This is a genomic window from Hoylesella oralis ATCC 33269 (genome assembly GCF_000185145.2).
Lineage (GTDB): Bacteria > Bacteroidota > Bacteroidia > Bacteroidales > Bacteroidaceae > Prevotella > Prevotella phocaeensis.
On record NZ_GL833119.1, the window covers coordinates 57,672 to 173,014 of the forward strand.

The 115,343-nt window shown below is 46.7% G+C and carries 92 protein-coding genes, 2 tRNA genes and 1 riboswitch (2 of these 95 cut by a window edge); of the genes, 37 read left to right on the forward strand and 57 right to left on the reverse strand.

Features of this window, described 5'->3' with window-relative positions; all coding sequences use genetic code 11:
- From HMPREF0663_RS03030 to HMPREF0663_RS03040, 3 genes are all read left to right on the forward strand, one after another.
- A protein-coding gene (locus tag HMPREF0663_RS03030; protein WP_004368689.1) for a 2-C-methyl-D-erythritol 4-phosphate cytidylyltransferase crosses the window boundary here: on the forward strand, nucleotides 1–138 show its 3' portion. It extends 528 nt beyond the left edge of the window; the window shows 138 of its 666 coding nt (coding positions 529–666); the start codon falls outside the window, past its left edge; the stop codon is at nucleotides 136–138.
- 203 nt (nucleotides 139–341) lie between these two features.
- Complete coding sequence (gene recG / locus HMPREF0663_RS03035) at nucleotides 342–2,444, forward strand: ATP-dependent DNA helicase RecG (RefSeq protein ID WP_004368690.1); 2,103 nt, start codon at nucleotides 342–344, stop codon at nucleotides 2,442–2,444.
- A 301-nt stretch (nucleotides 2,445–2,745) separates the two neighbouring features.
- Nucleotides 2,746–3,693, forward strand: a complete 948-nt coding sequence (locus HMPREF0663_RS03040; RefSeq protein ID WP_016665341.1) for a M23 family metallopeptidase — start codon at nucleotides 2,746–2,748, stop codon at nucleotides 3,691–3,693.
- A gap of 218 nt (nucleotides 3,694–3,911) precedes the next feature.
- Here HMPREF0663_RS03040 and ispF read toward each other — a convergent pair whose 3' ends face one another.
- The 4 genes from ispF to HMPREF0663_RS03060 form a co-directional block, all read right to left on the reverse strand.
- A complete protein-coding gene (gene ispF / locus HMPREF0663_RS03045) occupies nucleotides 3,912–4,475 on the reverse strand; it encodes a 2-C-methyl-D-erythritol 2,4-cyclodiphosphate synthase (protein ID WP_004368692.1) in 564 nt (187 codons plus the stop codon).
- A 101-nt stretch (nucleotides 4,476–4,576) separates the two neighbouring features.
- Nucleotides 4,577–5,755 carry a type IX secretion system outer membrane channel protein PorV gene (gene porV / locus HMPREF0663_RS03050; protein WP_004368693.1) on the reverse strand — a complete coding sequence of 393 codons (1,179 nt, stop codon included), beginning with the start codon at nucleotides 5,753–5,755 and terminating at the stop codon, nucleotides 4,577–4,579.
- 82 nt (nucleotides 5,756–5,837) lie between these two features.
- Nucleotides 5,838–9,407, reverse strand: coding sequence for a type IX secretion system sortase PorU (gene porU / locus HMPREF0663_RS03055; RefSeq protein ID WP_004368694.1), 3,570 nt, complete (start codon nucleotides 9,405–9,407; stop codon nucleotides 5,838–5,840).
- A 67-nt stretch (nucleotides 9,408–9,474) separates the two neighbouring features.
- On the reverse strand, nucleotides 9,475–10,092 hold the full coding sequence (locus HMPREF0663_RS03060) for a fumarylacetoacetate hydrolase family protein (protein WP_036859466.1): 618 nt from the start codon (nucleotides 10,090–10,092) through the stop codon (nucleotides 9,475–9,477).
- 448 nt (nucleotides 10,093–10,540) lie between these two features.
- On the opposite strand from HMPREF0663_RS03060, the gene HMPREF0663_RS03065 reads away from it, so the two are divergent.
- From HMPREF0663_RS03065 to HMPREF0663_RS03095, 7 genes are all read left to right on the forward strand, one after another.
- Nucleotides 10,541–11,851 carry an IPT/TIG domain-containing protein gene (locus HMPREF0663_RS03065; protein WP_004368696.1) on the forward strand — a complete coding sequence of 437 codons (1,311 nt, stop codon included), beginning with the start codon at nucleotides 10,541–10,543 and terminating at the stop codon, nucleotides 11,849–11,851.
- Nucleotides 11,852–11,906: 55 nt separating this feature from the next.
- Nucleotides 11,907–14,957: a SusC/RagA family TonB-linked outer membrane protein gene (locus tag HMPREF0663_RS03070; RefSeq protein WP_004368697.1), complete on the forward strand. Its 3,051-nt coding sequence runs from the start codon at nucleotides 11,907–11,909 to the stop codon at nucleotides 14,955–14,957.
- A 24-nt stretch (nucleotides 14,958–14,981) separates the two neighbouring features.
- Complete coding sequence (locus HMPREF0663_RS03075) at nucleotides 14,982–16,976, forward strand: RagB/SusD family nutrient uptake outer membrane protein (protein WP_016665342.1); 1,995 nt, start codon at nucleotides 14,982–14,984, stop codon at nucleotides 16,974–16,976.
- 22 nt (nucleotides 16,977–16,998) lie between these two features.
- Nucleotides 16,999–17,916 carry a BT_3044 domain-containing protein gene (locus HMPREF0663_RS03080; RefSeq protein ID WP_004368699.1) on the forward strand — a complete coding sequence of 306 codons (918 nt, stop codon included), beginning with the start codon at nucleotides 16,999–17,001 and terminating at the stop codon, nucleotides 17,914–17,916.
- A 24-nt stretch (nucleotides 17,917–17,940) separates the two neighbouring features.
- A complete protein-coding gene (locus tag HMPREF0663_RS03085; protein WP_016665343.1) occupies nucleotides 17,941–19,011 on the forward strand; it encodes a carbohydrate-binding protein in 1,071 nt (356 codons plus the stop codon).
- Nucleotides 19,012–19,785: 774 nt separating this feature from the next.
- On the forward strand, nucleotides 19,786–21,066 hold the full coding sequence (locus HMPREF0663_RS03090) for a glycosyltransferase family 4 protein (RefSeq protein WP_004368701.1): 1,281 nt from the start codon (nucleotides 19,786–19,788) through the stop codon (nucleotides 21,064–21,066).
- Nucleotides 21,063–21,842, forward strand: a complete 780-nt coding sequence (locus tag HMPREF0663_RS03095; protein WP_004368702.1) for a glycosyltransferase family 2 protein — start codon at nucleotides 21,063–21,065, stop codon at nucleotides 21,840–21,842. Before HMPREF0663_RS03090 ends, HMPREF0663_RS03095 begins: the two co-directional genes overlap by 4 nt.
- A 358-nt stretch (nucleotides 21,843–22,200) precedes the next feature.
- Here HMPREF0663_RS03095 and HMPREF0663_RS03100 read toward each other — a convergent pair.
- The 4 genes from HMPREF0663_RS03100 to HMPREF0663_RS03115 form a co-directional block, all read right to left on the reverse strand.
- Nucleotides 22,201–22,275 (reverse strand) — tRNA-Val (locus tag HMPREF0663_RS03100).
- Nucleotides 22,276–22,475: 200 nt separating this feature from the next.
- The gene (locus tag HMPREF0663_RS03105; RefSeq protein ID WP_004368703.1) at nucleotides 22,476–22,901 is read right to left on the reverse strand and encodes an ACT domain-containing protein; all 426 of its coding nucleotides are present in this window, start codon (nucleotides 22,899–22,901) and stop codon (nucleotides 22,476–22,478) included.
- Nucleotides 22,902–22,926: 25 nt separating this feature from the next.
- Nucleotides 22,927–24,225: a phenylacetate--CoA ligase family protein gene (locus HMPREF0663_RS03110; protein ID WP_004368704.1), complete on the reverse strand. Its 1,299-nt coding sequence runs from the start codon at nucleotides 24,223–24,225 to the stop codon at nucleotides 22,927–22,929.
- Nucleotides 24,226–24,341: 116 nt separating this feature from the next.
- A tRNA-Val gene (locus tag HMPREF0663_RS03115) sits at nucleotides 24,342–24,416 on the reverse strand.
- Nucleotides 24,417–24,548: 132 nt separating this feature from the next.
- On the opposite strand from HMPREF0663_RS03115, the gene trpS reads away from it, so the two are divergent.
- The gene (gene trpS, locus HMPREF0663_RS03120) at nucleotides 24,549–25,535 is read left to right on the forward strand and encodes a tryptophan--tRNA ligase (protein ID WP_004368705.1); all 987 of its coding nucleotides are present in this window, start codon (nucleotides 24,549–24,551) and stop codon (nucleotides 25,533–25,535) included.
- 278 nt (nucleotides 25,536–25,813) lie between these two features.
- Here trpS and HMPREF0663_RS03125 read toward each other — a convergent pair whose 3' ends face one another.
- The 15 genes from HMPREF0663_RS03125 to HMPREF0663_RS03195 all read right to left on the reverse strand — a co-directional run bounded on the left by HMPREF0663_RS03125 (nucleotide 25,814) and on the right by HMPREF0663_RS03195 (nucleotide 48,995).
- Nucleotides 25,814–26,959: an OmpA family protein gene (locus HMPREF0663_RS03125; protein ID WP_004368706.1), complete on the reverse strand. Its 1,146-nt coding sequence runs from the start codon at nucleotides 26,957–26,959 to the stop codon at nucleotides 25,814–25,816.
- Nucleotides 26,960–27,126: 167 nt separating this feature from the next.
- Complete coding sequence (mutL, locus tag HMPREF0663_RS03130) at nucleotides 27,127–28,929, reverse strand: DNA mismatch repair endonuclease MutL (protein ID WP_004368707.1); 1,803 nt, start codon at nucleotides 28,927–28,929, stop codon at nucleotides 27,127–27,129.
- Nucleotides 28,926–29,222, reverse strand: coding sequence for a hypothetical protein (locus HMPREF0663_RS03135; protein WP_004368708.1), 297 nt, complete (start codon nucleotides 29,220–29,222; stop codon nucleotides 28,926–28,928). The genes mutL and HMPREF0663_RS03135 overlap by 4 nt, the downstream gene beginning before the upstream one ends.
- On the reverse strand, nucleotides 29,219–30,913 hold the full coding sequence (locus HMPREF0663_RS03140; RefSeq protein ID WP_004368709.1) for an OstA-like protein: 1,695 nt from the start codon (nucleotides 30,911–30,913) through the stop codon (nucleotides 29,219–29,221). The genes HMPREF0663_RS03135 and HMPREF0663_RS03140 overlap by 4 nt, the downstream gene beginning before the upstream one ends.
- A complete protein-coding gene (locus tag HMPREF0663_RS03145; RefSeq protein ID WP_004368710.1) occupies nucleotides 30,901–32,337 on the reverse strand; it encodes a peptidylprolyl isomerase in 1,437 nt (478 codons plus the stop codon). The genes HMPREF0663_RS03140 and HMPREF0663_RS03145 overlap by 13 nt, the downstream gene beginning before the upstream one ends.
- A 44-nt stretch (nucleotides 32,338–32,381) precedes the next feature.
- Entirely contained in the window at nucleotides 32,382–33,809 is a 1,428-nt protein-coding gene (locus tag HMPREF0663_RS03150; protein ID WP_004368711.1) for a peptidylprolyl isomerase, read from the reverse strand.
- A gap of 79 nt (nucleotides 33,810–33,888) precedes the next feature.
- Complete coding sequence (gene guaB, locus HMPREF0663_RS03155; protein WP_023983825.1) at nucleotides 33,889–35,373, reverse strand: IMP dehydrogenase; 1,485 nt, start codon at nucleotides 35,371–35,373, stop codon at nucleotides 33,889–33,891.
- Between the two features lie 90 nt (nucleotides 35,374–35,463).
- Nucleotides 35,464–36,933 carry a PepSY-associated TM helix domain-containing protein gene (locus HMPREF0663_RS03160; protein ID WP_036859468.1) on the reverse strand — a complete coding sequence of 490 codons (1,470 nt, stop codon included), beginning with the start codon at nucleotides 36,931–36,933 and terminating at the stop codon, nucleotides 35,464–35,466.
- A 279-nt stretch (nucleotides 36,934–37,212) separates the two neighbouring features.
- Nucleotides 37,213–39,390: a DNA helicase RecQ gene (recQ, locus tag HMPREF0663_RS03165; protein ID WP_004368715.1), complete on the reverse strand. Its 2,178-nt coding sequence runs from the start codon at nucleotides 39,388–39,390 to the stop codon at nucleotides 37,213–37,215.
- 96 nt (nucleotides 39,391–39,486) lie between these two features.
- Nucleotides 39,487–40,731, reverse strand: coding sequence for an ATP-dependent Clp protease ATP-binding subunit ClpX (gene clpX / locus HMPREF0663_RS03170; protein WP_004368716.1), 1,245 nt, complete (start codon nucleotides 40,729–40,731; stop codon nucleotides 39,487–39,489).
- A 2-nt stretch (nucleotides 40,732–40,733) separates the two neighbouring features.
- Nucleotides 40,734–41,402, reverse strand: a complete 669-nt coding sequence (gene clpP / locus HMPREF0663_RS03175) for an ATP-dependent Clp endopeptidase proteolytic subunit ClpP (protein ID WP_004368717.1) — start codon at nucleotides 41,400–41,402, stop codon at nucleotides 40,734–40,736.
- A gap of 163 nt (nucleotides 41,403–41,565) precedes the next feature.
- A complete protein-coding gene (gene tig / locus HMPREF0663_RS03180) occupies nucleotides 41,566–42,924 on the reverse strand; it encodes a trigger factor (RefSeq protein ID WP_004368718.1) in 1,359 nt (452 codons plus the stop codon).
- Between the two features lie 309 nt (nucleotides 42,925–43,233).
- Entirely contained in the window at nucleotides 43,234–44,061 is an 828-nt protein-coding gene (gene lptB, locus HMPREF0663_RS03185; protein ID WP_004368720.1) for an LPS export ABC transporter ATP-binding protein, read from the reverse strand.
- A 279-nt stretch (nucleotides 44,062–44,340) separates the two neighbouring features.
- On the reverse strand, nucleotides 44,341–45,996 hold the full coding sequence (locus HMPREF0663_RS03190; protein WP_004368721.1) for a SusD/RagB family nutrient-binding outer membrane lipoprotein: 1,656 nt from the start codon (nucleotides 45,994–45,996) through the stop codon (nucleotides 44,341–44,343).
- Between the two features lie 14 nt (nucleotides 45,997–46,010).
- On the reverse strand, nucleotides 46,011–48,995 hold the full coding sequence (locus HMPREF0663_RS03195) for a SusC/RagA family TonB-linked outer membrane protein (protein WP_231375172.1): 2,985 nt from the start codon (nucleotides 48,993–48,995) through the stop codon (nucleotides 46,011–46,013).
- Nucleotides 48,996–49,636: 641 nt separating this feature from the next.
- Between HMPREF0663_RS03195 and HMPREF0663_RS03200 the strand changes: the two genes are divergently transcribed.
- Both HMPREF0663_RS03200 and HMPREF0663_RS03205 read left to right on the forward strand, forming a co-directional pair.
- A complete protein-coding gene (locus tag HMPREF0663_RS03200) occupies nucleotides 49,637–50,395 on the forward strand; it encodes an MlaE family ABC transporter permease (protein WP_016665350.1) in 759 nt (252 codons plus the stop codon).
- Between the two features lie 164 nt (nucleotides 50,396–50,559).
- Nucleotides 50,560–51,330, forward strand: coding sequence for an ABC transporter ATP-binding protein (locus HMPREF0663_RS03205; RefSeq protein WP_023983834.1), 771 nt, complete (start codon nucleotides 50,560–50,562; stop codon nucleotides 51,328–51,330).
- A gap of 72 nt (nucleotides 51,331–51,402) precedes the next feature.
- Here HMPREF0663_RS03205 and HMPREF0663_RS03210 read toward each other — a convergent pair whose 3' ends face one another.
- The 12 genes from HMPREF0663_RS03210 to HMPREF0663_RS03260 form a co-directional block, all read right to left on the reverse strand.
- Nucleotides 51,403–51,789 carry a hypothetical protein gene (locus HMPREF0663_RS03210; protein ID WP_004368725.1) on the reverse strand — a complete coding sequence of 129 codons (387 nt, stop codon included), beginning with the start codon at nucleotides 51,787–51,789 and terminating at the stop codon, nucleotides 51,403–51,405.
- A gap of 66 nt (nucleotides 51,790–51,855) precedes the next feature.
- Complete coding sequence (gene der, locus HMPREF0663_RS03215; protein WP_016665351.1) at nucleotides 51,856–53,169, reverse strand: ribosome biogenesis GTPase Der; 1,314 nt, start codon at nucleotides 53,167–53,169, stop codon at nucleotides 51,856–51,858.
- Between the two features lie 375 nt (nucleotides 53,170–53,544).
- Nucleotides 53,545–54,426: a GTPase Era gene (gene era, locus HMPREF0663_RS03220; protein ID WP_016665352.1), complete on the reverse strand. Its 882-nt coding sequence runs from the start codon at nucleotides 54,424–54,426 to the stop codon at nucleotides 53,545–53,547.
- 84 nt (nucleotides 54,427–54,510) lie between these two features.
- Nucleotides 54,511–55,527, reverse strand: a complete 1,017-nt coding sequence (locus tag HMPREF0663_RS03225) for a beta-ketoacyl-ACP synthase III (RefSeq protein WP_004368728.1) — start codon at nucleotides 55,525–55,527, stop codon at nucleotides 54,511–54,513.
- A complete protein-coding gene (gene rpmF, locus HMPREF0663_RS11630) occupies nucleotides 55,527–55,712 on the reverse strand; it encodes a 50S ribosomal protein L32 (protein WP_016665353.1) in 186 nt (61 codons plus the stop codon). Before rpmF ends, HMPREF0663_RS03225 begins: the two co-directional genes overlap by 1 nt.
- 13 nt (nucleotides 55,713–55,725) lie before the next feature.
- Nucleotides 55,726–56,256, reverse strand: coding sequence for a YceD family protein (locus HMPREF0663_RS03230; RefSeq protein ID WP_004368729.1), 531 nt, complete (start codon nucleotides 56,254–56,256; stop codon nucleotides 55,726–55,728).
- A gap of 151 nt (nucleotides 56,257–56,407) precedes the next feature.
- The gene (locus HMPREF0663_RS03235) at nucleotides 56,408–57,793 is read right to left on the reverse strand and encodes an amidohydrolase family protein (protein WP_159430520.1); all 1,386 of its coding nucleotides are present in this window, start codon (nucleotides 57,791–57,793) and stop codon (nucleotides 56,408–56,410) included.
- Nucleotides 57,794–57,911: 118 nt separating this feature from the next.
- Nucleotides 57,912–58,583, reverse strand: a complete 672-nt coding sequence (locus tag HMPREF0663_RS03240) for a type 1 glutamine amidotransferase domain-containing protein (protein ID WP_004368733.1) — start codon at nucleotides 58,581–58,583, stop codon at nucleotides 57,912–57,914.
- A gap of 21 nt (nucleotides 58,584–58,604) precedes the next feature.
- Entirely contained in the window at nucleotides 58,605–58,871 is a 267-nt protein-coding gene (locus tag HMPREF0663_RS03245; protein WP_004368735.1) for a hypothetical protein, read from the reverse strand.
- 87 nt (nucleotides 58,872–58,958) lie between these two features.
- Nucleotides 58,959–59,909, reverse strand: a complete 951-nt coding sequence (locus HMPREF0663_RS03250) for an aldo/keto reductase (RefSeq protein ID WP_016665355.1) — start codon at nucleotides 59,907–59,909, stop codon at nucleotides 58,959–58,961.
- Between the two features lie 414 nt (nucleotides 59,910–60,323).
- The gene (locus HMPREF0663_RS03255) at nucleotides 60,324–60,992 is read right to left on the reverse strand and encodes a hypothetical protein (protein ID WP_016665356.1); all 669 of its coding nucleotides are present in this window, start codon (nucleotides 60,990–60,992) and stop codon (nucleotides 60,324–60,326) included.
- Between the two features lie 146 nt (nucleotides 60,993–61,138).
- Nucleotides 61,139–62,305: a sensor histidine kinase gene (locus HMPREF0663_RS03260; RefSeq protein WP_004368744.1), complete on the reverse strand. Its 1,167-nt coding sequence runs from the start codon at nucleotides 62,303–62,305 to the stop codon at nucleotides 61,139–61,141.
- Between the two features lie 157 nt (nucleotides 62,306–62,462).
- On the opposite strand from HMPREF0663_RS03260, the gene HMPREF0663_RS03265 reads away from it, so the two are divergent.
- Nucleotides 62,463–63,296: an enhanced serine sensitivity protein SseB gene (locus HMPREF0663_RS03265; RefSeq protein WP_004368746.1), complete on the forward strand. Its 834-nt coding sequence runs from the start codon at nucleotides 62,463–62,465 to the stop codon at nucleotides 63,294–63,296.
- 55 nt (nucleotides 63,297–63,351) lie between these two features.
- Nucleotides 63,352–64,089, forward strand: a complete 738-nt coding sequence (locus HMPREF0663_RS03270; RefSeq protein WP_004368747.1) for an SIMPL domain-containing protein — start codon at nucleotides 63,352–63,354, stop codon at nucleotides 64,087–64,089.
- 246 nt (nucleotides 64,090–64,335) lie between these two features.
- Here the strand turns inward: HMPREF0663_RS03270 and tsf are convergent, their stop codons facing one another.
- The 4 genes from tsf to rplM all read right to left on the reverse strand — a co-directional run bounded on the left by tsf (nucleotide 64,336) and on the right by rplM (nucleotide 67,392).
- Nucleotides 64,336–65,328, reverse strand: coding sequence for a translation elongation factor Ts (tsf, locus tag HMPREF0663_RS03275; RefSeq protein WP_004368749.1), 993 nt, complete (start codon nucleotides 65,326–65,328; stop codon nucleotides 64,336–64,338).
- A 122-nt stretch (nucleotides 65,329–65,450) separates the two neighbouring features.
- Nucleotides 65,451–66,332 (reverse strand): 30S ribosomal protein S2, encoded by an 882-nt coding sequence (rpsB, locus tag HMPREF0663_RS03280; RefSeq protein WP_004368750.1) that lies wholly within the window; start codon nucleotides 66,330–66,332, stop codon nucleotides 65,451–65,453.
- 202 nt (nucleotides 66,333–66,534) lie between these two features.
- Nucleotides 66,535–66,921: a 30S ribosomal protein S9 gene (gene rpsI, locus HMPREF0663_RS03285; protein ID WP_004368751.1), complete on the reverse strand. Its 387-nt coding sequence runs from the start codon at nucleotides 66,919–66,921 to the stop codon at nucleotides 66,535–66,537.
- Nucleotides 66,922–66,930: 9 nt separating this feature from the next.
- Complete coding sequence (gene rplM, locus HMPREF0663_RS03290; protein ID WP_004368753.1) at nucleotides 66,931–67,392, reverse strand: 50S ribosomal protein L13; 462 nt, start codon at nucleotides 67,390–67,392, stop codon at nucleotides 66,931–66,933.
- 727 nt (nucleotides 67,393–68,119) lie between these two features.
- A riboswitch (cobalamin riboswitch) is annotated at nucleotides 68,120–68,341 on the forward strand.
- Nucleotides 68,342–68,403: 62 nt separating this feature from the next.
- Here rplM and HMPREF0663_RS03295 point away from each other — a divergent pair.
- Entirely contained in the window at nucleotides 68,404–70,920 is a 2,517-nt protein-coding gene (locus HMPREF0663_RS03295) for a ribonucleoside-diphosphate reductase subunit alpha (protein WP_004368757.1), read from the forward strand.
- 46 nt (nucleotides 70,921–70,966) lie between these two features.
- Complete coding sequence (locus tag HMPREF0663_RS03300; protein WP_004368758.1) at nucleotides 70,967–72,016, forward strand: ribonucleotide-diphosphate reductase subunit beta; 1,050 nt, start codon at nucleotides 70,967–70,969, stop codon at nucleotides 72,014–72,016.
- Here HMPREF0663_RS03300 and HMPREF0663_RS03305 read toward each other — a convergent pair.
- The gene (locus HMPREF0663_RS03305) at nucleotides 72,013–73,074 is read right to left on the reverse strand and encodes a glycosyltransferase (RefSeq protein WP_004368759.1); all 1,062 of its coding nucleotides are present in this window, start codon (nucleotides 73,072–73,074) and stop codon (nucleotides 72,013–72,015) included. The genes HMPREF0663_RS03300 and HMPREF0663_RS03305 overlap by 4 nt on opposite strands.
- A gap of 76 nt (nucleotides 73,075–73,150) precedes the next feature.
- On the opposite strand from HMPREF0663_RS03305, the gene HMPREF0663_RS03310 reads away from it, so the two are divergent.
- The 4 genes from HMPREF0663_RS03310 to asnS all read left to right on the forward strand — a co-directional run bounded on the left by HMPREF0663_RS03310 (nucleotide 73,151) and on the right by asnS (nucleotide 79,329).
- Entirely contained in the window at nucleotides 73,151–74,611 is a 1,461-nt protein-coding gene (locus tag HMPREF0663_RS03310) for a lipopolysaccharide biosynthesis protein (protein ID WP_004368760.1), read from the forward strand.
- Nucleotides 74,612–74,944: 333 nt separating this feature from the next.
- Nucleotides 74,945–76,294 (forward strand): adenylosuccinate lyase, encoded by a 1,350-nt coding sequence (gene purB / locus HMPREF0663_RS03315; RefSeq protein WP_004368761.1) that lies wholly within the window; start codon nucleotides 74,945–74,947, stop codon nucleotides 76,292–76,294.
- Nucleotides 76,295–76,399: 105 nt separating this feature from the next.
- On the forward strand, nucleotides 76,400–77,839 hold the full coding sequence (locus HMPREF0663_RS03320; RefSeq protein WP_004368762.1) for a pseudouridine synthase: 1,440 nt from the start codon (nucleotides 76,400–76,402) through the stop codon (nucleotides 77,837–77,839).
- A 95-nt stretch (nucleotides 77,840–77,934) separates the two neighbouring features.
- Nucleotides 77,935–79,329 carry an asparagine--tRNA ligase gene (gene asnS, locus HMPREF0663_RS03325; RefSeq protein WP_004368763.1) on the forward strand — a complete coding sequence of 465 codons (1,395 nt, stop codon included), beginning with the start codon at nucleotides 77,935–77,937 and terminating at the stop codon, nucleotides 79,327–79,329.
- A gap of 48 nt (nucleotides 79,330–79,377) precedes the next feature.
- Here asnS and HMPREF0663_RS03330 read toward each other — a convergent pair whose 3' ends face one another.
- The 3 genes from HMPREF0663_RS03330 to HMPREF0663_RS03340 all read right to left on the reverse strand — a co-directional run bounded on the left by HMPREF0663_RS03330 (nucleotide 79,378) and on the right by HMPREF0663_RS03340 (nucleotide 83,461).
- On the reverse strand, nucleotides 79,378–80,235 hold the full coding sequence (locus HMPREF0663_RS03330) for a CvfB family protein (RefSeq protein WP_004368765.1): 858 nt from the start codon (nucleotides 80,233–80,235) through the stop codon (nucleotides 79,378–79,380).
- A gap of 5 nt (nucleotides 80,236–80,240) precedes the next feature.
- The gene (locus HMPREF0663_RS03335) at nucleotides 80,241–80,933 is read right to left on the reverse strand and encodes an ABC transporter ATP-binding protein (RefSeq protein WP_004368766.1); all 693 of its coding nucleotides are present in this window, start codon (nucleotides 80,931–80,933) and stop codon (nucleotides 80,241–80,243) included.
- Between the two features lie 404 nt (nucleotides 80,934–81,337).
- A complete protein-coding gene (locus tag HMPREF0663_RS03340) occupies nucleotides 81,338–83,461 on the reverse strand; it encodes a cation:proton antiporter (RefSeq protein ID WP_004368767.1) in 2,124 nt (707 codons plus the stop codon).
- Nucleotides 83,462–83,664: 203 nt separating this feature from the next.
- Between HMPREF0663_RS03340 and HMPREF0663_RS03345 the strand changes: the two genes are divergently transcribed.
- The 4 genes from HMPREF0663_RS03345 (at nucleotide 83,665) to HMPREF0663_RS03360 (ending at nucleotide 89,786) form a co-directional block, all read left to right on the forward strand.
- Nucleotides 83,665–84,678 carry an aspartate-semialdehyde dehydrogenase gene (locus HMPREF0663_RS03345; RefSeq protein ID WP_004368769.1) on the forward strand — a complete coding sequence of 338 codons (1,014 nt, stop codon included), beginning with the start codon at nucleotides 83,665–83,667 and terminating at the stop codon, nucleotides 84,676–84,678.
- A gap of 537 nt (nucleotides 84,679–85,215) precedes the next feature.
- Nucleotides 85,216–87,465: a formate C-acetyltransferase gene (gene pflB, locus HMPREF0663_RS03350; RefSeq protein ID WP_004368771.1), complete on the forward strand. Its 2,250-nt coding sequence runs from the start codon at nucleotides 85,216–85,218 to the stop codon at nucleotides 87,463–87,465.
- Between the two features lie 144 nt (nucleotides 87,466–87,609).
- Nucleotides 87,610–88,404: a pyruvate formate-lyase-activating protein gene (gene pflA / locus HMPREF0663_RS03355; RefSeq protein ID WP_050786860.1), complete on the forward strand. Its 795-nt coding sequence runs from the start codon at nucleotides 87,610–87,612 to the stop codon at nucleotides 88,402–88,404.
- A gap of 107 nt (nucleotides 88,405–88,511) precedes the next feature.
- On the forward strand, nucleotides 88,512–89,786 hold the full coding sequence (locus HMPREF0663_RS03360; RefSeq protein ID WP_004368773.1) for a serpin family protein: 1,275 nt from the start codon (nucleotides 88,512–88,514) through the stop codon (nucleotides 89,784–89,786).
- A 154-nt stretch (nucleotides 89,787–89,940) separates the two neighbouring features.
- Here the strand turns inward: HMPREF0663_RS03360 and HMPREF0663_RS03370 are convergent, their stop codons facing one another.
- The gene (locus HMPREF0663_RS03370; RefSeq protein ID WP_004368774.1) at nucleotides 89,941–90,315 is read right to left on the reverse strand and encodes a RidA family protein; all 375 of its coding nucleotides are present in this window, start codon (nucleotides 90,313–90,315) and stop codon (nucleotides 89,941–89,943) included.
- A 440-nt stretch (nucleotides 90,316–90,755) separates the two neighbouring features.
- Here HMPREF0663_RS03370 and HMPREF0663_RS03375 point away from each other — a divergent pair, with 440 nt between their 5' ends.
- The gene (locus tag HMPREF0663_RS03375) at nucleotides 90,756–91,475 is read left to right on the forward strand and encodes an IspD/TarI family cytidylyltransferase (protein WP_004368775.1); all 720 of its coding nucleotides are present in this window, start codon (nucleotides 90,756–90,758) and stop codon (nucleotides 91,473–91,475) included.
- The gene (locus tag HMPREF0663_RS03380; protein WP_004368776.1) at nucleotides 91,463–92,512 is read left to right on the forward strand and encodes an NAD-dependent epimerase/dehydratase family protein; all 1,050 of its coding nucleotides are present in this window, start codon (nucleotides 91,463–91,465) and stop codon (nucleotides 92,510–92,512) included. The genes HMPREF0663_RS03375 and HMPREF0663_RS03380 overlap by 13 nt, the downstream gene beginning before the upstream one ends.
- Here the strand turns inward: HMPREF0663_RS03380 and HMPREF0663_RS03385 are convergent.
- A complete protein-coding gene (locus HMPREF0663_RS03385) occupies nucleotides 92,490–93,296 on the reverse strand; it encodes a LicD family protein (RefSeq protein WP_004368777.1) in 807 nt (268 codons plus the stop codon). The two genes, HMPREF0663_RS03380 and HMPREF0663_RS03385, sit on opposite strands and share 23 nt — an antisense overlap.
- A gap of 389 nt (nucleotides 93,297–93,685) precedes the next feature.
- On the opposite strand from HMPREF0663_RS03385, the gene HMPREF0663_RS03390 reads away from it, so the two are divergent.
- Nucleotides 93,686–94,711: a hypothetical protein gene (locus HMPREF0663_RS03390; RefSeq protein ID WP_004368779.1), complete on the forward strand. Its 1,026-nt coding sequence runs from the start codon at nucleotides 93,686–93,688 to the stop codon at nucleotides 94,709–94,711.
- Nucleotides 94,712–94,740: 29 nt separating this feature from the next.
- The gene (locus tag HMPREF0663_RS03395; protein ID WP_004368780.1) at nucleotides 94,741–95,751 is read left to right on the forward strand and encodes an acyltransferase family protein; all 1,011 of its coding nucleotides are present in this window, start codon (nucleotides 94,741–94,743) and stop codon (nucleotides 95,749–95,751) included.
- 16 nt (nucleotides 95,752–95,767) lie between these two features.
- Here the strand turns inward: HMPREF0663_RS03395 and HMPREF0663_RS03400 are convergent, their stop codons facing one another.
- From HMPREF0663_RS03400 to HMPREF0663_RS03435, 8 genes are all read right to left on the reverse strand, one after another.
- On the reverse strand, nucleotides 95,768–97,111 hold the full coding sequence (locus HMPREF0663_RS03400; RefSeq protein ID WP_016665363.1) for a DUF6080 domain-containing protein: 1,344 nt from the start codon (nucleotides 97,109–97,111) through the stop codon (nucleotides 95,768–95,770).
- 15 nt (nucleotides 97,112–97,126) lie between these two features.
- The gene (locus tag HMPREF0663_RS03405) at nucleotides 97,127–98,548 is read right to left on the reverse strand and encodes a DUF6080 domain-containing protein (protein WP_016665364.1); all 1,422 of its coding nucleotides are present in this window, start codon (nucleotides 98,546–98,548) and stop codon (nucleotides 97,127–97,129) included.
- A gap of 193 nt (nucleotides 98,549–98,741) precedes the next feature.
- Nucleotides 98,742–99,146 carry a GtrA family protein gene (locus HMPREF0663_RS03410; protein ID WP_040560231.1) on the reverse strand — a complete coding sequence of 135 codons (405 nt, stop codon included), beginning with the start codon at nucleotides 99,144–99,146 and terminating at the stop codon, nucleotides 98,742–98,744.
- Nucleotides 99,103–99,732, reverse strand: coding sequence for an HAD family hydrolase (locus tag HMPREF0663_RS03415; RefSeq protein WP_004368784.1), 630 nt, complete (start codon nucleotides 99,730–99,732; stop codon nucleotides 99,103–99,105). Before HMPREF0663_RS03415 ends, HMPREF0663_RS03410 begins: the two co-directional genes overlap by 44 nt.
- Entirely contained in the window at nucleotides 99,729–100,607 is an 879-nt protein-coding gene (locus HMPREF0663_RS03420) for a decaprenyl-phosphate phosphoribosyltransferase (RefSeq protein WP_004368785.1), read from the reverse strand. The genes HMPREF0663_RS03415 and HMPREF0663_RS03420 overlap by 4 nt, the downstream gene beginning before the upstream one ends.
- Nucleotides 100,604–101,605, reverse strand: coding sequence for an acyltransferase family protein (locus tag HMPREF0663_RS03425; protein ID WP_004368786.1), 1,002 nt, complete (start codon nucleotides 101,603–101,605; stop codon nucleotides 100,604–100,606). Before HMPREF0663_RS03425 ends, HMPREF0663_RS03420 begins: the two co-directional genes overlap by 4 nt.
- A 54-nt stretch (nucleotides 101,606–101,659) precedes the next feature.
- A complete protein-coding gene (locus HMPREF0663_RS03430) occupies nucleotides 101,660–102,814 on the reverse strand; it encodes an acyltransferase family protein (RefSeq protein ID WP_004368787.1) in 1,155 nt (384 codons plus the stop codon).
- Between the two features lie 2 nt (nucleotides 102,815–102,816).
- A complete protein-coding gene (locus HMPREF0663_RS03435) occupies nucleotides 102,817–104,733 on the reverse strand; it encodes a phosphoethanolamine transferase (RefSeq protein WP_040560361.1) in 1,917 nt (638 codons plus the stop codon).
- Between the two features lie 37 nt (nucleotides 104,734–104,770).
- On the opposite strand from HMPREF0663_RS03435, the gene HMPREF0663_RS12250 reads away from it, so the two are divergent.
- On the forward strand, nucleotides 104,771–104,905 hold the full coding sequence (locus HMPREF0663_RS12250; protein ID WP_004368789.1) for a hypothetical protein: 135 nt from the start codon (nucleotides 104,771–104,773) through the stop codon (nucleotides 104,903–104,905).
- 45 nt (nucleotides 104,906–104,950) lie between these two features.
- On the opposite strand, the gene HMPREF0663_RS03440 is transcribed toward HMPREF0663_RS12250, so the two are convergent.
- From HMPREF0663_RS03440 to HMPREF0663_RS03455, 4 genes are all read right to left on the reverse strand, one after another.
- Nucleotides 104,951–105,658, reverse strand: a complete 708-nt coding sequence (locus tag HMPREF0663_RS03440; RefSeq protein ID WP_004368790.1) for a porin family protein — start codon at nucleotides 105,656–105,658, stop codon at nucleotides 104,951–104,953.
- Nucleotides 105,659–105,750: 92 nt separating this feature from the next.
- Entirely contained in the window at nucleotides 105,751–106,356 is a 606-nt protein-coding gene (nadD, locus tag HMPREF0663_RS03445; protein WP_004368791.1) for a nicotinate (nicotinamide) nucleotide adenylyltransferase, read from the reverse strand.
- A 17-nt stretch (nucleotides 106,357–106,373) separates the two neighbouring features.
- Entirely contained in the window at nucleotides 106,374–107,414 is a 1,041-nt protein-coding gene (gene gmk / locus HMPREF0663_RS11635; protein ID WP_004368792.1) for a guanylate kinase, read from the reverse strand.
- A gap of 93 nt (nucleotides 107,415–107,507) precedes the next feature.
- Nucleotides 107,508–108,383: a YicC/YloC family endoribonuclease gene (locus HMPREF0663_RS03455; RefSeq protein WP_004368793.1), complete on the reverse strand. Its 876-nt coding sequence runs from the start codon at nucleotides 108,381–108,383 to the stop codon at nucleotides 107,508–107,510.
- Nucleotides 108,384–108,472: 89 nt separating this feature from the next.
- On the opposite strand from HMPREF0663_RS03455, the gene tsaB reads away from it, so the two are divergent.
- The 7 genes from tsaB to HMPREF0663_RS03490 all read left to right on the forward strand — a co-directional run.
- Complete coding sequence (gene tsaB, locus HMPREF0663_RS03460) at nucleotides 108,473–109,168, forward strand: tRNA (adenosine(37)-N6)-threonylcarbamoyltransferase complex dimerization subunit type 1 TsaB (RefSeq protein WP_036859312.1); 696 nt, start codon at nucleotides 108,473–108,475, stop codon at nucleotides 109,166–109,168.
- Between the two features lie 7 nt (nucleotides 109,169–109,175).
- Nucleotides 109,176–109,769: a DUF4290 domain-containing protein gene (locus tag HMPREF0663_RS03465; protein ID WP_004368795.1), complete on the forward strand. Its 594-nt coding sequence runs from the start codon at nucleotides 109,176–109,178 to the stop codon at nucleotides 109,767–109,769.
- Nucleotides 109,770–109,775: 6 nt separating this feature from the next.
- Nucleotides 109,776–111,086, forward strand: a complete 1,311-nt coding sequence (gene murA, locus HMPREF0663_RS03470; RefSeq protein ID WP_004368796.1) for a UDP-N-acetylglucosamine 1-carboxyvinyltransferase — start codon at nucleotides 109,776–109,778, stop codon at nucleotides 111,084–111,086.
- Nucleotides 111,079–111,603: a ribosome maturation factor RimM gene (rimM, locus tag HMPREF0663_RS03475; protein ID WP_004368797.1), complete on the forward strand. Its 525-nt coding sequence runs from the start codon at nucleotides 111,079–111,081 to the stop codon at nucleotides 111,601–111,603. The genes murA and rimM overlap by 8 nt, the downstream gene beginning before the upstream one ends.
- Nucleotide 111,604: 1 nt before the next feature.
- Nucleotides 111,605–112,759, forward strand: a complete 1,155-nt coding sequence (locus HMPREF0663_RS03480) for a 1-deoxy-D-xylulose-5-phosphate reductoisomerase (RefSeq protein WP_004368798.1) — start codon at nucleotides 111,605–111,607, stop codon at nucleotides 112,757–112,759.
- A gap of 70 nt (nucleotides 112,760–112,829) precedes the next feature.
- Nucleotides 112,830–114,227 (forward strand): RIP metalloprotease RseP, encoded by a 1,398-nt coding sequence (gene rseP / locus HMPREF0663_RS03485; RefSeq protein WP_004368800.1) that lies wholly within the window; start codon nucleotides 112,830–112,832, stop codon nucleotides 114,225–114,227.
- 419 nt (nucleotides 114,228–114,646) lie between these two features.
- Nucleotides 114,647–115,343, forward strand: the 5' portion of a protein-coding gene (locus tag HMPREF0663_RS03490; RefSeq protein WP_004368801.1) for an alpha/beta hydrolase family protein. Its footprint extends 539 nt past the window's final position; 697 of the gene's 1,236 nt are visible here — the first part of the coding sequence; it begins with the start codon at nucleotides 114,647–114,649; its stop codon lies beyond the right edge, outside the window.

Here is a 115,343-nt window from a genome sequence, read left to right on the forward strand (position 1 = left end):
CCCTTCCGTGAGTCGTTTACCGACGACGCCTCGGTGGTGGAAGCCCTCGGTTGCCAAGTGGCAATGGTGGAAGGCAACCGCGAGAACATAAAAATTACGACGCCTTTCGACATGAAAATCGCTGAAGCGATGGGCTGACCTCTCTCCTCCTCTTCCGAAAAAAAGTAAATATATAGGCAAAGCATGGAGAAGCAACGCTGCCAAGAACACATCCTATTTTACTTAAACAGGAGAAAAACCGTAATAGATTAAAAAGCATATTACGCATTATTATAATATAGTAAAAAAACGACAAGCAACAATACTCTCTTTCTTCGGAGGGATTGAGAGAAGTTTCAATTATGCTCAACATTCTCGACCAAGACATACAATACCTTCAGGGCGTGGGCCCGAAACGGCAGGCGATATTGAACAAGGAGCTCGATATCCGCACTTGGCGCGACTTGTTGGAGTATTATCCTTATAAATATGTGGATCGTAGCAAGGTTTACCGCATTGCCGATCTTACGGGTGACATGCCTTTTGTGCAGATAAAAGGGCGCATATTGAGCTTTGAAGAATATGCTGTGAGTGCACGAAAGAAGCGCATAGTAGCCCACTTCAGCGATGGTACGGGCGTTTGCGACCTTGTTTGGTTTCAAGGCACGCAGTATGTATATAAGAATTATAAGGTGGGCGAAGAGTACATCGTATTCGGAAAACCCGGCATTTATAACGGCAGATACCGGTTCGCCCATCCGGATATCGACCGTGCTGCCGAGGTGCAACTCTCCTCGATGGGCATGCAGCCCTATTACATGACCACTGAAAAGATGAAAAAGGCGGGACTTCAGTCGCGTGGCATAGAGAAACTCACCAAGACTTTGGTAGAGAAACTTACGCAGGATGCCCTGCCCGAAACGCTTCCACCTTTCATCACGGGGCCTCATCACCTTGTTTCGCGGTTCGAAGCTCTGCGAGGTATCCATTATCCCAAGAACCTCGACGAGATGCAGCGGGCACAGGTACGGCTGAAATTCGAAGAACTTTTTTATGTTCAACTCAACATATTGCGCTACGCGAACGACCGACGACGCAAATACCGTGGCTATGTATTCGGCCGTGTCGGTATGCAATTCAACGATTTCTTCCATAACCATCTGCCTTTTGCACTGACAAATGCACAGAAACGCGTAATGCATGAGATACGCGCCGATATGGGTTCGGGACGACAGATGAACCGTTTGTTGCAGGGAGATGTCGGTTCGGGAAAGACATTCGTGGCGCTTATGTCGATGCTCATTGCCATCGACAACGGCTTTCAGGCATGCATCATGGCGCCGACCGAAATACTTGCCGAGCAACATCTGGCTACCTTGCGGGCTTTCCTCGGTGCTATGAGCATACGAGTGGAACTGCTTACGGGCATCGTGAAAGGAAAGAAACGCCGGCATATACTCGATGCGCTGGCCGCAGGCGAGGTGGATATATTGGTAGGAACGCATGCCATTATCGAAGAAAACGTGCAATTCGCGCGGTTGGGATTAGCTGTAGTCGACGAACAACACCGCTTCGGCGTGGAACAACGTGCCAAATTGTGGGCGAAAAGCAAGAACCCGCCCCACATATTGGTAATGACCGCCACCCCCATACCGCGCACCTTGGCCATGACCATCTACGGAGATCTCGACGTAAGCGTGATAGACGAGCTGCCTCCCGGGCGCAAACCGATACAGACAATTCATAAGCTCGACACTCAAATGACGAGCCTCTATCAGGGCATCAGACAGCAGATAGAACAGGGAAGACAGGTGTATATCGTGTTTCCGCTTATCAAAGAAAGCGAAAAAATAGACTTGAAAAACCTTGAAGACGGCTTTGAAACGCTGAAAGAAGCATTCCCTAATTACCGTATGAGTAAGGTGCACGGGCAAATGAAACCGGCAGAAAAGGAGACGGAAATGCAACGCTTCGTTAACGGGGAGACACAAATACTGGTTTCGACTACGGTAATAGAAGTGGGAGTTAACGTGCCTAACGCCTCCGTGATGGTTATTCTCGATGCGCAGAGGTTCGGGTTGTCGCAGCTACATCAGCTTCGAGGGCGCGTAGGTCGTGGTGCCGACCAGAGTTACTGCATCCTCGTGACCACTTACAAGCTGACGGAAGAAACGCAAAAGCGTATAGATATCATGTGCGAAACCAACGACGGCTTCCGCATTTCGGAGGCTGATCTGAAGTTACGTGGGCCGGGCGACCTCGAAGGAACGCAACAGAGCGGCGTTGCATTCGACCTCAAAATCGCCAATATAGCACGTGACGGACAGCTAATCCAACTGGCTCGCGACGAAGCACAGAAGATCATCGACAACGATCCGCTATGTGAAAAACCGGAATATACCTTGCTTTGGAGCCGTCTGCGCAACTTGCGTAAGACGAATATCAACTGGGCAGCCATCAGTTAACGTATGTATATCATGAATTTCTTCACTATTTGCAGTCGAAAAATCGTTAATTTATCTTTATTGTACTATTTATAAAAATATGGCAGATCGCCTATAAAACCACCATATAAAGACAAAGGAACGGAAATAAGCAATGTGTTAAACACCCGATAAAAACTGTTAATAGCGTAACATTTCTACATTTTTTTCGTTATCTTTGCGAAGTCTTTATGAAAAATCGATGAATTCTTGTATCATTCAACGATCCTTTCAGAAGGAATAAAAATACTTATTTCCACAGAGACCTAAACCTAAAATGGCAATGAATTTGAAGAAAATATTTAAGACATTTGCATTATCTGTTTCTTTTGTTTTAGCCTCACAGCCAACGACTGCGCAGGACCTATTGGCACGACAAGCCCCTGTAGACCGAAAAATGAAGGCAGTTGATACACTTGTATTGAAGAAGATAATCGAACGTGAAAATAACATATCGCCGGCAGCCGACCTTTATGATGGCTGGGACAATAAGTATGCACATCGTGCAACGGCACTTCCAGACTCTTTCAAGATAAACCTACGCCACTTCTGTATGCCAACTCCCAGCCGTGTAATTACAAGTAATTTCGGTCATCGTTGGGGGCGTCAGCACAAAGGGCTCGATATAAAGGTCTACATTGGTGATTCTATCCGTGCCGCCTTTAGCGGTAAAGTCCGAATTGTGCGCTATGAAGGCGGCGGATACGGCAAATACATCGTGATACGTCACCCGAATGGGCTCGAAACAATATATGGACATCTGTCCAAGCAATTAGTTGAAGAGAACCAAGAAGTCCGTGCAGGAGAGGTAATTGGCCTTGGTGGCAACACCGGACGGAGCACTGGCTCGCATTTACACTTCGAAACACGCCTTTGTGGCGTAGCTCTAAACCCGGCATTAATGTTCGATTTCCGTGCTCAAGACGTAACCGGCGACTATTACATATTCAATAAACGTACTTATGATCGTGAGTCTGCCGAAGCTACCCGTATACGCGGAAAGATCGACAACGGCAGTTATAGTCGGGAAGAAGTAAAAGGCGAGTTCGCCAAGAATGACAACAAGGGCACGAACGATGATGGAGAACGTCTCTATCACAAGGTTTCTGCAGGAGATACACTGACATCTATAGCCCAAAAGAGAGGCGTAACTGTAGAAACGCTTTGTAAACTCAACCATATTACAAAGACCATGCGTGTACGTCCGGGACAAATCTTAAGATACTCATAACAGCAACAGTTCTTAGATAAACAATACAAATATGCTTGCGAGAATACTTGTCTATTAGGTATAAGTCATATACCTAATAGCGGTAGTTTATCTGGTTGTTTATCTCAAATTATTTCTTTTTTCCTTTCAAAGCGGCTAAAGGAGACCGCCATACCGTATGCTAAGCTTTCTTCCGTGAGACATTTCTCTCCCTTGGAGAAGCAGGAGAAAGTCTTTCTTCAATAGCGCTCTATCAGTACGGTGGCATAAGCAGCCATGCCTTCTTCACGCCCTACGAAACCCATGTGTTCCGAAGTAGTGGCCTTGATGGATATATTATCTTCATCGATACCTATGATTTCGGCCATACACTTCTGCATGGCGGGGATGTAGGGATTAATTTTAGGGTGCTCGGCGCATACGGTCGCATCTATATTTCCTAACCGATAGCCCTTAGTGGCAATCAGTTCGATGGTCTTCCGCAGGATAACTTTACTGTCTATATCGAGTGTTTCGGCCGACGTATCGGGGAAGTGATAACCTATATCGCGCATGTTTGCCGCCCCCAAAAGGGCATCGCAGATGGCATGGATGAGCACATCAGCATCGCTGTGTCCCAATAAACCGAACTCATGCTGTATCTTTATGCCGCCCAGCCACAGTGCCCGTCCGGGCGCAAGGCGGTGAACATCGTAACCGAAACCGCATCTGAAAACCGGTTTCAGACTGTTTTGAAACGAATTGGCTGTATTTAAAGCTGTCTTGTTTTCAGCGTCTGTACCCATTTTTCGATTGCAATCCATAGTTTAAATGCAAATAAAAATTAGAAAATAAATATCTTCCTCTTGGAGAAAGAGGAGAAAGCATATCGCCCGTATCTAAGTAAAGAGCACGAAAGAGCCCTCTATCTTCGACGGAATAAATCCTTTATGCCGTCCATATCGAAAGTAAGTGTGAAACGTAGAGTCTGATCCAACGGGTTGCTTTTGGCCGTTGCAATTACGTAACCTGCATCGAGTGAGAACACATTCATCCTAAAACCGGCGCCTACAGTGAAGTATTTACGGTTGCCTTTGTTCTCGCTTTCGTGATGATAACCGGCACGTAATGCGAATTGGTCGTGGTAAACATATTCGCCACCTATGCTCCATTGTATCTCTTGCAATTCTTCCTTGAAGCCGTTGGGGGCATCGCCGAAACTTTTGAAAATACCGCTTATCGACGACACATCGTAATAATCTTTCTGTACACGCTCTTGATAAGCCTCGGTAGTTTCCCCTTCGTTCTGCTTAGGATAGGTAGGTACGAGCAGTTTATTGGCATCCGCCGCTATGGTAAGGCGGTTATATTCGTCGATAGGAATCATCAACGAGGCGCCAAGACGCAGGTTGGTAGGGATGAATTCGCTGTTGTTATCGCCGCCAAACGAAATTTTACTGCCGATATTCGATATGTTCATGCCCAATCCAAGCTGACATTCGCGGCTTCCGAGGTTCAGATAATTCTGATAGTAGAGCGAAATATCGGCGGCAAAAGCCGATCCGGGAGAGGTATCTCCCGAATAATCGTAGGTTAGATCGGAATATATCCAGCGTACAGCGGCTGCAATAGACAGCTTTTCGCTCAACATGAGCGAGTAACCCACGTCGAACGACATCTCATAAGGGTTGATGGTCATGGGTGTGGTGCCGCCTGTTTTCGAACTAAGTTGTACTTCTCCGAGCGAGAAATAACGCAACGAAGACGACACGGCACTATAATCGCCGATGCGATAATAGCCCGATAGGTAGGCCACTCCCATATCGTTGACCAGCTGGCGCAGCCACGGAGTGTAGTTGAGCGCTACGCCTGCACGACTGATAGCAAACGGATATTTAGCCGGATTCCAGTATTGCGAGGTCGCATCGGCATCGGTTGCCGCACCTACATCGCCCATACCGGCCGCACGGGCATCGGGGGCAATCATCTGAGAGGTAACGGAGTGGTGAACAGGATTGAATATGTCTTTCTTGTCTTGGGCCGACATATCGGCGGTGATGAGCGCGAAAAGGCATATTGCAAATATTCTCAAGATTTTATTCATTTGTCGTTTATTGTTTATTTATTCCGGTTGTTCGGCAATCGTTTTATTGCTGCTATGTAGCTAAAGAAACGTGCGAGATGATCTATTTATTGCCTGTAACGATGAGTTTCTTAGCTTTCGAGGCCTTAGAACTGCCGTCGGAAGCTATCCGAACCCTGTAAAGATATACGCCGGTTTGCAGGCGTGTGCCTCCGTCTACCGTCAAATTCCAGTCTACGGTGTAGGCTCCATTGGTGTTAACCCCGCTCTCTGTATGCTTCCAAAGCAGTCTTCCGCTCATGTCGAACACATCTATTTCCACATCCATCATGCTGCCCGTGCGATCGTGGTTGATGATGAATGTGGTCGAAGTGGATGCCGGATTATTAGTACAGCTTACGTTGAACAGCGACGGTTCCAAGCCCTGCACTACGTTGAAGGTCAGTTCGGTCGTAGAACTATTATTGAGTATGTCCCATGCACGGAATTGCAAGCGGTGTACACCGGCCGCCAGTTCGGGAATAGAGTAGTATGTACTTCCCTTGGTATAAGAACCGAAGTCGTACGTAAAGTTCTCGTTGAGCGTGTAGGTTTTCGACATGTCGCCGTCGATAACCAACTGCAGGTCGTGCCCGATGCCGTTCCCCGTGGCATTGATACCGTCTTCATCGGTAATCTGTGCTACGAAATAGGGAGTCGTATTCACGTTCCCGCCGTTCATGAACGACGGTGAATTGAGGTAACAGTATATGGACGGGCCTATAGAATCGTTGCCCTCGATACTGCTTCCGCCAACTATAAAGTTGTCGTTTTCGCCGTGTGCCTTCAACGTATTCTCGTTGTTTACGGCATATACGTTAATTAAACCTCTGCCTTCGGTATAATCTATGTCTTTCGGAATGGCGAACGAAAAGGCGAATTTGCCTTGCTTTACGTTGTCGGAGCCTGTAAACAGCGTCTTCGTGCGGTCTTTGTAAGTAAACGCGGTAGTGGCTCCGTCGCGCGAAGTATTGTTAAGTTTGCAGGTTATCGTTTCCTCCTTGTCGCGCACAGTTACCGTTACGATGCCATCGAAATCCCCTGTCGCGCTCTCTATATGTCCCGTAACGGTGGCCGCACTTCCCGCTTTAAGGGTAGGAAGCGGTGTTCCTGAGCCGACCGACATGCCGTTGATAGAGTCGATAACGATATTCATGGTAGGACGGTTCAGGGCAATTGCCGGATCTCCGAGCAGCGAATATTGCAGTTTGTTGGTAGTAAGATCTTTTCCGGTTGTTATCATTTCGTTCTTTGCAAGGCGCTGCGCTTCGCCCAAGGTGATAGATTTATCACCCGAAAGACCAAGTACATATTTCAGATAAGCTATGTTGATGCGTTTGTTGTAGCTGGCATATACCGTGCGCGTGGTGCCGAAGAAAGCCACCGCTCCGCCCTTTTTGTTGAGCATGGCCGCCTCGCCTATCGTAGGTGCAGAGCCATCGAATGGCATTATATCGCACGAAGCCGTGATCCAGAGCGGCAAGTTAGCGTTGGTAAAGCTCGAAAAATCGCCGATACGCAGTACCGATTCGTGAGATATCTGCGTTTCCGAGCCATGTCCGGCATAATCCATAATCAAGGCGCCTGCCGCCTGTTGCTGTTTTATAAGGCGCGTTACCTCCGGATAAGTGTTGCCTGTAGAAGATGTTTCTCGTATGTACGAGTCCCACATCACTTTCTTGATGAGGTATCCGGGATACCATCCGGCAACACTGTCCGCTGCCTCATTGGCGTCTGTCATGTGCAGGTTTTGGTTTCCGTCGTCGCCCATAAACATGATAGTGTTCTGCCATGCGCCTGCATTTTTATTGGTTACGTAGCCGATGGTCTTATCTACGAGCGTCTTGGCATCCTCTTCCGTCGTTACCGGAAAGCGCCCCACGGCCATGTCGAGCTTATCTCTGCTTTGCGGATTACCGCCTTCTCCATCGTCTAAAAGGCAAAAGTAGCCGTCGTCTACATAACAGGTAATCTTGTTAAACGAGTCTTCGCTCTCGTAACACAGCAGGTAATCGTCTTTCACGGCGCCCTGCAAATCGCTTGTAAGCATACGGTTGTCCCACGAACAGTCGCCGAACAGCAGCAGATATTTGGGCATATCGGCCTCGTTTTCGGCCCTATCGTAGAGCATTTTCAGATATCTGCGGTAAGCATTTGCATCGGGTGTGCCGCCTGCAAACTCGTTGATAAGTTCGTCAGAGGGCACTATACGCACGCGCATACCATCGTGTTGCTCATGAAATTCTTTAAGACGTTTGGCCTGTGCGAGCAGTTTTTGCGAGGTAGGAATAATGATTATCATATCTGCAGCCCCGTGTGCGTGCAGGTCTTGATTGGTAATGTTGTACACATATTCGGCTGCCGGAAACGACGAGGTGGCAAGATAAGGCGCCCGGCGGGGGGTGTCGAAAGCCAAAGAAATATAATCTAACCGCACCGGACCGCCCGACGTGGCGGTTATCTTTACCTCATTGGTAAGTTGCAGCTTATCTATAACGGCGGTAACCACACGTTCTTTGCCCATATCATACGATTCGTACGAGTACGGATCGTTGTTCCATACGAACGAGACGGTACCTATAGGCTTGCCATTGAACTCTACAGAGGCCGCAGAATTACTGCCTGCCGTAATTACAACGGCCACTTTACCCTGTTGTTCGCTCGGTGCGTCGATCTTGAATGTATATGAAGAGCCGGTATTTATAGGGATATTTTCGAATAGATTGCGACCTCCGTGGTACCAAGCGTAGTTGTCGACCTCGTGGAGCGAATGATAATCGTCGTTAGAGGGATAGAACGAAGCCAGAAAAGCGGCGGAGTCTACCGTTAGAGGAGCTTCATTGCTTTGCGTAATGAAATAATAAGCGCGGTCTGAATATGGGTTTCGTGTGCGTTGCATGGCCGTTTTACTGTCCCAGCTTACCGTTCCACGGGCATAAAACAGCCGTTTGCCGTTCACGGTGCATGTGGGTACTTCTTTCAGATCGTCGGTTGCCGTCAACATATCGCCTGTTAAGGTTTCGTTCTGCAACGTTCCACCGTAGCCGTACAGCTTTACTTTGCTCATATCCGTAAAGCCTGCACGGCGTATTACGGCATTCGTAAGCTCGAAAACGCCCGATGCGGGTACGCTGATTTTGGCCCACGTGCCCGTTGAGAGTACGGAATGGGCGGCATAACGCGTACTGCCAGCGCTGCCGGCACGCGTTCTGGCAAGTCTGACCGAACGCTTTAGCGGCTTTGCCTCTACCGAAAGCATGAAACTGACGAGGATCTGATACTTCTTATTGCGATAGACAAGCGGGCAAAACGATACGTCGAGCGATGCTTTCTTGCGTTCGAAAGTCAAACGTTGCACCACTTCGGGCATGGCAGGCAGCGGCTTTCCCGAGATTGCCTTGTAGCGGTCGATGTCACTCACAGGCATATCGATATATTCAGGATATACTATCGTAACGGTATAAAGGGAATCCTGATAGTTTCCTTCGAGCGGAAAAGAGTAGCCGAAAGCGGGCAATACGGAGTCTATCTTAACCTCATCGGCGGTTAAGTTGAAGAAATTCTGTGCGTTGGCCGTGGTTGCCGTAGTAAACAGAAAAGCGACAAGAAGTACATATTTCAGCGTTGTGTGCATGTAAAATACTTGTTATGTAACAAACGTGCAACCCCTTTTTCTGCATAATACGGTGGCATGCGGGCGGTTATTTGCAATTGAATTCGAGCACGCGACGGTCTTCCAAGTAACCTTCAAAGTAGTCGTCGATGCTCACGGGGCCTACTCCGGCAGGCGTTCCGGTATAGAGCAGGTCGCCTGTTTTCAGCGTAAAGTAGCGGCTGATATAAGCGATCAGCTCGTCGACCTTGAAGAGCATATCGCCCGTATAGCCCTCTTGTACCGTGTGCCCGTTGATATCGAGGTGGAAACGCAGTGCCTGTATGTTGCGAAACTTCTCTATCGGCACCCACTCGCCAATGGCTGCAGCGCCGTCGAAGCCTTTACATAATTCCCACGGGCGGCCCTCGCGGCGCAACTGCTGTTGCAACTCACGGGCGGTAAAGTCTATGCCTACCGTCACGGCATCGTAATATCGGTGGGCAAAACGCTCGGGAATAGTCTTTCCGAGACGACATATACGAACGACAAGTTCAGCTTCATACTCGATTATTCCTAAGTGATCGGGAATGAAGAAGGGCTTCCTGTCCTTAAGCAACGCCGAATCGGCCTTGGTAAATATCACGGGCGTTTCCGGTTTATATAACGCTCCGTCGAGTTCTTTATTGTGTAAGGCATAGTTCATGCCGATGGCAAATATCTTCATAACATCTGCAAAGATACAATAAGATTTTAATGTGCCGTTGGGTTCTGCCGTAAAAAACGCATACAAATGTACCTTTTATTCGTGATAAAGGCACTATGTATCGGCCTTAGATAGTGCGTGTGTAACCGCTATATTGCCCATCTACCGCCGCTGTTTGCAAAGGGCAAAAGCCTGTTACCGCGCACGTAATGTTAAAAACGATAATTTATGTTAAACAAGATAAGGGGATAAAAGTAATTTTGTTTTCTTTGTCACGAAAAATTATACGGTAATGTATCTTCTATAACAGTATGGTATAAACCTGTTGGCTGTTAAAATCTAAACAACTAAACTAAGGAGCTATAAAAGGAAGACATGTTTTCCGTGCAATTGAGTTGTATATAATACCAATACATGCTAAGCGAGATAATCAGATAATAAAAACATTAAACCTTAACTATTTTTTCAAATGAAAGTTACTCAGACTATGTTATGTCTTGCTTTCTCCGGTTTGCTGTTGCAACTGTCAGGTTGCGGTAGCGATGAGACAGCAGGGAAAGACTATGATCCTACGAGACCTATTGAGTTGACGACTTTCTATCCTGATTCGGGTAAGTTTCAGGAGAAAGTTATCTTGCAAGGGCAGAATTTCGGAACAGATCTGTCTAAAATCACAGTGTATTTTAATCATCGAAAGGCGGCGCTCATAGGTTCTACCGGCGATCAATTGTATGTGCAGGCGCCACGCTTGCCGGGCGATACGTGTAATATCTCTGTGGTTATCGGTAACGATTCTGCGGTATATCAAAAACACTTTGTTTATCATCAATCGGTAACGGTAAGTACCGTGGTGGGCAACGGTGTGCTCGACAAGATTGTACCGGGGCCTCTAAGTAGCGCGTCTCTGCATCCAATGTATCTGTGTGTAGATGATGACGGCAATATTTTTGTGGTGAGCAGAGGACAAGGCAAGGGTGATGAACGTTCAGCCATTCTGCGTATAGACGAAGAAGCGGGCGAACTCATCATGTTGAAAGATGATATGGTGGGCAATGTGCCCTGTGTAAACAACACAACCGGTATTGTTACCATTCCTACAGAAACGACAATAGGTTCATATCTCTCGCTCGATCCGCTGGAAATGTGGGGACTTCGCATTCGAGAAATGATATGGCCCGCTGGTTATCAGGTACCCTCGGAAGGTTTTAAGCATTGTATGGTGGTAAATCCTTCCGATGGTTACATTTATACCCGTTACTTCTATGGCGACATCATCAAAATAAATCCTCGCACATACGAGGTTACGCCTGTGTATAAAACGCAAGAAGGCGATAGTTATGGGCTAACATTCAACCCGTTGCATCCGAATATACTCTACATGTCTTTCCGTGAGAATGCAGGTACAATGGCTAATAGTATATGTTCCATCGATGTAACCGATCCAGAAAATACATACAGACGCCTCTCGAGCAGTAACATTTCGGGCGGCCATCGTGACGGTAAATTAGAGAAAGCGCAGTTCCATAACCCCACACAAATATACTGCGATGCCGACGGCAATATCTATGTGGCCGATCGTAATAACCATTGCATTCGCCGAATTTCGCCGGATGATATGGTGGAGACTGTACTCGGAATGCCGGAAACAAAAGGTTGGAAAGACGGTGCAAAGAGCGAAGCGCTCTTCAATGAGCCTACAGGAATAGGCATAGGTAAGGATGGCGCCGTATATGTAGCCGATTGGGGAAACGGACGTGTTAGAAAACTTACAATCAATTAACCTTAATTCAATTACATTCATGAGACATTCCATTCTATTAATATTGTCGTTCTTGATGCTGACTTCGGGACATGTTCGGGCGCAAGAGGCTCAAAAAAAGACGGAATATACCGTATCCGGAACCGTTACGGATGGAGAAGAACCCTTGACAGGAGTACTTATAAGTATTTTAGACAAACCGGGAGGAGGCGCCGTTACCGATATAGACGGTAAGTTCGAAATAAAAGCAGAACAGGGAGACAAACTGATTTTCTCATACGTAGGCTTTCAGAAGCAACAGTATGTGGTAATGGGAAACAAATCGGACTTGGCTATCAAACTTGTTAGCGACAATAAAATAGACGAGGTGGTTGTTACGGGATTGGGAACGCAACGCAAAATATCCACCTTATCTGCAGTAACTACCATAGATACCAAGGATTTGCAGCGCCCCACCACATCGGTAAGTAATCTGCTGGGCGGTCGTGTTGCGGGTGTTATCACTTCGCTTGCGAGCGGCGAACCCGGCAAAAATATCTCCGATTTCTGGATACGTGGTATCGGTACTTTCGGTGCGAATGCTTCGGCTTTGGTACTTATCGACGGGCTCGAAGGCAATATCAATGACATAGATCCTGCCGATATCGAGAGTTTCTCGGTGTTGAAAGACGCTTCGGCTACCGCCGTATATGGTGTGCGTGGTGCCAACGGCGTTGTACTTATCAATACCAAACACGGTGTGGCCGATAAAATACAGATTACAGGTCGCGCATCCGTAACGCTCAACCGCTTGCGCCGCATGCCTGATTATGTAGGCTCTTACGACTATGCAAACTTGGTAAACGAGGCATTGGAAGTGCGAGGTGAAACGCCGCTCTATAATAATGTTTCCTTAGATATTATCAAAAATCATCTTGATACAGATATCTATCCTGATGTGAACTGGCAAGATGAGGTAGTTAAGAAAACTTCTTGGAATAAGAATTTCTATGTAAGTGCCCGAGGAGGTGCCAATGTTGCCCAGTATTTCATTAGCTTGGGAGCCAACTTGGAGGATGCTGCATACAAGGTGGATAAAAGCAGTCCCTATGCTTCTAACGTAGGTTATAACCGTTATACATATCGTACGAACCTTGATTTGAAGCTCACTCCTACAACTAAATTATATTTCGGAACGGATGGAACACTTACTGTAAATAATAATCCGGGTATATCGAACACCGATTATATTTGGGCAGCGCAGTCTTATCTTACACCGCTTCGCCTGCCTACAGTTTATTCCAACGGACAGTATCCTGCTGTGGGAGCAAATGCAGGAACTTCTCCTTACGTGGCCATTAACCGCATGGGAAGGCGTTCTTCACAGCAGTTTGACGGTAAAGTTACCTTGGCTATCGATCAAAACCTTGACTTTATAACCAAAGGTTTGTCGGTAAGAGCACAGGGAGCTTATGACATCAGCAGCTATTACTCGGAGTCCCGACTTATTCAGCCGGCATTATATCAGGCAGTCGGGCGCGATACCAAGGGCGATTTGGTGACCATTCTGCGTGTGGCAAGTCAAAATGCATCGTTCAGTAAATATACGAACCAGTATCGCAAGTATCACTTTGAGAGTACGTTGAATTATGAGCGCGTGTTCGGACAGGATCATCGTGTGTCGGGCTTACTTTATTATTATATGAGTGATTCCAAGAATGCTCAAGATGCCACCTCTAACATGTCATCCATTCCTTACCGTTACCAAGGTATATCAAGTAGGCTCACCTACGGTTATCAGGATACCTATATGGTTGATGTGAATTTCGGTTATACGGGTTCTGAGAACTTCCAACCCGGGCATCGTTTCGGCTTCTTTCCGTCGCTGGCTGTAGGCTGGATTCCTACTAATTATAAGTTTGTAAAGAAAGCTTTGCCCTTCCTTGATTTCTTAAAGCTGCGTGCATCCTATGGTACAGTGGGTAATGATCAGATAACAAACAAGCGCTTTCCATATCTTACAGTTGTACAACGTCTTAATAACATCCCGTTCGGATCGGCTCAAGTAGAGACCATACAAGAGAGTTACATCGGTGCAGATAATCTCGTATGGGAAAAGGCAAAGAAGTTTGATTTGGGTATTGAAGGACGATTATTTAAGGAGCAACTTGAGTTTGTTGTAGACTTTTTCCACGATACACGCGATAATATTTTCCAACAACGCTACCAGATACCTATGTATGTAGGACTTGTTTCGAACCCTTTCAGCAACGTAGGAAAGATGACAAGTTTTGGTGCTGATGGCAACATTAGTTATAAGCACCGTATCAATAATAATATGGACTTTACGCTGCGCGGTAACTTCACTTATGCGAAGAATGATGTAAAACACTGGGAAGAGAATGCTCCAAGGTATCCATATCAGGAGGTTTCGGGCTATCCCTATGGCGTACAACGCGGATTGAAAGCGATCGGGCTCTTTAAGGATAAAAGAGATATCGAGACAAGTCCCGTACAAACTTTCGGTAGTTATGAGCCCGGTGACATCAAATACCGCGATGTGAATGGCGATGGACTGATTAATTCTGATGACATGGTGCCTTTGGATTATAGCAGTACACCGTTGCTGATGTACGGGTTCGGTGGTGAATTCAGGTATAAAAACTTTACTGTGGGCATATTGTTCAAAGGTAGAGGCAAGACAACTGTTGATTTGAACGGTTATGGTTATATTCCGTTCTATGGACAGGAGTATGGTAATGTGCTCACGCAAGTGGCTGATCCGGCAAACAGATGGATACCAATGGACTATGCTTTGGCTCATGGAATTGATCCGAGTTTGGCAGAGAACCCGAATGCGAAGTATCCTAAACTTACTTACGGAAGGAGTGCCAACAACACACAAACCTCTGATTTCTGGCATGCCAATGCATGGTATCTGCGTTTACAGGAAGTAACTTTGAATTATACATTACGCACAAACTTCTTACGCAAGATCGGAGTATCGGGAATAGACTTCCAACTTATCGGCGAGAATTTATTGATATGGGATGATATCAAGATATTTGATCCGGAACAGGCAGGCAAAAGAGGAAACGTATACCCCATTCCTTCTACATATACATTGCAATTGTATATCCATTTCTAATACACAGTAATGAAATTGAATAAAATGAAAAAGATAAATATAGCATTCATATCGCTGCTGATAGGTGCCTCAACATTCTCTTCTTGTGACTTCCTGAATGTGTCGGAAGATTATTTCTCAGATGAGATGAGCAGTGACTCTTTATTCGCTAACAAAAGGAATGCCGAGGCATATATGTGGGATATTTCCCGAATGTTTCCTGATGAGGGAGCACTTATTGAGACCTCTCCTTCCACAGTGGGATACACTGCAACCGATGAAGCTTTCTCTTCTGCAAGAGAAGCAGGTATCTCCTTTGTCTTAGGAGAGATTACACCAACAAATCTTGGTACATTCGAGAGTCGATATGCCAATAATTACCGAGCTATCAGAAAGTGTAATACTATTCTGAAAAACCTTGATAACGTTCCCGGACTTAGTGCTACTGACCGTGCGCAGATGTTAGGTTACATACATTTTATGCGTGGATATGCCTACTACAGGCTATTGGTAGACTGGGGACCTGCTATCTTGCTTGGCGACGATGTTCTTGATAACAATCAGGATTTGAGTTATTACAATCGCTCTCGGGGAACTTATGATGAAACGGTAGATTATATCTGTAGCGAGCTTGAAGAGGCAGGAAAGTACTTACCTTTGCAGCAGTCGTTGGTAAATTTCGGCCGTCCGACAAAAGGAGCAGCTTATGGTTTGATTGCTCGTTTGCGTATCTATCAGGCGAGTCCGGCATTCAATGGCGGAGCAGAAGCAAAACGTTGCTTCGGCAATTGGAAGCGCAAGGCCGACGGGACATACTATGTAAATCAGACATACGACGAGAAACGCTGGGCTATAGCTGCCGCTGCCTGCAAAAGAGTTATGGACATGAAGAACGCAGGTAACCCTATGTACAAGTTACATACAGTGGAAAGTTCTTCTGAAACGCCTGCATTACCGTCTAATGTTACGTCTGATCCCGATTATTATAAGGCATGGCCCGACGGTGCAGCAGGCATTGATCCCTACCATTCTTATGCAGACATGTTCAATGGCGAGTCCGTTATCTCGAGCAATACGGAATGGGTATGGGCGCGTTATAGTAATGATTTGACCGCTCAAACCCGTATGTCATTCCCGCTACACCTTGGAGGATGGAACCACAACAGCCCTACTCAAAAGGTTGTGGATGCCTATCGCATGTTCGACGGGCGTAATATAGATGAGTCATCGGATGCGTATCCCTATTCCGAGAACGGCTTTACTACGCAACAGAAAACCTTCTCAGGTTATCGTTTGAATAGTGGTGTGTTTAATATGTATAACAACCGTGAGATGCGTTTCTATGCCTCTATCGGTTTCTGTGAATGCTTTTGGCCGATGACATCTACAACAACAGCGGGCGATTATAACCAAACAATCACTTACTATTACGATTCTCCAGACGGAAAACAGAACTCCAATATCGATTATCCGATTACAGGTTATGTGATTAAGAAGTTCATACATCCTACAGATGCGTGGGCCGGAACCAATGCCAACCGTATGTCCAAGGCCTTTCCGATTATACGCTATGCAGATATCCTGCTAATGTATGCAGAAGCACTTAATAATCTTACGGCAAGTTATACCGTAGAAGTCGGGGGCGAGACTTATACTGTATCTCGCGATATTGCAGAAATGCGTTCGGCTTTCAATCAGGTCCGTCACCGTGCAGGCTTACCCGGACCGTCGCAGGAAGAACTTTCCGATCGGGATAAGATGCAGGGATTGCTTGAGCAGGAACGCATGGTGGAACTCCTATTTGAGAACGAACGCTTCTATGATGTGCGCAGATGGGGTATCTATGAGCGTGAAGAGTCTAAGACCATCATGGGTATGAATATGGACGGAGATAAGGAATCGTTCTATCGCAGAACCGTTCCGAACACTCCGCGCATAGGAAAAAGAGTAGTTAACCGCAAGTTGATGTTCATGCCACTGCCCGATAGTGAGGTAAGAAAAGTCCCCTTGTTGGACCAAAACCCCGGATGGGATAACTAAATAACCATAAAAATAGGAATATATGAAAGCAAAATATATTATGATATTTGCCGGACTTCTGTTATTAAGCGGATGCAATGACAACGAAGTCTTTGAGAAAGAACAGTATAAACATGTATTCTCTTTCATCTGCAATACCGACCATGTATCCCAAAAGATGTTCAATCTCTCGGATACACTTCGTACGGGTTATATCTCATTATCAATGGGTGGTTCTAATCCAACAGATGAAGATGTTACGGTAAAGATCGTTAAGGCGCCCGATATATTGAGCCAATACAATCTTAGTCAGTACGAGTATTCTGTAGACAAATATGCAAAGATGCTGCCTGCAGCAAACTACGAGCTCTCCACACTCACATGTGTAATCAAAGCAGGTGAGGTAAATGGAGTAATTCCTTTCACCGTGCATCCGGAAGGACTGTCGCCTGACAGCGTATATTATCTGCCATTGAAGATAGACAGCTATGATAACTACGAAGTTAATGCTTCGAGAAATTACCTGTTATACCAAGTGCAGATAAAAAACACATGGGCGACAGGCACAACCAATGGAACCTCATATACAATGTCAGGTTTACGTTATGAGAACGGCAGCACTACGCCTATCTCCGTTCCCGGTACCAAGGCGTTGTATCCGATAACGGCAAAAACTGTAAGAACCATGGCCGGCAACGAGGCTTTCGACAGCAAAGTATCTAATCTTGATTTGTTTGCTATCTGTCTCGATATAGCCGATGACGGCAAGGTAACCATTCGTCCGTATAAGGATATTATGATAGAACAGCTCGACGGAGATACCGATTATCCTAACAAGTACTTCCTTGAAAAGACCGATTATTATACGTATCACAACTTTCTTTTGCACTATAAGTACAAATCCGGCAATAATTGGTATGAAATAAAAGAGGAATTACGTGCGCAAGTGATAGCAGATTAATTGTAAATTAAAATGATCAAAACAATGAAATATATAGGTAAAATCATCGTATTTTCCATTTCCGCACTGGCAATTTTCTCTTCTTGCGACAGCTATGACAGAACGGAAGTAACCAACGAAATATATGTCAATAAAAGTTCATTAACCCTATTTGTGGGACAGAAAGATACGCTTCTGCTGAGTCCTACGAGTGGCAGTACAGCCGAGTGGACAGTATCGGATACTGATGTAGCTTCTGTAGAGAACGGAGTTGTTACCGCTATCGGAGCAGGTAATACCAATATCACCGTGAAACGGGGCAATGCAACTTTCACAATAGCCGTGAAAGTAACCGAAAAGTATGCTCTCACGGATATCACTCTTACGGCAAGCACGTTGTTTGGCGATTATGTTGTAGAGCTGTTGCCGGGCCAGTCAAAGAAGGTAGAAGCCTCTATGGTGCCCGGAAATGCCAATGATGTAGCCGTAACAGACTATGCATGGTGGTCGGACGACGAGTCGATAGCTCGCGTATATGCCGATGGCACCGTGATTGGAGTTAAGGAAGGCACTGCCAAAATACATTATCGCAGAGGTACGATTGTTAAAGATGTAAGCGTTTATGTATCTTCTACCAACCCGTTCCGCGGCCCTCATGTGCTTTCGAAAGATGCAGTTATCGAACTTCCTTTTATCGACTTCGATTTCGGTGGCAAGGATGTAGCTTGGCACGATACGAGTGCCGGCGATGAAGGAGGCGGCAACTACCGCACGAGTTATGGCGATAACAACTCTAAAGATGTAGATGTGGAGGGTACCCGAAATATCGGATGGACAGCTGACGGAGAATGGCTAGTTTATACGCTCGACGTAAAAGACGCCGGTATTTATACGATGGATGTAAAAGTATCGGGCAATGGAGGACAGATGCATTTCGAACTCGACGGCGCAGATGCAACGGGTACTCTCAGTATTCCTGCTACCGGCGGGTGGGGAGACTTCCAATATAAAGTGTCGTGCGATATAGAAATGACCAAAGGACGCCATAAACTGAAGGTTTGTATGGACAAAGCGGCCTACAACCTGCAGTATATGAAGTTTACATTTGCTGAATAAACTTGTCTGGACAGAACGAAACGAGCATCCCGCCGATACATTGTATCATATATGGCGGGGCGTTGTTTCGTTTTGTTTTCTTATGTCTGTATACAAAAAGATACGTCACAACTCATCTTCGAGCTGTGACGTAAAATCTATGTTTAACTAAAAATTCTTTTTCAAAGTAAATGAAAACCTCACGGTCTCCATTGTTACCTGTTAAACAATCTGTTTAAAAAATTACCTTAAACTAATAACTAAAAACCTAAATCTATTACTACTAACCTAAACAATCTATTAACCTTTTGACGATGCAAAGGTATAACGTTTTTGCTGTGTCCGCAAACAAATCGTGCAAAAACATCCGTTTTCCGCCTCTTTTTTGACTTATATCAATATTTTTGTGTGCGTACACAACCGATATGCAGTATTTCTGGATCCGGTAGATGGAGATACCGTCCGACAATGATGCATAGCGGATATCCGCTATATATACTGTTTGTATTGCATAAATCTTATGTCTATTTCTTATAAATGGAATATCTGCGCTTAATACAAGCGCTGTTTAAATTTGTAATCTTTATCCCCCGTATCTATCGCATGTGGCAAAGGTTTTTGGTGTGTCGGCCGCATGCTGTTTGCAGAGCAGTCGATTTACTGCAATTTCGGGTATGTATGCCATTCGAGTTCCGTTTATTCGTCATCCGTCTTGCTTTTGTCGGTTAAAAATAGGAGGTGTAAATTTTGACAGCTCACCGAATTGATGTAACTTTACCCCGATAAATATAATTTATGCGGATACTGATTGTAAATACGAGCGAAAGGACAGGCGGGGCCGCTGTTGCCTCGGGCAGACTCATGAATGCACTCAATAATAACGGCGTAAAAGCCAAAATGCTGGTGAGAGACAAGGAATCTGATCATATTACAGTGGTGGGGTTGCGCCATTCGTTGCTGCAAGAATGGCATTTTCTGTGGGAAAGATGGTGTATTTTCTGCCACTTGCATTTCTCACGTAAGCATCTTTTCGAAGTCGATATTGCCAATACGGGCACCAATATTACCACTTTGCCCGAGTTCAAGGAGGCGGATGTAATTCATTTGGAATGGATTAATCAGGGCATGCTTTCGCTGAACGATATCCATAAGATTATTGCCAAAGGCAAGGCTGTGGTATGGACAATGCACGATCTATGGCCGGCCACGGCAATTTGTCATTATGCCCGTATGTGTTCTTCGTTCAAAACAGAGTGCCATCGTTGCCGTTTATTGCCCGGAGGAGGTTCTAATAACGACCTTTCAAAACGGGTGTGGAGGCGCAAGGCAGCCGTCTACCGCAACAGTAACATACATTTTGTGGCCTGCAGCCGGTGGTTGGAGCAGCAAGCCAAGCAGAGCAGATTGCTCCAAGGAATGCATGTAACGAGCATTCCCAATCCTATCGATACGAATATTTATCATCCTTTAGACAAACAGGAGGCGCGTTTGTCGGCAAGACTTCCGGTCGATGGCAGGCGTATTATCCTCTTTGTGTCGCAACGGGTAACAGATGAACGCAAAGGAATGGCCTATTTTATCGAGGCGATAGAGCGGCTCGTTGTGGTTTATCCTGCCATAAAAGAGCGGTTGATTGTGGCTGTTCTGGGCGGACATGCCGAAGATATTGCCGGTAAACTGGCATTGCCCGTCTATCCGTTGGGCTATGTGAATGACGAAAAGAAGATTGTCAGCGTGTATAACTCTGCCGATGTGTTCGTATTGCCGTCGCTTGAAGACAATCTTCCCAATACGATTATGGAGGCCATGGCGTGCGGTGTGCCGTGTGTGGGGTTCGATGTAGGTGGCATACCCGAGATGATCGACCATGAAACCAATGGCTATGTGGCCCGTTCCAAAGACTCGGAAGACCTGATGAAGGGCATTCATTGGGTACTCGGCGATAAGACGGATTACGCTTTGTTGTGCCGAAAAGCTGTACAAAAAGTAAACTCTGCCTATTCGCAACACAGCGTTGCGCTGAAATATATAGAGGTATATAATCAGGCTATGGCGTTTAAACGTTATCATATATGATCAGTTTTTCGGTTGTAACCTGTACGTATAATGCTGCCGGAATGGTAGAGCGCACGCTTACAAGTGTGTTCGAGCAAACGTATCCCCATGTAGAGCATCTTATTATTGATGGGGTTTCCAAAGATGAAACGATGGTTAAGGTGACGGAATATAAGGAAAAATCGGATGCGGATGGTGCACTTCACAGTGTTATTGTGATATCGGAACCCGACAAGGGGCTGTATGATGCGATGAATAAGGGCATAGACAGGGCTACGGGCGGCTATATCGTATTTCTTAATGCCGGCGATGTATTCCCTTCGTGCAGTACGCTCGAAATGATTGCGGGCTGCGTGGGCGATGCCGAGGCATTGCCCGGAGTGCTCTACGGCGATACGGATATCGTGGACGAGTCGGGGCGATTTCTACGTCATCGGCGCCTCCATCCGCCTGTCGGACAGCTCTCTTGGCGGTCGTTCAGACAAGGTATGTTGGTGTGTCACCAAGCGTTTTATGCGCGTACAGATCTTGCTAAAGCAATACATTACAACCTTTCTTACCGTTATTCTGCCGATGTCGATTGGTGTATTCGTATTATGAAAGAGGCCGAACAGAGGCATCTTGTTTTGAAAAACGTACAGATGGTGGCAGTTAACTACCTTGATGGAGGCATGACTGTGCAAAATCATCGGGCTTCGTTGCAGGAACGTTTCCGCCTTATGTGCCGTCATTACGGTTGTTTTACGGCCGTAATAATGCATGTATGGTTCATTGTCAGAGGGATTGTTCGCAGGTGATTTCTTTCTACATGAGCAAAATAAAAACGCCTACAAGAGTTATTCATGCCAGACAGAAGGATAATCTAACCGTATCATAAGAGCTTAGCTCGCCTGTTTACTTATACATACATCGTAAAAGCAATATCATTTGAGAGGTTTTATACAAGCTAAACGTCTATAATACAACAATTTAACAATCATCATGAATCAGTCATCACTCGTCCCTACTCCCCTCCTCCGTAGGGAGAGGAAAAGATTCACACTTATTATTCATCTTTCATCTTTCATCCTTGCCCTATCCTTGTAACAGAGCAAAAGAATGCCTCCGCACATCAAAAAAGGTTTCATATCTCTCATGAGATATGAAACCTTGCGGTGGGCGTTGACGGATTCGAACCGCCGACCCTCTGCTTGTAAGGCAGATGCTCTAAACCAGCTGAGCTAAACGCCCATATATCTATGCCTAAAAAGCGAGTGCAAAGGTATACCTTTTCAATGAGACGACCAAACATAGACACCGCTTTTTTCATTATTTTAAGAATTTGTTTTCTTACATAATTCACAGACATTTATTGTATTTTCGCTGCAGCGACCGAATTTACATGCTTTTCGTAGACATGCAAACAATACTGCCCATCATCTACATTCAGACTACAATTTGTAAAGATCGCTGGCAGCTATGAGGTCTACTTTTTTATCTTCGAGTATTTTCTCGCAACTTTTTAAATCGGTAGGTCGGATAACGATATTTGCAGAATCGCCATTGGCAAAGGAATACATATATTCGATAAACACGCCATTATCAGACAGATACTTCATTACCAAGGCCAAGGCACCGGGCGTATTGGGACATGAAAAGCCAATAACATCGGTAATCTTGACGGCAAATCCGGCGCGTTTGAGTTCTGCATAAGCCTTATCCGGATCGGATACAATACAACGGAGAATGCCGAAATCGCTGTTATCGGCAATGCTCATGGCACTAAGATTGACCTTTGCCTTGCCTAAAATATCGGTTACTTCGGTCAGTCTTCCCGACTTATTCTCTAAAAATACTGATAACTGTTTTGCAAGCATATTGTTATAATATTATGAGGTTATTCTATAATTTTCGGTTATCGATGACTCTCTTCGACTTGCCTGTACTGCGTTCTATACTCTTGGGCTCCACCAGTTTTACGTTAAAACCGAGTCCGATAACGCTGCGCAATTCGTTTACAAGCCTCTTCTGCAATCCGACCATTAAAGACATTTCATCACTGAAATACTCATCTTTCACCTCTACTTTCAGCTCCGCGGTATCGGTGTTATTCTCCCTATTTACGGTAAGCAAATAATGAGGTTCGAATTCTTTCAGACTCAAAATAACCGTTTCTATCTGTGTAGGAAATACGTTGACACCACGTATAATAAGCATATCATCGCAACGTCCGAGTATTCTGTCCATTCGAACGAACGTACGTCCGCAGGAACATCGGTCGTAATGCAGGGCCGTAAGGTCGTGCGTACGATATCTAAGTAACGGCATTCCTTCTTTTGTCAGATGTGTGAAGCATAACTCGCCTATCTTTCCCTCGGATAATTGTTCGCCGGTTTTGGGGTTCACTACTTCCGGGTAATAATAATCTTCGTTCAAATGAGTGCCATGTTGGCATTCGCACTCATATCCTACTCCCGGTCCGGCAATCTCACTAAGTCCATAGATATCATAAGCTTTGATGCCCAATGTCTTTTCAAGCTTGGAACGCATATCCTCTGTCCACGGTTCAGCACCGAAAGCGCCGATACGTAACTTAAATTCGTTTTTGGGAAAACCGGACTCTTTCAAGGTTTCGCCCAAGAACAAAGCATAAGAAGGGGTACAACAAAGGGCTGTGGCACCGAAATCGTGCATAAGCGTTATTTGCTTCTGTGTATTACCGGAAGACATGGGAATAACGCTCGCACCGATATTTGTGGCCCCGTCATGAGCCCCTAAACCTCCAGTAAACATACCATAGCCATAGGCTATTTGGAAGATATCGTTCTTATCGGCGCCAAAAGCAGTAAAAGCACGTGATATGGCTTCTGTCCACGTTGCTAAATCGCGACGGGTGTAAAGAACAACTACGGGCTTTCCGGTTGTACCCGAAGAAGCATGAATACGCACAATCTGGCTCATAGGAACAGCCGCAAAACCGAACGGATAATGGTCGCGTAAATCTAATTTATTTGTAAACGGAAGTTTCACGATATCATTAATATCGCAGATATCATCGGGATTAAGGTCTATTTCTTGAAACTTCTTCCGATAAAACGGCGTATTATGATATACATAATCCACCATCTTTCTCAGCCGTCGACTTTGTATCTCGCACAACAGTCCGCGCTCCATACACTCCATACTCTCATTCCAAATCATAGTTTAAAGTAAGTTAGTTGTTCCGTTTACAAAAGTAATAAATAATGTCGGAGCAACCTCTATTTAGAAAAAAAATATCCCTGCAATCCCGAAAGATTACAGGGAAACACCCCTCGTGGGCGTTGACGGATTCGAACCGCCGACCCTCTGCTTGTAAGGCAGATGCTCTAAACCAGCTGAGCTAAACGCCCCTATTACTTGTCGTAAGCGTTTGCAAAGGTAAAGCATTTCGGATAAACGGCCAAACTTTTGAGTGTATTTTTTTTCTATTACACCCAAATCTTGTAACTTTGCAATACATTTAACAGACAAATTATTATAATATGGAAAAAGTAGTTAGCGGAATACGCCCAACTGGAAACTTGCACCTCGGCAACTATTTCGGCGCAGTAAAGAGCTTTGTGGAAATGCAAGACAAATACGAAAGTTTGTTTTTCATAGCCGATTGGCACTCTTTGACAACACGTCCAAAGCCGGAAGATATCCAAAACAGTGCACGTATCATCCTTGCGGAATACTTAGCATGCGGCATAGATCCTGAAAAAGCACCTATATACATACAGAGTGATGTAAAAGAGACGCTCGAACTTTACCTATTTCTTAATATGAATATGTATTTAGGGGAATTAGAACGCGTAACTACATTTAAAGAAAAAGCACGTAAACAGCCTAACAACGTAAACGCCGGATTGCTAACTTACCCTACACTGATGGCAGCTGATATTCTTCAACACCGTGCAGAAAAGGTACCTGTAGGTAAAGATCAGGAGCAGAATATGGAAATGGCACGTCGGTGTGCTCGCCGCTTCAATAACATATATGGAGTAGAGTTTTTTCCGGAACCTCAAAGTTTTTATTTCAATGCTACGGCATTGAAAGTTCCCGGACTCGATGGTAGTGGTAAGATGGGAAAGAGCGAAGGTAATTGTATATATCTGCACGATGACGATAAAACAATCACTAAAAAGGTGATGAAAGCGGTTACTGACAATGGTCCGCAGGCTATGAATAGTCCTAAACCGGAAGTAATAGAAAATTTATTTACTTTCCTTAAGATATGTTCTACACAAGATACATACGATTTTTTTAATGAGAAATGGAACGATTGTACGCTACGCTACGGCGATTTGAAAAAGCAAATAGCAGCAGATATTTGTAAAACAGTGGCACCGATACGTGAAAAAATTCTCGAATACAGTGCTGACAAAGAATTGCTCGACCGAATTGCTCGACAAGGTGCCGAAGTCGCACGTGAAAGTGCAACGGCCACACTACGTGAAGTACGTCGGATCATCGGTTTCCGTCCATAATATTACGAAGTTGCAAAAAGTAACTATCATGGTAGCATAACAGAATGGTTATTACTTGATACAAGTTATGCTTAATATACGAATAGGAGGAAAAACAATTTGTTTTTCCTCCTATTCGTATATTGAATATTCATACATCACTAAATCTATTTTCATAAATAAACGGTTTTGCATCTCTATAACATTTAATATATCCAAAATGATTTAAACAAATAGCCGAAAAAAGGGTATCCCGTATTGGAATACCCTTTATATCATTAAGGAAATTATTTCGAATATTACTCTGTAACTTCAACAGTAGCACGACGGTTGAATGATATTGGTGAAAGTTCATCTACACCACCATTACCCTTTGTTGTGATATTGTCGCGACTAATACCAAGCTTAACAAGTTCGTTAGCTACAGTCTTTGCACGCTCCTCAGACAACCATTGGTTGTGTGCCGGTTTACCTGTTGCGCTATCTGCATAACCGTTTACAAGTACCTTAGAGTTCTTCTGCTTAGCATACTTAGCAAGTGCCTGTACGTTTACAAGGTCTTTCTGTGAAGCAATGTTTGTCTTGTTAAGGTTAAAGAATACAGAAACAGGAGTTGTAACGAATTCCTTAACAGCAGCAGGCTGTTCTACCGGTTTCTGGTTTGCAAGAAGCTCCTTCAGACGAGCATTTTCTGCATTTGCATCGTTAAGCTGTGCATTGAGGGCATCAATCTGAGCCTGAGAAAGTGCTTTAATAGCATCTACATCAGGAACCTTATTCCAAGTTGCTTTGCCAAGATTAAACGTCAGACCAACCTCACCATAGAAGTTGTTGTCATGAGAATCCCAACCACGTCTACCATTTGTACCGAGAACACCATCGATATCATTCTCAAATCTGTTCCATCCGAGTTCGAGATTAATTGCTACATGACGGCTTACACGGAATTCATTCAGGATACCAGCACTTAAATCCATTGCATAAAGATTATGTGTCATACTGCGACCAACACCACCACCTACAAATGGAATGAAGTTCCAAACGCGAGAAGGATTATAACCGCAAAGCATGTTACTTACATTGAACAGGATATGTTCATTCAGCACCCAATACTTATTGCAGTTACCTGCATTGTTATCATCAGTAACACTTTTACCCCAAATACCTTGCAATTTCGTACGAAGACCAAGGCCCGGTGTAAACCATTTACCGATTGCAATTGCAGCACCCGGGTTAGAACGGAACTTTTTAAACGGACTCTTTGCCAGATCCATTCCATGTTCTTCTGCAGAATACCAAGCATTCCAATTGCCACCTACTTGGATAAACCAATTACTCCAGAATGAATTTGTGGCAACACTGTACTTCTCTACGGGATCTGCATCTTGTGCCATAGTAGCCATAGATACACCAGCAAATGCCAATACAATTAATAACTTTTTCATAACCTTTTTTATTTAATAATCAAAAATTTATCTTTATTCGTACTATAATCGATTTGCCTGCAAAGTTAATAATAATATTTAAATATTATCACATTTTTCTAAGAAAATGACTATTTTAACGAAAAGAAAGCACATTTCGCCGTTTTTTAACTCTTTTAACCTACCTTTTATCCAAGCATGTGCTCTATTTCTTGTTGGCGAAGTATACACAGGATATTCTTTCCATCCGGACTATAATTGGCATTGGAACAAGCAAACAGACTATTAATCAGGTTTTCCATCTCTTCATTATTCAATACCTGTCCTTGAGGAATGGCTGCATTGCGTGCAAGACTCAGTGCCATAGACTTATCGATCTCATCGATTACACCCGTTCCATTATCCTTAATAGACGTTACCATATCCATAACTAAATTAACGATATTCACTCCTTCGGTACCTGCAGGAACGGCATTAATGGCATAGTCGCCATTTCCGAGATCGGAAAGTTCAAAACCTATCGCCGTCATCTCGGGCATAATTTTCTGAAGAATTATATTGTCGGAGGGCGAAAAGCTGACGATTTCGGGAAACAGCACCTTCTGCGAAGACGCTACTTTATCATGTAATCGGTACAAATATTGTTCGTATAAAACGCGCACATGAGCCCTGTGCTGGTCGATGATCATCAATCCGGATTTCACGGCCGTCATAATATACCGCCCTTTATATTGATAATGTGAGGGCGACTTATCTGTAATAATACTCTCCGTCCCTTTTTCTGTGTCCGTTTCGAACATATCAATCTGCCGATTGTTCCCCTGTTCAAGCCCCTCATACAACTGTTCCCAATCGGAATTTGCTTTCGAAGACTGCGACTGTTTATCAAACGGATTATACGCAGGATTATATTGTACTTTGGGAACTGCCGCGTTCGAATGCGAATCGAACACAGGAATATCGGGGCTCCCCTGCATGTCAAAATCTATAGAAGGCACATCGTTAAACAATCCTACGGCTTCTCTAACGGCCGCCGACAATATCTGCCAAATAGCTTGTTCGTTCTCAAACTTGATTTCGGTCTTAGTTGGATGTATATTCACATCAATATCTTCGGGCGGAAGATCGAAATACAAAAAATAAGGAACCTGCTCTCCAACAGGGATCAAACGCTCGAAAGCTCCCAATACGGCCTTATTGAAATAGGGATGTTTCATATACCTACCGTTCACAAAGAAATATTGTCGGGGTTCTTTCTTTCTTGCAGACTCCGGTTTCCCCACAAATCCTTGTATATTACACATGGTAGTATGCACCTCTACCGGCAGCAAGTCTTGGTTTAACCGCTTACCGAAAACATCGATAATCCGTTGTCTCAATCCGCCTGCCTTTAGGTTAAACAATTCTGAACCGTTGCTTTTCAGCACGAAAGAGATATCGGGATACACCAATGCAATACGCTCGAACGACGTGATGATATTATTCAATTCCGTAGTATTCGACTTCAGGAATTTCCTTCGAGCAGGTACATTGAAGAATAAATTCTCTATTATAAAATTGCTACCCTCCGGACATGAGCAAGGTTCTTGCCCCATAAACTTCGAACCGGATATAGATAAACGGGTGCCAATATCTTCACCTTTCAGACGTGTCCTTAACTCTATCTGCGCCACGGCGGCAATAGAAGCGAGCGCCTCTCCACGAAATCCCATCGTATGAAGGGCAAACAAATCGGCAGCTTTCCTAATTTTAGACGTGGCATGCCGTTCGAACGAAAGGCGCGCATCGGTCTCCGACATGCCGTTCCCGTCATCGATAACCTGAACAGATGTCTTTCCGGCGTCAACAACCAGCACCATAATATTGCGTGCACCGGCATCCACAGCATTCTCCACAAGCTCTTTTATCACACTTGCAGGACGTTGTATCACCTCACCGGCTGCAATCTGATTGGCAACGGTGTCCGGTAAAAGTTGTATAATATCGCTCATAATTTGTTATACATTATATAATAAGCAAACATACATAGCCCGAATATCATAATTAAAACGGCTATATACGAGGCACATCCCATACCCCTATTCCGATTACATGCCCGGTCTGTTCGCCGCAAAGAGCCGAACGTTCGCGATGAAGAATATTTTTCTTTCTCCTCACCACCGTCCGTAAGTCCGAGTCCCTGCCTTGCCGTTTTCTCTATCTGCCGGAGCCGTTCCTGCCGTTCGTCCACATAAATGAATTTATGATGGAAACCGCGGGGCTTACGATTATGGAAGAACATCATGATCCGTCCCCTTCCGGTGCATTACCAAAATGCTGTAGCGGAGCAGCATGCCGCTTAATGGTCTTCAACTTGTCCTCTTCACGCTTGCCGCGCCATACGAATATATCGTCTTTACTTACCGGACGAAGGTTATCGAACCAAGCAAATTCGGAGAGTTTGTATTTGTTTGGCGGGATTTGCGTCATCGGATATGTTACGCTGACATGCTTGGGAACCCAAACCTTTTCTAACTTTCTGTCTTTCGAAAGGTATGTTCGCATCGTATCTGTCTCCGTATAATTGAGCCCGATCATCGAACTATCCTTGTCGTCTGTGGGGTAATATATCACCTTCACATTGCCTACAGACTCGGTATAGCGTAGGGCTCCGTCCACAAAATAGGCATGCATCACCTTCGAGGATATCTGGTTATAGTGATCTTCTTCGTCAACTTTTTCAATCGAAAGTGCCTGCCCCAGCACATGGGCCTCGCGTACAGTACTGTCGTTCATATACACTTTAATTTGTTCACCCAGCAACTGTCTGTTATCATTCCACACGATAGGATCTTTATACATCGTAAGGCAAGAGTCTTTCGTAGAGAAAATAAGAGAATCGCACACGGCCTGCACATCTGTTCTATACGCGCGAACCTTATTATATGCATGCACCATACGGTAAACAGAATCCGTATTGATATTAAACGTAAAGAGTTTCAATGTGTCTGCATGCATATATAAAGTATCCTTTTGCGAATAGTCTTTCACCAATGCATTCTTGGTAGCATAGCCCTTACCGGTCTTTTCATTGTATTTCAAGATATCGGCTATCAGCGAGTTTTTATTTTCTTTATCCGTATAGATCACGTTTCCAAACCCCTGACTTTCACCTGTTTTCCGGTCATAATATAGGCTGTCGCCCGTTATCGTCTTATTTTTATCGGTCAATACCGACCGCCCGAAGAGCTGTGCCTTATCGCTGTTGCTGTCGAAGTAGCCGTCTTGCGTATCGATAACGCTTCCGTCATCGGTCGTTATTTTAGAGGGACCGGTGACATGGGCCTGCGACTTTCTTGTATCATAATAAAGCGTATCGGTGGTTACAAGTCGTTTTTCGCTGCGTAGTCTTACGTTAAAATAGAATTTGGCCTGCCGTGTTTGCGTATTATATTCCCCCCAATCGGATACCAGCCTGTCTTTGCCATCCACCAATGTACCTCCTTCAAAGAAATAAGCATTGCTATATAACCGGTCATAATTTAGGCTGTCGGTATACAAAGTCTGCTGTCTATGCTTCAATACCACGTGTTCTCGGGCATCCATCATTTGCTGCTGTCCGTCGTAGAAAGCCCTTTCGCATCTTAAAGACAGCGTGTCTCCCTGTGTAAAATATACATGACCGAAGGCTTTTACGGAATTAGATTGCTGATAAAAATAGGCACTGTCGCAAGTAAGATAGGCACCCCGATGCCGAAATCTCACATGCCCTTTCACGATCTGTGCATCGGGATTATTGCCAAACATATCGTATTTCAACCCATCCGAGTGTATCATGTACACCCTATCGTCTTGCTTTACTGCACGTTGTTGCTTACGTTGTGCCATCACGGGCAGCAATAAACATAGCCCAAACAGGCATAGAATCGCATTTACAGAGATTCTATGCCCGCCGAATATCTTGTTTATATCGTGCAATTTTATCATTTCACCCATCCTTGATATTCGTATTTACCGTTCTTGTAACGGTCTTTCATACGAATGTAAGTATGTTTGATCTTGTCTACAACCCAATCATGAAGCAGCTTCTCACGTTCCTTTGCTACGACTACATTCTTCATCACCTGATAATCATCGGTCAAAGTAGCACGATGACCTTCTATTCTATTCTTCAATTTAACGATAGCACAAACGGTTTTCCCCTTATCGTTTTTCATCTCAAAGGCCGGCGATATGTCTCCTACTTTCATCGTCTCGACCACACGGGCAACCTCTGTAGGCAGGTCTTTCATCTGGAATTTGGAAGTCAGCGTTTGGTTTTCCATATCCTTGAATGCCATCAAACCGTGATTATTCTTCGTATCTTTGTCGTCTGAAATGAAAGTAGCAGCCTCTTCGAAAGTCATCTTATCGGCGCGAATATCATCAGCTATCGAATCAAGACGTGCCTTTGTTTTCCCTATTTCCTCGGCAGATACCACCGGTTTCAGCAAGATATGGCGCACATTCACCTTATCGCCACGCTTATCGATCAGCTGTATAATGTGATATCCAAACTCGGTCTCTACGATTTTGGATATCTTCTTAGGATCGGTCAAGTTAAAGGCTACGCTCGCAAAAGCCGGATCGAGCATTCCACGACCGGTATAACCAAGCTCGCCACCCTGCCGAGCTGTGCCCGGATCTTCGGAGTAGAGTCTTGCCAAGGTGGCAAAGGTAGTCTCGCCTTTCATCACACGATCCGTAAATCCACGTAACTCATCCTTCACACGATTGACCTCTTCTTGAGTGATCTTCGGTTGTTTTGTTATGATTTCAACCTCAACTTCAGTGGGCACAAAGGGTATACTGTCTTCCGGAAGGTTCCTGAAATAGTTCCGCACATCGGCAGGTGTAACCTTCACGTCTTTTACAAGTTCCTGTCGCATTTTCTGCACCAACTGCGTATTCTTGTACTCATCGTGCATCTGTTGTCTCATCTGTGCGATAGTTTGATTACGCCACTCCTCTAATTTCTCACGCGATCCGGCCATCTGAATCCAACGGTTTATTTGCTGATCCAAGCCGGAAGAAATCTCCGTTTCGGACACTTCAATAGAATCGATCTCTGCCTGATGCAGGAATAGTTTCTGCACAGCAATCTGTTCCGGAATAATATAATCGGGATCACCCGACCACTTTACTCCTTCTGCTTCTGCCTGTAATCGCATGGCTTCCACATCCGATTTCAATATAGGTTCATCTCCTACCACCCATATCACTTCATCTATAGTGCTGTTTTCTGGGATGACAGGCTGCGTATTCAGAGTGTCTTTAGCGTTATTTTCTCCGTGTATACCAAACTTATTTGCCTTGGCCGACACACTTGCCAATATCGACAAACAAGCCAATCCCATACATATTTTATTTCTGATCTTCATTTTATTTTGTTATGGATTTCTAATCTATAAACTTTATCATCAAGTCATTCGTGCTTATTAACGGTAGCGAGAACCTCTTTAACGATTACAACAGGATATTTCTTCCTAAGTTTTTCGAGCCATAGCTTCTCAAGTTCTTCCTGATAATCGGATAAAACTAAGCCCCTGACATCATTGTAATCTTTAGGCGTTTTTAGCTTTTCACCGTACACAGCAGTATAGGGATAGCCTTTCACCTCGGCAACAACCGTATCTTTCTTGAACACCTCTCTGTCTACTAAAGCATTGTCACCTATTTTAAATACACCCTTTTCAACTCTTATCCGTAATATACTGTCGTTATTGAAAGCCTTCCGAAGCTGTTCCGCCCATTTATCGAAGGGGATATTCTTTATGCATTCTTTTACCGCCTTTATATCCGAAGCCTCCTTGGTATAGTATGCAATGCCCTTAAAACGAGGTGTATCCCATTTATATCTCTTTTTATGCTTCTTAAAATAGCTCTCTATGCCGGCTTCATCCTTGGCTGCCTTGTCCCACACCTCCCGATTACTGATCTCGTAGAGTAACAATCCGTCGTGATATTCACGGATAAGATTTCGCAATCCGGCATCTTTCGACTCCATCTCTATACGTTTTTCGGCCAATACATCATCAGGACTCTTACCGTTTCCTGCCGCTTTAGCCAACGAATCGAGCCTATGATTAATGATTTCATCGCGCAATCCACGCTGGTCGATAAACTTCAGTATGTCTGCACGCAGCGAGTCATAAGGGAAGAATTTACCCTTATCTTTCAGTATTACGATATGGTATCCCGCCGGCGTCAGGAAAGGTTTGCTCAATTCCCCCTTCTTCATAGAGAATATTTTCTCATCAAACTCTTTCAACGTCTGGCCCTTCTCTATCCAAGGCAATTCACCTCCGTTACGCGCAGAAGCTACATCTGAAGAATATTTCTTGGCCAACTCGGCGAAATCGCCATCCTTTTTCAGTATGTTATAGATAGAATCTACACGCTGTTTGGCTGCATCCTGTTCTGCCTGAGAAGCCTTCTGAGGTATTCCGATCAGGATATGTGCGGGTTTTACAAGTCCGCCCATGCTGTCTACACGGTGCTGCGCTTGAGAATAGATACGCCATGCTTCGGCCTCGACATCGGCATTTGTGATCATTGCAGGGCGAATTTGCTGGTCTCTATAAGTAGCAAATTCCTGTTTGAACGACGATAATGTATCGAGATGAGCTGCCTCTGCCGCCATCACCTTCAACTTGTAATTGACGAAAAGGTCTACATATTCGTCCACACTTTTCTTGTCTATTACTCCTTCTGCATTGTTTTTATTGTATGAATATTCAAACTCCGAGCGTGTTACAGGCTGCCCCCCGATAGTCATAATCGTGGGATCGACCTGTGCGTGAACCACACCTGCAAAAAGAAGCATGGCTGCAAAAAGCATCTTAGATTTCATTTCATTTTAATTGTCAATCGTCGAAAAGAAAAGATGAAAGCAGTAACAAACATGCCGGCACCTATTCATTCGACCGTTATTATTCCGGTCGCGAGTAGTTAGGAGCCTCGCTCGTAATCGTAATATCGTGCGGATGACTTTCAAGCACACCTGCATTAGTAATGCGAGTGAACTTGGCTTCATGCAATTTATCTATGGTCCCTGCACCACAATAGCCCATTCCGGAGCGCAAACCGCCGGTAAGTTGATAGACAACTTCCTGCACCGTGCCCTTATAAGGCACACGTCCGGCAATACCTTCCGGTACAAGTTTCTTCACATCACTGGTATCGCTCTGGAAGTACCGATCCTTGCTACCGTTCTTTTGTTCCATGGCTTCCAGCGAACCCATGCCGCGATAGGTCTTAAATTTACGACCGTTAAAGATGATAGTCTCGCCGGGACTCTCTTCTGTTCCTGCCACCAAAGAGCCAATCATCACACAGCTACCGCCGGCAGCCAGCGCTTTAACGACATCGCCAGAATAACGTAACCCGCCATCAGCTATCAACGGAACGCCCGTTCCCTTTAGTGCACTGTACACATCGTATACGGCCGACAGCTGCGGAACGCCCACTCCGGCTACCACTCGCGTAGTGCAAATAGAGCCCGGCCCTATGCCTACCTTTACTGCATCGGCCCCATTCTCCACCAAGAGCTTAGCTGCATCGCCGGTAGCCACGTTTCCAACGATAATATCCACATTGGAGAAAGCTGCTTTGGCCTGCACCAATTTCTCGATAACAGCCTTGGAATGGCCATGAGCCGTATCTATCACAATGGCATCGGCCCCTGCCTCGACCAACGCTTTGATACGTTCGAGCGTATCGGCCGTTACGCCTACACCGGCTGCAACGCGCAGGCGCCCTTTCTCATCCTTGCAGGCCATGGGCTTATCTTTGGCTTTCGTTATATCTTTATAGGTTATCAAGCCCACGAGACGGTTATTACCATCTACCACGGGCAGCTTCTCTATCTTGTTTTTCTGCAATATTTGAGCGGCGGCAATCAGGTCGGTTTGCTGATGCGTAGTAACCAAATTCTCGCGCGTCATCACATCATCGATCTTCTTATCAAGGCGACGTTCAAAGCGCAGATCGCGATTTGTCACAATTCCTACGAGATGGTTATCTTCGTCTACCACGGGAATACCGCCGATATGATAGTCGCTCATTATACCGAGAGCGTCTTTTACGGTGCTTCCGCGGCGTATTGTCACGGGATCGTAGATCATTCCGTTCTCGGCACGTTTAACGATTGCCACCTGTCGAGCCTGCTCCTCTATCGACATATTCTTATGAATAACGCCGATACCTCCCTCGCGCGCGATAGCAATAGCCATGGAAGACTCGGTAACGGTATCCATTGCAGCCGTTACGAACGGTACGTTCAAATCGATATGGCGCGAGAACTTGGTTTTCAACTCTACCGTTTTCGGCAGCACATCTGAATAAGCCGGGATTAATAGGACGTCGTCGAAGGTAAGACCGTCCATAACAATTTTATCTGCAACAAATGATGACATGATGGTTATTTTAAATTTATTGCATGCAAATTTAGCAATAAAAATCCACATACATCTTATATGCCGTTCAAGAAAGCTCCCGAATTAATTCTATTTAACGGTATTTCCGCCCGCCCCGGCACGGTGCTTTCGGCGGATTTTCCATCCCGTTAAAAGGCACCAAACAATGCCCAAGCCGACAACAAAGATATAGAACACACCACCCATACCCAAGAAAGTGTAAATCCGACCGGTATGTATCTCCAAACAAACACTGCGAAGCGACATAGGAAGTCTGCCCATCCACTGCGGCATACGTGGCGATGCAGTACCGGTACGGTAGTTTGCTACGCAATCGCCCCCTGCCAAATCGTCGCTGAAACCGGCAATGGCATTTGCACTGACCGGCACCCCTGTCACCGCTTGAGGTGCGGTGCCGGTCATACAGTCCAACACTTTACCGGTAGTACGGCTCCATAAATAAAGCCCACTGAACGAACCCAATAGCCACGCACCATCATCGTACTGCTTTTGTACCGTAAGTCCCATCACACTTACAGGGGGCTCTATGCCTATTCTACGGGGTTCCGCATCGAGAGTTTTCATACTATAGAAACCCTCCGAAGTGTATAGCAGCCAGTCGCCCGCCACCTTATCGTAGCGCAGAGAGCGCAATTTGTCGTACCACGCATTACTGCTATTCATCGTAGAAAGCGGTATGGCGGGAATACGCCCCTGCACAATGAGTAACATGGCAGGCGGACGCAAAAGCCACCCCGTAACACTAAGAAGAACAGTGAGTACGATAGTGGTACGCCCAATGGCATTGTGCCACCTGAAGAACCAGCGCATTGTACCTCCATCACGATGCTTGGTTACTCGTGGCAGCAACCAATATACTGCTCCGGTGATACACAAAAAAAGTAAAACCAGTGCAATTGCATCTATTATAAGTTTGCCTGCGAGACCGAAGAGCTCGCCGCTATGCAGCCACCATACGGTACGAAACAACGATACTTTGCCGTCGCTATCGGGCGATGCTGCCGGTTCAACAGAATTAAAACGTATATATGGCGGGCGAGAAAGATATACTCGTGAACGTCCGGTCACCACCAAAGTGTCGCCTCTCGTAGAAATATCGCTCAAACGTTCGCCATCCGTTAACGGCACGGGCAACACATGCCAAGCCTTATCGGTACCATACGCATAAAGATGATATGTACCTGCAGCAAACAAATGCCCGTCGGACATCAATGCCATGCCGCGTATATTTCGATTATCCGTACCGGTCGGCATGCCTGTATTAAAATCTTTGCATGCCTTTGCCATAGTATCCGTGAGCCATACACCGTTGTTTCCGTAGATCAACACATGGCCCTGCCACCTGATAGTACCACGCAGCAATCCGCCATTCCAGTTCTTATATTCGTAACTTTTGGGCAATATGCCGCGGCTGACATCTACGTGCGAGAACCACGAAGGATGGTTCAATACGATACCCGACAGGCAAAACATCACGATAAAAAAGCAAAATATCAGTCCGAAAACCTGATGATGTTTGCTCCAAGTCTTCTTTTTCAATTCACAAACAGCCTTTAACTGCGCAAAGATAAGTATTTCCTTGCACTGCTGCAATACCGACATATCAGTATTTCTCAAAAGCTCCGGCAACGACAGAGTGCCCGTTTATGCTGTACGAATCATAGGGATAAGCCGTGCAGACCATACATATATGGCACATAGGCACGGCATATACGCATAACACCTCGGCAATAACATACATCTGCCATTGCCGAGGCGTTCAAGCAATTGGTGCATGCAATACACACGCAACCAACTGCTTTGGGGAATATTTCAAAGTTAATTGGCTTGTTCAGAGAGGAACTTGATGCGCACGAGGCGTATTTCGTCTTCGGAATAATCGTTGCCTAATTCATCTAAAGCCACCTTAATACGGTCGGTTTCACTCTCTCTGAAATATTCGTAAATCTCGTCTACGTGATCTTCATCCATCACCTCTTCAAGGAAATAGTCTATATTTAGCTTGGTACCGCTATAGACTATTGCCTCTACCTCGTCTAAAAGTTCATCGAAATCGAGCCCTTGAGCACTGGCAATATCATCTAATGCAATCTGCCGGTCTATACTCTGGATGATTTTCACCTTCAGCATACTCTTCTTGGCCACTGTGCGCACCCGCAGTTCTTCGGGCCTTTCGATATCGTTCTCTTCACAATGACGCTTAATCAATGCCAAGAATTCATCGCCGTAACGTTTGGCCTTTCCGGCGCCTACGCCCTGTATTTGCTGCAATTCGGCAGGGGTTACGGGGTACATGGTTGCCATCTGTTCCAAAGAAATGTCCTGAAAGATGACATAGGGCGGCAATCCTTGCTTCTTAGCTACCCTCTTTCGTAGGTCTTTCAGCATGGAATATAGCTCCGGATCCAATACGGAACCGGTCGCCTCTCCTACATCTTCTTCCTCTTCTTCGTTGAAAACGGTGTCTTCGACAATCATAAAAGAGTGCGGATGTTTAAGGTATCGCTTGCCTGCCTGCGTAATCTTCAGCAAACCGTAGTTCTCCACATCTTTTATAATATAACCGGCTATGAGCGCTTGCCGTATCACAGGATTCCAGATTTTCGGATCTTCGTCTTCGCCGGAACCGAACTCTTCTAACTGATCATGCTTGTGGGATACAATATCATCGGTAGACCTTCCTTTCACAAAATCGACAATGTAATTCTGACGGAAGTTCTCTTTAACGGCGATAATCGCACTGAGTACAATCGTTAAAGCATCTTTCGCCTCGCGTTTCTCCTTGGGATGAAGGCAGTTATCACAATTGTGACAGTTGTCTTTCGTGTACTCCTCGCCGAAATAGTGGAGCAGCATTTTGCGCCTACATACGGAAGATTCGGCGTATGCAGCTGTCTCTTGCAGTAGCTGTCTGCCTATATCTTGTTCGGCAACAGGCTTTCCTTCCATGAATTTCTCGAGCTTTTGCAAGTCTTTCTGAGCATAGAAAGCGATACAGATACCCTCTCCACCGTCACGACCTGCACGACCTGTTTCTTGATAATAGCCTTCTAAGCTCTTTGGAATATCGTAATGGATCACAAATCTTACATCGGGTTTATCGATACCCATACCGAATGCGATTGTTGCTACAATCACATCGATGCGTTCCATTAGGAAATCATCCTGCGTTTGCGAACGGGTTGCCGAATCGAGACCGGCATGATAAGGCGCCGCTTTTATCTCGTTAGCCAACAAAATTGCAGCAAGTTCCTCCACTTTTTTACGCGACAAGCAATAGATTATGCCGCTCTTACAAGGATGTTGCTTAATGAATTTGATGACTTGACGGTCGATATCGTTCGATTTCTGCCTTACTTCGTAGTACAAATTCGGCCGGTTAAAGGAGCTTTTAAACTCTTTTGCTTCAGTTATACATAGGCTTTTTTTTATGTCGGTACGCACTTTATCGGTGGCAGTAGCCGTAAGCGCGATAACTGGAGCATTGCCTATCTTGTTGATAGTGGGACGAATATTACGATATTCCGGACGGAAGTCGTGCCCCCACTCCGAGATACAATGAGCTTCATCGATAGCATAGAAAGAAATATTCACACCTCTCAGGAACTCTACATTCTCTTCCTTATTCAACGATTCGGGGGCCACGTAAAGGAGTTTGGTACGTCCATTACGCACATCATCCATCACTTGCTGTATCGCAGCTTTGTTCAACGACGAATTGAGATAATGTGCAACTCCTTCTTCTTCACTCATTCCGTTGACTACATCTACCTGATTTTTCATCAATGCAATCAAAGGAGAGATTACAATGGCCGTACCTTCCATAATTAGAGATGGCAACTGATAACATAAACTCTTGCCTCCACCGGTAGGCATTAGCACAAAAGTGTCTTTACCTGCAAGGAGATTACGGATTATAGCTTCTTGGTCGCCTTTGAATTTATCGAAGCCGAAGTAATGTTTTAGTTTTTCTATAAGATTAACTTCCTTCACCATAGTGTTCTGATAGACCGTCGGATCAGGCTGGAAGGTATTGCCTATGCTCCTTACATCCCGTTCCGACGACTGATAGATTATTGTTGTAACGACCTTTTAAGCCGACTCTAATTTAGTTAGATGAGCCTTGTCGAGCTCTTCCTGTGTGTATTCACGCGTCACCTCAAAGTTCTTTAAGCGCTTTGAAGGTATCTCAAACATGGCATCCATCATTATTGATTCTACAATAGACCGCAGCCCACGTGCCCCGAGTTCGTACTCGACAGCCTTATCGACGATATAGTCTAAAGCCTCTTCCGTAAACGACAATTTAATGCCATCCATCTCGAAAAGCTTGACATATTGCTTGACTATAGAGTTTTTAGGCTCCACAAGAATACGCCGCAAGGCCTCTCTATCGAGGGGATTCAGATAAGTAAGCACCGGTAACCGGCCTATAATCTCAGGAATTAACCCAAAAGATTTCAGATCCTGCGGTAGGATATACTTCATTAGGTCGCCCTTGTCTATCTTTCTTACATTCTGAACAGAATTGTAACCCACCACATGCGTATTCAATCGTTGGGCAATCTTGCGCTCTATACCATCGAAGGCACCGCCGCAAATAAATAGGATATTCTTCGTATCTACGTGGATGTAATCCTGATCAGGATGCTTACGTCCGCCCTTAGGCGGCACATTCACCATCGTTCCTTCAAGCAACTTCAGCAATCCCTGCTGCACTCCTTCGCCGCTAACATCACGTGTAATCGAAGGATTATCGCTCTTACGGGCAATCTTGTCTATCTCGTCGATAAAAACAATACCACGTTCTGCAGCTGCTACATTATAATCGGCAACCTGCAACAAGCGCGACAGAATGCTCTCGACATCCTCGCCTACGTAACCTGCCTCGGTAAAAACAGTTGCATCGACAATCGTGAAAGGCACATCGAGCAGTCGGGCTATCGTACGTGCCAACAAGGTTTTCCCCGTTCCGGTACTACCCACCATGATAATGTTGCTCTTTTCTATCTCTACTCCATTTTCATCCTTGGGCTGCTGCAAACGCTTATAATGGTTGTAAACAGATACCGAAAGGTAACGTTTCGCCTCATCCTGTCCGATGACATACTGGTCGAGATATGCCTTAATGTCCTTGGGCTTCGGTACTTTCTTCAGTTTGAAAGACTCATCATCGCCTTTCTTACCGTTTCCGGCAGCATCGAGTACGCCCGACGAAAGAACGATCTGATAAGCCTGCTGTACACAGTCTTCACAGATAAACCCGCTAAGTCCCGTTATCAACAACCTTACCTCGTTCTCGCTTCTGCCACAGAAGCTGCATATTTTCTTTGGCATTTCTATTTCTTTCGTGTAAGTACAGCATCGATCATCCCATACTCTTTCGCCTCTTCAGCCGTCATCCAATAGTTACGGTCGGCGTCCTGCCACACCTTTTCATAAGGAGTATGCGAATGATTGGCAATGATCGTATAGAGTTCTTTCTTGAATTTCTGTATTTCCTTGGCTTCTATTTCGATATCGGAAGCCTGCCCCTGCACGCCTCCGAGCGGCTGGTGTATCATCACGCGACTATGCGTAAGTGCATTACGCTTGCCATCCGTGCCCGCTACAAGCAGCACTGCAGCCATAGAAGCAGCCATGCCGGTACAGATAGTTGCCACATCTGACGAAATAAACTGCATCGTATCGTAAATTCCGAGACCTGCCGTAACGCTTCCGCCCGGACTGTTGATATAGATAGAAATATCCTTTCCGCTGTCTGCGCTGTCGAGATATAGCAACTGCGCCTGCAGCGTGTTGGCAGTATAGTCGTCGATCTCCGTACCGAGAAATATGATACGGTCCATCATCAGACGCGAGAAAACATCCATCTGCGTAACATTCAACTGGCGTTCCTCAAGAATATAAGGGTTCAGATACTGTGCTTGAGACTTAATAACATCATCAAGTACCATACCATTCATGCCCAAATGTTTGGTAGCATACTTTCTAAATTCGCTGTTCATTTTATCCTTTCTATTATTAAATGTAAAAGAGGTTGCCCACCTTTCTATATACTTAATAACACAAAGTTAATAAAAAAGTCGACAACCTCTTATATAAAAAGAAGTTTTTTTCGTAAAAAACGTTATTTAAGAATGCTTCACAAAGTGTAAAACTTTGCTTTGCCTACTTATTTTCCATCATCTTGTTGAAGTCGTCCATCGAGATTTCTTTCTCGTTCAACTTCACGATTTCTTTCAACGAGGCAATAAGTTTGATATCCACGGCACGGTCCACGAAACCGTCTACATTCTCGCGTTTCTTCAAGAGTTCGGTTACATAATTGTCCACATATTCATCGGGTACGTTGTTCATACCATACTGCGCGAACTGCACACGTGCCGTTTCTCTTGCTGCGTTCTTAATGTCTTTATCGTCTACCTTAATATTATGAGCGGCCACAAGCTGCTCCTTAATCAGGTGCCAAGTAAGCTGTTTGATGCTTTCGGGATAATTCTTGTCTACGAATTCCTGCCCTTTATCCTTGTTATTATTCAGCATTACGCGTTTCAGCAAGGCATCCGGATAGGTCAGTTTCCCCACTTTCTTCTCACAATAGTCGCGAACATCCTGCAAGAACTTATAACCGCTGTCGACAGTAAGCTGTGCCTTTAGCCCTTCAACTATCTTTGCACGGAATTCGGCCTCACTCTTTACTGCACCTTTACCGAATACATTGTCGAAGAGTTCCTGATCTACATCGTGCTTTTTATAATGACTGATTTCCGTTATCTGATAGCTGAAATTGCCTTCATAGTCTTTCACGTGATCGCGGTCTATCTTCAATAACGAAGCTATTTCCGTATCGCTCTCCGGATAGGCCTTGCGGGGATTGAACGTAATGATATCTCCCAACTTCGCTCCATCGAACAGTTTTTTCTGTTTATCTACCTTAATATAATTAGGCATCAGTACCGCTCCTTCGACCGTGAGCCCCCCTTCTTTGGTATTACCCTTTGCATCGAGTTCGCGAAGATCGCCCTTCAGCATGTCGTTGTCGACGTATTTTTCGGTCTTTTCATAGCTGCCCATGCGCGATGCGAACATATCTACCTGATGGTCTATGAGCTTATCGTCTATCGTAATGTTATAGTAATCGATCTTATTCTTGCCATTCAACTCAATATGGAATTCCGGTGCAACGGCAATATCGAATACGAATGTATAGGGTGCATCTTTCTCAAGGTCTTGCGGTTGCTGCTTTTCAGAGGGCAAAGGCTCGCCAAGCATCTGAATTTTATTATCCTGTACGTACTTGTAAATCTGCTCTCCGACGAATTTATTGATGGCATCCATCTTTACCGAAGTACCGAACTGGCGCTTGATGAGTCCCATGGGAACTTGCCCGGGGCGGAAACCCGGCACGTTTGCTTTCTTGCGATAATCCTTCAATGTCTTCTCGACATTCTCTTTGTAATCGGCTTCTTCGACGGTAATGGTCATCAAACCATTCACTTTGTCGGGGTTTTCAAATGAAATCTTCATCTCTGATATCTTTGTTATATGATTTATTTATTTTTTTCGAACCGAGTTGCAAAATTACTCATAATTGGCGTAAATACCTAACATAATATGTAAAATTTTGTTTTCAACGGGTATTGCAACATGCGAAAACAACACCTACGTTTACTTCGGAAAAACAGCATAAACAGTTTGTAGCAAAGGGGCGACCTACATAAAACATATACGTAGCAACGACAAGCAATATGCCTAAGCCTGTTACATGCACCATCTATCGCAATCAGAGGGCATATCTACCGCAGAAAAGCCATGCATGCAGCCGCAACAGTGGTTCTATTTACCCTCGTCAGACTCGCGGGCACGGCGTTCTTCATCTATGAGTTGGAAATCTTTCTTGCGCAACACGAAGCTGTTGCTAAGGTACTTTTCGCGCACTATTTTATTGGAAGCCAGCTCGTCGGGATTACCTTGAAAGAGTATCTTTCCCTCGAACAGCAGGTATGCACGGTCGGTAATGGTCAACGTTTCCTGCACGTTATGGTCGGTAATCAGAATGCCTATATTCCGGTACTTCAGCTTCCACACTATGTGCTGTATATCTTCTACGGCGATAGGATCGACACCTGCGAACGGTTCATCGAGCATAATAAACTTCGGATCGATAGCTAAACAACGGGCAATCTCGGTTCTTCGTCGCTCTCCACCCGACAACTGATCGCCCTTGTTTTTACGAACTTTGTTCAAACGGAACTCGCCTATCAGGCTTTCCAGCTTGTCTTCGCGCTCCTGCCGGTTCAGTTTGGTCATTTCAAGTACCGCCATTATGTTATCTTCTACGCTCATCTTGCGGAACACGCTGGCCTCTTGAGGCAGATAACCTATACCTGCCCGCGCACGTTTATACACAGGATAGTTGGTAATATCCGTATTATTCAGGTATATATGTCCGGCATTCGGAACTATCAAACCGGTGGTCATATAGAAAGAGGTGGTCTTTCCGGCACCGTTAGGGCCAAGCAATCCCACAATTTCTCCTTGCTTTACGTTAATCGAAACATCGTTTACAACGGTACGCTTTCCATACTTTTTCACCAATCCTTCGGTACGGAGCACCATTCCTCCTTCCCTATTACCTTCCTGCATATTACTTTTATCTTCCATATTCAGTCGTTACTTCCATTACAAAGATAGTACGAACCGAGCGTAATCAAGATTGCTTGAAATTACCGAGGTGCAGCCTATCTTATGCAAAGGTAGTGTAAAAATATGGAAAAGGTTGAATTGTTTAGAACTATTAAGGGTTTTTCTACGGAAAAGAAAAGGAAGACAAATAAAAAGCAAGGCATCGTTACGGCCGTTTGCTCTTATTTGTCTTCCCGATATAAATACCGAGGTTTCGTTTTATGCGCCACCTCGGTACTCGTTATTCATACATACTGTTTAGAAATTGGCTACGCCCTGCTTGTCCCACCATACGCGGGTACCGCCGATATCGCCCTTAAACTTAGTACTTGTATTCTCCTGATTGAGGAGTTCTATACCCTTCTGCATCTCGGCATTGTTGGTATTGATCTCTACTGTAGAGTAGATTAAGCGGCGTATCTGCTCATCGGTATCGATGGTACCGTCACTCTTATTCACCCTATTGGGGAACAGTTTAGGATAGCCGGTACGGCGATAATCCGCCCATGCCTCGGTAGAGAGTGGGAAGTTGGCAATCCATTTTTGAATGATAATGCGCTGCAATTTCTCTTCATTACTTGCACTATTGTCCCATTTCACGCTCACGGTATTCTGGGCATTGATGTTGTTTGCCGAATTTGCAGGATCGACATAATTCGCCTGCGTGGTTGTACCGTTGATGTAAGCCGTAATCTGTGCGTCTGTGATAGACGTTACCGAAGAGTAAGCTTTCTTATATTTAAGCTCGTTCTGTATGGAAACTTTGATGCCTTCTTCGTAAAGATCTTTGGCTGTTCCGCCCATACTCCAGCCACGCAATGCCCCTTCAGCACGCAAGAAGTAGGCCTCTGCCACCTTCATAACGGGCAACGGGGTGGCATAAGAGCACACAACGCCGGAATAACTTGTCCACGCATTGGGCTTATTAGGCAATTCACAACCGCCGCGTATACCCAGATATTGGGCGCCTTTTGCCACAACTGTTGCTCCATTTACCTGCACATCGCCGGTATTCTTGGTCATATAAAGACCGATACGCGGATCGTTGAAGCCTTCCATAATGGTAACCAAATTGGCATTCATGCCGCAATCGCCCCACTCGAACATGCGGGTTAACTCGTTACTGATGCCGTGGTCGATCAGGATATCACGGTCTGCCGATGTCAACACACCACCCTGAACAGCCTCTTCGGCCTTCTGTTTAGCCAAGGTAGGATTGGCCTTTACGATGCGCATGGCATAACGCAGTTTGAACTGGTTGGCCACTTTTATCCACAAAGTCTTATCGCCATTGCACCAATAATCGAATGCCTGCATCTGCTCTGCCGTAGACGTACCGCTCTTGAAACCGGCTATCGCATCGTCTAAGAGCTTGAAAATAGAGTTGTAGATGTCTTCCTGCTTGTCGTAGGCAAACGATACACCGTTGCTTTCTATTACAGAACTGTAGGCTATAGGGCCGTAAGCATCCGTCGCACATGCGGTTGCATAAGCCTGAACCACACGCATTACGGCCGCAAAATCGGTAATGCCTCTCTCGTCGCAAGCCTTGATAAGGCGGCTGGTATTATTGAATAAGTGCAGATAATAGTTCTCGTACATACCCCCACAGAAGCCTCTGTTCAACTTATAGTCTGCGTTTCCGTTGCCTCCGAAGTTATGGGGAGTCATGAAATAGCCACCGAAAAGGTCGATACTCAGGTTGGTCCAGAACTGAAACATGTTCTGATGAGGAGCATAGACATAAGTCATGGGCTCGATAAACTGAGCTGCAAACGGCATATTGTTCGGATCTACCTCGTATTTATTGGTATTCAACGTCTCGAAGTTATCCGTACAACCGGTCAGTGCTGTACCGCTCATCGCCATCAAAGCGGCAGCCGACGCATAGGATATTATTTTCTTGATATTCATAGGATCATCAAATTTTAGAAGTTAAGCTTTAAGTTAAGACCGATACTGCGCGAAGACGGCAATGTAAACATGTCTACACCCTGCCATCCGTTGCCCGTACCAAGAGATACATCCGGATCCATCGGCGCGTCTTTATAGAAGAAGAATAGGTTACGCGCGATAAGCGAAGCGGTGAGATTCTTACCGAATCCGAAGAGATTGCGGAACGTATATCCGAGAGAAAGCTCGCGCATACGAACGTTAGTTGCCTTGTATATATACATTTCGTTGGCATACTGCGAGTTGAAGTTGGTGGCTCCGACAGTCTGATAGAACTTCTGCGGATCGAATGTCGTACCGTCCAAGTTCACACTTCCGGCATCGCGAGCCGCGCCGGAACGTTCGGATACGCCCCATCCATCGAGAGTTGCCTCTGTCATAGAGAGCACCTTGCCACCGAACTTACCGTCGATAAGGAACGATAATGCAAAGTCTTTGTAGGTTAAAGTATTGCTCCAGCCCATGTTTACCTTAGCAATCATGTTACCAACATACTTCAGATCGGCGAGATTATCGCCACCTAAGACCGGTGCACCGTTATCCACGATGGGCTTTCCGTTGCTGTCACGCTTGATCTGACGTACATATAGGTCGCCATACTGTCCGCCTTTTTTCAGGATAAACTTAGCTCCACCGTAGTCGGCAAGCGTAAGTCCGTCGTTCAAACCTTCAACCAAATCCTTGATTTTGTTCTTGTTGTAAGCGAAGTTGTATCTTGTTGTCCAAGCAAAATCGTTGCTGAACTGCTGATGCCATGAAAGACTGAACTCAACACCTTGGTTCTCTACGTTACCCGCATTGACATAACGCCGACGTAGACCTGTCTCCCAAGGAGCCTCGATGTCGAAGAACTGGTTCTTGGTGTTAGTCTTATAGTAAGTAATGTTAGCCTCTAAGCGGTTATCAAAGAACATACCTTCGATACCGAGCTCAAGAGAATGCGTCTTCTCCGGCTTCAGTGTGCGGAACGGAGCCTTGTCAGGAGGCGTTAAAGAGCCACCGTCTTTCAACGTATATCTAAGGTTACTCATGAACACAGGCACATCGTTACCCACGATAGAGTAAGAAGCACGGAGTTTCAACATATTCACATCCTTGCCCAAATTGATAAACTTATCGAGCAAGATACTTGTTCCGAACGATGGATAGAAGAACGACACGCTCTCTGTAAATGCCAAAGAAGACGACCAGTCGTTACGTGCAGTCACGTCAAAGAACAATCCGTCTTTGTAACCGAACTGTGCCGTAGCAAATATAGAGTTCAAACGTTTGTCTTTACGAGAGAATGTTGTCGACAAACGATAGTAGTTCGCCGGCGAGAAGATGTTGGGATAGTAGGCATTACCGGATGGTTTTCCGTCTATAACCTCGTATTTCGAGTCGCCCCATCCTATAACTTCGTTACCTTCGCCCTTAGTTTTGGTGAAGCTGGCTCCGGCCGTTACCGAGAATGCATACAAATCTTCCCACGTATGATTGTAAGAAGCAAGCAAATCGCCATAGAACTGTTCGCTGAAAATACGACTATCTTTCATCGTACCCAAGAGGTTTCTACCGCCGGTACTCGATGCATACTCGTTATACACCCAGCGTTCGTCGCCGCGTTCATAACGCAGCCTGCCGGTAACAGAAAGCCCGTCCATGATATCATATCTGATGCTTCCGCCGAAATCATAACGGTCACGATCTGAAATCGGAGCTTGCCTGTTGACCATCCAATATGGGTTAGAAAACTGCTCTTGCTTTACGTTTGTCCAACGTTGAATATTGGTATTCAGCGACGAATCGTAACCTTCGAAGTTGCTCTTGTAGTCATCCCAGTTCTCTCCACGGGGGAAGAGATAAGCACCGGTAAGCGGGTTATTGATGAAACCCGATGCTGCTTGGTTCTTTACATGTTGCTTGTTATAGCCTGCACTCACGTCTATATGCACGCGTTCGAGCACATTGAAGCCCACCTTGGCCAACAGATTATGACTCTTATAATTATTCTCCGGCGTAATACCGTTAGACATTACATTGGCATAAGAGAAATAAGAAGAAATCTTATCGTTACCGCCTGCTACCGATATAGAGTTGTTTGTAGTGAAACCGGTACGGAAGAATTTCTTGGCATAATTAGGAGCCGAGCTGCTTAACTTGCTGCCCCAGCTGAAAGTACCGCTGTCGCTAACACCGTAATTCGACTGGAATTTAGGTAACGTAAGGGCACTCTCGGCGGTGGTGTTGCTCGATACGTTGATGGCAACCTTACCGGATTGCGCCGATTTAGTGGTAATCATGATGGCACCGTTGGCTGCCACGGCGCCATAGAGAGCCGCTGCAGAAGCACCTTTCAGAAGAGTTATCTGCGCAATATCGTCGGGATTGATGGCCGAGAGGGCATCTCCGCCGTCGCGCTGTCCGCCATAATTGCTGTTTACCTGATTGTCGGAGATATTCATCATCAAAGGCACACCGTCTACAACCACCAAGGGTTGATTGCTTCCGCTGATAGACTTGCTGCCACGGAACAATATCTTAGATGCACCACCTGCACCGGTAGAGTTGGGCGTAATGCTCAAACCGGCACTCTTGCCCTGCAGAGAGTTAATCATATTGATATTCTTAATCTCGTTTACATCTTTACCCCCTACGGTTTGGGCAGAATAAGCAAGCGACTTAGATTCGCGTTTGATACCCATAGCCGTTACCACAACCTCGCTCAGAAGTTCGGAGTCGTCTTTCAGCACAAAGTTAATAGCCTTACCGTTCCACACAGCCTCTGCCGATTTGAAGCCAATAAACGATACCTGAATTACATCGCCGTTTTTAACGCCGGGCAGAGAGAAGTTTCCTTCCGTATTCGACGTGGTACCGCGCTGCGTGCCTTTAACGACCACAGACACGCCGGCCAAAGGTTCTCCGTGGCTATCTGTAACCACACCTTTACAAACATTGTTCTCCTGCGTGGCCTGCATATTAACTGCAGAAGTGCCCACAGCGAGCGCCGGACATGCAGAAAATGCCGAGAAAGCCAGCATAAAACTTACAATTCTCAATGGTTTATACATAAGCTAACTAATTAATTATGTGTACAACTTTTAATAGATATTATTTGTTCTCTGTTATATTCATACAACTAAGAAAAGGGCATGTTTCAAGCCTTGAAGCATTCTATAGGAAGTTCAGATACTGTTTGTTTTAGTTAGATCGCCAAGATACTTAATACATTTGCACCCTCGGTTTTTAGTAATACGCAAAGGTAAACATTTTTTTGATTACGTTTCAAGAAAAAAACAAAATAACATATTTTCATCACCGACTTTAAATTTATTAACTACCCGAGGTTTTAAATTTACATTCATTTACATTTTATTCATACTACACACAGCAAATAATCGCAATAGGTATACCCTTCAGGCCCGATAAACCGCATGCTTATCAACGATAGGAACACTATCTATCGCCAGCAAATACTGCCCGTATCAGCCTCAAAAACTCCGATAACGAAACTCAACAAAACATAATATCACCCGCAAAAGCATAAAAACTTCTATCTTTATAGCAGTTTTTGCACTTTTTTGGTTACTTTTGCATGCAACAACAGCTATCTGTAGGCATGCTTATTATCAAACTTACTTATCGATATCTCACCACTTTCGGGCGCTACCTCATCCTTATGGGGCGGTCGTTCAGCCGTCCGGAGCGCATGAGGATGTTTTTCAAGCAATACGTTAAGGAGATGTCGCAACTCGGTATCGACTCTATAGGCATCGTGTTGCTTATCTCTTTCTTCATCGGGGCGGTAATCTGCATACAGATGAAACTGAACATACAGAGTCCGTGGATGCCGCGTTGGGTATCCGGATATACCACCCGCGAGATCATGTTGCTCGAGTTTTCATCGTCGATCATGTGTCTTATCCTCGCCGGAAAGGTAGGATCGAACATCGCTTCGGAGCTCGGAACGATGCGAGTTACCCAACAGATCGACGCTTTGGATATCATGGGGGTGAACTCGGCAAGCTATCTGATACTGCCAAAGATCATGGGCTTGGTCACCATCATGCCGTTCCTCGTCATCTTCAGCTCACTTACAGGTATCCTCGGCGCCTACGGTACGGCCTACATCGGGCACATACTAACGCCCGAAGACCTTACTCTCGGACTGCAACATTCGTTCAATCCGTGGTTCGTATGGATGAGTATCATCAAGAGTTTGTTCTTTGCGTTCATCATTGCCAGTGTGTCTTCGTACTTCGGCTACAGCGTAGAGGGCGGCTCGGTGGAGGTAGGAAAGGCGTCGACAGATGCAGTTGTGAGCAGCAGCGTGCTCATCCTCTTTTCCGATGTGTTCCTCACACAGTTGCTGAGTTAAGCATTTTCCCCAGCTTCCCACGCTCCCTAAATTAGAAGATTGAGGGCATGAAAAGAAATAAAACGACAAGAAACCAGCTGATTTTAAACCGAATAAAGATAACGCCGAATACCCCCTGAATGCTTCTCCCCGCTTTTCGGGAGACAGGGGAAGGCCGCATGAATATGATAGAAGTAAAGAATTTAACCAAATCTTTCGAAGACAAGACGGTGTTGCAAGACATCAATGCACGCTTCGACGATGGGAAGACGAACCTTATCATCGGTCAGAGTGGCTCGGGAAAGACCGTTCTGATGAAAAATCTCGTAGGACTTCTCGAGCCTACAAGCGGCGAAGTGCTCTACGACGGGCGCGACTTTGTGGGCATGAGCAAGAAAGATAAGGTGAGAATGCGGCGCGAAATGGGCATGATTTTTCAAAGTGCAGCGCTATTCGATTCCCTTTCAGTGCTCGAAAATGTTATGTTTCCCCTCGATATGTTCTCTGCCATGAACTATCGCGAGCGCGTGAAACGGGCGCAAGACTGCCTTGCCCGCGTTAATCTGACCGATGCCCAAGACAAATACCCGGGCGAAATATCGGGCGGAATGCAAAAGCGTGTGGCCATAGCCCGTGCAATTGTGCTCAATCCGAAGTATCTCTTCTGCGACGAACCCAACTCCGGACTCGATCCGAAGACGTCGCTCGTCATCGACGAACTGCTCTCGGGCATCACTCATGAATTCAACATAACGACTATCATCAATACCCACGACATGAATTCGGTAATGGGTATCGGCGAGAACATCATATTTATATACAAGGGAAAAAAGGAATGGCAAGGCACTAAAGACGACATCATCAACTCGACTAATAAGCGTCTGAACGACCTTGTCTTTGCTTCCGATTTATTCAAAAAGGTGAAAGAGGTGGAACAAGAGGAAGGAAATCTGTGAATTTACGGATTGCTTTCGGAACCTGACCGGCCACATATTGTACGAAACCCGCACTGCTCGCCACGGCTGTCTTTATCTTAAATACCAAACGCCTTTATGCTCTACCATCGGTACCAGCACTTCTTCGTTGGTACTGTCGCCATATGTAAACAACATAAACACGCTGGCTACGTGAAGTGCCGTATCGGCCTCGGCACGCACAATGCGCACTTCTTTCAGGCCCCGGCGCTCGGTCTGTTGCTGGCCGACAAACATCTTAGCATTAGTAATAAGCTGCTCCCGATAGCTTCGGGGGATGCTGTCTTGCCGATAATGCCCGTCTACGAAAGCGGCATAATCGCCTTTCAGCAAATATTCATAATACACCTTGGCAGCCTGTGCGGCCACATCACCGGGAGAAAGTTCCGCAGAACAAGCAGCCAGCAGGCCCGCTAACACAAGATATAACAGTTTCTTCATTGCTTGTAAATATAAAAAATCCCGACAGATATGCACGGTCTGTCGGGACCGGATATCGCATAAATGTTACTTCTGACGGATAAACACATTGATCGGACAGCCGTGCATCGACCAGTTTTCGCGTATCTTATTTTCCAAAAACCGGCGATACGGCTCCTTTACATACTGCGGCAGATTGGCATAAAACACAAAAGACGGTATCTGTGTGTTGGGCAACTGTGTGCAGTATTTTATCTTGATATACTTGCCTTTGATAGAAGGTGGCGGCGTTGCTTCGATAATCGGCAGCATTACCTCGTTGAGTTTAGAGGTTCCCACATGGGCCTTACGGTTGAGATATACCTGCTTTGCCGTTTCAAGAACCTTAAAGATGCGCTGCTTGGTGAGCGCCGAAGCGAAGATAATGGGGAAGTCTACGAACGGTGCCATGCGCTCTCGAATGGCATTTTCGAACGTTTTAATAACGTTCTGATCTTTGTTTTCTACCAGATCCCACTTGTTTACCACGACCACAAGCGACTTGTTATTCTTTTGTATCAGCTGGAAAATATTCATATCCTGCGCCTCTATGCCTCGCGTTGCATCGATCATCAGAATACAAACATCGCTGTTTTCGATGGAACGTATGCTCCGCATCACGCTGTAGAACTCCAAGTCTTCGGTTACTTTGTTCTTCCTACGGATGCCGGCCGTATCGACCAAATAGAAATCGAAGCCGAACTTATCGAAACGAGTGTAGATGCTGTCGCGTGTAGTACCGGCAATTTCGGTCACGATATTACGGTCTTCGCCGATGAAGGCATTGATGATGCTCGACTTACCGACATTAGGCCGCCCCACTACAGCGAAGCGGGGAATGTCGTCTTGCACGTCGTCGAAGTCATCGGTCTTCAGCTTTGTAATGAGCAGGTCGAGCAAATCGCCCGTTCCTCCGCCCGTTGCAGCGCTGACACAGACAGGATCGCCAAGCCCCAAACGGTAGAAGTCGGCGGCCTGATAGTAGTCGGAACTGTTGTCTACCTTGTTGGCTACGAGGAGCACCGGCAGCTTCGAGCGGCGCAATATCTGCGCCACGTCCTCATCCCAGTCGGTAACTCCCGTCATCGTATCTACAAGGAAGATCACGATATCCGCCTCTTCGGTTGCCACAAGTACCTGACGTCGGATGGCATCTTCGAATATATCGTCGGAATTAACTACCCATCCGCCGGTATCGACAACGGAAAACTCCCGCCCGTTCCAGTTGCATTTGCCGTATTGGCGGTCGCGTGTAGTACCGGCAGTATCGCTGACAATCGCCTTTCGGGATTGCGTCAGTCTGTTGAATAAGGTGGATTTACCCACGTTGGGGCGCCCCACTATCGCTACTAAATTTGCCATAAACTTTCCCCAACTCCTCTCAAAAAGGAGAGTGCCCCGCGAGGGTACGCATTCTATAGGCACGTTTGAAACCTGTTCATGCACGGCTCTCGGATGCCAAGCATCCCGATACGTACAGATTACACAGGCTCCCTATTAGTAATACATCTATTGTGTAAGCCCCTTAGGGCACATATCTATCGGCAACAGGCACAAGCTGTTACACGAGTATTCAAACCCTTTAATTACATAAGAGGCATCCTCTTATCCGTAAGGAGACGGCCTTTTTATCGTAAAGAGACGGTCTTTTTATCGTAAAGAGACGGCCTTTTTAGCATAAAGAGACGGCCTTTTATGCGGCAGCCTTTATCTTTTTACTTCTCTACCCCTTTACTTTTACTCCGGATTATACCCGAAGTTGTTCAGTTCTTTCTGCGAACTGCGCCAGTCTTTATCCACTTTTACGAAGGTTTCCAAGTACACCGGTTTGCCGAAGAAACGCTCCAAAGCCTTACGGGCCTCGGTACTTACCTTCTTCAAAGCCATGCCCTGATGCCCGATGATGATGCCTTTCTGACTGTTTCGCTCCACATAAATCACGGCATTGATATGGATGTGTTTCCTGTCTTCCTTGAAACTCTCTACCACAACCTCCACGGAATAGGGTATTTCCTTATCATAATAAAGCAGAATTTTCTCGCGGATAATCTCGCTGACAAAGAATTTGGCTGGCTTATCCGTAAGCTGTTCCTTATCGAAATAGGGCGGAGATTCGGGCAACAGCTCCTTGATACGCTTCAAAAGCATATCCGTACCGAACTTATTTTGTGCGGATATGGGCAGTATCTCGGCATTCGGAAGCAGTTGGTGCCACTTCTCAACGATGTTTCCCAACGTCTTCTGGTCGGTTTGGTCTATCTTATTGATGAGCAACAACACGGGAATGGTCATCTTCTTTACCTTGTCGAGGAACTCTATGTTCTTCTCCGGAGCCTCCACAACATCGGTTACATAAAGCAAAACATCGGCATCTGTCAGCGCCGACTCCGAGAAAGCGAGCATCGACTCCTGCAATTTATAATTGGGTTTCAGCACACCGGGCGTATCCGAAAACACGATCTGTGCATCATCGGTATTTACGATGCCCATGATACGGTGGCGCGTTGTCTGCGCTTTGAACGTGGCAATGCTGATCTTTTCGCCTACAAGTTGGTTCATAAGCGTACTCTTTCCCACATTCGGGTTGCCTACTATATTCACAAATCCGGCCTTATGCATAGCGATATTTGTTGCTTTTATAATAAAAAAACGCATTCTTTTCTAAGGAAGGATGCGTTTATTCGTTGCGATATTGTAAGAGCTTTAACCCTTTGCCGCTGCAGTCGCTCCGTCGTAGGCCCATCGATAATACGACGCGCCATGCACGAATCCGGCCCCAAAAGCGGTAAAAATAACGTTATCTCCCTTCTTTAATTTGCTTTCATAATCCCAAAGAGCCAACGGTATAGTAGCCGCACTGGTGTTACCATAGTGCTCTATATTCACGGCAACTTTATCCAGTGGTATCTCTGCACGCTTGGTCACGGCCTCGATAATGCGGAGGTTAGCCTCGTGAGGCACCACCCAATTCACGTCTTCTGCCGTAAGTTTGTTGCGCTTGAGCACTTCTATCACATCGTTGCTCATGTCCGTTACGGCATACCGGAACACCGTTCGCCCTTCTTGATAGAGGTAATGAAGCCGGTGATCTACCGTGAAATGCGATGCCGGACATACGCTTCCGCCTGCTTTCATGTGCAGGTAAGGGAGCCCTTTTCCATCGGTTCTGAAGTAATAATCCTGCAAACCGTAGTCTTCTTCCGTACCTTCAACGAGCACAGCTCCGGCACCATCGCCGAACAGAACGCATGTCTGACGGTCCTGATAGTCGACCAACGACGACATTTTGTCCGCTCCGATCACGATAATCTTCTTGCATCTTCCGCTTTCAATCATCGAAGCAGCCACTCCCAACGTATACATGAAACCGCAACAAGCAGCTTCGAAGTCGAATGCGAACGCATTCTTTAATCCTAATTTGCCCAATACGATCGACGCAGTGGACGGGAATTTGTAGTCGGGTGTGGTCGTTGTAACGATCAAAGCATCTATGGTATCTGGATCAACACCGGTCTTCTGTATCAGCTGTTTGGCAGCTTTACGAGCCAGATAACTGGTACCCAGCCCCTCTTCGGTAAGTATACGACGCTCCTTGATACCCACTCGCGTCATGATCCACTCATCACTCGTATCGACCATTCGCGACAACTCCTCGTTCGTAAGGATATAATCGGGAACGTAACCTCCGATACCTGTGATGACTGCTTTTACCTTGCCCATTATTCAGCTACTTCCTTAACAACAGCTACCTTGCCTCTGTAATACCCGCAGGTGGGGCAAACGGTGTGGTAAACATAGTAAGCACCGCAATTAGGGCATAGTGCCAGCGTAGGAGCTACTGCTTTATCATGGGTTCTTCTCTTGAGTGTACGAGACTTCGACTGTCTTCTTTTAGGATGTGCCATTTTGTTCTATTTTTTAATCTTTAATCTTTAATTTCTTCAATTCTGCCCAACGAGGATCCATAGACGTATGTTCTTCTTCGGCCTCACCGCCTTGTGCGGCCGAATGTTTATTAAGCAATTCGACCATGGCAGGATTGCATTTACCGGCCGCATGCACATGCCGGATGGGAAGAGCAAGCTCTATAAACTCGTAAATGAACCACGCCACGTCAATTGTTCCATCGTTCTCGTCTACCGTTATGAGGTCATCGTCTTCCGAATATTCTGCACCTAATCGGGCCGCCAAGCGGTTATCCGCGTCGATTACCACTTCCATATCGTCCAAACACAGGTCGCACGGAACGTGTACACTGCCCTCCGTATGGAAATCGAGTTCAAAGACGTCGGCCATTCTGCGTACAGACAGCTTCACGATGAGCCTGCCTCGACGCACATGGGGAGCATCTATAGCCTTAAAGAAATCATCATCAAGGTTGTACCGGAACTGCGTTTTGCCCTCCTGCAAGCCTTTCAAATCAATCTTAAAGGTATCTAAACTACACATTTGGGTTGCAAAGTTACTAATATTTTCCGATAAATGAAAAAAAATAGGATTTATTTTATCTGCCCCTATATATAATAAGGTGTAAACCGAGAAGCGACATCTCGGTACACCAAACTGTAATACTGCCGCCGGCACAACGGCCGACAGCGCGTTACTTATCGTTCAGTTTCAACAGTCGTTCGGCATTCAGATACCCGATCTTATCCCTGTCTTCATTAGATATGGGAGCCATATCGAGAAACGCCCGCGTATTCTTATCGATCAGGAAAGGATAGTCTGCCGCGTATATAATGCGATCGGCGCCCACCGCTTCTATGGCATACCGCAACTGGGCATCGGAGAAAAAACCGCTGGGCGTGATATATATGTTGCTTTTATAGTAATCCGAAATCTTGCGGGGTAGCTTCATCGTCTTGCTCTGTTGGTCGTCGAGCCGGTTCAGATAGAACGGAACGAGCTCTCCCCAATGCCCTGAAATAATCTGAAGCGACGGCAATTCGTCGAATATTCCCGACATAATCAGCCGGAGCACCCCGATGCCGGAGTCTACATGCCAGCCGTATCCTGCCGTTGCAAACATCGCACTCGCCACCTGCGACCACTGTTCGTTTTGATAATAATACTTTGCCACGTCGCCTTTTATCGTGGCGGGATGCAGATATATGGGCACTCCCAACGCAGCAGCACGCCGGAATATCGGTCTAAACTCGTGCTCATCGAAGAAACGGCCGTTGAAGGTTCCCGACAACATCGCCCCCTTTAAGCCCAACACCTTTACCGCCCGTTCCAACTCATCTGCAGCAGCCTGCGGATCTGCCATAGGCAGAAGAGCGAAACCGGCGAAGCGTGTAGGGTGCTTGGCAATAAGCCGCGCCAGCTCGTCATTGGCCTCCTTGCACAGTTGAACGGCCACTTTACGGTCGGTAATGTTCTGCGGACTGCCCGCACCATACGAAAGTACCTGCATGTCTACCCCCGCCTCGTCCATAAAGCGAATACGTCTTTCGGCCACATCCTCTATATCTTCGTTCGTCGGCAATACTATCTTCATCAACTCTTTCTGCGTTTCGCTCACAGGCGGAGTACCTCCGTTCTGCTTCGTCAGCCAAGCCATCACCTTTTTACCAATGTTCGGCAACGTGAAATGCTCCTCTATGGTGATGATTTTCTTAACAGGTTCTGCAGCCATATCGCCTTTTTTGAATATCAGAGGCATTGCTTCCGGAGCGAGCGGATAGGTATCGACCAAATCGAGCGACTTAACCATGTGCAACGTACCCTGCTTGTATCGCTGAAAATGCGCCGTTTCTATATGCGACTGATAAGCCTCTCGGTCTTTATAAATCTCCAAAATGCGAATTAGGTTTTTGTTGCGCTTCACCTGCACAGGGTAGATGCAAACCACGCCACGCTCGTTTCGTACCGATGTTTCGCCGACTTCCCTCGACATCTTCAGGTATTCGTCCAAGTAATCGGGATAAACTTCGATCTCGGCAATACGCACAATCATGCTGTCTTGCGCCTCTTTTGCACTCATTGTCATCGGGAATAAAATTAATAAAAATAATATGAATAAGTTCCTTTTCATTCTCTATTCTACAGAAAAAGAAACTGTCTGTAGACAATGGAAATATCTACAGACAGTCGTCAACGATTTATTTCTTCAGCTCAGCAAGTACAGCTTCACCAACACTATGTGCCGACTGCGGGTTCTGTCCGGTAATAACACGGTTATCGCTTACCGTACAATCGCCCCACGGAGCCCTACGCATAAAGATAGCGCCACGCCCAACTATAGCGTCTTCAAGTAAATAAGGTACGACTTTCTCCGTACCTACAGCTACCTCTTCAGCATTGGTGAACGAACAAATTTTCTTGTCCTTGATAAGATAATCGCCATTCTTAAGCTTTATATTCAGCAATCCGGACGGGCCATGACATACGGCGCTTACGATTCCCCCGTTCTCGTATATCTGCTGACCTATTTTTGCAAGCTCTTCATTATCGGCAAAATCCCACATTGTTCCTTGTCCTCCGGCATAGAAAATAGCCTTATAATCGGCGGGATTTACCTCAGACGGTTTCATTGTATGAGTTATCTTATCGTGATATTTGGTATTTTCCCAAAACTTCTTATTAACGGCATCCGTTAAATCAAAGCCGTCTACAGGTGCATTTCCGCCCTTCGGACTAACGAAATCTATTTCATATCCTGCATTTACCAGTACATCCCAAGGATGCGTTACCTCTGCAAGAAAGTAGCCGGTAGGTTCGCCTGTATCTCCTTTTTTATCATGGCTGGTTACCACAAATAATATTTTATCCATTTTATTCTGTCTCCTTATCGTTTAAAAAGATTTATCCGTCAGCGTGTATTCTACCCTATCGAAATAGGTATGTAGCGGCAATCGCTGTACATACTCGCGCACCTTTGCCTCATCGGTCTCGGTGAAAACGAGGAAAGCCCCCTTTGCTCCGTCCTTTACCAATAAGGTTTCCAATACACCGAGCTTCTTTAATTCTTCTGCAACTGCAAACTCTTTGGGCAATATTTCCTGCAAACCGGGAATGTTGGCCAACTCTCCAAATGTGTTTACTACTAATCTTTTTGCCATAATTACATTCTTTTAAAATTAATACTATTACTTTTTCTATTATTCAATTTCTTTGTTTGTAATGAATGCTTTTCTATTGTACACTCGTTACTCCATCGTGTGCTCCCACTCGCCGCGGGTATCTACGCCAGTCGCATCGGCAAGGGTTTCAAGCCGAGTTACCTCTTCAGCCGTCAGACGTATATCGGCAGCTCCGGCAGCTTCTACCACATGGCGTTCCTTGGTAGCCCCGATAATAGGATTTGTGCCTTTGGTAAGCGCCCACGCCAGTCCCACTTGCGAGCAACTGATGCCATATCTGCTGCCGATTTCCTTCATGGCATCGGTCAACGCCTGCAACTTATCGAGTACGGGGTTGTACTTCTGACCGCGGGCACTCTCTGCGGGTAACGGGTTTTCCTTGCTGTATTTTCCCGAAAGGGCGCCCTGCTCGAGCACCATATATGCCCAAAACTTAATACCGTTTTCCTTGCAATAGTCGAGTACACCACCCTTTTCAGAAGAGCGATACAGCAACGAAAAGTGGTTCTGAACGGCACTTATCCTGTAGTCGCCCGCAGCTTTAAGTATCTCGTTGGCACGCTTTATCTCTTCTATATTGTGATTGCTCACGCCTACCTGCCTTATCTTTCCGCTTTTCAGCAGAGGAATGAGCCCGGGCGTCCAGCGCTCTACATCCATCGGGTTATGAATCCAATACACATCTATATAGTCTGTACCGAGCCTTTTCAGCGAAGCATCGGCCATTTTTTCCACACTATTATCGTACATCTGTGCTATCTGCGGCGTGAACTTAGTAGAGAGAAAAATCTCATCGCGCCTAACCGTTTTGGCAAACGTGCCGAGAATATCTTCCGATGCGCCCATGCCATAGGCAGTGGCCGTATCCCAAAGGTTCAATCCATGCAGCATGGCAGCGTCGAATACCGGCCTCAGAGTATTGATATCCGTACTGTTTCCGAACACTTGATCTCCACCTGCGGCTCCTGCACCCCACGCCCAAGTGCCCAATGCTATCTGTGACATTTCTTTCTTCATAAAATATAATTTTAACATCCAAGTGCAAAAGTAATTCAATTCTGCCGAACAACATGTACCGAAATTACGGTTAAAAGGATAAATTTCACGGTTTTAAGAATAAATATTACATAACCATCCGCCTGCAGCCGATACACCTATTGCCCGAAAACATATCATCTAACGTAAACAGAGATGCCACCCAAGCACCTTAGATGTACCGTATGTGCCCGACGCTTGTACCACTGCCTCCGGACAGAGGCGGAAAGTATCATGAAAAGAATAGTATAGGACAAAGCGAGCAACCGCCGTCTTTCGCCTTATCCGACACCATTTATATTAGAAACACATGCAGAACGTTCGCTGCATTTACCATTCCTGCCGCTTTTCGCACGGCACGAATACGCTGCAAGCTATATGGAAAAAGGAGAGAGATCAATATTTCCCGTTCACCCCGTTCTCCTTTCTGATGCGCTCGATTTCCTTTTTCTCATGGGATATTTTTTCCTTAAGCTCCATCAATCCCTTATAAACACCTGCAACAATTGCAGGCTGTTCGGCAACCGGCCTGAACTTAATATCGGGATAAGGCACGCCCATGTAGCCCATGTTTTTACAGGTTTCGCCGGCTCGTTCTATTACCTGCACCCACTTATCTACATTGCCGCCGATATAACCGTTGATGTATGTGCCTACCAATTGGTTAAAGGAGGCGAAAGCCTGCTGCAATTCAAAGCCTTTATCCCCTATGCCTCCGACCTCTGCAAGCATGCCTTTGAACACACGTGCACGGAATTGAGCGACATAAAACCAATAGGCGCTCTCTTCTTTTTCATCCATATCGTACAGACGGACAGCCAACACATAAAGGGCTTCTATGGGAACTTGGTCGAGATGTTCTTTCATCTGTCGGGCTGTTTCCAACAGGGCGGCAGAAGTATTTTGCTTTAAAGCCTCGCTATATTTACCTACATTTATGACTAAACCTTCCGAATTGTACCACGGCATAACATAAATAGGCATACGGGATGCTGTTTTCGATGTGCACGAAACACCAGTCAACAAGCATAAAAATGCGAACAATTTGCTGATAAAAGATTTCATAATCGGTTATTTTTTAGTTGTTTAATAATGTTATGCACTATTCGGAGCGTTAACGGGAGCGATAAGGAGCTATCTTGCCTATCGACTCAGAAGTAAATAAACAACGGCTGTATTATCTGCAAGCCTACCTTGTTTCGCCCGTGCTCCTATTTTCCGAGTTCGATACGGAACGTGGTTCCCTTGCCTGCTTCCGACATCTTAACGAAGATTTTACCGTGATGATATTCCTCAACGATGCGCTTTGCAAGGCTCAACCCCAAGCCCCATCCGCGCTTCTTGGTGGTGAAACCCGGGCGAAACACGTTGCGTAGGTCTTTCTTCCGGATGCCCTTACCCGTGTCCGTCACCTCAACAACGGCCTTGTCTTTGGCATCTTCCACACGCAGAGTGATCGTTCCGCCCTCGCCGCCCATAGCATCGACGGCATTCTTCGACAGGTTTTCGATCACCCACTCGAACAACGAAGCGTTCAACTTGATAACAACATCGTGGTCGGGCAGGTCTTTTATCATCCTTACAGCTTTCGATGTGCGGCGATCCATATACTCCGCGACATGCTCTACCACCTCGTTCAAGTTCGACGGAACAGGCTCTGGCACCGATCCGATCTTAGAGAAACGATCGGCAATCAGCTGCAATCGCTTCACATCTTTATCCATCTCGGGGATGAGTTTGTCGTGGGGATAGCTCTCTTTCAGTATCTCCGTCCATGCCATCAAGCTCGAAATAGGAGTGCCGAGTTGGTGTGCCGTTTCCTTCGAAAGGCCCACCCATACCTTGTTCTGTTCGGCTCTTTTGGAAGTAAGCAGGGCAAATATGGCCACTACAACAAAAATCATAACCACTCCGAGCTGCACAAAAGGATAATAGGCAAGACGTTTAAGCATGAGAGACTCGTCGTAGCACACATCTATATAGTCGGCCTTGGGCCGGTTGCCGAGCATAATACGGATGCTACGGCCCGACTGTTTCATCCGCAGACCTATCATTGTGGCCTGTTGCAAACTATCGGCATAATTCTTGCCTGCCACGTTTACGTTACGAAAGAACTGGGCATTACCGCCGGCATCCATCACGATAACGGGTATCGTATTGTTCTCATTGATTACCTTGAGCACTAATCTCATGTCGGTAGACTCGTCGGCCATATTGAGTGTACGCATGGCCTCGGCCCACACTTCCATCTTATTGCGCTCCTCGACAGACAGGTCTCGAATGAGAAAATGAGACACCACAAGCGATGCCACAGCGATAATAACGGCTGCAAGCACCAAGAATATTTTTACTTGTCGGATGCGATCGGTCCATTGCATAACGTAAGAGAAACGTGCGAATACGGAATATATTGTGTCTGCATGCAACGAGAGCGGATGCTCCCCCAAACGTTTTTCGTTTATTTATCATAGGGAATGCTTGCATGTTCCGAATATTTTGTCGACATTTGCAGAAAGTAATGCTAAATCAAACGATATGGAAATCGACGTCAACACCCCTCTCGAGAACCCCAAACTTAAAGAACTGTTTGCCGAGTTCCGCAATGCTGGCGGAAAAGCCAACGACAGCACGTGCGGCATTATGGAGGCTATTGCCGAGGAATTTGTGATGAATGCGCACTTTCTGTCGGTAATAGAGATGTCTAAAGAACCCGAAAAAACTGAGGGAAACCATGTGACGATACCCGCCGGAACCCATATCTCATACCTTATGGTTGGTCTTAACGAAAAGACTTTCTTCCCCATCTTCATCGATTGGGAAGAGTTGTGGAAGTGGGAACACTTGCAGGGTAAGCATGTAAAAACACAGATATTGAGTTTCGACGACTACGCTTCGCTGGTGCTCGACGGCGATGCCGAGGGTGTTGTCATCAATCCTTTCAGCGACAATTATCCCATCGATCGAAAAATGATTGCCCGATGGAAAGAAATGAAAGAACTGAAACTAACCGGACATACACAGCACACCGTGCAGGAAAATGAAAAAGTGCTTATAGGTACACCCAAGGACTATCCGCACAAACTGGTCGATGCCGTGGCCGAATACGCCAAGACCGATCCGCGTATCAAAGCGCTTTGGTTGCAATGGCTAAGCCGAACGAGTGGAGACTCCTACCTGATTGTCGTGCGGTTCAAGGGCGAACGTTCGTCGATATTCAAAGGAATAGGTGATGCAGGCTCCCCTTATCTCGACGGAAAATATTTAGATATGATCCCTTATAACGACGATTTCGGGCGTAGAGCTATTGATGGCGTGAAACCTTTCTACCGTAAAGAACAAAGTTTTTGGAACCGTCTGCTCGGCCGATAATGCCGCAGGAAGCCTTTTATTCACATAAATTCAACAACTTAAAACCATAACAATCATGAACAAGAACAAAGTTATTGCTATTGCATTTGCAGGTATCGTAGTCATCATCAGTGCATGGCTGCTCGCCAAGGGAGTAACGAATTTCAGAGAAGAAAAAGCGAAAATCTATGTTACTGGCTTGGCCGAAAAACAAATTACCAGCGATCTGATCGTGTGGGATATATCGATTAGCGCTAACGGGAAAGACCGTAATACGGCTTTCAACGAATACAAGCGGGTGGCAAAAATCATGCGCAAATTCCTAACAAGCAGCGGAATTGCCGACACATGCATATCGACAAACAGCGTCGACCTTACGGAACTTACCAAAGAAATATACGATGCGAAAACAAAACATTATATTACCGTCAGCGATGGATATTCGGCATCACAGACATTTACGGTAAGTTCGAAAGACATCGATACGGTAGAAAAGGTTTATCAAAATATCTCTGAACTCTACAACCAAGGTATCTCTTTTAGCAGCAGTTCACCGCTCTATTACTATACCAAGCTGAATGAACTGAAGATGGAGATGCTTGAAAAGGCGAGCGCCAATGCCTATGAACGCGCACAGATTATCGCCAAAGGCAGCGATGCATCGGTAGGTAAGCTTATTTCATCATCGATGGGCGTCTTTCAAATCGTAGGTCTGAACAGCGACGAGGAATACAGTTGGGGCGGAACATTCAACACCTCGAGCAAAGAAAAGGTGGCCAGCATCACGCTAAAAACAGCCTACAAGATTGATTAACACACTCCCCGTTCAATATAAAGCAAAAAAATTAGAAAGACATGCGAACCTGACAAATTGAAAACAACGTTATTGAACTTGGATTACAATATCCCGATATCACTCGACTACAATATCTATTGCTGACTTATCAACTCTATTAATGATAAGTTTCGGGTATAAAGAGGAAGAATACAATTAAATAAAAAAGCGGGCATGCCGATGTTTCGACATGCCCGCTTGTATTTTATATCTCCCCATAAAGGATTATTCAGCACGCAACGTAAAGCGCTTGAAAGCGATTACAGTGAGATCCTTGCCGGTTTGTTTCAGATATTCGGAAACGGTAACTTTAGAGTCTCCGATAAATTCTTGGTTCACCAAACAGTTCTCTTTGTAGAACTTAGCCATACGACCGTTGGCGATATTCTGAATCATTTGTTCGGGAAGATTGGCAGACTTTTGCTCTGCAGTCTCTTTCTTCAGCGTGCGGATGGCTTCTGCATCGGCCTCCGTAATGTTTCCTTTGCGGATTCCTTCTTCAAGATGTTCCTCGCTTTCCGCAATATAAGCGTTGTATCCAGCCTTCTTGATGGCAGCTGCAACGGCTTTCTCTATCTGTTCTTCTTTCGTTTTCTGTACCGCAACGGCAAATTCTTCCTCCTTTACTTTAGCAGGAACAGACGCCTCATCCAGAGCTACAGGGTTCATTGCTGCAACTTGCATGGCCACTTGATGCCCCTGTTCTTCAGCAGGAGCAGAGAGTTGAACCATCGTACAGAGCATGTTGCGGTTCATATGATTGTAACAATAGATATTATCTCCCTCAAGATAATTGTACCCATCGAGCTCCATCTTCTCACCTGTAATGCCCGAACGAAGCTTTACAGCGTCGGCAACCTTGGTGCCATCGGCAAGCGTAAGTTCCTTTACTTCGTCGAGACTCTTAGCTTTAACGGCGAGAGCTGCATCGAGTATGTCTTGTGTAAGTTTGATGTAATCCGCACCATTAGCCACAAAATCGGTTTCACACTTCAATGCAATCATTGCACCAAAGCCATTCTTGTAGTCTACAAGTACACAACCGTTCGAAGTCTCACGGTCGGAACGCTTTGCTGCAATAGCCAATCCGCGTTCACGAACGAGTTCGATTGCCTTTTCTATATTACCATCAGCCTCGGTAAGTGCTTTCTTGCAGTCTGCCAAACCGGCACCTGTAAGCTTACGGAGTTTCTGTATTTCAGCGATTGAAACAGCCATAATGTATATTCCTTTTTATTGTTTAAATTTGATTATTTGATAGAAAATAAAAACAGGGATTACAGACAAACGATTGATGAAACCACTAATCGCTGTCTCATAATCCCCATTCTATACTTATATTATTCTGCAGCAGGAGCTTCGTCCTCTACAACTTCTGTCTTTACTTCTGCCTCGTCCTCTGCTTTAACTTCGGTCTTAGCTTCTGTTTCTGGAGCATCTTCCTTGTCTTTACGAGCTTTACGAGCACGTTTTGATTTAGTATCAGCAACTTCTTCTGCCTGTTCTGAAGCTGCTTTTTCGTCGGCTTTCTCCACTTTACGTTCTTCAAGACCTTCCGCAATTGCCTGACAACAAGCGGTAAGAATAGCATCTACGCTATCTTTAGCATCGTCGTTTGCGGGAATAACGAAGTCGACATTGTTAGGATCGGAATTGGTATCTACCATTGCAAATACCGGAATACCTAAACGATTAGCCTCCTTAACAGCGATAGCCTCTTTCATAACGTCCACTACGAACAGTGCCGAAGGCAAACGAGTAAGGTCTGCAATAGAACCAAGGTTCTTCTCCAACTTAGCACGTTGACGTGTAATCTGAAGCAATTCGCGCTTTGAAAGGTTGGCAAACGTACCATCACTCATCAGTTTATCAATGTTCGTCATTTTTTTGACTGCCTTACGAATTGTGGGAAAGTTGGTGAGCATACCGCCCGGCCAGCGTTCAATCACGTATGGCATGTTAACAGAAGCAGCCTTATCAGCCACAATATCCTTAGCTTGTTTTTTAGTAGCGACGAACAATATCTTCTTTCCAGACTTGGCAATCTGCTTTAATGCCTCCGCTGCCTCGTCTACCTTAGCCACGGTTTTGTTCAGATCGATGATATGAATGCCATTACGCTCCATAAATATATAAGGAGCCATGGCGGGATTCCACTTGCGGCGAAGGTGTCCGAAATGGCATCCTGCCTGCAGTAATTGGTCAAAATTTGTTCTTGACATTGTCTTTTTTCTTGTTTAATGTTTACTTTCTTTTTGAATTCTTTTTAGAATCAGCCCGCAGGTAATCATACAGACGAGATTAACGCCAAACGAGTCCGGCAGGTTTAGATACTAAACTGTTCAGTAAAATCGGGCATCTACAATCGGTAATGGGGATAAAAATTTCATCCCTACCGCTATCGATTGTAAATCTTCGATCGTATTAACGCTTACTGAACTGGAAGCGACGACGAGCTTTAGGACGGCCCGGTTTCTTACGTTCAACGGCACGAGAGTCGCGTGTGAGGAAACCGTGATCTTTCAAATTCTTCTTGTCTTCCGCATTTACTTTTACGAGGGCGCGAGCAATAGCGAGGCGTAAAGCCTGACTCTGACCGGTAAATCCGCCACCGTCAAGGTTAGCCTTAATATCATATTTTCCCTCTACATCGAGAAGCTGCAGTGGTTGTTTCACCACATACTGCAGGATGGCAGACGGGAAGAACGTTTCTAAATCTCTTTTATTGATAGTGATCTTACCTGTACCTTCCGAAAGGTAAACACGAGCTATAGCACTCTTACGGCGACCAATTGCATTTATTACTTCCATTTCTACGATTTATTTATACTGGTTAATATCGATTGTTTTCGGCTTCTGAGCCGCTTTATTGTGCTCTGTGCCTTCAAACACATACAGATTATCTACCAAAGAACGACCGAGAGGACCTTTGGGTAACATGCCTTTAACGGCATGACGAAGTATCTTCTCTACACCATTCTTGGTCTTACGAAGTTCTTCCGGTGTGTCGAAACGCTGCCCACCGGGGTAACCAGTATAATGGGTATAAACCTTATCTGTTTCTTTTTTGCCGGTAAATCTCACCTTAGCGGCATTGATAATGATTACGTTGTCTCCACAATCTACGTGGGGTGTGAAGTTCGGTTTGTACTTTCCGCGAAGCAACTTGGCAACTTTAGAGCAGAGACGACCTACAATCTGGTCGGTAGCATCGATAACCACCCACTCCTTCTTTACCGTTTCTTTGTTAGCAGAAATGGTTTTGAAACTTAAAGTGTTCATTTTAAAATTTAAATTTACTACTAAAAAACGTTTTTAATCTTATACTTGTACGAGCGATTCCCTAACCGCAACACTCGGCCAAAAGTACTGCTATTAACACGTCCGCACAGGGGACTCTAAGTTCATCCCCGAAAATAATCGGTCTGCAAAAGTACGTATATTTTTCAGATTAGAGTACTGTATAAGATACGCTTAAAACCAATTTTATAAATAATTAACCATTTTAACGTCGTTAAACTACCGTGTTATATGGATAACATTTCCTAACAACGAACTGTTTTATACCCTGATATGTTGTGCAAAATGTAAGAAACGGGCTACATCCTCGGCTCAATGTTCGTAGAAAGAATTTTTATTACGCAACTTAAATGTTAGGTTTGCATCTTTCACCAATATCTGCACATGCCTGTCATGCCGCGATATTCTTATACTGTTGATACCTTTCACCAGCAATTATTCCATGATTTACTCGTATTCTTTGTCAGACCTAATCGATCGGAGAAAGGATTGAATATAAAAAGCCTTACATACTTCACACCTTCGAAAACCACATTTATTCTTCATTCTACGATAAGGTATATTTTGTACAACCATACTGTGCGGTCAATACAAATTAGGTGTACACTCTTTATTTAATAGGAATAAGGCAAGTAAGAGATATGTTTATAAGCCACATCTTATTATTGTAAAAACTACAAAAATATTTTTCCCGTCGAACAAAATTACTTATCTTTGTTCCTGAATTGGTTTGCGAGAGTCGGTATCTTACGCCGCAATTAAAAGGGAACGGGGTGTAAATCCCCGACAGTCCCGCTGCTGTGAAGCTCTTTATGTATATTCCAACACAAGGAACGCCACTGCATATCACAACAACACACAAAGAAGATATGTGGGAAGGCAGGAACATACAGGAGTAAGTCAGAATACCTGCCATTCATCAAAGGCTGCTTTCGCTCGTGGGTTAGCGGGCAGTACGAAAATCATATTCTATTAAATATATTCATATTTCTCATGGAAATTACCAAAAGGAATGGTTCTGTGGAACACTACGATAAAGAGAAAATCGCCACAGCCATTCGTAAAAGCTTCATCAGCACAGGCAATTCTGTGGCCGATACGGAACTTTATGCCATAGTGGGCGCAGTAGAAAACGTGATTAACACCCATGCCGATAGACGCAATGTGGAGAGCATACAAGACGAAGTGGAGCGTAAACTTATGGAAAAAGGGTTCTATAACGAAGCCAAAAGCTACATTCTCTTCCGTTGGAAACGCACTGAACAACGTAAAGCGCTCAATGCAATTGCAGAAGAGATAGGAGATACCGCCATTGCAGGGATATTGAAAGGCATTGCAAACGACTTCTACGGCAGCGAATACGGCATTTCTGCATTATCAGAAAAGTTCAACAGCTTCAGCAGGGCGGGCATGAACGAGGATAATAAACTATCGGCACTCATCAAAGCCGCTGTGGAAATGACCACCGCAGAGGCTCCCGACTGGGAATTTATTGCAGCCCGTCTTGCCTCATACCAGCTGAATAAAGATATCAGTACTTTCGAAGAAACCGAAGGCATACATTCTCTATACGAAAAGCTGCGCTATCTTACCGATGAAAAACTGTATGGCGACTATATTCTCAAGGCCTATTCGGAGGAGGAAATTGCCGAGGCTGCTTCTTTTATCGTACCCGAACGCAACAATCTGCTTAACTATTCGGGCATCGATCTCCTTATCAAACGTTATCTTATGCGCACCTATTCGCACCGACCTATCGAGAGTGTACAAGAGATGTTTCTCGGTATTGCACTTCATCTTGCCATGAACGAACGCCACAGGCGTATGGTATGGGTAAGAAAGTTCTACGACATGTTAAGCCTGTTACAGGTTACAATGGCCACGCCTACCCTATCTAACGCCCGTAAACCGTTCCATCAGTTGTCGAGTTGCTTCATTGATACCGTGCCGGATAGCTTAGAAGGCATCTTCCGAAGCCTTGATAACTTCGCTCAAGTGAGCAAATTCGGCGGCGGGATGGGCTTATATTTCGGTAAAGTGCGTGCTGCAGGGAGAAAGATACGGGGCTTTAAAGGAGCTGCAGGGGGCGTAATACGCTGGATGAAGTTAGTTAACGACACGGCAGTTGCCGTAGATCAGCTCGGTATGCGTCAAGGTGCGGCGGCTGTCTACTTGGATGTATGGCACAAGGATTTACCTGAATTTCTGCAACTTCGTACGAATAACGGCGACGACCGTATGAAAGCGCACGATATCTTTCCCGCTGTATGCTATCCAGATCTATTCTGGAGAATGGCCGAAGAAGACATCAATCAGCAGTGGTACATGTTCTGTCCTAACGAAATCATATCAGTAAAAGGGTACAGTCTTGAAGACTATTATGGCGAGGAGTGGGAAAAACGGTACCGAGAATGTGTAGACGACCTGCGTATTTCGCGTCGTGTAATGAGTATAAAGGATATCGTACGCCTCGTATTGCGCTCGGCAGTAGAGACAGGCACACCGTTTACCTTCAATCGGGATATCGTAAACCGTACTAATCCAAATGCCCATCGCGGCATAATATATTGCTCTAATCTCTGTACGGAGATCGCTCAAAACATGTCGGAGATAGAAACCGTAGCTAACGAAATACGTACAGAAGAAGGCGACACCGTTGTTGTAAGAGCGGCAAAGCCGGGCGATTTCGTGGTTTGTAATTTGGCCAGTCTGTCGTTAGGGCACCTTCCGTTGGAAGATGATGGTAAGATGAAGAACATTGTATCTACTGTTGTACGCGCACTCGACAATGTAATAGACCTCAATTTCTATCCGCTTCACTATGCTCGCATTACCAACCATCGCTATCGCAGCATCGGTTTGGGTGTGAGCGGATATCATCATGCACTCGCCGTGCGTGGCATCAAGTGGGAAAGCGAACGCCATCTCGAATTTATGGACCAAGTGTTCGAACGCATCAACCGTGCTGCCATCGAGGCCAGTGCCGACCTTGCAGCAGAGAAAGGAGCATATACTTACTTCGATGGAAGCGATTGGAAGACCGGTAAATACTTCACCAAACGGGGATATATGTCGAAAGAATGGCAACAGATTGCCCGAAAAGCGGCGCAAGGTATGCGCAATGCTTATCTTTTGGCTATCGCCCCTACCAGCAGCACAAGTATCATAGCGGGAACAACTGCAGGTGTCGATCCGGTGATGAAGCGCTTTTTCCTCGAAGAGAAAAAAGGAGCAATGCTTCCACGTGTTGCTCCTAACTTATCCGACAAGACGTATTGGGCATATAAAGGGGCCTATCTTATCGATCAAAAATGGAGTATGCGAGCTGCCGGCATACGGCAGAAACATCTCGATCAGTCGCAAAGTGTCAACCTTTATATTACTAACGAATACACCATGAGACAGGTTCTTGATCTGTATCTTTTGGCATGGAAGAGCGGCGTAAAGACACTGTATTATGTACGCAGCAAGTCGTTAGAGGTAGAAGAATGCGAAAGTTGCGCATCTTGAAAGAATAAATTCACCGATATTTTAAACCATATAACTATATATTATTATGTGTAATAACGAACTAAAACGTAATGCTCTCTTCAATCCGGAGGGAGATACCGACTTACGTCTGCGCCGAATGATCGGCGGAAATACCACCAATTTAAACGATTTCAACAACATGCGTTACCCTTGGGCAAGCGACTGGTACCGGCAAGCCATGAACAATTTCTGGATTCCGGAGGAAATCAACCTTGCACAGGATACCAAAGATTATCCGCGACTCGATAAAGCCGAGCGCGCTGCATACGACAAAATTCTAAGCTTTCTTGTATTTCTCGACTCGCTGCAAAGCAACAATCTCCCTACTATAAGCGAATACATTACGGCCAACGAAGTAAACCTATGCCTCCATATTCAAGCGTTTCAAGAGTGTGTACATAGCCAAAGTTACAGCTACATGCTCGATACGATATGCAGTCCCGAGGAACGTAACGACATTCTTTATCAATGGAAAACCGACGAACACCTGCTCCGACGCAACACATTCATAGGGGATTGTTACAACGAATTCCATGATAAACGCGACAAATTCTCGCTCATGAAGACTTGTGTAGCCAATTTTATTCTCGAAGGCATATACTTTTACAGCGGCTTCATGTTCTTTTACAACCTTAGCCGCAACGGTAAAATGTCGGGATCTGCACAAGAAATCCGTTATATCAATCGTGATGAAAACACGCACTTATGGCTGTTTCGCAACATATTGCAGGAACTGAAGAAAGAAGAACCCAAGATGTTTACGCCCGAAAAGGTAAAAGTATATGAAGAAATGATGCGCGAAGGCGTGCGTCAGGAAATAGCATGGGGGCAATATGTCATTGGTGACGAGGTGCCGGGACTGAATACCAAGATGGTTTCCGATTACATTCATTACTTGGGGAACCTACGTTGGCACAGTTTAGGCTTCGGGTATCTCTACGACGAAAATATCCAAGAACCGGAAAACATGAAGTGGGTATCGCAGTACTCCAATGCCAATATGGTAAAAACAGACTTCTTCGAAGCCAAGAGTACGGCATACGCAAAAAGCACGGCATTGGAAGATGATCTCTAACGAGCTATGACCTCCTTCAACAAGGCAGCCACTTCGTCGGCGCAACGTTCATCATTGAATTCCCGTTCGGCAAGCGTTCTGCCTCGTTGCCCCATCTTGCGAGCCTCCTCGGGGTGTTCTTGTATGTAAGTTATAGCTTTCCGCCATCCTTCTTCATCGCCATATGCAACAGAGATACCGCATCCCTCTGCTTCAAGATTTACGGGCATTTGCGGATTACGACTGCATATGACAGGCAGTCCTAATGCTATGGCTTCTACGACTGTTGTTAACCCCACGGTGTATTTGGTCTCCATACAACAGACCACAACACATGCAGCTCGGTTTACTTCAAGTGCCAGTTCGTAGGGCAACAGGCCTTGGGGATAATGAATGTGCACATTGTCTCGTATCTCCATAGAGCGGAACAACATCTCGTAATCCACCTCTCCGTTCTTCCTACCTATATATATATCCAGCAGCGCCTCTGTCGTATAAGCGGCATTGAAAGCCCGAACAAGCGTTTTCATATCGCGCATTTCCTTGCCTGTCGAGATAAAACCTTTGCGTTTTTCATGCCGTGCAAGAATGCGGTCGTAGAAACCTAAATCGGCTCCCCAATGCCCCAGATGCATACGTTCGGGCCGCACTTTACCGACTTTCAGTGAGTCTTCTATCAATTTCCGCGAAAAGAAAAACATCTCATCGATGCCTTTATAGAAAAACTTTCCTAAAAATTCGCGCCATATCGATTGCGAACGTACGACGGGCTGATGATGCCAAATAACGATAGGTTTACGGTACAGGCCCAACGCACGCAGAAATATGAGCGGTTCTATTCCTCTGTAATGCGTGGCATATATGGCATCGAAATGCTCGCGCCGCATAAGTATCTGCCATAGATTATAGATCATCATGCGCCAACGCGCCATTCCGAGCCTCGACCGATGCCACACAACACCGATACCGTGGCGCTCTAATTTCGTTGCACCATACAGGAAATGCGGCGGGAATTCCCCTTTTTCCATCCTTTTCAGGATATATTGTATATCTTGCGTGTGGTAAAAATAGACTTTCATACGGCAAAAATACACAAAAAACTTTGATTATCATTACAATATACATTACTTTTGCACACGGCAACAACAACTCATAATGACAGAAACGCTAAAGGAAAAAACGGCGAAAGGGCTCTTTTGGGGCGGCATGAACAACGGTGTTTTACAGTTGGTAGGTGCTTTGGTGGCAATAATATTAGGCCGATTGCTGTCTACCCACGACTATGGAATGCTCGCAATTATCAGTGTTTACTCGCTCATAGCCACAGCCTTGCAGGAGAGCGGGTTCAAGATAGCGCTCGCAAACATACAGCATCCCACCGACAAAGACTACAACTCGGTGTTCTGGTTCAATATCATTGTGGGGTGTTCCGCCTATGCCATCCTCTTTTTCTGTGCCCCTCTTATTGCGCAGTTCTACCCCGACGAAGATGCCGCAAGCATCGTCCAATTGTGCCGTTACGCCTTCCTAAGCATCATTATTGCATCTTTCGGCACCGCACAAGGGACTTTTCTTTACAAAAACCTGATGGCCAAACAGCAGGCAAAAGCCTCTATTGCAGCCGTAATGATATCGAACGCCATCGGTATTACGATGGCATTTCTCGGCTGCGGCTACTGGTCGCTGGCCTCGCAGGGACTGACCTACGTCTTCGTGAACACCTCCTTGCTGTGGTATTACTCCCCATGGCGCCCCCATTTCGAGATAGATTTCGCTCCCGTCAGGCGCATGTTCCGCTTCTCGTGCAAGATTTTAGCAACCACAATCACGATGCATATCAACAACAATGTGCTCAACTTGCTCTTGGGGCGCTACTTCGGAACGAGCAATGCCGGTATCTATAATCAGGCTTACCAGTGGGACTTCAAGTGCTTCTCGCTTGTTCAAAACATGGTAAACCAAGTGGCTCAGCCCGTTCTTGTTGATCTGAAGAACGACGGGGAACGCCAGCTAAACGCCTTACGCAAGCTGATGCGCTTTACTGCTTTTATTTCCTTTCCGCTGCTCTTCGGCTTCGGATTGGTGGCAAAGGAGTTCATCGTTATTACCATCGGGGCCAAATGGCTGGCCAGTGCCGAACTTGTACGGATATTATGTATTGCAGGCGCCACGATGCCATTGAGCACCTTGCTGTCGAATATGATACTGAGCAAAGGCCGATCGGGCACCTATTTCCTTTGTACGCTGGCGTTGTGCGTAGTACAGATCGCTACTATGCTGCTCATCTATCCTTTGGGCATACGCACAATGGTGGTGGCCTACGTTGTCATCAACGTAATATGGCTGTTTGTATGGTATTTCTTTACGCACCGTCTTACGGGCTATCGTGCAGTGTGGTTCATTAAAGATACGGCGCCGTTTGCACTGGCTGCGCTCGGTGTAATGGCACTTATCCACCTCGTTACGGCATCTGTCGAGGCGCTATGGTTACTGTTTATCGTGCGTATTGTCATGGCCGTGCTGCTTTATTACGCCGTTATGCGCATCGCCCGCGTACAGATACTTGCCGAATGCATGCAATTCGTCATGGCCAAAATAAATAAGAACAGAAAATAGAATGCCCGTTCAGAAGACAAGTTTTACAGGCATTCGCAGCATACAGCCATAATTTTAAATCATCTACAAAAACGCTTATTAAAGCTACATTCTACACTTGCAGCAAACAGAGCACCTACCTAACGCTCTCAGGCATACCATCTGCCCGAATTATATGTACCGTTTAAGAGCGCTACTTGCAACATATCCTTGTCGCACTATACTATATTATCGTAACCCTTCTTTCCTTCTTCCGCAAACACTCCGCCTTTTTTACAAACTTTATATAAAAATTCAACGCAAATATCAGGTAAAATTCGTACTTTTGCAACATAAGAATAATACGTGTTAGTTATGAAGCTCGACTTGCTGACCGCTATATCTCCCGTTGACGGGCGTTATAGAAGTAAAACCGAACCGCTTGCTGCTTATTTTTCAGAGTACGCGCTTATCCGTTATCGCATACGCGTAGAGATAGAATATTTCATTGCATTGTGCGAATTACCGCTGCCGCAATTGGCTTCTTTCGACCACGCTTTGTTCGAACGTTTGCGCGATATTTACCGCACATTCGGCGAAACATCAGCGCAACGGGTAAAAGATATCGAAGCTGTTACTAACCACGATGTAAAAGCAGTGGAGTATTTTATCAAGGAAGAGTTTGATAAGATCGGCCATCTGGAGGCCTACAAAGAGTTCATCCACTTCGGTCTGACATCGCAAGACATTAACAATACGAGTGTTCCGCTGTCTGTCAAAGAGGCTTTAGAGGCCGTCTACTACCCACAGATAGAAGAACTGATAGCCCTGTTACGGCAATATGCCGATGACTGGAAAGCCGTACCAATGCTAGCAAAGACACATGGACAGCCGGCATCTCCCACACGTCTCGGCAAAGAAATCATGGTTTTCGTGTATCGTTTGTCGGAACAGCTCGAACAGATGAAGGGTACATGCAAGCTATCTGCCAAGTTTGGTGGTGCAACAGGCAACTACAATGCCCACCACGTGGCTTATCCGTCGATAGATTGGAAAGCATTCGGCAACCGTTTCGTGGGCGAGAAACTCGGTTTGGAGCGCGAACAATACACCACACAGATCAGCAATTACGACAATCTGGGGGCACTGTTCGATGCCATGCGCCGTATAAATACCATCATTATCGACTTAGACCGCGACTTCTGGATGTATATTTCGATGGAATATTTCAAGCAGAAAATCAAGACCGGAGAGGTGGGCTCGAGCGCCATGCCGCATAAAGTAAACCCGATAGACTATGAGAATAGCGAGGGTAACCTCGGCATTGCCAACGCCATTTTGCAGTTTCTTGCGGCGAAACTACCGGTAAGCAGGCTGCAAAGAGACCTTACCGACTCAACCGTATTACGTAATATAGGCGTACCATTCGGACACAGTATCATCGCTATTCAAAGCACATTAAAAGGATTGCGCAAACTTATTCTTAACGAAGAAAAGCTACGTAACGACTTAGAAAATAATTGGGCGGTAGTGGCAGAAGCCATACAAACCATACTCAGACGCGAGGCCTATCCGCATCCTTACGAGGCTCTGAAGGCACTCACCCGAACCAATGAGAAGATGACAGCGGACACCATTCGGCGTTTTATCGACGAACTAAACGTAAACGATAGCGTGAAAACCGAACTTAGAGCTATCACCCCGCTCAACTACACGGGCCTTTAAGCCCTTAAAAAGAAGAAAAAGAAAGAGATTATCATATTAAATTATTCATTTTAAAAAATTTATTAACCGGAGCCGTGAGGCCCATCGTAAAGCATTATTAAAGTTATGGAAATGGAATTAGACAACAAACTTCAGGATCAGTCTGCCGAGCAGAATGAAACTAACCGAGAGGGTTATAGCAGACCTACAGGTAACTATCAGGGAGAATATCGCAATGTAACGCGCCCACAACGCCCACGTATTCGTTCTCAACGTGCCTACAGTACCGACAAGACAAGCGGTGAAGGCGGCTTCCGTCCCGAAGGTTTCGGTGCCGGACTGCAAAACAACAATGAAGGAATGCAGCAACCGCGCCCGTATCGTCCGCGGTTCAATAACGACGGAGGGTATCAGCAGCGTGGAGGTTACGGCCAAAGACCGCAAGGAGGTTATCGCCCTCGTTACAATCAAGACGGCGAACAGGGTGGATATCAACCGCGCGGAGATTATCAACCGCGGCCTCAAGGCGGTTATCGCCCGCGCTACAATCAAGACGGGGAGGGCTATCAACCGCGTCAGGAGGGCGGGTATCAGCCGCGTCCGCAGGGGGGATATCGTTCTCAAGGAGGCTACCAGCAACGCGGAGGCTATAACAACAACCGCGGTGGATACAATAACCGTGGCGGTTACAATAATAATCGCGGAGGCTATAACAACTATGGTGGCTACAATAACAACCGCGGCTATAATCAAGGGGGCTACCGTCAACGCACGGCAGATTACGATCCGAATGCGAAATATAGCTTCAAAAAGCGCATTGAATATAAGGAAGAACACATCGATCCCAATGAACCGATACGTCTGAATAAGTATCTTGCCAATGCCGGAATATGCAGTCGTCGCGAAGCAGACGAGTTTATACAGGCGGGAGTGGTTACGGTGAACGGTAACGTTGTAACGGAACTCGGCACAAAGGTGCTGCGTTCGGATGAGGTAAAATTCCATGAACAGCCCGTATCTCTTGAGAAGAAGGTGTACGTTCTATTGAATAAACCGAAAGATTATGTTACTACAAGCGACGATCCACAGCAACGTAAAACCGTTATGGAGCTGGTAAAGGGTGCCTGCGAGGAACGAATTTATCCGGTAGGGCGTCTCGACAGAAATACTACAGGGGTGCTGCTTCTGACAAACGACGGCGATCTTGCCAGCAAACTCACACATCCTAAATTCCTCAAAAAGAAAGTTTATCACGTCTTCCTCGACAAAGCGGTAACCGAAGAGGATATGCAAAAGATCGCCGAAGGCATAGAACTGGAAGACGGAGAGATACATGCCGATGCTATTGAATATGCCGACGAGCGCGACAAGAAGCAGGTGGGAATAGAAATACATAGCGGAAAGAACCGTATCGTGCGCCGCATTTTCGAGAGTCTCGGCTACCGTGTAATCAAGCTCGACCGTGTACAATTCGCCGGTCTTACCAAGAAGAACGTGCGCCGAGGCGACTGGAGATATCTCACAGAGAAGGAAGTCGACATGCTTCGCATGGGCGCTTTCGAATAACGTAATATATGTATATATATAATAATGTGTAAAGATGTAAGAACGACGTACTGTCTTTTGCATCTTTACACGTTGCTTTTAAATAGATTTCCAAGATGAAAAGAACGAAGATTGTCGATGTTCTGCGCAGCACCGACTTTGGTAATAACGTAAACGTAAAGGGCTGGGTACGTACACATCGCAGCAGTAAAGCCGTAGATTTCATTGCATTGAACGACGGATCTACGATAAAGAACGTACAGATTGTGGTCGATCCGTCGAAGTTCGATGCCGAAACTTTGAAGAACATCACCACGGGTTCGTGCCTCAATGTGGTAGGAGAATTGGTAGAAAGTCAGGGAAAAGGTCAGACCGTAGAGATACAATGCAAGACTTTGGAGATATACGGACCGTGCGGAAGCGACTACCCTATGCAGAAAAAAGGGCAAACTTTCGAGTACATGCGCCAACATGCACACATGCGATTACGTACAAACACCTTCGGTGCAGTGTTCCGTATCCGCCATAATATGGCCATTGCAATCCACCGATATTTCCATGAACACGGCTTCTTTTACTTTCATACGCCCATTATAACGGCGAGCGATGCCGAAGGAGCGGGCGAGATGTTCCAAGTAACCACCAAAAATCTCTACGATCTGAAGAAGGATGAGAACGGAAAGATCATATATGATGACGACTTCTTCGGCAAGATGACGTCGCTCACAGTATCCGGACAGCTCGAAGGAGAGCTCGGTGCAACGGCGTTAGGGCAGATATATACCTTCGGTCCAACGTTCAGGGCAGAGAATTCGAACACCCCTCGACACTTGGCAGAGTTTTGGATGATCGAGCCGGAAGTGGCATTCATCGACCTCAATGACCTGATGGATTTAGAGGAAGACTTTATAAAGTACTGCGTTAAATGGGCACTCGATAACTGCAAAGACGACTTGGAATTCCTCAACAACATGATCGACAAAGGACTCATCGAACGCCTGCAAGGCATCTTGAAAGACGATTTCGTGCGCTTGCCTTACACAGAGGGCATCAATATCCTTGAGGAAGCAGTGAGACAGGGGCACAAGTTCGAGTTCCCAGTATCGTGGGGTACCGATCTCGCAAGCGAACATGAACGCTATTTGGTAGAAGAACATTTTAAGAAACCCGTCATCATGACCGATTATCCGAAAGACATCAAAGCCTTTTACATGAAGATGAATGAAGACGGAAAGACCGTCCAGGGCACCGACGTATTGTTCCCTCAAATCGGAGAGATCATAGGTGGAAGCGTACGAGAGGAGGATTACGACAAGCTTCTTGGCGAGATCAAACGTCGAGATATCCCCATGAAAGACATGTGGTGGTACCTTGAAACACGCAAATACGGTACATGTCCGCACGGTGGATTTGGCCTCGGCTTCGAACGGCTGATACTCTTCGTAACGGGAATGCAGAACATTCGCGACGTTATTCCATTCCCCCGCACGCCGAAGAGCGCAGACTTTTAAGGAAAAACCAAAGCATATATCACCGAAAAGGGAATTGAGTAAAACGGCTCAATTCCCTTTTTGTTTACTATTTATCAGCCGTATGCCGTCGTCAGACAACGTAATCAGCCGCCGTTTATAGAGGTCTCCCACGGCTTTCTTATAGACTTTCTTGCTTACTTGGAAGCGTCTTTTAATCTCTTCGGCGTCGCTTTTATCGCCTAAGTCGCACATTCCGCCGTGCTCTTTCATGTATGCAAGCAACGTGTCTGCAAAACCTTGCGCCTGCAGAAAGCCGACCGGCTGAAGCGTTACGTCTATCTTGCCGTCGCGCCTCACGTTCCCGATATAACCTTTCATGCGGTCTCCCGTCTGCACATGTTTGAATATCTGGTCTTCGTAGGCCAATCCGGCATACTTATCGTCGATGAGCACTTTAAATCCGAGGTTGGTCTTCTGCCAAACGAGCAGGTCTACTTCTTGCCCTTTGTCATATTGCGGAAAGTTTTTACAGAGGAAATGCTCCACTTTGGCAGAAGCTACGATGCGGTAGCTCTCCTCGTCTATATACACGAAAACAACATACTTGTTTCCGATTTCCATGCGTTTTTTCTGCTCGCGAAACGGACAAAAGAGGTCTTTCATCAGCCCCCAGTTCAAGAAAGCGCCATATTCGTTCACCCAAGAGCATTCAAGAAAGGCGAAGCTGCCGACTTTTGCCAAAGGCGTCTCCGTGGTAGCAACCAGCCGCTCGTCTTGATCGAGATAGACAAACACCGCGAGCTTTTCGCCCATTCGGTATGTCTGGGGCACATAGCGCTTGGGCAAAAGAATCTCGCCCTCATCTCCCCCGTCGAGATAAAGCCCGAAGTCTACCTCTTTTACAATCTCCAGATTGTTGTAATCTCCTAATTTAATCTCTTCCATACGCGCTATTTGTTTTCGTCAGCCGTCGGTTTGGCCGGCGTATCCATGCCCACTATCAGGCCGTCTTTCAGGTGAACGGTGCGGTCGGTGATCGATGCGAGCCCCTCGTCGTGGGTAACGATAACGAACGTTTGCCCGAACCTGTCGCGCAATTCGAAGAAAAGCTGATGCAATTCCGCCTTGTTCTTTGAGTCGAGACTGCCCGAGGGCTCGTCGGCGAGTATCACGGCGGGATCGTTGATCAGCGCCCTTGCCACCGCCACGCGCTGTTTCTCGCCGCCCGAAAGCTCGTTCGGCTTATGTTCAGCGCGCTCGGCAAGCCCCATAAACCGCAGAAGCTCTTCGGCTTTCTTCCGCGCTTCACCCCCCGACAGGCCCGCAATATAAGCCGGAATCATTACATTCTCAATGGCCGAGAATTCGGGCAGCAGCTGATGAAACTGAAACACGAACCCGATGTGGCGGTTACGGAAGTCGCTTAGCTTGGCAGCGGAAAGCTCACGCAGCTCTGCCCCTTCTATCTTCACGCTACCACTGTCGGGCTTGTCCAGCGTGCCGATGATCTGCAGCAGCGTGGTTTTGCCCGCTCCGCTCGGCCCCACAATGCTGACAATTTCTCCCCGCGCGATGCTTAGATCGATGCCTTTGAGCACCCGAAGCGAGCCGAAACTCTTCTTTATGCCTTTAATTTCTATCATAATTTTACTTGAATGTGCCGACAAAGATACGCCAAAAAAACGAGTAAACAGACGCTGTCGCCGATTTTATTTTGCGATATTCGGCCGTCGCGGCGGCAGGGCGTAAAAGTCCGGCGCGCCGTCTGAGCGTTCCTGTTGATCCACCCGCCGTGATAACGCTAACCGCTTATCGTGACAACTCTAACCGTTTGCCGTGACAACGCCAACCGCTCGCAAGAATATCGCCAACCGTATGTAGAGATATGTGCGACCGCTTGCAGAGATACGGCTAACCGTATGTAGAGGTGTGGTCGACCGCTAAGCTGCTCGCAGGGGCGCGGGGAGAGGTGGCGGGGCGGCCGGTGAAAAGGGGGTTGGCGGCGGTAAATATGCAACAGGCAAGCTGCGAACAATGTATTCGCAAGCTACTTCACTTGCTTACGTATCCACGTGCTAATGACGTCGTAGGCGCTGTTCTCCTCCGTATGTTGCGGCTGCGCGAAGGTCATCTCGTCCATTGCGTCGCCAAATTGGTCGGGGAATATGATCAACAGGTTCTTGCCCGAAAAATGGCGCTTGATCTCATCAGACAGGCCCTCTTGCGCGCTTTTGTAAGACACGGTGCCCTTGCGCGCCGTCACCACCACGAAGAGATGGTCGTCGGCAATGGTTTCCGCCAGCCGCGGGAGGCCGTTCCAGTGCGTCATCTCGGCATAATCGGCCCGCACGTCGGGGTGCCTGTTGCGCACGTATTCGCTGATCAGCGCCAACGTGTCGGCCCGCCCGTGGAACTGTATGCGGCATTCCAAGTAGCCGGCCACGCGCGACAGGCGCTCCAGCCAGCGGTAGAATCCCTGCTCGAACTGTGCTCTCGAGGGCACTACTACCTGTATCCGGCGCAACGTGTTGAGCGGCTGCATCAGCCGGCACATGATGATCTGCCGGTTGAGTCCGTTGAACAGGCTCTGATGAAACTCTCCCCAAAACTTTGCAGACACATCCTTGTGCATGTGCATCCCGATTAATATTTCCGATGCGCTGAACTCCTTGAACGCGTGCTTGATGCCGTTGGCAATGTTGGCCGCAATGCGCACCTGTGTTTGCATCTTCACGTCGGCCGCCGCAGCATACTGCGTGACGTGTTCGAGCAGTCGCCTTCCCTTTTCTTGATTGGCTCTCATGTGGTCGTCGTCGTACACCACGTTGAGCCCAATCAGCTCTCTGTTCAGCTTTGCATTGCGCATGAGTATCGCCAAATTGACCAACCGGTCGGCGTATTCGGGATATTTTACGGGGATGAGTATTCGCTCGTCGTCGCCATTCTTGTCTTCTTCCACGGGTATGTCCTTGTCGCGCAGCGTGATGATCTGGGCGGAGCGCTCGGTAATCATCGAAGAAATGACGCACGTAAACAAGATGACGAGCACGATGCCGTTGAGTATTTCACTGTCGACCAGATAACGCCCTTCCGACACCTCTATCTTCATGCCCACCATTACCATAGCTATGGCGCCCGCAGCATGGGCAGACGTGAGGCCGAACATCATATGCCCCGACGACCGAGGCAGCCTGAATATCATGGCCGAGAGGTATGCGGCGAGGCCCTTTCCCAGCGTTCCGAAAAAAGTGATGCACAGCACTACCCAGATGATATTGCCCCCGCGGAAGAGCCAGCTCACGTCGATAAGCATGCCCACGCCTATGAGAAAGTAAGGTATGAACAGCGCATTGCCGATAAATTCGATGCGGTTCATCAGCGGAGACACGTGGGGTATGTATCGGTTGAGTATCAGTCCGGAGAGGAAAGCGCCGAAGATGCCTTCCACGCCCGCTACTTCCGACAGCGCCGCCCCCATGAACATGATGGCCAAGATAAACGTGAATTGCATCACAGCGTCGCTGTATCGCCGCAGAAACCAGCGCGTAAGTCGGGGCACAAGCCATATCATACCCGCGCAATAGAGTGCAAATTTCGCAACGAACAGCAGCCAGAAACCCACGTTATTGCCATTGTTATAAAAGGTAACGATGCCTGCAAGAAAGATCAGGGCAAGCAGCAAAGCTATCATCGACGAGCCCACGCTGAGGATGACACTCGGCTTTCGCTGCAGGCCGTAGCGCCCTACGATGGGATAGGCTATGAGCGTGTTCGAAGCCATGATGCATCCCAAGAGCAACGAAACCGCCGAAGAATAGCCCAGAATGGCAATCCCCATGAGATAGGTGAGCAGGAAAGGGAGTACGAACGTTGATATGCCGAACACAAGCACGCGGTATTTGTTCTTTTTAAAGCCCTCCATGTCCATCTCCAACGCGGCAAGAAACATGATATAATACAGCCCAACTTTGCCGAAAAGCTCGAAAGAATTGTCGCGCTCGAGGATGTTGAGCCCGTATTTTCCTATCACCACGCCCGCCAGAACCATGCCGATAATGTGTGGGATGCGCAGTTTTCCCATAACGATCGGCGCAAACAATATAATAAGGAGCACGACAAAGAACACTAAAGTCGGATCTGTAAAGGGAAAATAGGACGAAAGATGGAACATAGAGCTATTGTTTAAAGTTACAAAGATACAACAATAATCCGAATAAGATTGCTAAAAAATGGCTTTTCATCGCTGCTTTCTCATTTTAGTACTGCACATATTGCAACGATATTCTTTAAATTTACAATAAATCGTTCTTATAATCAGCAGGAATATAGTAATTTTGCAAGGCAATCGAGTATAACATATAAATAATACAGATTATGAAAGTAGCAATTGTAGGCGCAAGCGGAGCGGTCGGTCAAGAGTTCCTCCGTATCCTCTCCGAGCGCGATTTCCCGCTGGACGAGCTGGTGCTTTTCGGTTCTGAACGCAGTGCCGGGCGAAAATACAACTTCAGGGGAAAAGACTATGAAGTAAAACTTTTGCAGCATAACGATGATTTCAAGGATATCGACATCGCCTTTGTATCGGCAGGAGGTGGCACCTCTAAAGAATATGCAGACACTATCACGAAGCACGGGGCGGTGATGATAGACAATTCGAGTGCGTTCCGTATGGACGACGACGTGCCCTTGGTAGTGCCCGAATGCAATGCCGAAGACGCGCTGAACCGTCCGCGCGGCATCATTGCCAACCCCAACTGCACTACGGCCATGATGGTTGTTGCGCTGCAACCGCTGGAAAATATCTCGCACATCCGCCGCATCCACATAGCAAGTTACCAGAGTGCAAGCGGGGCAGGTGCTGCGGCTATGGCCGAACTTCAGCAGCAGTATAAGGAAATGGTGGAAGACGGAAAGGTAACAACCATCCGGAAATTCGCCCATCAACTGGCCTACAACGTGATACCGCAAATAGATGTATTTACGGAAAACGGCTACACCAAGGAAGAAATGAAGATGTTCAACGAGACGAAGAAGATTATGCACACCGATGCGAAGTGCTCGGCCATGTGCGTTAGAGTAAGTTCGTTGCGCGCTCATTCTGAGAGTGTATGGATAGAAACCGAGCAGCCTATCTCCGTTGAAGAGGCAAAGAAGGCGCTTGCGGCAGCCCCCGGAGTTGCGCTGTTAGACGATCCATCGAAAGAACTTTACCCGATGCCGCTCGATACAGCAGGCAAAGATGATATCTATGTGGGGCGCGTACGCAAAGACCTTGCCGACGATAACGGCCTTACTTTCTGGCTCAGCGGCGACCAGATACGCAAAGGAGCGGCGCTGAATGCCGTACAGATCGCCGAATATCTTATTAAAGTAGGCGACGTGAAGTAGTTTTCTGTCTTTTCAGGTGCACTGGTCGTGTGCGTTACAGTTACAGTGCAATCTTTATACAGTCAGCGGAATATCGGTTCAGGCCGATGTTCCGCTGATTTCGTTTTGCCCGTAACGCACGATTACATGGCCCCTGTAAGCCCGATGCACCCCATGCCTATGCCTGATGTACGGGCCTTCTAAGTCCAATACACCATACACCTAACGCCCATACAGTGGCGAAATATGTCGCATATTCGTACCAATCGTTCTCCCAAAATGTGCTCTATAGCAGGAAATAACCTCTGAGTAAAGCCCGTCGTATCATGTATCTACACAAGTTATTCCCACCATTTTGCAATATCAATATAGCAAAACAAAGATATTATTTGCAATCTCTACATTACAAAAATCACCATTTATTAGTATTGCAATAACCGGATTTTATTCATACCTTTGCAGCGTCGGAGAATTAGAACGCGCTTCTTCCCTTTCGACATTATCAGGATATTAGTGCTCTATGCACAATTGTCTAATTCTAAATAATACAAAATTACAATGAAAAATGAGTGGAGAGGGTTCAAAGGAACCCGATGGACAGACGACATCGATGTAAGGTCATTTATTCAGGATAACTACACTTCGTACGAAGGCAATGAAGATTTCTTGGAAGGACCTACGGCCGCAACGGAGAAACTGTGGCTCATATTGCAAGGATTACAGAAGGAAGAGCGTGCTAAAGGCGGCGTTCTCGATATGGAGACCGAAGTTGTATCGGGACTAACCGCATACGGTGCCGCCTATATAGGCGAAGGAACGAAAGATCTGGAACAAGTTGTAGGACTGCAAACCGATAAGCCCCTGAAGCGTGCTTTCATGCCCTATGGCGGCATAAAGATGGCAGAACAGGCTTGTACTACCTATGGTTATGAGCCCAGCAGCGAACTCCATAAGATATTCACCGAGTATCATAAGACGCATAACGATGGCGTTTTCGATGCATATACCGACGAGATGAAACTCGTGCGTCATAACCATATCCTCACCGGACTGCCCGACACTTACGGACGAGGCAGAATTGTAGGCGACTATCGCCGCGTGGCTCTCTACGGTATAGACTTCCTCATCGAGAAGAAGAAGGAAGACCTGTCGAACGTAGGCTGTGGCGTAATGACCGAAGATGTTATCCGTCTAAGGGAGGAAGTCTCCATGCAAATCAAGGCTTTAAAGCAAATGAAAGAGATGGCGGCCATCTATGGATTCGACATATCCCGTCCGGCCAAGAACGCCAAAGAGGCCGTGCAGTGGCTCTACTTCGGCTATCTGGCAGCCATCAAAACCCAGAACGGCGCCGCCATGTCGGTAGGGCGTGTGTCTACTTTTTTGGATATATACATCCAACGCGATATGAACGAAGGTGTTCTTACCGAGGCGCAGGCTCAAGAACTGATAGACCATTTGGTGATGAAGTTCCGTATGGTGAAGTTCGCCCGTATTCCTTCTTACAATCAACTGTTCTCCGGTGATCCCGTATGGGCCACTTTAGAGGTTGCAGGCATGGGACAAGACGGTCGTTCTATGGTAACTAAGAACGATTTCCGCTTCCTCCATACGCTCGAGAACATGGGACCGTCGCCGGAACCCAACCTCACTGTGTTGTATTGTTCACGCCTTCCGGAGAATTTCAAGCGCTATGCATCGAAGATATCTGTCACTACGAGCTCGATACAATATGAGAATGACGACGTTATGAGGCCGGTTTGGGGCGACGACTACTCCATCTGTTGCTGCGTTTCGGCCACCCAAACGGGAAAGGAGATGCAGTTTTTCGGCGCAAGAGCCAATTTAGCGAAGTGTCTCACGTATGCTATCAGCGGTGGAGTGGACTCCAAGACGCGCGAACAGTGCGGTCCGGCGCTGCGACCTATAGAGGGTACTGTCGTTACATACGATGAGTTCATGCCACGTTTCGACGATATGATGGAATGGCTGGCAGGTATATACGTGAATACCTTAAACCTTATTCACTATATGCACGACAAGTATTTCTACGAGGCGGCCGAGATGGCTCTCATAGATACCGATGTACGCCGCACGTTTGCCACGGGTATCGCCGGTTTCAGCCATGTTGTCGACTCTATAAGTGCCATCAAATACGCCAAGGTCAACATTATACGCGACGAAACCGGCTTTCCACTCGAATTCAAGACCGAAGGTGACTTCCCCAGATATGGCAACGATGACGATCGGGCAGATGAGATAGCCGTGTGGCTGCTAAAGACTTTCATGAAAAAGATACGTAAATACCACACTTACCGCGACTCTGAACCCACGACAAGCATCCTTACGATAACTTCGAACGTGGTGTATGGAATGTATACAAGCAACATGCCCGACGGACGCCCTGCAGGTGCACCGCTCTCGCCCGGTGCAAATCCCTCCTACGGAGCAGAGAAGACGGGCCTGTTGGCATCGCTCAATTCGGTGGCAAAGCTGCCATACGAGTATGCTCTCGACGGCATTTCGAACACACAGACCATCAGTCCGTCGGCATTAGGTCATTCTCAAGACGAGCAAGTAGAGACACTCGTCGGCGTTATGGACGGCTACTTCGATCGCGGCGCCCACCATCTGAACGTGAATGTCTTTGGGGTTGAGAAACTTATAGACTGCATGGAACACCCCGAAAAGGAGGAATACGCCAACTTCACCATCCGTGTAAGCGGATATGCCGTGAAGTTTATCGACCTTACACGCGAACAACAATTAGACGTTATCGCGCGTCAGGCGCACGAACGTCTGGCCTGATCCGCTTTCAGCCGCCCTGTTCGGGGCGGTTACACACTGTCGGAGGAGCAGTTTTAATCACAATACATTCAAGGAAATCCTCCCATAATGAGAGGATTTCCTTATTTTTTACAGCGAACAAAGACAATGATATCAGGCAATAACATGTTAACAGAAGCAACACAAATCACCGTACCCGTCACCACGAAAACAAGCGGCGAGCCTCTCATGGGGGCCGTTCATTCGGTAGAATCGTTCGGTTCGGTGGACGGACCGGGTATACGTTTCGTCATTTTCCTTAAAGGATGCCGGATGCGGTGCCGCTATTGTCATAACCCAGACACATGGGACAAGCATTCCAAAGATATGCGCTCGGCCGACGAACTGATCGAACAAGCGCAGCGATACCGCTCGTATTGGGGTGCTAAAGGGGGCATAACCGTGAGCGGAGGAGAAGCTCTGTTGCAGATAGATTTCCTGATCGACCTCTTCAGAAAGGCAAAAAAACTGGGCATCAACACCTGTTTAGACACGTCGGCACAGCCTTTTACGCGCCGAGAACCGTTCTTTTCGAAGTTCAACGAGCTGATGCAATATACCGATCTTATACTTTTAGACATCAAACACATCGACTCCGAAGAACATAAGAAACTCACCGGCTGGGGTAATGAGAACATTCTGGACTGTGCACACTACCTGTCTGACATCGATAAACCGGTATGGATACGCCACGTACTTGTGCCCTCGATCACCGACAACGATGCTTCTCTTCGCCGTTTACGGGCGTTTTTGAAGACTCTCCGCAACATCCGTCGCATCGAGGTGCTGCCTTATCATTCGATGGGCATGTACAAATGGGAGGCTTTGGGCATCCCCTACACCCTCAAGGATATAGATGCACCGACAAAAGAGCGCGTGCGCAATGCCGAAAGAATATTGCGCGGCGAAGACGAGGCATAGCCTCTTAGGCATAAAAAATTTTCCTCTGTGTGCGCAAGATTATTCGTTTTCTGCGTTTTAAGTATATAAACACATTCGATAGATGTATCATTTATATACCACAGATTATGAAAATAACCTTCTTACACACATGCTCTATCGCCCTTATAGGGGCGGTCTGTCTGGCATCTTGCAGCACTTCTGAAAACACAGAAGGCTACACTTACACCGAAAAACGCCTTTACGATTTGGTAAAGATAGACTTGGATGCCAAGCAAAAAACCTACGTCAACAGCAACAACCGGTTCGCCTTCAACCTCTTCCGCACAGTTTCGGATGCAGAAAATGCACAAAACAGTTTTCTTATTTCGCCGTTGAGCGCCACCTATGTGCTCGGTATGCTCAACAATGGCGCCACAGATGTCACCCGCGAAGAGATCAACCGTGTGCTCGGTTTCGGCGGTGCAGATGCGCAAGGCATCAATGCTTTCTGCAAAAAACTTATCGAAGGAGCGCCAAATGTAGACAAGAGCGTAAAGATAAACATAGCCAACTGCATTGAAGTGAACCGCGACTATGCGCTGAAAACCGATTTCAAAAAGACGGTAGAAACAGCCTATCACGCTCAAGTAGAGAACTTGGATTTCGGCGACAGCTACACCCTGACGCATATTAACGACTGGTGCAATCGCCAGACCAACGGCATGATTTCTTCGATTTTGGATAAGATAAATCCCTCGGCTGTAGCATATACGCTCAACGCCATCTACTTTAAAGGCGTATGGAGCACTCCGTTCGATCCGAAAGAAACCAAAGAGAAACCCTTTACAACGGCTTCGGGCAGCAAACAACAAGTACAGATGATGCACATGAACGACCTTCTGGCCTACACAAAGAACAAAGATTACGCCACTCTGCAGCTGGGCTACGGCAACGGGGGATACCGTATGTTGCTGCTACTTCCCAATGAAGGCAAGACAATGGGCGATGTTATCGGCGGTCTTACTGCCGACCGTTGGATAGAAAACCTGAATGCATTGACGTCGTACAAGGTAGATGTGGAACTTCCGCGCTTCGAATCGGAATACAAGATAGAGCTTAACAAAACGTTAGAAAGCCTCGGCGCAGCAAGTATGTTCGACAAGAACAACGCACGGTTCCCCAATCTATGCGAAAGAGATACATATATTTCGATGATTCTACAGCGCTCCAAAATAAAGGTAAACGAAGAAGGAACCGAGGTAAGCACGGTAACTGTCGCCGAAAGCGCATGCACATCAATCGGTCCGCAGCTTGTTAAAACAGCCGTATTCCATGCAGATCGTCCGTTTATCTATGCCATTGTAGAGAGCACCACAGGCTCTATCATTTTTATAGGTACCTACAAGGGCGCCGAAAAATAAACAAACAACGATCGCAATATCTCCAATACGTTTGCCCCGACGGCCATTTCCGTCAGGGCAAACATATGCTTTTTTCGGTTGTTTACAGTGCTTTTACCGTTACCGTATCGCCGTACTGCCAACCTTACACTGCCTATCTGTCGAAACTGCCCACCTACTTTACGGCGATACATTCTACTTCTACCAGCGCCTCTTTGGGCAATGTTCTTACGGCAACTGCCGAACGCGCCGGAAACGGTTCCTTGAAGAACTGTGCATACACCTCGTTCATGGCAGCGAAGTTCCCCATGTCTGAAAGAAATATAGTGGTCTTCGCAACGTGCGAAAGGTCTGTTCCGGCCTCGACAAGTATATGCTGCGCATTGGTCAGACTTTGCCTTGTCTGCTCCTTGATGCCACCTTCAACGAACTTACCCGTTGCAGGATCGACGGGCAGTTGTCCGGATACGAACACTAAACCATTGGCCTCAATGGCCTGACTGTAGGGGCCGATCGCCTTGGGCGCCCTGTCTGTGTGCAATGCTTTCATAAGCTGTGAAATTTATATCGGTTCTGTATTATTGATAATCTTCCCAAATACATGCCACGTTTTATAGGAAATCTCTAACCGCAACATCTTCCTATCATTCTTATCCGGTTGCAAAATTAATCATTTATCAGGAATGTAGGCCACACGGAAGCATATAAAAATCTATTTTCTTTCTCCAAATATGCGAATTATATATAAGTGGTAATAAAAACAACTCATTCGCACATCGTAGATAGAAGTACGTTCTAAGCCCGACAGGTATACGGTTTAACGATGATAGGAGTACGGTTTGTCTGCGACAGACAACACATATATAGGCAACGGCTGAACAGAGCAAGACAAACGGACACTGCAAATTTAAACAACGGTTGCCATCGTTTTTCAAGAATATTTGTGTATCTTTGCCTGCAATCCCGCATCACTACGAACACTATACGATTATGAACGTTGCATTACTTACGGCCGGCGGCACGGGAAACCGCATGGGACAAGACATTCCCAAGCAGTTTATGGCCATCGATAACATTCCCGTTATCATCTATACCCTGCAGGCTTTCCAAACACATCAGCAGATAGATGCCATTGCAGTGGTATGCCTTAAAGGTTGGGAAGTGGCCCTTCAAGCCTATTCCAACCAGTTTAATATAACCAAACTCAGATGGATTTTCGAGGGTGGAGACAGCAACCAACACTCCATTCGCAACGGTCTTGAAGGGCTGAAGCAGGGCGGTTGCGCCGACAGCGATATCGTATTGGTGCACGATGGCGTGCGTCCGCTCGTGTCGGAACGTATCATTTCGGAGAATATCGCTAAGTGCAAAGAGTTCGGTTATGCCGTTACAGGCATGATATGCAAGGAAGCTATCATGCAAAAAGTAGACGACACGGTGAAGAATATAACCATCCCACGCGAAGAACTCGTGCGCACTCAGACACCTCATACCTATCGCTTGGGCGATTTGATAGACGCTCATCGGCGGGCAGAACGCGAACATATCGAAAACACAGTGGCCTCATGTACGCTCATGGGGGCACTCGGAATTGAAGATCAGCACTTGGTTATGGGCTCCGAACGCAACGGATTGAAGCTCACTCAGACCGAAGATATAGAACTGTTCAAGGCACTTATTCATACCGAGCACGACACATGGCTGAAATAAACGCAACGAACCTCTATGCAAGAGATATTCTCTCCGTGGGACAGTTCGACCTGCCATGGCAGCAACTCGATGGAAAGAACATCCTTATCACCGGCGCCACGGGGCTCATCGGGGGCTGTATAGTAGATGTACTGATGGCCGATAGGCATGCCGATTACACCGTCTATGCCGCCGGCCGCAACGAACTACGCGCCAAAGAGCGTTTTTCCGCCTATTTTGCATCGCCGTATTTCCGGTTTCTGAAATTGGATGTAACGCAGCTGATCGACTGCGATATTCCTTTCGAATATATCATCGATGCCGCCGGAGGAGCCGCTCCGAAGCTCTACAGTACCGATCCTGTGGGCGTTATGATGTCTAACTTCTACGGCGCGAGCAACCTTCTAACCTACGGAAAGCGCCACGGTTTGAAGCGTTTTCTGTATGTATCGTCGGGCGAGGTGTACGGTGAAGGCGACGGACGTGCCTTTACCGAGGACTATAGCGGTTATGTAGATTGTACACAGGTGCGCTCTTGTTATCCGTCGGCCAAACGGGCTACCGAGACTCTGTGCGTATGCCATGCGCAACAATATGGCATTGAAACGGTGATAGCCCGCCCGAGTCACACCTACGGACCGTGCTTTACAGAGGTTGATAACCGCGTATATGCACAGTTTATACGTAATGTCTTGCGCGGCGAAGACATCGTTTTACAGAGCAAAGGCGACCAGTTTCGCTCGTGGATATACGTGGTAGACTGCGCCAATGCCATACTCTTTCTGCTGTTAAAGGGCGAAAACGGGCAGGCTTACAACGTGGCCGATACGCATTCGAACATCACTATATTCGAATTGGCACGCACGGTTGCCGACCTTACCCGCCGCAAAGTGGTGTTCAAGATACCCGATGATGCGTCGAAAGGCGTAACGACTCCCATCACCAAAGCCATATTCGACACCTCTAAACTGCAACGCTTAGGATGGATGCCCCGCTACTCTATCCGCGATGGAATGGCCCATACGCTCGATTATTTTACAGCAATTCGGGAAGAATAAATACCGCGTGGAACTCACGTTTGTCTACAGGCGGCACCGTCATATAGTCGCCATAAAGGTCTGTAAGGTACGAGTGAACGTCGCAAGGACATGGAAATTCGCGTCCTTCGAATAATATCTTCTTCAGCGGTTTGATGGCTTTTTTATCGAAAGACACACCTCTTCCGTTCAACACAGGTATGTCGGAACAGCGCGTTTTCTTCCCCCAAAAGCCGACAAACCGCCACAATAAACTCAACAGACAATACTTTCCGCCGAACCAGAAGAACTCTGCAAACGAACGGAACGAATAATAATGCATGCGGTGGAGCACCGAATAGCTCTTCGATATGCCCTTTGTAATATGCCTGATCCATGCAGACGGAAGGTTCGGATAGTCTACAAACGGGAAGATATCCACAAAGATACCTTTGCCGTAATCGGCTTCGAACGTATCTGCACGTTCGATGTAAAGCGAATTGAGATCGCGTATTTTGGTAATAGGTTCCCTTACGCCGGCATCGGTTCGCCTGTTTTGCAGAAAAAGATGTGCGGGCAATTCCTGCGGGGCTATGGCTTCGAACTTCTTAAAGTCCTCGAGTGTCATCGCTATGTCTATATCATCGTCCCACGGAATGAACCCTCTATGGCGCACAGCTCCCAAAAGACTGCCCCCATCCAGCCAATATTCTATGCCTTGACGGGTGCAAATGCGGTCGATTTCGGTTAATATATCAAGCTGTTTTTGCTGACATATCCGCAGATTTTGCTGTGTATATCGCTTCAGTTTATCTTGTTTGTCCATCGTTATTCTTTATTGTCAACACCTTATTCATAACTTCTAAGCGCGACAGGCAGCATGCCTATCGCCGACAGGCGGCACATATAAAACGGTTAAACGGCATATCTATGCTTATCATTCGTATTTCTTCTTTGTGCAATTTTACTCGACCGAATGAGTAAAATCGGGCATTCACGCCTTGCAAATATAGCTCATTTCCCTGATACGAGCAAGTAATATGCAAAGAAGTACATACTTTATTTTGCAGAATATGCTTTGTTTTTTAACGCGTTTCGTGTATCTTTGCAGTCGAATGTCATGCTTTCAAACCATCTGAACAAATATTCTTAATGCCGAAGACATGTCGTTTCTTTACGAAACAAACGCTATCAAAAAAGTATATAACATAGAATATGACAACCCAAAAGCCCTATAAAACCGATGTAGCGGTACTGATTTTATTCTTTAACCGCCCCAAACAACTGCAAGACGTATTCGATGAAATCAAGATAGCACGCCCGAGCAAGCTGTTTCTTTATCAAGACGGACCGCGCGGAGAACACGATATGGCAGGCATAGAAGCCTGTCGGAAAATCGTCGAAGATATCGACTGGGACTGCGAAGTGCACCGACTATACCAAGAAAAAAACTATGGTTGCGATCCTTCAGAGTACATGTCGCAGAAATGGGCATTCTCTCATGTAGACAAATGTATTGTGCTCGAAGACGACGATGTGCCCTCCCAATCGTTCTTTCCGTTCTGCAAAGAATTGTTAGACAAGTACGAAAACGATGAAAGAATCAGCATGATCTGCGGTTTCAACTACGATGAAGTAACGAAAGATATGCCTTACGACTACTTTTTTACTACCGCATTCAGCATCAGCGGATGGGCTTCATGGAAGAGAGTTATCGACTCTGGCGACGAAAACTATACCTTCTTAGACGATCAGTTCAACCGTCATCAGCTCCAAGAGCTTATCAAAGAGCGCAGATTTCAGCAGGATTTCATCCGCTTCTGCGAGTATCATCGGTCGTTAGGCAAGGCATATTACGAGACTATTCTGCATGCCACGATCTTCTTCAACTCGGGGTTAAGCATCGTACCCCGTGCAAATCTCATCAATAATGCAGGCGCCACGGGCGAAGGAGTGCACCTTTCAGGAAGCAATGACGACCTGCCTCGCGCCATCAGACGTATCTTCACAATGAAACGCCACGAGCTTTCGTTTCCGCTGAAGCATCCGCGTTACGTTATCGAAAATGTGGAATACAAGAAACGTATGTTCAAGATTATGGCGTGGGGGCACCCGTGGATCAAGATCGGGCGATCGTTCGAAGAGCTTTGGCTCAACCTTTTACACGGCAACTTCAGGCGCATCGTCTCTGCCATAGGTAACAGATTACGCATAATGACTGGCCGTTCACGTTTCGATTAATCCCTGAACACCACCGAAATACGAACAGTTTGCAGACTAAAGAAAACAATCTTATCGAGATTACACGTACAAGAGCGCTCGCCACAGTGCTCATTGTATTGGGCCATAGCTTTGCCTTTTACGCCACCGGAGAGGGCAGTTGGCGCATTCACAGTGCCGTGGGAATACCCGCATACGGTTATTGCGCCACACTTTGTTCTACTATCGGACTGGCTTCTTTCATCATCATATCGGGCTATCTCTATGCCTATTTTCTTTATTTCAAGGACAGATATGCCGACACCAAGACCTTTCTGTTGAAGAAATACAGACGACTTCTCGTACCTTATATTATATGGGGAGCGGCGCAGATCGTGCTCATGCCCGACCAATACGGTCCGGGCACGCTCCTTAACGGGGCTGCCCATCTTTGGTTCCTGCCCATGCTGGCGGTCGTGTTCACCGTGTTTGCACTTACCAAACGCCTGTGGTTTCGGGCTTCGACAGTGCAAGAAACGCTGTTGCTCGCAGCACTCGTCGCCTTTTTCGCCCTATCCAAAGCGCTGCGCACATACGGCATATTCCCGCCGCCCATACTGAAACAGGCGCTTTACTTCATGCCCTTATTCTATTTGGGTATGCTTACGGCGAAAGAAAACCTACGGTCTATGCTCGACAGGCAGCCTCTCTATGCCCGCTACATCTACAGTCTGTCGGCGATAGGTATTATCTCTGCCTGCATCGTCCTCGGCATCAAGGTGGGCATCAACATGTTTTCATCGGCAATACTGGTGCTACTTATGCTCTCCGTATTCGCAACGAAGTCCTGCAACAAGACGCTCCTACCCGCCGTAAAAAACATTGCCGACAACAGTATGGCTATCTACGTTCTGCATCATATCCTCATTTGGTTCGCCATCAGATACGCATGCGTCGCCGATACCCTTACCGCATGGGGCTATTGGGGAGCGCCGGCAATCTTCCTTGTCGCCTTCTCCGTATCGTGGATATCGGCCGTATGTATAAGGAAAACGGGCGCCTATAAACTGCTGTTCGGCTGAACTGTTTCCGATATGCTTACCGAATCATGTACCCAACCAGCAGACCTCCGTTATATATCCATAGGTAAACGGCCAGACAAACAAGCAAAACACGCAGACCGTAGGCATAATGCACCGGCAGTCGTTTCAACAGATATGCCACCGACAGCGGCACGATAAACAACCAATTGGCAGCCATTATATACACTTCATTGATAGCAAAGCCGAAACCGATGTGCATTATCATATCCACAGCAAACCAACTTAAGCAAAGCAGAAGTAACTTTTCGCGCCGTCCGCACCATAGCCCGGCAACGAAAAGCAGTACCACTAAGGCCTCTACCGCATAGCGAAAGGGGTGACGGTACGATACGAAAACAGGCCTGCTTATCTGCACATCCTCGAGCAGATGGTCTTGATGAAGCTGCAACGACTCACCGAAAAGGTTCTCGATCACAGTCTCTATGCGCGACGTAGAGAGATCCATCCATTGTAGGAGTAACACCTCGGAGTCTAATCCCTTACCGTTATGCTGCTCCACCCATACATTATGCCGTGCTGTTTCGGCACGGAAAGCCGCATCGGTCTTCGCTTTATCTTCGCCGATCTGCCTGCTTTTCTCGTTTTGAGGTACCACAATCTCGCGGTATTGATAGCGCTCAACAGCGAAAAGCAGTATTAGCGGCACTGCTACAACCGGCAAAGCGAACCGCAAGGAGAACACTCTTCGACCGTTGACAAACCATGCTGCGAGGAGTGTCTTTAGCCCATTGGTCAACGTAACACCGGCTGTAAGCGCAAAAAGCAGTGCGGTTTGCCACCATCTGAATACCTTCTGCTGCTTCAGATAGCAACCTGTAAGATACAAAGTCGTGCTGAGTAAGAACAGTGAAAGGCCAAAATGGTCGGGTACAAGTACGGTCAACATGATATGGGCGAACGAGAAAAAAAGAACGCACAATATAAGCGAATCGGTTAAAGATAACTCTACGACCTCACGAAACGTACGAAGAAGAAAAACGAATGTATAAAATGCGCACATTACAAGTAATGCCATCATAAGGAACATGGCGAAATTAACGCCGTATTGTGCCATCAGAAAATCGTTAAACAGATAGAATGGATAGAGTAAAGAGTACAACAACGGATGACGGGTGGTCTCGTAATATGAAGCAGCATTAGAAAGTTCGATGTACGAATAGGCATCGTAACCGCTTACATGGAAGTTTTTAAAGAACAAAGACCAAAAGCCTACGTTCTTTGCCCGCGTAAAGAGTCCGAAATATTTGTATGCAAGCAGTGCGTTCAGAGCTATAAACACGACCATTGCAACAAGCGAAGGAAGTGCTTCTTCGCGCCTTATTCGAAAGATATTCCGCATCTTCATCTTGAACGTTTAGCAATTATAGCCCATCAGATAGGCCGATATCAGCGTGCCGTTGTATATCCACAGATACGCCGTAAGTACTGTCAACAGCCCCAACAGCATGCGCCTGTAAGCGCCGTTCGCAGCAATCAATAGGTACGCAACGGCTATCGGGATGGCATAAATCCAATGGGCCGCCATGATATACACCTCGTTCAGCCCAAATCCCAAGCCCATGTGTAACAGCATATCAAGCCCGAAATACGACAATACAAGCCATAGAAAGCGGCTTCGCCTGCCACACCAAACGCCCATGACGAACAGCAACAGAACCACTGCTTCTACCACATAACTCAACACCCACCGGTATTTAACGATCATAGGCCTGCTGTGAAGCCCGTCTTCAAGCAGGTAATTGCGGTGCAACTGTATAGATTCGCCGAACAAATTCTCTACTGCCGACGCCATTCGAGATGTGGAAATGTCGGTCCAACTCATAAACCCGTCATTGCCAATCGGCACACTTTTCTCCTGTCTGTTTATCTTCTGTATCTGTTTTCCGGCCGGTTCGGGGCACCCGATTGCTGTGTCCGCCGGCCGCAAGCGTACCGTCTTTCGTTGCTGCATGGCAACTTCTTTTTCCTTATCCTCAGCCCTTTTCTTCGCTTTAGCGGCATGGCATGCCACTTCCGTAGGCCATACAAGCGTGGCATATTCCCATTTGCTGAAGCTCCACAGTAGAGCTGCCGGCAATATCACTGCCAGAAACAGATACTTGGGCCTAAAGAAACGACGGCGATTTACGAAAAGTACCGACAGAAAAACCTTTATTCCGTTGTTCAACGAGATACCTGCAACGAGCATGAAATATAGAAAACTCTGCCATATCTTAAACACCTGTCTGCTCTTCATACGGCGTCCGGATATGTAAAGAGTGACAAGCAAGAGCATCATAGAGATGATGAAATGGTCGGGAACCATTGCCGAAAGCATGACATAGGCAAAAGAGAAGAAGAAAAAAGAGAGCAACAAAGCCTCTCGGCATGCCAATCCAACGATCTCGCGCATGATGCGAAAGAAGAATACGAAGGCATACAAAGCGCAGAATATCTGTATGGCAGCAACGATAAACACGGCACAGTTGATACCTGTAAGCCACATCAGCGCCTGATTGAGCAGATAGGGAACGTACATATAAAAGGCAAGCAACGGATGCCTGTACACGTTATATCCGGCCGACCAGTCGCTTACGACGGCATAAGTAATAGGATCGAAGCCCGACACATGGAAATTGCGTATGAACAACGGCCAATAAGTATTCCGGATAGGCGTAAAAAGTTCATAGTATTTATAGACGACAAGAGCATTGAACAAGGTCAAAACAAACAGCATAAACACTGTGCCCATGCGTTCTTCACGACGGATACGAAAGATATCGAATATAGGTTTCACTCCACTATACCAATTTGTTAGATTGTGCAAAAGTAATAAAAAAACATTAAATAAATACGTTTTCGCAGGAAGATAAAGACCATTTAGAGAGGACATTCGCAAACGTCGTCGTTGACGGCCTTTACGAACAGTACAGACAGGATGCCTCCCTACGGTTGTTAAACAGGCATTCTAAGGGGCTTAGAGTTATGGTTTATCGTTTCAAGAAATAACGAACAAGCACGAAGTTCACGGGAACACACACGGCAAACATGGGTATCATGGCGAGTTGTTTGCTCATTCCAAAGAAGATAAACAGATTGAGCAGCAGCGTTTGGAGCAGGTAATTCACCGCATGAGAGAGGGCAAAACCGGCGCCATGAGTTACGTTCGACTTCACTCGGAACGTGAAACGTGTGGACGCAACGTAATTGAAAACGAAGCTGAGTGCGTATGCTATCGTGTTTGCCACGGTGGGCGAAAGCCACTGAACAATAATCAGATACGCGCCATACTGTATGAGTACGGCCGCCACACCCACTATGCCGAAGCGCAACACCTCGGCCAAGCGGTCGTTATGCCCTCTGCCTGAACGGCTTAAAATATCCCTTATCCGCATACGCAAGCATCTCCTTATCGCCACAGCTGTCGCCATAAGCGGTCAATTCATAGGTTGTACGGTCGCCGCAGTGTGCCTCTATGCGCCTTACCTTTTCCGCACCGTAGCAATTCTTGGTAGCGAAACGGCCGGTAAGCAGCCCGTTTCGGTCGGTTTCTACCTGCGTTCCGAGCACCGAAATACGTTGTCTGTCTTCATCGTTCGTGCCGAAATAGGGCACGAAACATTTCACCCAATTGTCGATACTGGCGCTTACAATGAGCACTTCCGCCCCGTCTGCCAACGCTCGGTTCACCGCTTGTATGGCCTGCGGGCGCAAGATACGACCGCGATGCTCGGCAAACGACCGGCACAGGGCATCGAAATCTGCCAGACGCATGCCCTTGAAAAAGCGAGCAAACACCCGCTGTTTCACCTTATAATTAGGTATGAAACCGAGTTTCATAGCCACAAGAAACGGACTACAAAGCAGAAATCCCGCCGCGAAACGCACCGTGCCTTTGGCATAGGCAATAAAACCGATGAGCGTATCGCTATAGGTCAGCGTACCGTCAAAGTCGAAAGAATAGACCTTCCTGCACCTCATAAGCAATATATAATGATGAAGAACGACAGACACCAGAACAATACGATGAGCTGAATGAACAGGTCTTTGAGCATTACCTTGGTGGGATCGCCGCTTCGTTTGTCTACTACGGCGAGCTGAATATAGCGCAATAATCCGAGTAGAACGAACACGCTCGTGAGATAGAGCTTATCGGTATGGAAACGTTCTACCACCTCCGGCGACACCGTGTACATGATGTAGCACACAAGCGTGACCGATGCAGCAATGGTAATGGCTTGGTTGATGAACGTCAGGTTGTAGCGGATGGTGTTCTTGCGGGGCGCTTCGCCGGTGTCGTTCATACGCACTACGTCGTCTCTCCGCTTGGCAAAGCTGAGGAAGAGGGTAAGCAAAAAGGTCATGAGCACGATCCATTTGCTGAGTACAACACCCGTGGCGATGCCTCCGACGAATATTCTAAGCACGAAACCCAGCGCCACTATGCACACATCCAATATGGCATATTGTTTCAAACGCATGCAATAAGCAAGGTTGAGTACGTAGTAAAACAAGATTACCACGCCCGTTTCGAGACGCTTTTCGGGCAACAGCAAGAGCATAAACATGCAGAGCAGCAGCATCAGGCCCATGAGCATGTAGGCCTGCACGATACTTATAGCGCCCGAAGCAATGGGGCGTAGGCGCTTTACAGGGTGCCGGCGGTCGGCCTCCGCATCGTATATATCGTTGAAACAATAGATAGACGATGCCGCAAAACAGAAGGCCAAAGTGGCAATCACACCGCGGACGACAGACGTAGCGTTAAGCAATTCGCCGCCAAAAAATAACGGAATCAGCACGAAGAAGTTCTTTATCCACTGCTGAGGACGTATGAGTTTTACAATTGCTTTCATCTTTTAATTCTCTTGACAATGCTTCCTATCAGTGCATGAAGTGCCCACGACAAGGGCAAGGTGATAGCTACGGTAACCGCAAACGTTACCCAATAGCCCAGTCGATAGGCTTCTAAATAGTCTAATACGAAGTGTATATGGATGAGATATGCCTCAAGACTCACGGTTCCGATGAACTTGCAAAAGCGGTTGAAGTTCTTCGGAGTGCGCCTGAATATGCGGTTCAACAGCAGTATACTGGTAATTGTGAACGGTATGTATAGCATCCGTTCCACGAAGAGGGGGAAACTACCGTGCCTAAATTGCTCGAGATAGAGGCATGTACCGAAGGTCAAAAGCCAGATAACCATAAGCATCCACACGGATTGTCCATCAAGTTGTCGCTTTTCTTTTACCATCTGTCCCATGTTGATGCCAATGAAAAAGATGGGAACACGGCTCCAGAATATCTCTAAATGGCCAACTACGCGGTGTAGGGGTACCACCCATTCCACCATCACGCACCATATAACCATGACAAGCGGCAACCAACGGTACATAGGATGATGCTGTATGAGCTTCATATAGGCAGGCGCGAAGGTATAGAGCATCATAATGGCAGGCACATACCAAAAGGTTAGCTCGTTATGAAGCCAGAAGTCCCAGTTGAAAGTGATATCTCCGATGAGGTCGACAAGGCTTGTGCTGTGCCCTCCCCCATGCAGATAATCGGGTATGTAGTACAGACAAGCGATGATAAACCATGCGGGATACACCCGTAGGTAGCGGCTCTTGAAGAAATGTTTCAATGAGGGAGTCTTCGTCCACGAGAACCATAAGCCCACTCCACTAAGGAAGAGAAACATATCTACCCCCACATTACCGCACCTACGCAGCCCGAAGAAAGGATCTGAACGGTCGAGACCGACGTGGAAGAGGATAATGAAAAGCATGGCAGCCCCCATCAATTCCCCGCGATAACGGCTGATATTTGCCAGTTCTATGTTCGGTATTTTCATCGTCTTTCTATTGTCTGTTCGTGGTATATGTACCGCCCGTGCCGCCTCCAGTATTTATTTAAGGCGCGTATCTGGTATGCGTTTCATCAATTCGCGTACCGCCCATGCCACGGCAATGGATGCTATAACATACAAAAGCAGGCCGGTATAAACATCTCCCCTACGGCTGTAAGGGATGAATATCTTGCGGATAACGGGATGACACACAAAGAGCGCCGCCGACAGGCTGCCCATCCATGCCAGCCACGAGACCGCCGTACCGCGATCGGGCAGTAGTTTTACTGCCGCTACACAGCCGAAACACACAAATAAAGGTACGAAGAACCACGCTTGGAAGTTATAACTAAAAGCAACAACCGCCCCGATCGATAATAACAACACGGCAGCATAGGCAGGCTTGGAGCACTCTCTACCGAAGCGGGCATATAGGTATCCCGCCCCAAAAGGCAGCATTCCGCCCACGAAGTTGTACCGTATACGGTTGATAGTTTCACCTTCCGGATCGCAAAAAGCCTGCACGAGCCAGCAACAGACAATAAGCATAACGGTGACAGACCAATGCCTGCGGTACATCAGAAGTCGATATACCACATATAGTTGCAGCATCAATCCGAAGAACCAGTAAGGTCCGGGCCAGATAATACGGTCGGGATCGGGCAACAGATTGTTGAACATACCCAGTTGGGCTATGATGTTAACGAACTTATAATGAAAGGACGGGGGCGTAAGAGCATCTACTATCGTGAATAAAACGAAGCCTATAAGCATCATTTTAAATAGCTTTAAGAAGTGAGAAACGATGAAGTTCAGGCCTTCACCTGCCCCGCTAAAGACGGCAAGGCGAGACTCTGTTACCCCTTGAGAGGAGATTGAAGAACCGCTTTCGTACTTCCTGACCAACCCATACGCACTCAAAAACAAGAATACAGGCACGCCGTAATGACCGAAGAACGACAACACATGCAGGGGAAACAGCACGTCCGGATGCAACATTACCTGCGTAAACCGCTCCACATTATACCGTGTAAAGGTGTATTCGTTCTCCTTTACCACCGGATTAAGCCAGTGGCAATAGTTATGGAGGAATATTCCGAGGATGGCAACCCCACGCAATAGGTTGCATTGAGTGCGCGAAAGAAGCTCGTTTCCGCATGCTTTTACAGCGCAAGAACTATTCTCTTCCGAGGCTTTATGTACCTGATCGTTCATCTTTACTTATCTTTTGCAGGCCTTAGCTTATCGTAATCGGCCACACCTTTCAATATTCTGGGGCGTTTCTCATCATACTTTGTCGAAAGAACATTATACTCCTCGCGGTAATCGGGTGCCGATATGCCGGCAAGATACAGCAGCGTATGCGCCAACGCATCTGTCATCAAAGGGCGGTCTTTTGCCTGTACGATTTCCTTATATATTTCGGGATGCTTCACTGCATAGCCATGAGAACACCATATCCAGAACGGTATTTCGAACTCATACCGTGCAAGATCGTAGTCTATCTCGGCTGAATGGTTGCGACAGATAAAATTCCTTGTGCCCTCGAAGCACTCTTCTCCGTGGTCCGGAACATAGATCACGACGGCATCTTTATGCTCGAAAAGACTGCAAATACGGTCGACTATCGAGTCATTATACAGCACCGCGTTGTCGTATTCGGCAAGCATACGCCTCTGTTTTGCATTCAATTCCGGACGTAGGTCGTTATAATCGTCGCCCTTGAAGTGCTTCCTGTCTTTCGGACTCCGTAGTTTATAGGCCACATGCTGCCCCATCAAGTGGAATATAATCAGGTTTCTATGCTGCGTATTTGCTGCCGGCACAGCATTCGAACGCACAGGGCGATAGGCGTCTCCGGTATTGTCGACCTTCACACGACCGTCTTTTATCATCTGTTCATAGTCGGTAATGAGCGCCTCGTCGTACTGGTGAAGTTCGGTATTGCGCGTATCGAACTGCGCTGCACTTAGCTTCGGATTGTTCAAGAAGAAGCCTCCGCTGAAGTCGTACACGGCCTCTTTAGCCTGCGGAAGGAACTGATTGGTGATAAAAGTGACATGATAACCGGCCTTACGAAACAGTTCTGTGAACAACGGATAGTCGCACCATTCGCCTTGTTGCCCCACTACATGCATGGAAAACAGATTTTTAAAGACGAAACTCGTTAGGTTCCACGGCGACACCACATCGGTGTATTTCACGAGTAAGCCGGTTCTTTCGCGCTCGATCTGGCGGGGCGTGGTAGGCATGAAGTAGCCATATTGCTGCGAATGATGCTTGCCGTAGCTCTCGCCGATAATCAACACGATGTTCGGCGAAGTAAAAGAACAGCTGTCTACCCGCACTTTGTCGGTAGCAGCCACGAGTTTTTCAATCTGTTCCGACGCCAAAGAATTGGCATAAAGACTGAACACAAGGCGCATGATGGGCGTGTATAGCACAGCATGATCGCGCTCCGTGAGCACATGTTCCACACTCCCGATAGTAGAAGACGTCATAAGTTTCCACGTTGCAAGCTTATTATGACAGCTCGAAACAGCGCTCCACACGAGCAACACCGCACATGCAAAACCTATATACGGACTTGTCGAACGAACGGAAGCCCTGAACCGTCGGCCGTATTCCGCCCGAACGCTGTCGACGGCAGGCGGCAGCAAGCGTTCTAAGCGATGCCTGCAAGCGAAAATAATGTGCAATGCGATGAGCAGGAACAGCCACCCTACGGCGCTGAAAAGCACATCGAAAGACAGATAGGAACGCAGAAATTCGCCGGCTTCGCGCCCGTTCGTCTCGCCTACAAGCAACAACATCGTGGGTGTAAGCGTAGATTCGAACTTTACAAAGCAGTAAACATCTGCCACCGCAACGGCATAGAACAAGGCATAGAGCAACCTTCGAACCCACTTGCGCAGGCGTTCGGGCAGCGCTGAAAGCACCAAACAAACCAGATAGATGTCGAGAAACAGCTCTAAATAGAGGTTTCCGTACAGCTCGGCTCCCTTGCTTTGCGGCAACGTAAGCCATGCACAAAGCACTCCCAACACGTACATGAATACGAAAAACGCCGCATTCACGCGTACCGGATGGAAAACCTTGCCGAGAAATTTGCCCAGAATGCTTAAAATATTCATTCTCTCTGTCATTCACGGACAAAGATACAATAAGAAAATGACACCTGCAAAAAAACGTAAAAAATTAAGCTCTATCGGCGACGGAAATTGCTTCTGTATGCACCGCCATAACGGTGTTCGCCGCGGACAAGACGTCCCTGTCGGCGACAGGCGGCATACCTATGCTGCATAGATACATCGTCTATGCTGCTTATCCCTACGCTCTATCGACGACAGACTATAAGGGCAATGGCACACAAAGCGCACCCTGAACAAAGTAACTCTTGGCACTACGACCGCCCCAATGCGTGGTCAGCGGCGTAAGACCTATGCCCCCTTCCAGCGAAACATTTATTATACCGAAAGCAACGACATCTACTCCTGCAGCTACACCTGCCTCGCATCGGTTCAGTTTGCCCAGATAAGCAGCCGTACCATCGGGAGCTTGCAGAGACAGGTTATTGTAATTGTAAGAACGGCTGTAAGGGTTACCGTTCACAGGCTGCCACTCTCCTGCTGCACTCTTCTTCAAACGTCCGCCCAATCCGTAACCTACGTAGGGACCGAGTTTTAGGGTTATGAGCGAAGAAACAAAGCCGTAATGGTTTTCGGCATCGCCCATAGGGATGTGATAGGTAAGGAAAAGAGGTGCATACACCCCATGCAAGCGCATACGAAAGCGGACTGCAGTTCCGTCGGGCGCGCCGTTTTCAACAGTCCACAGAGCCCCCTTGTCCATATACGACAGCCCTGTTTGGAACCCGAACGTACGCGATAGCGGGATTTCCACCGTGCCCCCGATCTGCAAAGAGGGCACACCGTCGCTGTCGGAATGTATCCAATCGGATATTCCATATCCCACACGTATCGTCCACATAGGGTGTTTCTGTGCTGCGCAAGTAAGCACTACGGCACTCAAAAGCAATACAAAGGAAAAGCGTTTCATACCATTTTATCTTTATTTTAAGCCATATAGCAAACAAAGATACAGAATGCGAGCGGAATAACTGAAACGTTGCGCGTTAAAAAAACTGTCGGTTACGGCTGCTCGCCATGCGGTTTTCGCTCGGCATTTGCATAGTATGCCTTTACAAGGGGGGCTATGCAGGGCGGCACAAGACCGTCTATAGACTCGCCGCACCTTACGCGTTGCCTTATCATCGTGCTGCTCAAATCGTAGAGTTCGGCATGTACAAGGTGCACGCGCGGAGGCAACAGCGCCTCTTCCACCGGTGATTGTTTGCGGGGATAGATAACGATATCGAAATTACGAATAATGTCTTCGTGCCTGAACCAGTGCGGAAAAGCCTGCCAATTGTCTGCTCCGATGAGCAAAACAAAGGTTGTATCGGGCATATCCCTACGCATCGACTGCAGCGTATGCCACATGTACGAGGGTTTGGGCAGATGAAATTCGTAGTCGCATGCCGTGAGTTTCGGCTCTTCTTCGAGCGCCAAGCGCACCAACTGCAGCCGTTTATCGTCGGCGAGCAGTTCGGACGATTGCTTAAAAGGGTTCTGCGGAGACACCACGAACCACACTTCGTCGAGCCTGCACGCACGGAGCAACTGCTTCGCCAAGGCGATGTGACCGTTATGAATGGGGTTGAAAGAACCGCCGTATATGCCCACCCGTTTCGACATACGCTGCTTTTGTTTGTTTATGATTTATCTTTTTCGGCGTTCAGGAATGCCTCGACAAGCGCCAATGTATCGCGTTTGGCTTGCTCAAGATCATCGTTTATCACGATTTTATCGAACTTCCGAGCGAACAAAAGCTCATAAGAAGCACGGGCGATACGGTCGTCTATCACCTCCGGAGCATCGGTGGCACGCCCTTCGAGCCGCCGTCTGAGTTCTTCGACCGACGGCGGTTGTATGAATATACTCAATGCCCTATCGCCATAGAATTTCTTCACGTTGCATCCGCCCTTTACGTCTAAGTCGAACACAACGTTCTGTCCGGCCTCCAACTGGTGGTCTACTTGCGCCTTCAACGTACCGTAGAAGCGGTCGCGATATACCTCCTCGTACTCCAAGAACTCATCGTTAGCGATCCTACGCCGAAACTCTTCGGGCGATACAAAGAAGTACTCAACCCCGTCTTTCTCCATTCCGCGCGGTTGTCTGCTGGTACAAGAGATGGAAAACGCAAGGTTCAGTTCCGGATGTTCTGCCATCAGCCAATTGATGATAGTACTCTTTCCTGTGCCGGACGGTGCGGAAAAGATGATTAACCTCCCCCTTCCCCTCCGAAGGAGGGGGGGGGCTAACGGGGTTAAAGCCTCTTTTTTGTTATCATATATAGGATATTCTTCGTTCATAGTTTCTCTGATTTTTGAAAGTACATAATCAATATTTGCCACCACTTCTTCATTGGTAAACCGGATAACGCGAAAACCTTGCGTTTCAAGATAATGCGTGCGTTCCTCATCTCTCAACGGTTGAGTGCCGATAAAATGATATCTACCGTCGATTTCTACGACAAGTTTCTTCGATAGACAGACAAAGTCGGGGATATATTCGCCAATAGGATGTTGTCTGCGAAAGCGACATCCCAAGGCTTTACCACGCAAACATTGCCACAATATGCTCTCTGCTTGCGTGGAATAACGCCGATTACTTCTGGCATTCCTACGTAATATTCCATACGAAATGGCAGGAGAAGTTTCATAATTAAATTTATTATTATTATCAGGCATTCGTAAAATTAAAAATAAAAGCAATGGCTTTCAACCCTATATGCCCATCCCCCGTAAGGCACACCCCTCCTTTGGAGGGGAAGGGGGAGGTACCTACAGCACATTCAGCACCTGTTCTTTGATCTGTTCCAGTTCGTCTTTCATCTTTACGACGATGTTCTGCATCTCTGCAAGGTTACTTTTAGAGCCGGTAGTGTTGATCTCTCGCCCCATTTCTTGTGCGATGAAGCCCAGCTTCTTGCCATTGGGACGGGCCTCGTTCATTGTCTCCGTGAAATATTTCAGGTGGTTCGAAAGGCGTTGTTTCTCCTCGCTAATGTCTAATTTCTCTATATAATAGATCAGTTCTTGTTCCAAACGATTCTTATCGTAATCCACTCCGGGGAGCTGATTCAGTCCCTCTACGATCCTTGCACGTATCTTCTCGACGCGCAATTTCTCGTAAGTTTCGATGCTGGAAAGCAATATAGCGATGTTATCTATCTTCTCTGTGAACTTTTTATGTAATGCCTCGCCTTCCTGTTTGCGGAAAGCAACAAGATTGGCAATGGCCTCTTCGATGGCTTGGCGCGCTGCTTTCCATTCTTCTTCGGTAAGCGTTTCTTCTTCGGTACGTGTGGTTACGTCGGGCAGATGCAGCAAAGTGGCAAACCAGTCTTGCGGTTCGGGTATGCCCGAAACGGCAACTATGTTTTTTATCTGCCGGTAGTAATTGTCTACAAGTGCCGTATTGATGGGGGTAGCAGCCACGAATTCGTCTTTCTCTACCCATATAGAGAAGTCTACTTTCCCACGTTCGAGCGCCTTAGCTATCATCTGTCGCATCTCCATTTCCTTCTCCCGATAGAGCGGGGCAATACGTGTAGACAAGTCAAGCGCCTTGCTATTCAATGATTTCACCTCTACATTAATCTTCTTCTCCTTATAAGTTACGACCGCCTTGCCATAACCTGTCATTGATTGTATCATCGTATATTGCAAGTTAAATTTATGCAAAAGTAATCAATTTGCGGGAAAAAAAGCGTAAATTTGCACCTTATTTAGTATATATTTGTATTATGTCGTGCATATTGAACATAGAAACAAGTACGGATGTGTGCTCGGTTGCCGTAAGTAACGATGGCGAATGTATCTTCAATGAAGAAGATCATAGCGGGCCGAACCATGCTGTTAAGCTCGGTATATTCGTCGATCAGGCTCTTTCGTTCGTCGATAATCATGCCATACCCCTCGATGCCGTGGCCGTTAGTTGTGGCCCCGGATCGTACACAGGCCTACGTATAGGCGTAAGTATGGCTAAGGGTATCTGCTACGGACGCAACGTGAAACTCATCGCGGTGCCCACTTTAGAGTTGCTATGCGTGCCCGTTTTGCTGCATGAAATGACCGGAGAAGAAGGCAATGCACTGCTTTGTCCGATGCTCGATGCACGACGTATGGAAGTTTATGCGCAGTTCTTCGATCGTTCGCTCAAAGAAATACGTCCGATACATGCCGACATCGTAGACGACACCTCTTATAAAGAACTGCTCGATAAATATCCTGTTTATTTCTTCGGCAACGGTGCCGACAAGTGTACCGGCACCATTCGTCACAAGAATGCACACTTCATAAAAGACATAGAACCGCTGGCCAAGAACATGTTACCATTGGCCGAAAAGCGCATGGCACAAGGTGTATTCGAAGATGTTGCATACTTTGTGCCGTTTTACCTGAAAGACTTCGTGGCCAAAACACCCAAGAAATTACTCTAATATAGATATGAAGATAGAAGGATTAGACTATAATACCAAGCGCGAAAGGCTCATCTTGCCGGAATACGGGCGCGAAATACAAAACATGGTCGACTATGCCGTGGCGCTTACAGACCGCGAAGAACGCCAGAAATGCGCCGAGGCAATCGTGCAAATAATGGATCGTATGTTCCCTCAAAACCGCGAGAACGAAGATTACATGCAAAAGCTATGGGATCATCTTGCCATTATGAGCGACTTTAAATTGGATATAGACTACCCGTATGACGTATCTCAAGCCAAGGAAATAGATACGAAACCGGAGCCTTTGAAGTACCCTATGCAGAACATACCCGTAAGGCATTACGGCAATATGTTGTTCGAACTCTTCGAACAACTCAAGCACATGGATGCGGGAGAAGAGCGTGACGAGCTCATCAGAGTAACCGCCAATCAGATGAAACGCAACCTTGTACAGTGGAGTCATGGCTCGTCCGACGATGAAAAAGTGGCCTCCGATCTCGCACGTTTTACCGACGGAAAGGTGCAATTAGACCTCGATACCTTTCAATTTGATAAGGTAAATGTGAAAGAAACCGAGAAGAAACGCAAGAAGAAATAAGCGCCTATGGAGTCTTTTATTATAGAAGGCGGGCACTATTTAAGCGGTACGATCACCCCGCAAGGTGCTAAGAACGAGGCTCTGGAGGTTATCTGTGCGTCGTTGTTGACGCAGGAAGAGGTGACGATCGATAACATTCCCGACATTTTAGACGTAAACAACCTCATTAAACTGCTGCAAGAAACAGGTGTAAAGGTTACACGCAATTCGCGTAACAACTACACTTTCCAAGCGGATAATCTGCATTTAGACTACTTACAAAGCGACGATTTCGTTAAAAAATGCTCGTCATTGCGAGGCAGTGTGCTGATGATAGGCCCGTTACTCGGCCGTTTCGGCAAGGCTACCATTGCCAAACCGGGCGGCGATAAGATAGGTAGACGCCGCTTAGACACCCACTTTCTCGGCTTTAAAAGGCTGGGCGCCAAGTTTATTCGTAACGAAGAACGCAACATTTACCATATTGAAGCCAAGCAACTCAAAGGATGTTACATGCTTATCGATGAGGCCTCGGTCACAGGAACGGCCAATATAATTATGGCGGCCGTGCTTGCCAAGGGCACCACAACGATATACAACGCGGCTTGCGAACCCTATATACAGCAACTGTGTCGACTTCTGAACGCGATGGGTGCCAACATCAGCGGCATTGCATCCAATCTGTTGACCATCGAAGGGGTAAAAGAACTGCACGGAGCAAGGCACTCTGTTTTGCCCGACATGATAGAAGTGGGCTCTTTCATCGGCATGGCAGCCATGACAGGCAATGGTATCAGGATTAAAGATGTATCGGTGAAAAACCTCGGCATGATACCTGAAGCCTTCAAAAAACTTGGGGTTAAGATCGATATAGAGGGCGACGACCTGTGGATTCCGCACCAACCGCACTACCAAATCGAATCGTTTATCGACGGTACCATCATGACCTTGGCGGATGCTCCGTGGCCCGGACTCACGCCAGACCTACTGTCTGTGTTGCTTGTAGTGGCCACCCAAGCCCGCGGAAGCGTCCTCTTCCACCAGAAGATGTTCGAAAGTAGGCTGTTCTTCGTAGATAAACTCATCGATATGGGGGCACAAATCATCCTTTGCGATCCGCATCGAGCGGTGGTAGTAGGCCATGATCATAAGCTCAGACTGCACGCCGGGCACATGACAAGTCCCGATATACGTGCCGGAATTGCACTGCTTATCGCCGCTTTGAGTGCCAACGGAACCAGCCGCATTGCCAATATAGCGCAGATAGACCGCGGATATGAAGACATCGAAAAGCGACTCAACGCCCTTGGAGCGAAAATCAAACGCGTGAATGATTAAACAAGAAGACGTTTACAAGATAGGGAAACTGGGCAAACCCCACGGGGTGAAGGGAGAAATCAGTTTCATATTCAACGACGATGCGTTCGACCGAACGAACGCAGAATATCTTATTATCGAAATTGAAGGTATCCTGATACCGTTCTATATGGAGGAATACCGGTTTCGCAGCAACGAAACAGCATTCATAAAATTTTGCGATATCGACACTCAAGAGCAGGCCAAAGAGCTCACGGGGCACGATGTGTATTTCCCGAGAGCACAGGCCGATGCTGATAGAAGTACCGTATCATGGGCACAGATGCACGGTCTAAGGCTCATAGATGCCATATCTGACAAGCCTATAGGTACTGTCTGTCGCATAGATGATACCACTCTGAACGTTCTCTTCGAGGTAAACGTCGCCGACGGGCGTACCATCCTCATCCCCGCCAACGAAGATTTTATAGAAGAAATCGATACGAGTAAGCGGGAAATAAGAATGAAACTGCCGGACGGCATCTTAGACTTAGAATAAAATGAAACAACAGATATGCATTTTAGGCTCTACCGGTTCGATCGGTACACAGGCACTCGACGTCATCGATCAGCACCCTGATCTTTACGAAGTCTATTGCCTTACGGCCAACAACCGCGTGAAAGAGCTCGCCAAACAGGCACGCAAATTCCGGCCGGCTGCCGTGGTTATCGCCAACGAAGCGCACTACAAGGAGCTTTGCACGTTGCTCGAAGACCTCACAGATATTAAGATATACGCCGGTAAAGAGGCACTCGACCAGATTGTAGAGGCCGGTCCGATAGACATGGTGCTTACTGCTATGGTCGGTTTTGCGGGACTTTCGCCCACTATACATGCCATCAAAGCCCGCAAGAAGATATGTCTTGCCAACAAAGAAACGCTGGTTGTGGCCGGCGAACTTATCTGTTCCTTGGCGCAGGAATACCATGTACCGATACTGCCCGTAGACTCTGAGCACAGTGCAATATTCCAATCAATCGTCGGAGAGGGCGATAATACGATCGAAAAGATACTGCTCACCGCCTCCGGAGGGCCGTTCCGCAACCATTCTTTGGAACAAATGAAAACCGTAACCGCGGCAGATGCCCTTAAACATCCTACGTGGGAAATGGGTTCGAAGATTACTATAGACTCGTCATCCATGATGAACAAGGGCTTTGAAGTAATCGAAGCGAAGTGGCTCTTCGGCGTTCCATCGGAGAAAATACAGGTACTTGTGCACCCTCAAAGCATCGTTCACAGCGCCGTTCAGTTTGCTGATGGAGCCGTAAAGGCACAACTCGGCGTACCTGATATGCGCCTCCCGATACAATATGCATTCTCTTTTCCGAAACGACTCCCGCTGAACGGCGATCGTTTAGACCTGTTCAAGCAGCCGTTGGAGTTCTTCGAACCCGACTTAAACAAGTTCAAATGCCTCGCTCTTGCCTTCGAATCTATCCGACAGGGGGGCAACATGCCCTGCATAGTCAATGCTGCCAACGAGATTGTAAACGAAGGTTTCCGCCACGGGAAGTGCTCTTTTCTCGGCATAGGCGACGTTATAGAACAAACAATGCAGCGGGCTACGTTCGACAGGAGTCCCGACTACGACACTTACATACAGACCGATGCGGAAGCACGGCGCATAGCTACAGAATTAATGAACAAGTAATTTACGGAAGAAACGAACCGCAGAACCGGCGTTCTTCGTTGTTTCTTCACTCTTAATCCCATCAAACGACATGGAAATATTTTTAATCCGATTGCTACAGTTCATACTGGCAATTTCGCTTTTGGTACTGCTCCACGAGGGCGGACATATGTTTTTCGCTAAACTCTTCGGCGTAAGAGTAGAGAAATTCTTTATCTTTTTCGATGCCGGAATAGGCAAATGGAACGGAAGTTTGTTCAGTTTCAAGCCGAAAAACAGTAACACTACCTACGGTATGGGGTGGCTCCCGCTGGGCGGTTACTGTAAGATATCGGGCATGATCGACGAGAGTTTCGACACCGAACAGATGAAAAAGCCCGCACAACCGTGGGAGTTTCGGTCGCATCCCACATGGCAAAGGCTGCTTATCATGATAGGCGGAGTGCTCGTAAACTTCCTTTTAGCCCTCTTAATTTATTCGATGGTGCTCTTTCACTGGGGCGAAGAATACATTCCCATGAAGGATATGTCGATGGGAATGCGGTTCAACAGCGAGGCTAAAGCCATCGGATTTCAAGATCACGACATTCTCTTAGGTACCGATAAGGGCGACTTCAGAGGCCTTAATGCCGATGTGTACCGCGATTTGAGCGCCGCCAAACAGGCGCGAGTGCTACGCAACGGCAAGACTGTAACCATCGATATGCCGGGCAATCTGAACCTTTTGGGCATGCTGAAGACCACGCCTGTGTTCGCCAGTCCGTATATTCCGGCCGACATAGACAGCGTTGCAGCGGGCACACCTGCCGCACGTATCGGTATGAAGAAGGGCGACCGAATTATCGCGTTCAACGGAAAGAAGATGAATACATGGAACGAATTTTCCGACGAGATGAGCCGGCTGAAAGACCAGATGACGGCTGCCAAGACGCACGAAGACAGCATGAAGATACGACAAACCAGCCTTCTGTTCGTGCACAAAGGCGATAACAAGGCGATATACAGGGCACGTTTCGCGCTTACACCCGACCTGAAGCTCGGCGTAGACAAGTCTAATCTTGCCGATTACTATAAGCCTGTCTCCGTTAGTTATGGCTTCTTCGAGAGCTTTCCCGCAGGTATCAAATACGGAATCAACGTACTTGGCGGTTACGTAAGCGACCTTCGTTACGTGTTTACGGCCGACGGAGCCAAGTCGCTCGGCGGGTTCGGCTCCATCGGAAGCCTCTTCCCGCCCACATGGGATTGGCACATGTTCTGGCTGATGACGGCATTTTTGAGCATTATCCTTGCCTTCATGAACATCTTACCCATACCTGCACTCGACGGAGGCCATGTACTTTTCTTGCTTTATGAGATGGTTACGCGGCGCAAACCGAGCGAAACGTTCATGATACGTGCCGAATATGCCGGCTTCGGCATACTGATATTGCTCATGATTATAGCCAATCTGAACGACGTGCTTCGCTTTTTCGGCCTCATGCAATAGCGCGAATTTCATCACTACACGATAACAACGATCGCAGAAGTCACGCAGGATTTCTGCGATTTTTCGTACACCCTTGCCAACCGCGTGCAGCACGTACTCCTTACAGATATGCCATCTAAGGCAGGCAGATGGCATATCTAACGGGCATAGCCCATAGGTATAAGAAACACACACACCTGCTCCGCCCGATTTTCTGCCATAAAACATTCATGTTCGCGTGTGCATATACATGAAAAATATAACCTCAGCTCTGCTCATAAAGAAATAAATTCGTACCTTTACCCCCGCAACATAAGAAAAATATCTTTATGAAAAACTACCGAAAGATACTGCTGCCGATGCTGCTCTCGGCCGCATGCAGCATTGCCGATGCACAGGAATTGCAAGGCGACTGAAAAGGTATATTAGACGCAGGCGCCGTGAAACTATCGATCGAATGGCACTTCGACAAGGAGAAGAGCACCATGAGCAGCCCCGATCAGGCCGCATTCGACATCCCTGCCACGTGCAACTTGCTAAGCAATGACAGTGTAGATGCGGCGGTAAACGCAATAGGCTGCCGTTACGCAGGGCGACTGCAAGGCGATTCCATCGTAGGGACGTTCACTCAAATGGGGCGCTCCTTCAAACTCAACCTGCACAGGAAAGAGGCCGACAAAGCGCGGCCGCAGACACCGAAGCCACCGTTTCCCTACACCACAGAGGAGGTTTCGTTCACCAACAGTCAGGCTCCGGCCACGCTGAGCGGTACGCTCGTCGTGCCCAACAGCTTCAAGAAGGGCAAAACACCCGTAGTGCTGATGGTAACGGGTAGCGGACTCGAAGACCGCAACGAAACGCTCTTCCGCCACCAGCCGTTTCTCGTGATAGCCGATTACTTGGCACGCAACGGCATTGCCTCGCTCAGATACGACGACCGTTCGTACGGGAAGTCTACCGGAGATGCCGCAAACGCTACTACCAAAGATTTCATGGAAGACGCCCGTGCAGGCCTCACGTATCTGAAAGGCCTGCACCGTTTCGGTAATATCGGCGTGCTCGGTCACAGCGAGGGCGGCACGATAGCTTTCATGCTTGCGGCCAATGGCGATGCCGACTTTATCGTATCCATTGCCG

Excerpts from the sequence above, each read along its gene's own strand:
- HMPREF0663_RS03235 (WP_159430520.1), bottom strand. The coding sequence starts at position 57,793 with ATGAGTGCAAAAGAGGCGCAAGACAGCATGATTGTGCGTATTGCCGAG.
- HMPREF0663_RS03225 (WP_004368728.1), bottom strand. The coding sequence starts at position 55,527 with ATGGGCAAGGTAAAAGCAGTCATCACAGGTATCGGAGGTTACGTTCCC.
- HMPREF0663_RS03310 (WP_004368760.1), top strand. The coding sequence starts at position 73,151 with ATGACAGAAACGCTAAAGGAAAAAACGGCGAAAGGGCTCTTTTGGGGC.
- HMPREF0663_RS03245 (WP_004368735.1), bottom strand. The coding sequence starts at position 58,871 with ATGGCAAAAAGATTAGTAGTAAACACATTTGGAGAGTTGGCCAACATT.
- HMPREF0663_RS03370 (WP_004368774.1), bottom strand. The coding sequence starts at position 90,315 with ATGAAAGCATTGCACACAGACAGGGCGCCCAAGGCGATCGGCCCCTAC.
- HMPREF0663_RS03105 (WP_004368703.1), bottom strand. The coding sequence starts at position 22,901 with ATGCTTGCAAAACAGTTATCAGTATTTTTAGAGAATAAGTCGGGAAGA.
- clpP (WP_004368717.1), bottom strand. The coding sequence starts at position 41,402 with ATGAACAGCGAATTTAGAAAGTATGCTACCAAACATTTGGGCATGAAT.
- HMPREF0663_RS03295 (WP_004368757.1), top strand. The coding sequence starts at position 68,404 with ATGGAAATTACCAAAAGGAATGGTTCTGTGGAACACTACGATAAAGAG.
- era (WP_016665352.1), bottom strand. The coding sequence starts at position 54,426 with ATGCATAAGGCCGGATTTGTGAATATAGTAGGCAACCCGAATGTGGGA.
- HMPREF0663_RS03435 (WP_040560361.1), bottom strand. The coding sequence starts at position 104,733 with ATGAATATTTTAAGCATTCTGGGCAAATTTCTCGGCAAGGTTTTCCAT.
- HMPREF0663_RS03455 (WP_004368793.1), bottom strand. The coding sequence starts at position 108,383 with ATGATACAATCAATGACAGGTTATGGCAAGGCGGTCGTAACTTATAAG.
- porV (WP_004368693.1), bottom strand. The coding sequence starts at position 5,755 with ATGAATAAAATCTTGAGAATATTTGCAATATGCCTTTTCGCGCTCATC.
- HMPREF0663_RS12250 (WP_004368789.1), top strand. The coding sequence starts at position 104,771 with ATGACACCTGCAAAAAAACGTAAAAAATTAAGCTCTATCGGCGACGGA.
- HMPREF0663_RS03425 (WP_004368786.1), bottom strand. The coding sequence starts at position 101,605 with ATGAAAATACCGAACATAGAACTGGCAAATATCAGCCGTTATCGCGGG.
- HMPREF0663_RS03190 (WP_004368721.1), bottom strand. The coding sequence starts at position 45,996 with ATGAATATCAAGAAAATAATATCCTATGCGTCGGCTGCCGCTTTGATG.
- HMPREF0663_RS03135 (WP_004368708.1), bottom strand. The coding sequence starts at position 29,222 with ATGATGTTCTTCCATAATCGTAAGCCCCGCGGTTTCCATCATAAATTC.
- HMPREF0663_RS03140 (WP_004368709.1), bottom strand. The coding sequence starts at position 30,913 with ATGGGTGAAATGATAAAATTGCACGATATAAACAAGATATTCGGCGGG.
- HMPREF0663_RS03480 (WP_004368798.1), top strand. The coding sequence starts at position 111,605 with ATGAAACAACAGATATGCATTTTAGGCTCTACCGGTTCGATCGGTACA.
- HMPREF0663_RS03260 (WP_004368744.1), bottom strand. The coding sequence starts at position 62,305 with ATGCAATGGACCGATCGCATCCGACAAGTAAAAATATTCTTGGTGCTT.
- HMPREF0663_RS03060 (WP_036859466.1), bottom strand. The coding sequence starts at position 10,092 with ATGAAGATATTTGCCATCGGCATGAACTATGCCTTACACAATAAAGAA.
- HMPREF0663_RS03360 (WP_004368773.1), top strand. The coding sequence starts at position 88,512 with ATGAAAATAACCTTCTTACACACATGCTCTATCGCCCTTATAGGGGCG.
- HMPREF0663_RS03440 (WP_004368790.1), bottom strand. The coding sequence starts at position 105,658 with ATGAAACGCTTTTCCTTTGTATTGCTTTTGAGTGCCGTAGTGCTTACT.
- HMPREF0663_RS03085 (WP_016665343.1), top strand. The coding sequence starts at position 17,941 with ATGAAATATATAGGTAAAATCATCGTATTTTCCATTTCCGCACTGGCA.
- rpsB (WP_004368750.1), bottom strand. The coding sequence starts at position 66,332 with ATGTCAAGAACAAATTTTGACCAATTACTGCAGGCAGGATGCCATTTC.
- asnS (WP_004368763.1), top strand. The coding sequence starts at position 77,935 with ATGAAAAGAACGAAGATTGTCGATGTTCTGCGCAGCACCGACTTTGGT.
- HMPREF0663_RS03375 (WP_004368775.1), top strand. The coding sequence starts at position 90,756 with ATGAACGTTGCATTACTTACGGCCGGCGGCACGGGAAACCGCATGGGA.
- HMPREF0663_RS03200 (WP_016665350.1), top strand. The coding sequence starts at position 49,637 with ATGCTTATTATCAAACTTACTTATCGATATCTCACCACTTTCGGGCGC.
- recQ (WP_004368715.1), bottom strand. The coding sequence starts at position 39,390 with ATGGTGAAGGAAGTTAATCTTATAGAAAAACTAAAACATTACTTCGGC.
- HMPREF0663_RS03040 (WP_016665341.1), top strand. The coding sequence starts at position 2,746 with ATGAATTTGAAGAAAATATTTAAGACATTTGCATTATCTGTTTCTTTT.
- pflA (WP_050786860.1), top strand. The coding sequence starts at position 87,610 with ATGTTAACAGAAGCAACACAAATCACCGTACCCGTCACCACGAAAACA.
- HMPREF0663_RS03265 (WP_004368746.1), top strand. The coding sequence starts at position 62,463 with ATGGAAATCGACGTCAACACCCCTCTCGAGAACCCCAAACTTAAAGAA.
- tig (WP_004368718.1), bottom strand. The coding sequence starts at position 42,924 with ATGAAGATTTCATTTGAAAACCCCGACAAAGTGAATGGTTTGATGACC.
- rplM (WP_004368753.1), bottom strand. The coding sequence starts at position 67,392 with ATGAACACTTTAAGTTTCAAAACCATTTCTGCTAACAAAGAAACGGTA.
- HMPREF0663_RS03240 (WP_004368733.1), bottom strand. The coding sequence starts at position 58,583 with ATGGATAAAATATTATTTGTGGTAACCAGCCATGATAAAAAAGGAGAT.
- clpX (WP_004368716.1), bottom strand. The coding sequence starts at position 40,731 with ATGCCAAAGAAAATATGCAGCTTCTGTGGCAGAAGCGAGAACGAGGTA.
- HMPREF0663_RS03095 (WP_004368702.1), top strand. The coding sequence starts at position 21,063 with ATGATCAGTTTTTCGGTTGTAACCTGTACGTATAATGCTGCCGGAATG.
- murA (WP_004368796.1), top strand. The coding sequence starts at position 109,776 with ATGGAGTCTTTTATTATAGAAGGCGGGCACTATTTAAGCGGTACGATC.
- tsaB (WP_036859312.1), top strand. The coding sequence starts at position 108,473 with ATGTCGTGCATATTGAACATAGAAACAAGTACGGATGTGTGCTCGGTT.
- HMPREF0663_RS03330 (WP_004368765.1), bottom strand. The coding sequence starts at position 80,235 with ATGGAAGAGATTAAATTAGGAGATTACAACAATCTGGAGATTGTAAAA.
- HMPREF0663_RS03410 (WP_040560231.1), bottom strand. The coding sequence starts at position 99,146 with ATGCGGATAAGGGATATTTTAAGCCGTTCAGGCAGAGGGCATAACGAC.
- HMPREF0663_RS03195 (WP_231375172.1), bottom strand. The coding sequence starts at position 48,995 with ATGCAGGCCACGCAGGAGAACAATGTTTGTAAAGGTGTGGTTACAGAT.
- HMPREF0663_RS03300 (WP_004368758.1), top strand. The coding sequence starts at position 70,967 with ATGTGTAATAACGAACTAAAACGTAATGCTCTCTTCAATCCGGAGGGA.
- HMPREF0663_RS03345 (WP_004368769.1), top strand. The coding sequence starts at position 83,665 with ATGAAAGTAGCAATTGTAGGCGCAAGCGGAGCGGTCGGTCAAGAGTTC.
- HMPREF0663_RS03465 (WP_004368795.1), top strand. The coding sequence starts at position 109,176 with ATGAAGATAGAAGGATTAGACTATAATACCAAGCGCGAAAGGCTCATC.
- HMPREF0663_RS03430 (WP_004368787.1), bottom strand. The coding sequence starts at position 102,814 with ATGAACGATCAGGTACATAAAGCCTCGGAAGAGAATAGTTCTTGCGCT.
- lptB (WP_004368720.1), bottom strand. The coding sequence starts at position 44,061 with ATGGAAGATAAAAGTAATATGCAGGAAGGTAATAGGGAAGGAGGAATG.
- HMPREF0663_RS03210 (WP_004368725.1), bottom strand. The coding sequence starts at position 51,789 with ATGAAGAAACTGTTATATCTTGTGTTAGCGGGCCTGCTGGCTGCTTGT.
- HMPREF0663_RS03145 (WP_004368710.1), bottom strand. The coding sequence starts at position 32,337 with ATGAAGATCAGAAATAAAATATGTATGGGATTGGCTTGTTTGTCGATA.
- HMPREF0663_RS03340 (WP_004368767.1), bottom strand. The coding sequence starts at position 83,461 with ATGTTCCATCTTTCGTCCTATTTTCCCTTTACAGATCCGACTTTAGTG.
- HMPREF0663_RS03070 (WP_004368697.1), top strand. The coding sequence starts at position 11,907 with ATGCTGACTTCGGGACATGTTCGGGCGCAAGAGGCTCAAAAAAAGACG.
- HMPREF0663_RS03090 (WP_004368701.1), top strand. The coding sequence starts at position 19,786 with ATGCGGATACTGATTGTAAATACGAGCGAAAGGACAGGCGGGGCCGCT.
- ispF (WP_004368692.1), bottom strand. The coding sequence starts at position 4,475 with ATGGATTGCAATCGAAAAATGGGTACAGACGCTGAAAACAAGACAGCT.
- HMPREF0663_RS03150 (WP_004368711.1), bottom strand. The coding sequence starts at position 33,809 with ATGAAATCTAAGATGCTTTTTGCAGCCATGCTTCTTTTTGCAGGTGTG.
- HMPREF0663_RS03250 (WP_016665355.1), bottom strand. The coding sequence starts at position 59,909 with ATGAAGAAAGAAATGTCACAGATAGCATTGGGCACTTGGGCGTGGGGT.
- HMPREF0663_RS03080 (WP_004368699.1), top strand. The coding sequence starts at position 16,999 with ATGAAAGCAAAATATATTATGATATTTGCCGGACTTCTGTTATTAAGC.
- rpsI (WP_004368751.1), bottom strand. The coding sequence starts at position 66,921 with ATGGAAGTAATAAATGCAATTGGTCGCCGTAAGAGTGCTATAGCTCGT.
- rseP (WP_004368800.1), top strand. The coding sequence starts at position 112,830 with ATGGAAATATTTTTAATCCGATTGCTACAGTTCATACTGGCAATTTCG.
- HMPREF0663_RS03065 (WP_004368696.1), top strand. The coding sequence starts at position 10,541 with ATGAAAGTTACTCAGACTATGTTATGTCTTGCTTTCTCCGGTTTGCTG.
- HMPREF0663_RS03255 (WP_016665356.1), bottom strand. The coding sequence starts at position 60,992 with ATGAAATCTTTTATCAGCAAATTGTTCGCATTTTTATGCTTGTTGACT.
- HMPREF0663_RS03230 (WP_004368729.1), bottom strand. The coding sequence starts at position 56,256 with ATGTGTAGTTTAGATACCTTTAAGATTGATTTGAAAGGCTTGCAGGAG.
- HMPREF0663_RS03075 (WP_016665342.1), top strand. The coding sequence starts at position 14,982 with ATGAAAAAGATAAATATAGCATTCATATCGCTGCTGATAGGTGCCTCA.
- purB (WP_004368761.1), top strand. The coding sequence starts at position 74,945 with ATGAAGCTCGACTTGCTGACCGCTATATCTCCCGTTGACGGGCGTTAT.
- HMPREF0663_RS03415 (WP_004368784.1), bottom strand. The coding sequence starts at position 99,732 with ATGAGGTGCAGGAAGGTCTATTCTTTCGACTTTGACGGTACGCTGACC.
- gmk (WP_004368792.1), bottom strand. The coding sequence starts at position 107,414 with ATGCCTGATAATAATAATAAATTTAATTATGAAACTTCTCCTGCCATT.
- HMPREF0663_RS03380 (WP_004368776.1), top strand. The coding sequence starts at position 91,463 with ATGGCTGAAATAAACGCAACGAACCTCTATGCAAGAGATATTCTCTCC.
- HMPREF0663_RS03390 (WP_004368779.1), top strand. The coding sequence starts at position 93,686 with ATGACAACCCAAAAGCCCTATAAAACCGATGTAGCGGTACTGATTTTA.
- der (WP_016665351.1), bottom strand. The coding sequence starts at position 53,169 with ATGGCAAATTTAGTAGCGATAGTGGGGCGCCCCAACGTGGGTAAATCC.
- HMPREF0663_RS03320 (WP_004368762.1), top strand. The coding sequence starts at position 76,400 with ATGGAAATGGAATTAGACAACAAACTTCAGGATCAGTCTGCCGAGCAG.
- HMPREF0663_RS03420 (WP_004368785.1), bottom strand. The coding sequence starts at position 100,607 with ATGAAAGCAATTGTAAAACTCATACGTCCTCAGCAGTGGATAAAGAAC.
- HMPREF0663_RS03125 (WP_004368706.1), bottom strand. The coding sequence starts at position 26,959 with ATGAAAAAGTTATTAATTGTATTGGCATTTGCTGGTGTATCTATGGCT.
- HMPREF0663_RS03270 (WP_004368747.1), top strand. The coding sequence starts at position 63,352 with ATGAACAAGAACAAAGTTATTGCTATTGCATTTGCAGGTATCGTAGTC.
- HMPREF0663_RS03305 (WP_004368759.1), bottom strand. The coding sequence starts at position 73,074 with ATGAAAGTCTATTTTTACCACACGCAAGATATACAATATATCCTGAAA.
- HMPREF0663_RS03385 (WP_004368777.1), bottom strand. The coding sequence starts at position 93,296 with ATGGACAAACAAGATAAACTGAAGCGATATACACAGCAAAATCTGCGG.
- rimM (WP_004368797.1), top strand. The coding sequence starts at position 111,079 with ATGATTAAACAAGAAGACGTTTACAAGATAGGGAAACTGGGCAAACCC.
- HMPREF0663_RS03110 (WP_004368704.1), bottom strand. The coding sequence starts at position 24,225 with ATGATTTGGAATGAGAGTATGGAGTGTATGGAGCGCGGACTGTTGTGC.
- pflB (WP_004368771.1), top strand. The coding sequence starts at position 85,216 with ATGAAAAATGAGTGGAGAGGGTTCAAAGGAACCCGATGGACAGACGAC.
- guaB (WP_023983825.1), bottom strand. The coding sequence starts at position 35,373 with ATGTCATCATTTGTTGCAGATAAAATTGTTATGGACGGTCTTACCTTC.
- HMPREF0663_RS03335 (WP_004368766.1), bottom strand. The coding sequence starts at position 80,933 with ATGATAGAAATTAAAGGCATAAAGAAGAGTTTCGGCTCGCTTCGGGTG.
- recG (WP_004368690.1), top strand. The coding sequence starts at position 342 with ATGCTCAACATTCTCGACCAAGACATACAATACCTTCAGGGCGTGGGC.
- HMPREF0663_RS03205 (WP_023983834.1), top strand. The coding sequence starts at position 50,560 with ATGATAGAAGTAAAGAATTTAACCAAATCTTTCGAAGACAAGACGGTG.
- mutL (WP_004368707.1), bottom strand. The coding sequence starts at position 28,929 with ATGAGCGATATTATACAACTTTTACCGGACACCGTTGCCAATCAGATT.
- HMPREF0663_RS03400 (WP_016665363.1), bottom strand. The coding sequence starts at position 97,111 with ATGCGGAATATCTTTCGAATAAGGCGCGAAGAAGCACTTCCTTCGCTT.
- porU (WP_004368694.1), bottom strand. The coding sequence starts at position 9,407 with ATGCACACAACGCTGAAATATGTACTTCTTGTCGCTTTTCTGTTTACT.
- trpS (WP_004368705.1), top strand. The coding sequence starts at position 24,549 with ATGGAAAAAGTAGTTAGCGGAATACGCCCAACTGGAAACTTGCACCTC.
- rpmF (WP_016665353.1), bottom strand. The coding sequence starts at position 55,712 with ATGGCACATCCTAAAAGAAGACAGTCGAAGTCTCGTACACTCAAGAGA.
- tsf (WP_004368749.1), bottom strand. The coding sequence starts at position 65,328 with ATGGCTGTTTCAATCGCTGAAATACAGAAACTCCGTAAGCTTACAGGT.
- nadD (WP_004368791.1), bottom strand. The coding sequence starts at position 106,356 with ATGTCGAAACGGGTGGGCATATACGGCGGTTCTTTCAACCCCATTCAT.